Raw genomic sequence first — 115,343 nt, forward strand, 5'->3', positions numbered from 1 at the left:
CGACCTCGGGGCCCGAACAGTCGGCCAGCTCTGCGGAACGACCGGCACGAACGACATCACCGACGCGTCGGTGGCAGTCACCGCCCGCCAACGCGAATTGCGCGTGATCACGTCCGACCCCGACGACATCCGCCGCATCGACAGCCGTATCGACATCGTCGCGGTCTAGTTCGTCGACTGGTCAGACCAGTTGATGTCTGGCTACAGTTGGCCGCGTGAACCTGGCACCGGTGGCGCGTCGGTCGGTGGTCGACGGCGCCTACGAACAACTGGCGGCGGAGATCCTCGACGGCCGGCTCGTGCCCGGCGAGGTCCTGCCGGCGGAACGAGCCCTCACCGAGCTGCTGGGCGTCAACCGGCAAGCCGTCCGCGAAGCGCTGCAGCGGCTGGCGCAAGACGGCCTCGTCACGATCCAGCACGGCGGCGCCACGCGGGTGCGCGAATTCCGGCAGACGGGGGCGCTGCACCTGCTGCCGCGCTTGGTGCTGTCCGCCGATGGGAAGGTCGACCGCAGCGTGATCCGCTCCGTGATCGAGATGCGCCTCGCCATCGGTCCAGACGTCGCTCGGCTCGCCGCGCAACGGGCGCGGCCCGAGCATCTGGCGCGCGTCGCCGACGCCGCCGCGGTGCTCGACGACGGATCGGTGCCGGCGGTCCGTCGCAGCCACGTCAACCTCGACCTGTGGGACGCGCTGGTGGACGCATCGGACAACATCGCTTACCGCTTCGCCTACAACAGCCTGCGGGCGTCGTTCGAGCCCGTCGCCGGTTTCGTCGCCGACTACCTGACGAGTGAGCTCGACGACGTGAAGGGTCGCCGCCGCCTGCTGACGGCGGTGCGCGACGGCAAGCCCGAAGCCGCCGAAGCCGCAGCGCGCAAACTGCTGGCGGCGTCGAGCGCCGCGCTCACCGGGTTGGTGGCGCAGTTGCCCGAGGAGTTCGTCAAATGACGGCGACCACCTACGAGTATCCCGACTCGCAGAGCCTGGCGAGCCACGCCCGGCTGTTCCTGCGCCACACGCCGCCGCGCCTCATCATCCTGGCGCTGACCGCCGCCGTCGTCTATCGGGCCACGCTCGGCGGCTGGGGCTGGCGCGACCTGCTCGGTCCGGTGATCATCACCGCCCTCGAGCCGTTCACCGAGTGGACGGTCCACATCGTCTTGTTGCACTTCCGCCCCCGCACGATCGCCGGGCGCATGCTCGACCCGTATGTCGCGCGCAAGCACCGCGAGCATCATCAGGCGCCGCGGCGCGTCTCGCTCGTGCTGCTGCCGACGCGGGTGGTCTCGATCATGCTGCCGACCGCCGCGATCATCGCGGTGGCCCTCGGACAGGGCAAGCCCTCGTCGTACACCACGCTGGCGTTCGCTTACCTCATGCTGCTCGCCTACGAGTGGACGCACTTCCTGATCCACTCGAAGTACCGGCCGCGCCGCTGGTACTACAAGACGATCTGGCGCAACCACCGCAATCACCACTTCCGCAACGAGCACTACTGGTTCGGCGTGACGAGCGACGTCGGCGACCGCCTGCTGCGCACCGCCCCCGAACGTGATGCTGTTCCCGTGTCGCCGACGGCGAAGGATCTGGCCGCGGCCTGGGATTGACTCAGCTGGCGTAGGCGAGTTGCGTCGGCGGCGGTGTCGCGAGGAAGCGGCGGAACTTCGCGGTGGTTGCCACGCGGCCGGAGTCGTCGACGGTCAAGGCTTCGACGCCGAGGCCGACGACGGTACCGAACCCGTCGCCGCGCAGCAGCAACGTCTTGGCCAGCACCTCGGCCATCCACGCATGACCGGCGACGACCGAGGCGGTGTTCACGACGCTGGCCGACGGGACGCCGGTGTGGGGATCGATGAGGTGATGGGCGTCGCCGGCCGCGGTGTGCCAGCGGCGCCGCAGCGTGGTCGACGTGGCGACGGCGCCGGTGCGCAGCCCGACGCGGCACACCGGCTCGGGGCGCCACTCGTGCACCACGTCGATGGTCCAGTCGGTGCCGTCGGGGGCGACGCCGGCGACGGCGACGTCACCCCCGAGATTCACGCACGCGCCGGCGGCGCCCGCGGCGATGAGTTCGGCGAGCACGATGTCGGCGGCGAGGCCCTTGCCGATCCCGCCCGGGTCGAAACCGACGCCGGCGGGCAAAGCCACGTGATGTCCGGCGACGACGATGCCACCGCAACCGCGGGCGAGGCCGCTGGTGCCGCTGCCCGCCACCTCGGCGAAGGTGCGGGTGTAGCCGGCGCGCAGCACGTCGCCCAACACTGTCGGGTCGAACCATCCTTCGGACAGCCGCCACCCTTCGATGGCGCGGCGGACGAGCAGCGTCGTGTCGTCCGATACGTCGAGCGAGCCCAGCTCGTTCAGGCGCGACACCTCGCTCGTCGAGCGAAACCGGCTCCACTTGGCCTCGAGATCCTCGACCCGCTCGATGGCGGCGGCGAGCAGCGGGCGCGGTGCGCCCACGACCATGATGTGGGCGTAGCTGCCCATGGCGGAGAACCCGGCTTCGTGCATGCGGTGATGCTCAGCCCGCAAGCTGTGAGTTCGCGGAGTGCCGGATGCGGGTTCGCGGCGAACCTCGCCACTTTGCGCGCGCGCCGGCATACCGTCAGTTGCATGACACAACGGCAGCACCCCGCTCAGCGGGCGCGTGACGTGACGCTCGGTGCCAGCGTGGCGGCGCTCGTCGCCATCACGGGCTACGTGGGTCTCCACTCGTCGTCGCGCGCGACGACCACCTCGAGTACCACCGCCAACACCGCAAATGTGTCGTCGCAGCCGAACTTCGACGACGGAGGGCCTCAGCCCGGGGTGGCCGCCAACAACGGCAACACCCAGAGCCGCGGCAGTTAAGACGAGCTAGCCGACGCGCTTGAGCGTGTTGGCGTCGGTGTGGGCGAACACTTCGCCGCCCATCACGAACATGCGCAGCGCCGTGGACTCTTCGTAGCTCCACGTGCCGTCGTCGTTGACCGTGATCGTGAGGTCGTAGGAGACGGTGGCCGCGTTCTCGGCGAGGTACTTGTTCTCGCCGATGGCGTACTGCGGGTCGCCCTGCTTGGCGTGCATCGTCCACGACTTGGCGTCGGCCGCCGCAGTACCGCCCGCCAGCACCGTGATGCCGCGGGGCACGACGAAGCCGCGCAGGACTTCGTTGGTGGCCGAGTCCCACAGCCAGTAGCCGACCTCGGTGTGGAACGGGTTCTCCTCGTCGTCGCGCCACATGGCCGTCTTGTAGTCGAGGCCGTAGAGCGACTGCTTGCCGTTGTCAACCGGGCCGAACGGCTTGAGCGTCAGCTTCTCGAGATACGGCGTGGCGATGACCTCGCCCTTCGAGTTGGAGTACGCGGTGTCGAGACCGCCCGTGCCTTCCCAATCGCCTGCCAGTGCGTCCAGAGGACCCCATTCATTCGCCATGGGGCGACTCTAGCGAAAGCTATGCCCAGCGAAGAATGGCGCCGATGCCGCCTTCGACGGGCCCGGCGGCCGGGATGACCCGCACGCTGGCTCCGGTGGCGATGGCGTCGTGGACGAGGTTGTCGACGATGCCGGCGCCGTCGGCCAGCAAGTCGCGATCGTCGTGCACCAAAAGCACATCGACGGCGGCGCGCTTGAGCGCGTCGGCGGTGGCGTTGATGCCGTCGACCGCGCGGTCGAGCTGACCTCGCTCGGTCTTGAACTTCTCGAGGACGGCGACGGTGTCCTCGGCCACGGCGGTGTTCACGATCCGGCGCACTTCTTCGTCCCGGAACTCCTCTGATCCGTCGTTGGCCCGGCCCGGGTCGATGATGTGGACGTCAGCGTCGCGGGGGAGATGATCGGCGAGCATGTGCGTGGCGCGCACGTCGCCGCCGACGATGATCGTGCGGGCGTCGACGCGCTCGGCCATCTTGCGCACTTCCTCGGCCGCGTCGGCCGCGTTCTTCGCCCAGTCGTTCTCGGCGCGGTGGGCGAAGCGCGGCTGTGACCAGCCGCCGGGTGCCGACTTCGGCATCGGGTCGCCGTCGCCGGCGGTCTTCTCGATCACGCGGTGGGCGCCATAACCGGTGACGTCGGCGCCGCCGTGATCGGCCCACGCAGTCACGAACGGGATGCGGCTCTGGCGCGCCTTGATGATCGGCACGAGGTCGGCCACGGGGCCCCATGAACCGCGCGGCGCCGGTACGGCTTCCGGGAGATAGTCGACCACCTGCACGCCGTCGGGCGTGGCGATCACCGCCAGCGTCTCGCCGCGCAGGTGAGCGTCGGGTACGAGCGGGTCGACGTGCGCCAGCGCGTCTTCCGGCGCGCCCTGGGCCAAAAGCTCGGTGCGCAGCGTCCGCCACTCGGCGTCCGAACGCGGGGTGGCGTTGGCCACGGCGGACTCGGTGGGCACGTACACGCTGAGGAACGGGCCGTCGATCAGGTGTTTCCAATCGGAGAGGTCGACGCCGCCGCTGGGAGTCGTTCCGGCAGTCTTCATATGAAGGACGGTACCCCGGGCTGTCTACGGGGAGACAGGGCCGAACGGCCCTGTCAAACGATCACGAAACCGGCATAGCCGTTGCTCGCCGCCTGTGCGCAGCGCTCGTTGAACGCCGGCACGCCGCCGACGTAGACCAGGGAGTTACGCAGCGTGCCGTCGAAGCCGGCGCGGCGGGCTCCGGTGAACCACGACGGCACCTTCGTGAACAGCATCCGCTCCGCGCTGGCGATCACTTCGTCGTTCCACTCCTCCTGCGCCTCGACGGTCGGCTCGACCGATTGCTTGTGCTGGGCGCGCACGTGATCGATCAGGTCGACTATCCAGTCGCTGTTCGTTTCGATGCAGCGCGTCATGTTGCAGAACCCGCCCGCCTGCTGCGGGCCGATGACCATGAAGAAGTTCGGGAACCCGGCGGTCATGAGCCCGAACAGCGTGCGCGGTCCGTCGGCCCACGCGTCGCGCAGGGTGCGTCTGTCGCGGCCCCGGATGTCCATGCGGTCGTACGGTCCGGTGATGGCGTCGAAGCCGACGGCGTAGACGATGACGTCGAAGGCGCGCTCGCCGTCGCTCGTAACGATGCCGTCCCGGGTGATGCGTTCGATCGGCGTGGCCCGCAGGTCGACGAGGTCGACGTTCGGTCGGTTGTACGCCTCGTAGTAGTTGGTCTCCATCGGCACGCGCCGGGTGCCGAACCCGTGGTCGGTCGGGATCAGCTTCTCGGCGAGCGCCGGGTCGTGCACGCGGGCGCGGATCTTGTCGGCCACGAAGTCGCTGATGAGCTTGTTGGCTTCCGCGTTGACGAGCGTGTCGCGGAAGTTGCCCATCCAGATGGCGAAGCCGCGCTCGGCCCACAGCCGCTCGAACAACTCGGCGCGTTCGGTGGCGCTGACCTCGAGCGCCTTGCGCCGGTCGGCGTCGTGGACGAAGGCGCCGAAGGTGGTGCGGCAGCGCTCGAACAACTCGCCGTAGCGCGCCTTGAGGTCGGCCTGTTCCTCCGCGGTGATGGGCGCGTTGCCCAGTGGCGCGCACCAGTTCGGTGTCCGCTGGTAGACGGTGAGGTGGCTCGCCACCTTCGCCACCTCGGGGATCAACTGCACGGCAGTCGCGCCCGTGCCGATCACGGCGACGCGCTTGCCGGTCAGGTCGAGGCCTTCGGGCCAGTCGGTGGTGTGGAACGCGGTGCCGGCGAAGTCGGCGACGCCGGGCCAGGGCGGCGGGTTGGGCGCGGCGGTCAACACGCCGATGGCGCCGATGACGAAACGCGCTGTGTCGGTCAAGCCGTCGTCCAACGTGACGGTCCATTCGGCGCGGCGGTCGTCGTAGATCGCCGAGGTGACGCGGCGACCGAAGGTGATGTCGCGGCGAAGGTCGAAGCGGTCGGCGACGTGTTGCAGGTAGCGCAGCGTCTCGGGCTGGGCGGCGAAGTGCTCGGACCAGTCCCACTCCTCGAGCAGTTCGGGCGAGAACGAATACGCGTAGGTGTAGCTCTCGGAGTCGAAGCGGGCGCCGGGGTAGCGGTTCTTGAACCACGTGCCACCGACGTCGTCGTTGGCCTCGTACACGTGGGCGCTGATGCCGCGCTCACGCAGGCGGTGCAGCGCGTAGAGCCCGGAGACTCCGGCGCCGATGATGATGACGTCGGCCACGGGTCCTACCGGTGTCGCCCGAGGAAGTCGAGGATGGCGCGGTTGAAGACCTCGTTGCGGTCGCCGGCGACCATGTGTCCGGCGCCGGCGACGTCCGCGAACTCGGCGTGGGGCACGAGGGCGAGGAACTGATTGGCCGTCTCCTCCCTCACGATGTCGCTGCTGCGGCCGCGCACCAGCAGCACCGGGATGCGCAGGGCGCGCGCCGCGTCCTCGCGGCGCTCCTCGCTGACGAGGCGCGTGCGCGTCTCGTCGACGCCTTGGAACATGCCGGTCATGAAGCGCGGGTCCCAGTGCCAGTACCAGCGGCCGTTGCGCTCGCGCACGTTCTTCTTGAGGCCCGACAGGTCGGTCGGGCGCGGCCGGTGCGGGTTGTAGGCCTGGATGGCGTCGGCGACGTCGTCGAGCGTGTCGAAGCCGTCGAGGTGGCCCGTCATGAACTCGATGATGCGGTCGCGGCCGGCACCTTCGATGCGGTGGGCGACGTCGACGAGCACGAGGGCGCGGGCCACGTCCTCCTGCCGTGGTGCTTCGGCCACCGCCAGCAGCGATGCCAAGCCGCCCAGCGACGCGCCCACCAGCACCGGCGGCGTGCGCAGTTGCCGCGAAACGGCGACGACGTCTTCGGCGAAGGCCACGTGTGAGTAGTCGCCGTCCTCGGGCCATTCGCTGTCACCGTGGCCCCGCAGGTCGAGCGAGACGGCGCGCCAGCCGGCGTCGACGAGCACCTGCCACGTGCCGTGCCACGAGTGTCGCGTCTGGCCGCCGCCGTGGAGCAACACGACCGTCGGCCCGTCCTCGGGTCCGCCGACGTCGGCCGCCAAGTGGACGCCGCGCGCACCTTCGAGCATCGTGGTCACAAGGGTTAGGTTCGCGCATGGACTTCGCTCCGAACGAAACCCATGACGCCATCCGCGAGGGCGTGCGCCGGGTGTGCTCGAAGTTCGACGACGCCTACTGGCGCAAGGCCGACCACGACCACGAGTTCCCGTGGGCGTTCTACGACGCCATGGCGGCGGGCGGTTGGGTCGGCATCGCCATCCCCGAAGAGTTCGGCGGTGGGGGCCAAGGCATCACCGAGGCGTCGATCGTGCTCGAAGAAATTGCGGCGTCGGGTGCGGCGATGAACGGGTGCAGCGCGTTGCACCTGTCGATCTTCGGCATGAACCCGATCGTCAAGCACGGCTCGCCGGCGATGCAGGCGAAGTACCTGCCGCAGGTGGTGGATGGGTCGCTGCACGTCGCCTTCGGCGTCACCGAACCCGATGCCGGCACCGACACCACGTCGATCACCACGAGCGCCCGGCGCACCGACGGCGGCTACCTCATCCGCGGCCGCAAGGTGTGGACGACCAAGGCGCTGCTGTGCCAGAAGGTCCTGCTGCTGGCGCGCACGACGCCGCTCGAGGAATGCCAGAAGCGCACCGACGGCATGACCTTGTTTCTCGCCGACCTGCAGAAGCCCGAAGTCGACATCCGCGCCATCGACAAGATCGGGCGCAACGCTGTCGTGTCGTGCGAGGTGCGCTACGACGACCTCTTCGTCAGCGAGGACGATCGGATCGGCGACGAGGGCAGCGGTTTCAAGTACCTGCTCGACGGCCTCAATCCCGAGCGCATCCTCATCGCGTCCGAGGCGCTCGGCACCGGGCGCGCCGCGATCGCGAAAGCCGTGCAGTACGCCAACGAGCGCATCGTCTTCGGCCGTCCCATCGGCCAGAACCAGGGCCTGGCGTTCCCACTCGCCGAGTCGCACGCGCACCTGCGCGCCGCCGAACTCGTCATCCGCGAGGCGAGCTGGCGCTACGACCACGGGCTGCCGTGCGCCGAGCAGGCCAACAGCGCCAAGTTGCTCGCCGCCCAGGCCGCCTTCGACGCGGCCGACCGCGCCCTGCAGGTCCACGGCGGGATGGGCTACGCCGAGGAGTACGACGTCGGCCGCTACTGGCGCGAGGCGCGGCTCATGAAGATCGCCCCCATTTCCCAAGAGATGGTTTTGAACTACCTGGCCGAGCACGTCCTCGGCCTGCCGCGTTCGTACTGACCGCGCGGCAAGGTTGCGGCAAGGTCCGCTTGCGACGATGCCCCCGTTATCGGATCGATCAAGGGGACGGGCATGCGGCGGTACTGGTGGACGGGTCTGCTCATCGCGCTGTTGACGGCTGGCTTGGTGCCTGTGGTCGCGGCCCGGGCCGACGATCCGCAACCTCCGGGGACGGACACTGGCGGCGGGGTCGTGCTGCCGCCCACCGGGCCTTTGCCCGTCGGTGAACTGCATCTGTCCACGGTGAAGACGGGCTTCACGCATCCGACGGCCGTGCGCGTCGCCGCCGACGGCACCGTGTTCGTGGCCGAGCAGCGCGGCGTACTGAAGTGGTTCGACGATGCGCATGAGCCGCAGACGGTGCTCGACATCGAGAACGAGGTGCACTACTCCGCCGACCGCGGCCTGCTCGGACTCGAAGTCGACCCGAACTGGCCCGCCGAGCCGTGGGTGTGGATTTACTTCGCCAAGGACGCGGCGCCCGGCGGGCAGGCGCCCCACTGGGGTCCCGGCGGGATCCACGACGGCGAAGACAATTGCCCCGGCAAGGACCCAGACGGGGGTGGCTGCGTCAGCACCGCGTCGTTGTGGCGGCTCGTGCTCGACCCCGTGACCAAGGAGGTGAAGGAGACCGTCCCGCTGATCGACGGTATGTGGTGCCAGCAGTTCGTGAGCCACACCGGCGGCGGCTTGCTCTACGGCAACGACGGCGCGCTCTACGTCGGGGGCGGTGACGGCGGCAGCTGGCAGAGCAGCGCGATCGACGTCGGTCAGCACGGCGGTGACGATCCCGACGGCCCCCAACCGAAGAACGTGTGTGGCGATCCGCCGGGGGCCGTCGGCGAAACGCCCGACCCGGTGACCTCCGAGGGAGGCTCACTGCGCGCCCAGGATCTGCTGACACCGAACGATCCGGTCGACTACGACGGCACGATCCTGCGCGTCGACCCCGCGACCGGCGAGGCTTTGCCCGACAACCCGCGCGCCGCTGACCCCGTCGTCGGCAATCGACGCGTCGATGCGATGGGCCTGCGCAACCCTTTCCGCCTCGCGCAGCTGCCGGGCACCAGCGAGGTGTGGAGCGCTGACGTCGGCTGGGACGACTGGGAAGAGATCAACGCCATCGCGCAACCCACGGCGTCGCTCAGCAACTTCGGTTGGCCGTGCTACGAGGGCGCCGCTCCGCAGCCCAAGTGGCAGGCCGCGAACAACGCCTTGTGCAACCAGCTGTACGCGAGCGGCGCCGCCGTCGCGCCGGCGTATCAATACGCGCACGACGTCCCGCCGGTGCCCGGCTGCGGCGACGGCAGCGTGATTTCGGGGATCGCCTTTCCGCCGCTCGGCCTCGGGCCCGAGTTTCGCAACTCCGTGTTCGTGAGCGACGCCTATGCCGGATGTATCTGGGCAATGCGCTTGTCACCCGCGGGCCCGGGCAACCGGCTCGTGCCCGATCCGTCGACGATCCAGCTCATCGCCGGCAATATCGGGGCGACGGACTTTTCCGCTGGGCCCGGCAACGGCAGCCTCTACACGGTGGATTTCACCGGCTCCGTCGAGCGTTTCGATCGGGTGCAGACGTGTCCGCCCGACGACGTCTACGAGCCCAACGACACATTCCAGTTCGCGGTTCCGATGCACGACGCGGTGCGCGCCATCGCCTGTCCGAACGATGCCGACTGGTTCATCTTCGACGTGCGCGCCGGGCAGATCGTGAGTGCCCAGGCGACGTCGCTGCGCGGCGGCAGCGCGCCAAGTGTGCAGCTCTACGACCCGGCGGGGAACCAGATACCAGCCAACGCCGGCCGCAAGGCCACGGCCGACGGCGAGTACGCGGCGCGGGTCACCAACCCGTCTTCCGCTCCGATCGAGTACACGCTGACGGCCGGTGGCTGCAGTGACGACGCGTTGACCAACACCGGATCGAAGCGCGCGCCGCTGGCGCCGCACGTCGACGCCGTGCACTGCCCGGGCGAGACGGAGTACTACGACGGCGAGTTCGTCGGAGGCTCGCTGGTGCAGGTCGACGTCAAGGAGGCGATCAACGCCCCGAAGGTTTCGCTCACCGACTACGACGGGAAGCTGCGGTTGTTGCAGCACCTCGAGAGCGACGGCGAGTCCCACTTCGTGTATGCCGTGCCCAAGACCGGTACCTACGACATGCGCGCCTTCGGCTCGTTGCCCGACAGTCGTCGTCCTTACACCGTCGACGTGTCGGCCATCCTGACGCCGTGCGGCGAACCCTTTGGCGGCGATGCCTTCGAACCCGACGAAGACATCGGCACGGGTGCGGCTTTACCCAAGACGTGGCCGATTCAGGGCACGCTGTGCGGTGCCGGCGATACCGACGTGTACGCCGTCGACGCGCCCGCCTCTCCGCTCACGGCGTTCCTCGCGCCGAACACGTTCAACACGAACCTCGAGCTCCTCGACGGCGACGGCAACGTCGTCGCGGAGGCGGCGCGTAAGAAGGTGGCGGCGGGCCCCTACGACGAGCTGCACTACACGCCCGCGGTGGCGGGCACCTATTACCTGCGCGTGTCCCAGCCGGAGGACCACGACCTCGACTACATCCTCAACGTGTTACCCAACGACTTCCGGGAAGCGGCGTTCAACACCAAGGTCGTGAGCGCTCCCGGCACGGTTCCGCTCCGACCGTGGTTCCCCATCACCGCGTCGATTACGAGTCACGACGACTCCATCATCGGCGTCGCCCTTGACGAACCGGGGTCGCTCGGCGGCGGCTATCTGCCGGTGACGGCTACACCGACGGTGGGGCCCGCGGGCAACAACGTCACTGTCCAGATCGCCAGTTCCGTCGTGCCCCCGGGCCAGACGGCGCGCACCGTCCACCCCGTCGTCGACGGCTCGCCGGTCCACGCGTGCCCGTGGAGCGATCAATGCCTCGACTCGGTCTCCACGAGCGCGTCCGGTCTGACCTTCCGCCTGGTGGCGCGGACGTCGCGGACGTACCGGTTCTTCGCGGACGGCGCCGGCCCGACGTTGACCAGCACGACCCCCGCCGACGGGGCGACGTACACGGTGGGCGACATCATCAGCACGGCCGCGGCGTGCACCGACGCGTCGGTGCCGTATTTCGCCGCCGGTTCGTGCCGCACTGACGTGCGCAGCGTCCAGGTGGTGCCCGGCTTGAACTCGCTGCGATTCCAGGCGGTGGATGCCTTCGGCAACACGACGGTCAAGACCATCCACTACCGGGGCGTGTACGACTTCGAGGGCTTCCTCGATCCGCTGCACGCCGCGCACAACGGCGCCGATGCCGGTCGGATTGTTCCCCTGCGCTGGCGGCTCCACAAGTCGACCGGCGGTAGCTTCGAGGCGGCGCCCTCCCACCTGCTGTCGTGGACGCGGACGCCCGTCGATTGCCCGCTGACCAAGACCCGCTACATCACCGAGTACGGCATCCGGGAGGGCTTGCACACCGCTGGCGACACCACCACTTACGAACTCGGGTGGAACGCGCCGGTGAGCTACGCCGGGCACTGCTACCGCGCCACGATCAACCTTGACGACAACACCCGCCACTCCGTTGTCATCCGGTTCCGCTAGGTACGCTGCGGCCGTTCGTACGAGCAACCGATCCGGGGGCGTCGAGATCGGCCTCTTGGGGCCGTTGGAGGTGCGCGTGGCGGGCGCCGAGGTGGAGGTCAGCCGCCCGCAACACCGTCGCATCCTGACGCTGCTGGCGCTGACGCCGGGTGCGGTGGTGCCGCTCGACCGCCTCGTCGACGTGGTGTGGGACGGCGCGCCACCGGAGAACGCGCCGTCTCTCGTGCACGCGCAGATCTCGCGGCTGCGCGCCCTCGTCGGCAAGGACACGATCGTGCAGCGGCGCGACGGCTACGCGCTCGACGTTGCCCCCGAGGCCGTCGACGTGGCGCGCTTCGAAGCCGCGGCGGCGAGCGCCGACTACGTGCGCGCGCTCGCCGAGTGGCGCGGCCCGGCGTTGGGTGACGAAGCGGCGGCGCCGTGGGCGCAACCGACGGCGACGCGCCTCGAGCAACTTCGGCTCACCGTGCTCGAGGACCACGCCGACGCGCGGCTCGCTCGGGGCGAGCACGCCGAGTTGATCGGCGAGCTACAGGCGCGGGTCGACGCCGAACCGCTGCGCGAGCGCGGCTGGGCCCAGCTGATGCTGGCGCTCTACCGCGCCGGCCGGCAGGCGGACGCGCTGCGGGCCTTCCAAACCGCCCGCGCCGTGCTGGCGGAGGAGGTGGGCATCGACCCGTCTCCCGACTTGGTCGAACTCGAGGCGCGCATCTTGCAGCAGGATCCGTCGCTGCGCGCGGCCCGCGCCACGCGGTCGAACCTGCCGGCGCCGATCGCCCGGTTCTTCGGGCGCGACGACGACATCGCGGCGCTGCACGGCTGGATCGCCGAAGGCCGGCGACTGGTGACGCTGGTCGGATCGGGCGGGATCGGCAAGACCGCGCTCGCCCTGGAGGCGGCGCGTCGCCTCGACGATTTCGACGGCGACGTCTGTCTCGTCGAGCTGGCGCCGACGGCGTCGCCCGACGGCGTCACCGCCGCCGTCGCAGCGGCGCTGCGCGACGACGCGAGCGCGGGCGACGGCGACCTCGACGACCTCGTGGAGATGGTGGCGGACCGGTCGGTGCTGGCGATCGTGGACAACTGCGAGCACGTCGTCGACGTGGTGGCGAAGCTCGTCGAGGATCTGCTCGGACGCTGTCCGGGATTGCGCGTGCTGGCAACGTCGCGCGAACCGCTGCGGGTGAGCGGTGAAGTGGTGATGCCGGTCGAGCCGCTCGGGGTGTCGGCCGCCGCCGAGTTGTTCGTCGATCGAGCCACCGGCCGCGACGCCGGCGCGGCGGCGCGCTCGCCCCAGCAGGTGCACGACATCTGCGCTCGCCTCGACGGCATCCCACTGGCCATCGAGTTGGCCGCCGGCCAGCTGCTCGACAACACACTCGACCAAGTGGTGGCCAAGCTCGACGACCGTTTCGCCCTGCTCACCGGTGGTCGCCGCACCCTGGCGCGGCACGAGACGATGCACGCCGCGTTGGAGTGGAGTGTCGAGCTGCTCGACGCCGACGAGCGGCGGCTCTACGCCGCGCTGTCGAGCTTTGCGGGCGGATTCTCGAGCGCCGCCGCCGCGTTTGTTGCGCCGGATGAGGCGGGGCGCCTGCCGGCGCTCGTCGCCAAATCGCTGGTGGTACCCCGCGCCGACGACCGCTTCGGCATGCTCGACACGATTCGGGTGCGCGGCGGGCAACTACTCGACGAGCAACCCGATGCCGCCGCGTTGCGCCAGCGCTTCCGGGCGTGGGTGCAGGAGGTGGTGGGTCAGCGTCGCGACGGGCGGGGGGCCTCGTTCAGCGTGCTCGACGCCGAGGCCGACAACGTCCGCTCCGCCGTCAGGGAGGACGACGCGATCTCCGTCGCCATCGCGCCGGCGATGTGGGAGTGGGCCGACATGCGCGGCGTCGCCCGTGAGTGGCTGGCCATCTACGAGCGTCTGGAACGCGTCGACCCGGACGAGCCCGAACTGCTGCTCGCCCTCGGGCACACCTACGAAACGCTCGGACGCCTCGACGACGCCCTGGCCATGCTCGAGCGCGCCCAGCCGCTCTACGCGGCGCGCGGCAGCACGCGGGGCGTCGCCGGCTGCGTGAACGGCATCGCCATCCTGCTGGCGCAGCAGGGGAGGTACGACGAGGCGCGCCCGTACTTCGAGACCGCGGCCGAACTCGCCGACGACCCGAACGCGCAAGCGGCGGTGTACGGCAACCTGGCGTCGCTGCTGCACCTGGTGGGCGACTTCGCCGCCGCCCGCGTGGCTGCGCAGCGCGCGGTGGCCGCTGCCGAACACGCCGACGACGCCAACGCCCGCGCCTACGCCATCGGCACGCTCGGGCTCGCGGAGCTGTCGGCGGGTGATCACGTGGCGGCGCGGGCCGCGCTCGGCGACGCACTGCGAGGCAGTGTCACCAACGCCGACGACTACTTGCTGGTGTCGGTGCTGCGCTCGTGGTGCGCCCTCGACGGTGTGTCGCCGGAAGACGTCGCGTTCACCGTCGGCGCGATCGAGGCATTGTCGGACGCCGCCGGGTTCGTGTTGCCGCCCAACGAGGAGGAGGCGTGGCGCGGCATCGTCGCCGGCGCGCAGGCGGCCCTGTCGGCAACGGCGTACGCCGTCGAGGTTGCTGCGGGCACGGCCCGGGCGACCGAGCCCGCAGCAATTCTCGAGCGCCTGCTCTAAGTCCGCACCACGCGCTCGCACCTGACCACGCTGCGATCGGCGGTGTCGCGCCGGCACGTGTCTGTTCCGGAGCCGCCGTCGAGCGTGTCGGGTCCGGCGCGGCCGTCGAGCTTGTCGTTGCCGCCGTTGCCCTTCAACGTATTGGCCGACGGGTTGCCCGTGAGCGTGTCGTTGCCGCTCCCGCCGAGAACGATCTCCACGTCGCCCGCGACGTTGTCGCCTTCGGGGGCCACGTACACCGCTCGCGGCACGCACACCCTCACGCCGAAGCGGTTGATGTGACATACCTGCGTGAGCTCGGTGTAGCCGAGTTGACCGTCGTTGGGGCTGCCGTCGAGGGTGACGTCGATGGCGCGCCAGCGCGCCGAGTAGTCGACGGTGTCGGTGCCGGCACCGCCGGAGATGACGTCGCCCTGGTTGATCGGCGCGAGGTCGGGCGCGGGGCCGGCGAGGATCGTGTCGTCGCCGTCCTCACCCAGCAGCGTGTCGGCGCCGGCGCCGCCGTCGAGCGTGTCCTTGCCTGCACCACCGTGAAGCGTGTCGCGGTTGTCGCGGCCGGTCAGCGTGTCGTCGCCGTCGTCGCCGAAGAGCACCGAGCCGACGGTCGACGCCGTGAGCGTGTCGTTGCCCGCGCCGCCAGACAATGTCGTGGTCGACGACGCCGCGTCCATATGGTCGGCGAAGGGAGAGCCCACGACCTGTTCGACGTCGGAGCGGACGTTGTCGTGCTCGCCGCTGACGCCGTCGTTGCCGGTGGCGCCGTCGGGTTGGTCGTCGGCGGTCACCGACACCGCCGCGCGAGCGGCGGCGTAGGTCACGACGTCGCTTCCGGCGTCGCCGTGGAACAGGTCGGCGCCGGGGCTGGTGAGGAGCACGTCCTCGTCGCCGCCGCCGTGGTACTCGTCGTTGCCGCCGCCGCCGTCGAGGGTGTCGAGGCCGCCCTGGCCGAGGAGGGTGTCGTTGCCGCCCTCGCCGAACAACGAGTCGGCGCTCGGGCCGCCGTCGAGGGTGTCCTTGCCCTCGCCGCCGCGCAGGGTGTCGTTGCCCTCGTCGCCGTTGAGCGTGTCTTCGCCCTTGCCGCCCCGCACGACGTCGTCGTCGTACATGCCGGCGATCACGTCGCCGCCGTCGCCGCCGTCGAGATCGTCGTCGCCGACGCCGCCGAAGAGGTAGTCCTTGCCGTCGCCACCGTCGATGCAATCGGCGAAGGGGTCGTCGTGGAACGGTGAGCACGGCCCACCCGGTTGGGCGAAGCCCGGCCCGCCGTCGCCGCCGCCGACGCAGCGTGCCCCGCCCGCTTCGGTTTTGGCGTCGGGGTCGACGCGGCCGGCGCACTGCGACATCGGCAGGCTCGGCGACGGGTTGCCGGGCACGACGCCGTGGGGCGCGTCGTCGTTGTGGCCGGGGAGACCGACCGAACGCATGCGGCCGTACACGTCGTTGACCGATGCCTGCCCGGCGGCCAGCACCGCCGCCAGCGTGTTGCCGGCGTCGTCGCGGTGCACGTCGCCGCCGTCGCCGAAGACGACGTCGCCGCCGTCACCGCCGATGATCCGGTCGCGCCCTTCGCCGCCGGCCACGTCGTCGAAGCCGGGGCCGGCGTCGACGGTGTCGTCGCCCGGGCCGGCCTCGACGATGTCGTCGCCGACAAGGGTCAGGTCATCGGGGTCGTCACCGGCGAGGTGGTCGACGCCGCCGTCGCCGCACACGTTGTCGTTGCCGGCGCCGCCGACGAGGTTGTCGTCGCCCGGCCCGCCCGCCAGCAGGTCGTCGCCGGCGCCGCCCCGCACCGAATCGTTGCCGAACTGGTCGGAGGGATCGAGCAGCGGAGGTTGTGCCGCCGGCTGGTCGGCGTCGTTGGGCGGCCCGCTGAGTTCGAAGCCGGTGTCGCCCCGCGGCGGCGTCTTGCCGTCGGGCGTCTGGATGCCCTCGAGGTCGCCGTCGCGATCGGGCACGGTCGCGGAGGGATCGGGACTGAGCGCCGGGTCGATCGTGCCGCACACCACCGACGTGCCGGTGGCACCGATGCTGGCCCCGGTCATGTGGTCGTCGCCGGGCCCGCCGTCGAGCACGTCGTTGCCCTGCCCACCCACGAGCGTGTCGGTGTCGACCTCGGTGGAGGTCGGCGTCGAATCGGCGGCGCCGAGCAGGGTGTCGTCGCCCTCGTTGCCGAGCAGGAGGTCGGCCCCGGGTCCGCCTTGCACGGTGTCGTCGCCGGGGCCGGCGATGACGGTGTCGCCTCCGTCACCGGCGTCGACGACGTCGTTGCCCGAATCGCCCGTGGTGCCGGAGTCGGCGGTGATGCTGTCGTCGCCGGCGCCGCCGACGATGTGGTCGTCACCCTTGTTGCCGGTGAGCGTGTCGGCGCCGTCGGTCCCGATCAGCGTGTCGTTGCCGTCGCCGCCGGTGAACACGACGTGGAAGTCTGTCGCCATGCCTTCTTTGTGACCGTCGGCCGACGGCGCGAACTCGAGGATGTCGTTGCCCTCGCCGCCGTCGCCGGTCACGACGTCGAACAGGCCGGGGTGGTCCTCGACGCGCCCGCCGCGGCTGACGCGCAGCCCGCCCTCGATCGGACGGACCGTCATGTGGTCGTCGCCGCTGGTGGTGTTGAGGCTCAGCGTGTGCGGGTTGGTGTTGTGCTGGTCCGTGGCGAGATCCGGAGCAGGTCCGCACTTCCAGTCGGTGAGCGGGACGTCGGTGCGCGGCACGATGTCGAGGTTCGAGCGGTGGCTGCCCACGAGGTAGTGCACCTCGAGGAAGGCGCGCAGGAAGTAGAAGGCGGAGAACTGCGTGTCGAACCAGCACAGCGGCCCGCGCGAGTCGAGCTCGTCGAAGCGGACGTGGCCGTCGTGGTTCGGGTCCTGCAGGTTCAGGTCGAGGCCGAGCCCGACGCCGCCTTCGATGCCCGCCTTGGCCACGAACGCGTTGACGGCCGCCTGGCCACTCAGCGTGGCGTCGACGTGTAGTTCGGCGGGATCCGACGGGTCACCGTGGAGATCGTCGAGGGCGAAGCCCCGCAGCAGCCCGCTGACGTTGCCGCCGTCGACGACCGACCGGAGCCCCGCTGTGTCGTAGGAGACGCCGAAGTGGCCGGCCACGTTGAGGTCGATACCGACCGACAACGTGACGGGGATGAAGCCGACGGGGATGGTCGTCGACGGGTGGGCGCCGAAGGACGCGTGCAAGCACGGCGGGTTGTACGCGACCAGCGTCGCGTCTTTGCCCACGAGCAGCGACGCCAGCGACGCCGGGCTGTCGAGCACCGGGAACGACAAGCCCGTGACGCCGAGCTTCTCGGGGACGTCGTCGGAGGTGGGGCACGGATTCGGCGTCGGAGGCTGGCCGAACCCGACGTCGCCCGTGTGGTGCCGCCGGCACGTCGGCGCCGCTGTCCCGGGCACGAGGGTGGCGTCGGTGAGGCTGCAGACGCCGATGTCGCTCGCGCCGATCAGGCTCGTCTCGTTGCCCTGGGTCGGCGGGTGCGTGGCGGCGGTCGCGGTGTCGATGCCCAGCGTGCCCGGTTGACCGTTGAAGCCGAGCGGGATCAGGGTCGTGTTGGTGCCGTGCGAGGTGAGGGCGCGCGCCTCGGCCACGATCCCCGTCACGCTGTCGATGAGGCCCTTGTCGGTGGCGCTGCCGAGCAGCCCGAGCAGGTTCGGCGGGTCCACCAAGTGGAGATCCGACACGACGGGCAGCGGCGCCTGCAGCAGGTCGAACACCGGCACGATCGGTTCGACCAAGTCGTTCAGCTGGTTGATCACGGGGCCGGCGAGCTTGTCGATGGCGTTGCCGGGGTCGATGTAGAGCTGATCAAGGCTGAGCGTCGGCGCCCTCGTACCAGTCGGCGACCAGTGCCCGTCGATGCGGCCGGCGAGCGACGGCAGGCCGTCGTTGCCGTCGATGCCGGTGCGGAAGCGGAGGTTGAGGTCGGCGCCGCCGGTGACCGTCGGCGTGACGTCCACCGTGCGGGTGCTGAAGTCGCGCAGCGGCACGCGCTGGCGGTTCTCCGCGTCGAGGGCGCCGCCGCTGACCGCGAGCGACGCGTCGACGCCGATGCTGGTCTTGGGAGAGTTGACGCCGCCGTCGCCGTCGGCCAGTTGCGCCGTGAGGAGGCCGAGGCGGCCGCGGATGCACCGGGTGTTGTCGTAGCCAGGCAGCTTCTTGATGACGGGCGCGGTCGTCGAGCACGGCGCCTCGGCGGTGCCGAGGCCGGCGTTCACGCCGACGTGGAGCGCGGGCGCGCCATGGGGGAACGACACGTAGGGCCCGTCGTCGCGGCTCATGCCGAAGGTGACGTCACCGTCGAGGCCACCGAGCACGCGCACGGTGCCGCTGGTCGAGAGCGGGAAGCCGGGCAGGCCGAGGTTGAACGGCTTTGCGACGTCGATCGGCTTGTTCGGGGAGAAGTGGACCTGGAGGTCGGTGACGTCGACGAGGTTGGTGTCCTGTTGCGACAGGCACGTGCCGGTGCCGCAGTAGAACGTGGCGTCGCTGCCCGGCAGCTTCGTCTCGATCGTCGACTCGATGGTGCCCATGTCGGGTGGGAGCGTCGCCAGCTGGTCGCGCAGGTCCTGCACCGTTGCCTGGAGTTTGCCGACGGCGTCGCTGCCGCCGTCGAGGGCGTCGCCGATGACGGGCAGCGTGTGGCCGGTCCGCATCGCCGACCCGAGCGTGCCGGTGAGCGCGTCGAAGCCCTGCAGCAGCGTCGTGAAGTCGAAGGTCAGGTGGCTGAAGTCGAAGTCGGGCGCGCTGGCGTCGACGGTGTGGCCGTCGTCGCGCAGCACGGCGCCGAGCTGGCCGAGCGCGCCGAGGTCGAGGCGGGCGCACGCCAGCCCGTCGAGCGCGGTGATGGTCTGATGGTTCGTGACCGTGCCGCAGTCGACGCCCCCGCCGTCGGACAGCAGCTGGACGCCATGCGCCGGGTCGGCCGCGATGTGCAGGTCCAGTGCGGCCTGGCCGCTGTCGATCGGCAGCATGAACGGGCCGACGCCGACGTGGCTGTGGTCGGGGAGGGTGATGTCGGCGTCGAGGCCGGCTTCGAGACCCGCGTCGCCGAGCGACGGCGGGGTGCCGTCGAGGGGAAGATCGGCCTCGAAGTGCACCGCGCCCGACGGCGCAAGGTGCACGAGCGCGCCGCCGAGGTCGAAGACGTCCGCGCCGCGGTTGCCGAACGCCGCGCTGAGGGGTACGTCGATCGCGTCGGGCGCCAGCGCGTCCTTGAACTCCGCCTTCAGCACGCCGTCTTCGATCGCCAGCGTGATGGCGCCCGCGGGCAGATGCAGCGCCGTGGTAACGGCGTCGGCGAGATCCTGCAGCGTCTGGGGCGCGGTCGTGCCCGGAGCGCCGCGCAGCGCGGCGAGCTTGGCGCGCGCGTCGCTGATGTCGCCGATGAGGGACGCGGGCGACACGCCGACGAGCGGCAGCGGCTTTCGCAGCTCGGACGAGTCGAGGTAGCCGGCGAGCGCGTCGAGCTGGTCGAGGATGGCGCCGAGCATGACCTTCGGGTCGCCGGATCCGTACGTGCGGAAGGGATTGAACGCCGACCAGTCGCCCGAGATCTCCGGCGCGCCCGTCAGCACGTCGGGCCATTCGAAGCTCACGTGGGCGCCGAGCGCCGAGACGCAGCCGTCGGTCGAAGCCGGGCACGTCGAGTGCGCGCCGGCGTGCACTCCCACGGCGAGGTCGCCGGTGGCGCCGAGGGCGATCGTCGCCGCCAGGGCGTCGGCGGGACGGTCGACGAGGGCAGGCAGCGGCCACGCCTCGGGCCAGTCGGTGCCGGTGCGCTGGTTGAGCGCGACGTGCAGCGCGTTGGTGCCGGTGGGAGAGCCGAGGCGGAAGTTCGTCAGGGTCGCGTCGACGCCCAGGAACCCGACCCGGCCGGTGAGCTTGGGGTTCGCCGGCGCAGTCACGGTGGCGGCGCCGATGTTGAGCAGACCGGTGCCGGGGTCGACGACCATCACCCGGTCCGCCGAGCCGGCGGGCAAGTCGCCGGTCGGCGGCGCCATCACCAGACCGAGCCCGACGCTGAGTTGGGGCGCGGTGAGATGCACGTGCGCGATGGCGTGGTCGGCGTTGAGACCCACCAGCCCGCTGGCGTGCTGGCCGCCGCCGTCGCCGGCGAGCACGTCGCCCACGGCCAGCGGCACGTCGGTGTCCACGTCATGGGCCGCCGAGGTCTGCAGGCTGGCCACGAGCGCGGTGTGCGCCGCGTCCCAGCGCAGGTCCACCGGCACGTGCGCGGTGTCGAGCGCCGCTTGCATCTCGTTGATGCTCTGCGCCGCCAGGCCGGCGAGGTGCGATCCCGCCGCGTCGCGGTAGGCCACGTGGACGTCGGGGACGCCGGGGCGCGTGAGTTCCACCAGCACGTCGTGCAGCGGGGCCTGGCCGACGGTGCCCTCGACGGCGCCGTGGACGTCGGCACCATCGGCGCGCCAGTCGATCGACGAGATGGCATCCGTGGCGCGGGCGATCGCGGCGCGGCAGCGCAGGATCGTGCCCGCCGGCAGCGGTGTGCCGTTCGGCACGGGTTCGCCGCCGTCCTTGTTGCACACCACGGACTGGGCGTCGAGCGCGCGGACCAGCCGATCGACGATGCCCGTCGCGTCGGCGAGGTTGCCGGAGAAGCCACTTGTCGGGTCGTCGCCGAGGAACGGCACGTTGTGGCCGGCCACGCTGCCGGCGGTCCGCAGGATCGCGGCCAGCTTCGAGAGCGCGTCGCGCAGGTTGTCGGCGTGCAGGAGGTCGAAGCGGCTCAGGTCGCCGAGCGAGCCGGTGACCGTCGGCGTGAAGGTGCCGTCGGTCATCGTGCCCGCGGCGTGCAGCGTGGCGGTGGGGCCGTCGTCGAGCGCGGGTGTCGTGAGGTCGAGGTCGAGGGCGGCGTCGCCCGACGGGCTGGCGCCGGGCGTGTTGAACAGGTCGCCCGGCCGCAGCGTCTCCCATTCGGCGCGCGTGACGCGGCCGTCGCCGTTGGGGTCGCGCAACGTCACGGGTGCGGTGAAGTGCGAGTGCCCGTTGACGGTCGCGTCCATGTCGACGATGCCGAGACGCAGGGGGATGTCGACGTGGTCGAACACGGCGTCGGCGCCGAGGTCGATGACGGGGGCGCGCCCCGCGGAGGAGCCTTCGAGCCACGTGCCGTCGGCGGCGGTCATGTCGCCGTACTGGCGGCGCAGCCGCAGCGTCGTGCCGAAGTGCATCGACACGTCGATGTCGCGCGTCGTCGAGGTCAGCATGTTGCTACCACCGTCGGTCGCCGCCGGGATGAGGAGGCTGGCGTCGCCGGACGGAGTGCCGTCGTCGCCGTGGCCGGGGCGCGACACGTCGATGGGTAGGTCGAGGCGCAACATTCCGCCCGGAGCTGACGGCAGCGACACGACGACGGGCGTCGGGCATCCGTCGTCGCCGGGCGGGCAGCCGAACTGGACGACGACGCCGTCGTGGAGGGTGGTATCGGCGTGTTCGAGTTGACGCTGGAGTGACGACGCGTCGGTGAGATCGTCGGCCGCCGGGATGCGGTCGGCGAGGTCGCGCAGCAAGTCGGCGGGCCGGGCGTCGGTGAAGGGCAGCGACGGCGCGAGGTCGGCGATGTCGGCGGCCGAGCGGATCATGCCGGTCGCGCTCGTCAGCATGTCGAGGGCGTCGAGCACGCCCTGGTCGGGTGCGGCTTGTGCCCGCAGCGGGATGACGACGAGTGCCGTCGCGATCATCAGCGTCGCGGCGAGCGCGGCGCGCCAGTGAGTCGTCTTCATCTACCCATCCCCCTTGGGAGCGTGAAACCGGCGCCGAACGGCCCGGCAAGTGCCAACCGGTCGAGGAGTTCGTCCGCCTCCTCGACGCGTCCGATCTGTGTCCACGTGGCGGCCAGCGCGCGGGTGGCGGCGACGCGCAGCTGCGTGAGGCGCGTGGCCTCGGCCCGGGCGAACTCCTCGTCGCTGAACTCGGCCAGCGCGTCGCCGTGCCATTCGCCCAGCGCCGCCTCGAACGCGTCCGCCGCCCCGGAGGCGTCCTCGTGGCGCGTCAGCTGGCGCGCCCGGGCGAGCTGCTGCTCGAAGCGGACGATGTCGAGGGAATCGGGTGCGGCGTCGAGGCGGTATCCCGGCCGGGTGTTCACGACCAAGCCACGGTGGCGCCCGAGCGAGCGCCGCAGCTTCGAGACGTGGGCGAAGAGCGTCCCGACGGCGTTGTCGGGAGGGTCGTGGCGCCACAGGGCCTCGATCAGTTGATAGGTCGTCGCACCGCCGCGGCCGGCGAGCGCCAGGACGGCGATCAGACGGCGCAGCTGCAGCGGCAGCGGCACCGGGGCGCCGTCGACGCGGACCTCGGTGCTGCCGAGGAGGCGGAGTTCGAACACCGTGACAACGTGGCGGAGGGGCCTTGCCGCAACCTTGCCAACGGCTCATCGCGCCGACTGACGTCGTACTCCTCACCTTCTGGTGTCTTCACGACAGGGTCTTTCTGTCGTAGCGACGCCAGAAGGCGAGCGGCTACGTCCATACCGTAAGGTACGGCGCTATGGCTGACGAAGAACCCGTCCTGGTCCGCGAGCAGCGCGGCAATGTCCTTATCCTCCGCCTCAACCGACCCGAAGCCCGCAACGCGCTCAACGGCGCGCTGATGGGTGCGCTCGGCGAAGGCATTCACGAAGCCGAGTCGAACCCCGACATCCGCGCCATCGTCCTGACGGGCACGGGCGACCGCTCGTTCTGTGCCGGCATGGACCTGCGGGCGTTCGCGTCGGGTGAGTCGACCGCCCCGCAGGCGAGCCCCGAAGGCCAAGCGGCGTTCGGTCGCTTCTTCGGCGGCGGCGACGTGGACGTGCCGATCGTCGGCGCCGCCCAGGCGACCGCCGTCGCCGGTGGTTTCGAGCTGCTGTTGAACTGCGACCTCGTCGTGGCGGCCGAGACAGCGCAGTTCGGCATCCCCGAGGTCAAGCGCAGCCTGTTCGCCGCCGGCGGTGGCGTGTACCTGAGCGAGCGCATCCCGCTCGCCGTCGCCCTCGAGCTCGGGCTCACCGGTGACCCGATCGACGCCACCCGCGCTCAGCAGCTCGGCCTGATCAATCAGGTGACGTCGGCCGACAAGGTGGTCGCCGCTGCGGTCGAACTCGCCGAGCGCATCGCCAAGAACGGCCCGCTCGGCCTGGCGGCCACCAAGAAGATCCTGCGGGCCGCGGCGAGCGACCACGCCAAGGCGGCAGCGATCTTCGCCGAGTGGCAGCCGAAGGTCTTCGGCTCCAACGACGCTCGGGAAGGCTCGCTCGCCTTCGTCGAAAAGCGCGAGCCGAAGTGGACCGGCACCTGATCTGAGCTTTTGGTGATGCTGAGCCAGAAAGACCCTGGCTCAGCATCACCAAAAGCGGATTGCTAGTTGATCAGCGGGTCGCGGGGGAGGCCGAGGATGCGCTCGCCGATCTGGTTGCGCTTGATCTCCGACGTGCCACCGGCGATCGACATCGCCCGGTGCAGCAGCACCAGCATGCTGGCGATCATGCCCTCGCCTTCGGTGAAGGCCGCGTTCTCACCGGCGAGCTCGCGCAGCATGTCGGCCGCGTCGTGGCCCTGCTCGGACAGCACGAGCTTGGTGATCGCACCTTCCGGACCGGGGCCGGACTCGAGGACGGCGCGGTTGACGCTGCGCATGTTGAGCGCGGCGAGCGCCTCGTTGGTCGACAGGTAGCGACCGATGCGCTCGACGCCGCCGGGCAGCCGATCCGGGTCGGCGTCGAAGGCCGGCAGGAGGGCGTCGCCGCCCATGCCGCCACCGCCGCCGCCCGAACCGATCGACACCGATTCGTTGCCGAGCGTGGCGCGGGCGACGGTCCAGCCGCCGTCCACCGGGCCCACGACGTCCTCGTCGGACACGAACACGTCGTTGAAGAAGACCTCGTTGAAGTCCGACGAACCCGTCGGCTGCTTCAGCGGACGGACCTCGACGCCCTCGGCGTGCATGTCGATGACCATCATCGTGATGCCGTCGTGCTTGGGCACGTCGGGATTGGTGCGCACGGTGGCGAAGCCGTAGGACGACACGTGGGCACCCGACGTCCACACCTTCTGGCCGTTGACCAGCCAGCCGCCGTCGACCTTCGTCGCCTTGGTCTTGACGCCGGCGGCGTCGGAACCCGCGTCGGGCTCGGAGAACAGCTGGCACCAGATGTACTTCTGCTTGAGCGCGTCCTCGACCCAGCGGCGCTTCTGATCCTCGTTGCCGTGCTGGATGATCGTGAGGATGTTCCAGGCCGTGATGCCGTATTGCGGCTTGCGGATGCCGGCCTTGCGGAACTCCTCGTCGATGACGAGCTGCTCGACGGGGCCGGCGTTGCGGCCGTAGGGCTTGGGCCAGTGCGGCTGGGCGTAGCCGTTGTCGACGAGGAAGTCGCGCTGCTCGTCGCCCGACAGCTTCAGTGCCTTCTCGACGAAGGCCTGCACCTCGGCGCGGATCTCCTCGCCCTTCTTGCCGAGATCGATCTTGCGGTTGAGCTTCACGCCGTTGCGGGTGAGGTCCACGACGGTCTGCTTGGCGTCGTTGGCGTCGACGATCGCCTCGAGGGCGGTGGCGCGGCGCATGTAGAGGTGGGCGTCGTGCTCCCAGGTGAAGCCGATGCCGCCGTGCACCTGCTGGTTGAGGTTGACGCACAGGTCAGCCGACGGCAGCGCCAGCGAGGCCGCCACCGCAGCCGCCAGGCTGAAGTCGTCGGCGCCGTCGCCCTGCGACTGCTGGATCGCCGCGTCCCACACCGCGGCGGTCGACAGCTCGGTGGCGACGGCCATGTTGGCGCAGTGGTGCTTGACGCCCTGGTAGGTGGCGATGACGCGACCGAACTGCACGCGCACCTTGGCGTACTCGGCGGCCATGTTCGTGGTCTCGCGGCAGATGCCGACGGCTTCGGCGGCGACGATGAGCCGCGCCAGGTCGATCAGCTTCTGGGCGCCGCGCAGCACGGTGGTGGCCGCTGCGTTGGTCAGCGTGACCTTCGACGCCGTGCGCGACGGGTCGATGTTGGCCGGCGTCTCGATCTTCACGCCCGGGTCGTGGGCGTCCACGATCAGGATCGACGTGTTGCTCTTGACGACGAGCACGTCGGCGAACCTGGCGCCGAGCACCACGCCGGCGTCGCCGGTCGCCTTGCCGTCCTTCACCTTGACGTTGCCGCCGAGCGCCACCGCCCCCTTGAGCGTGCCGTCGGCGAGGCCGGGGAGGTACTGCTTCTTCTGCGCCGGCTGTGCGGCGGCGTTGATGACGGCCGACGCGATCACCGTCGGGATGAACGGCCCCGGCACGAGGCCGCGGCCGAACTCCTCGGCGACGACGACGAGCTCTTCGAGGCCGTAGCCCGAGCCGCCGAACTTCTCCGGAATGTGCAGCCCCAGCCAGCCAAGGTTGGCGATCTCCGGCCACAATTCGGGCAGCGTCTCCTCGGCGCCGTCGACGAGCGCGCGGCAGGCAGCACGGGAGCCCTTCTTCTCCAGGAAGTCGTGGACGGTCTCGGCGAGGGCTTGATGGTCCTCAGTAATGGCGATCGACATACCCGCGAGTATGGTCGTTTTGGCCGTCCCGTGCAGGGTCGGCGCCCTGGGCGCCGCTGGCGGGTCTTAGGACGCGGTCGCCGGGTCTTCGCCGAAATCGGCGGCGTTCATGCGGGCCAGGGCGGCGTCGATCACCTTGATCTCGGCGAAGTTCATGCACGAAGTCGCCAGTGCCACGGCGGCAGCGGCGTCCTCCGCCGCGTCCTCGGCCGTGCGACGGGCGCGCTCGGCTTCGGCCTCGTGCTGGTGCTCCGCCAGCTCAGCCTTCGTCTCGGCGACCTGGTGGGCGAGGGCGTCCTTGGTTGCGTCCCACCACGCGCGGCTGGCGCTGGTGATGTCGCGCACGATCGACTCGAGATCGTCGACGCTCATTTTCAGGGCGGCTTCGATGTCGGTGCGACGCTCCTCGAGCGCGGCGCGGTTGGCCTTCATCGCCGCCGCGGTGGCGTTCTGGAACTTCGCGTTGTTCTCGGCCAGTTCGTGCAGCAGGTCGGGCATCGCCTTCATGGTTCTCACTCCTTCGCGGCCGCTTGTGGGGCGGCAACCATCACCGCCCAACCGTGAGCGCCGGGCGGCCCTCGGGGCAGGGCCGGAAGTCCTGCCGTTGTGCCCTATTGGCACGGCGTTGTCGGGCGAACACTCACTCGCAGCTCCGCGGGAGTGAGCGTGCCGACCCGGCACGCGTGTCTAGAAGAGGCATGTTCATGAATTCAGCGATACGGCGGTTGTGTACCGCGTCGGTCGGCGTGGTCGCGGTTGCAGGCCTGCTGGCGGGTTGCGGTTCGAACAACAACAACAGCTCCAAGAGCAGCACCTCGACGACGGCGAAGAAGGTTTCGGTCTCGGCCACGTCCTTCACGCCCGACTTCAGCGTCATGAAGCAGCTCACGTCCCTCGCCGCGCAGGGCAGCGGCAAGATCGGCGTGCTTCTGCCGGACACGGCGTCTTCGGCCCGCTACGTGGCCTTTGATGCGCCGCTGCTCGAGCGGGCGTTCAAAGCCGCCGGCCTCACGTCGGCTGACTTCAAGATCGACAACGCGCAGGGCAGCGCCGTCACGCAGCAGCAACAGGCCGAAGCTGACATCACCGAAGGCGCAACGGTCCTCCTGCTCGACCAGCTCGACAGCGGTAGCGCCGCGGCCATCGAGACCAACGCGCAGGCCCACGGCGTCAAGGTCATCGACTACGACCGCCTGACCAAGGGTGGTGTCGACGGGCGCTACTACGTGAGCTTCGACAACGTCACCGTCGGCAAGCTCATCGGCCAGGGCCTCGTGGACTGCATCTCCTCGTGGAACGTTGCCCAGCCCCAGGTGCTCGAACTCGACGGCGACCCGACGGACAACAACGCCACCCTGTTCGCTCAGGGCTACAACTCGGTCCTCCAGCCGAAGTTCGACAGCGGCACCTACGTCAAGGTGGCCGAGCCGGGCGGTACCTGGAACAACCAGACGGCACTGACGCTCTTCGAGCAGCAGTACACCGCCCACGCCAACATCAACGCGGTCGTCGCGGCCAACGATGGCCTCGGCAACGCCGTGATCTCGGCGCTCAAGACCCGCAACGTCCCGGCGAAGAAGATCCCCGTGACCGGCCAGGACGCGACGGCCCAGGGCATCCAGAATGTGCTGGCGGATTACCAGTGCGGTTCGGTGTACAAGCCGATCCAGGTCGAAGCCCAGGCAGCCGCCGCGATGGCGCTGTACCTGCGGGCGGGCCAGACGCCGCCGAAGGCGCTCGTCAACGGCACGACCCATGACCCGACGGCGAACAAGGACGTCCCCTCGGTCCTGTTGACCCCGGTCTGGGTGACGAAGGCGAACATCAAGGCGACGGTGATCAAGGACGCGTTCCTCAAGGCATCCGAGATCTGCACGACCGACACCGCCACCGCGTGCAAGGACGCAGGCATCTCCTGATGTCGGACCTCCTGCGCCTGCGCGGCATCAACAAAAGCTTTGGTGCCGTGCGGGCGCTGGCCGACGTCGATCTCGACGTACCCGCCGGCCAGCTCACCGCCCTGTGCGGTGACAACGGCGCCGGCAAGTCGGTGCTGATCAAGTGCGTCGCCGGGATTCACACCCCCGACAGCGGCGAGATCTACTGGAAGGACGAGCAGGTGCACATCCGCTCGCCCAAGGACGCGGCGGCCCTCGGCATCGAGACCGTGTACCAGGACCTCGCATTGTGCGACAACCTCGACATCGTCCAGAACATGTTCCTCGGGCGTGAACGGTTGCGACACGGGCTGCTCGACGAGGAGAACATGGAGGCCGCCGCGCGCGACACCCTCACGAGTCTGGCGGTCACGACGGTGAAGTCGATCCGCCAGCCCGTGAAGTCACTTTCGGGCGGCCAGCGCCAATCCGTCGCCGTCGCCAAGGCGGCGATGTGGAACTCGCAACTCGTCATCATGGACGAGCCGACCGCGGCGCTGGGCGTGGCGCAAACGGCGATGGTGCTCGACTTGTTGCGCCGGCTCGTCGACAGCGGAGTGGCCGTCATCATGATCTCGCACAACATGAACGAGGTTCTGCGCGTCGCCGATCGCCTGGCGATTCTCTACCTCGGGCGGATGGTGGCGGTCGGGCCGGTGGCCGACTTCGACCGCCAGATCATCGTCGACTACATGACGACCGGCACGACGACGAGGAGCGTGGCATGAGCGTCGCCGCGGTGCCCAAGACCGAAGTGGCGACCGGCTCGCTGCGCGAGTACGTCGCGGCGTGGGTCGTGCGGGTGCGCGGCGGCGAAACGGGCATGCTGCCGGTGCTCGTCGGGCTCGTCCTGATCTCGACCATCTTCCAGTCGCTCAACTCGCACTTCCTGACCGCCGGCAACCTCGTGAACCTGCTGGTGCAAGGAGCGGTGTTCATGCTCCTGGCGATGGCCGAAGTGTTCGTCCTCCTGCTCGGCGAGATCGACCTGTCCGCGGGATTCGTGGCCGGACTCGGCGGCACGATCGCCGCCGAGCTGGTCAAGCAGGGCACCGGGTGGCCGTGGTGGGCCGCGATCGTGGTCGCCCTCGTGTGTTGCGCCGGCATCGGCGTCCTCCAGGGCACGATCATCACGCGGCTCAACCTGCCGGCGTTCGTGGTGACACTTGCCGGGTTGCTGGCGTGGCAAGGCGTGATGCTGTTCATTCTCGGTACCGGTGAAGGTCTCGTGCCCATCAACAACCGCATGGTCAACAACTTCGCCAACGGTTACCTAAGCCCGTTGGCAGGGTGGCTCGTGCTCGCGGCCGTCTGCGCCGGCTTCGGAGCGACGACGTGGTTCCGCGACGCGCACCGTCGCGCCAGCGGACTCGTGGCTCCGCCCGTGAGCCTGACGGTGGCGAAGATCATCGCCGTCGTCGCGGCGGGCGTCGCCGTCGTCGTGATCTGCAACACCGACCGCGGGACCGTGTTCCGGTCGATCCGCGGTGTCCCGTGGGTCGTGTTGATCGTCCTCGGCGTTCTCGCCCTGTGGACCTTCGTGCTCGGGCGCACCAAGTTCGGTCGCTACATCTACGCCATCGGCGGCAGCCCCGAGGCGGCGCGCCGCGCCGGCATCAACCTCGCCCTTGTGCGCACGGCGGCGTTCGCCCTCGCGTCGATGACCGCCGGTGTCGCCGGCATCATCTATGCCTCGCGGTTGCGCTCCGTGTCGACCAACATCGCCGGCGGCGAATTGGTGCTGTACTCCGTCGCCGCGGCGGTGATCGGTGGTACGAGCCTCTTCGGCGGCCGCGGCCGGGCGCGCGACGCCGTTCTCGGCGGCGTCGTCATTGCCGCCATCTCGAACGGCATGGGCCTGCAGCGCTACAGCACCGCCGCGCGGCTTGTCGTCACGGCCACGGTGCTCGTGGTCGCGGTCACGGTCGACGCGCTGGCTCGTCGGGGGAACGCGACACGGTGAGCGCCGGAGCCGCCGCAACCAGATACCGCACGAACCCGTCGATCGTCCCGAGCTTGGGGTAATCGCGCTCGGGCACGTCGATGCCGGTGCGTTCGTGCAAGTCGGTAATGAGCTGGAGGAAGTCCATCGAGTCGAGATCGAAGGTGTCCTGCAGCGGGGTGTCCGGTTCGACCTCGCTGAGGTCCAGTTCGGGGGCGATGCGCTGGAGTAGCTGCTCCAGCAACGCACGGGCTTCGGTCGTAGTCACGATCCAAGTGTCAGCGCCGGGCGGTGGGCCCGGAAGAGGCAAAGGTCCCTAGCCGCGTGGCATCGGGCCGTCCACGCTTGGCAGATGGACGACGTGCGGCAGGTCGCGCTCGACGGCGGCCGCGCACTGCTCGTTCGCCCGGCGCACCGCGACGACGTTGCCGACCTCGAACACCTTTACGCCGGCCTCGACGTCGAGGACCGCTTCCGGCGCTTCTTCTCGGCGTACCGACCCGATCGGGCGTTCTTCGAGCACATGGCCGACGCCGCCGCGCGGGGTGACGTCCAACTCGTGGCGGTGATCACGCAGCCGGATGGCCGCGACGAACTCGTGGGCGAGGCGGGCTACGCGGTGTTGCCGAACGGCGACGGTGAACTCGCGATCACGGTGGCCAAACCGTGGCGCGGGTGGCTCGGGCCGTTCTTGCTCGACGCACTGGTCGAGGCGGCGGCCGCCCGCGGCATCCCGAACCTCGAAGCCGACGTGCTCGCCACCAACCAGCCGATGTTGGCGCTCACCCGCGCCCGGCGGGCCGTGCGCATGAAGGGCTGCGACTGGTCGATCGTGCGCACGCTGATCGCTACCGGCGCCGCCGCGCGCGCCGGCGGCGCTTGTGCACCGCGTCAGCCGTGAGCACCGCCGGGACCGCCAGCAGGGCACACAGCGACGGCACGAGGGCGGGTCGAGCTTGGCCAAGGGCACGCGCCACCGGGCCAACGAACAGGAAACACGCCAGCAGCGACAGCTCCACGGCGACGGCGCCCACCAGGAGTTTGTTGGTGGACCATCCCAGCCGCCACGGCGGTCGCCGGCTGCTGCGGCAGGCGAAGGCCGTGGCCATCTGACCGAAGACGACGGCGGCAAAGGCCGCGCCCGACGCCGCCCGCACGACGACTCCGGTCGTGCTGTCGCCGGGCCGCCAGCCGCTGGCCAGCAGTGCGACGGCGAACGCCGCCATCTCGACGGCGGCCTCCGTCGGGCCCAGCACACCGAACACGCGCGTGAGCAGTGGCCGGTCGACGAGATGCCGGCGCGTCGGGTTGCGGCGGAACACGTCGGGCGCGGGCGGCTCGGCGCCGAGCGCCAGTGCCGGGAGCAGGTCGGTGCCGATGTCGAGGCACAGGATCTGCAAGACGCCGAGCGCGAGCGGGAACCGGGCGCCCGAGAGCGCCCACACGACGAACGGCGTCAGCTCCGCGACGTTGTCGGTCAGGTGATACGTGAGGAAGCGGCCGATGTTGGCGTACGTCGATCGACCTTCGGACACCGCGGCGGCGATCGTCGCGAAGTCGTCGTCGAGGAGCACGAGGTCTGCCGCCTCGCGCGCCACGTCGGTGCCGCTGCGTCCCATCGCAACGCCAATGTCGGCGGTCTGCAGCGCCGGTCCGTCGTTGACGCCGTCGCCGGTCATCGCCACGACGTGGCCCCGCTGCTGTAGCGCTCGCGCGATCCGCAGCTTGTCTTCGGGTGAGACCCGGCTGATCACCACGCCGTCATGGTCGATAAGTGCGCCGAGTGCCTCGTCGTCGTCGGGGAGGTCCTGGCCGAGCAGCACCGGGGCGCCCGGCGTGCTCAGTCCGACGTCGCGTGCGATGCCGAGGGCCGTCGCCGGGTGGTCGCCGGTCACCATCGCGAGGCGAATGCCGGCGTCCCGGCAGGCGCGAACGGCCGCCGCGGCCGACGAACGCGGCGGGTCCTCGAGGCCGAGGAGTCCGACGAGGCCGAGGTTCTGCTCGTCGTCCGAGTTCGGAAGGTCGTCGGCTGACCAGTGCCGACGGGCAACGGCAATGACGCGCAGGCCTCGGCTCGCGAGTTCTTCGGCGGCGCGGGCGGCGGTCGCAACGTCGGCCTCGCCGTCACAGCGGCCGAGCATCTGCTCGGGCGCGCCTTTGACCAGCAGCTCGTCGCCGACGACGATCGACATCCGGCGCCGACGCGGGTCGAACGGCAGCCGGCCGGATTCGGGATGCACGCGGCGGTCGGTGTCGATGTCGACTCCAGCACGCCGGGCGAACGCGTCAAGAGCGGCTTCCATCGGATCGCCCTGTGGCCGCCAGCCGTCGCCGTCGGGCACGATCCGGCCCGTCGACGCGCGTGCGCCGGCGCGAGCGAGCGCCCGCACCGCCGGTAAGACGTCGGGCGCGCACGTGACCGTGCCCGCCGGTTCGTACCCGGCGCCGCGTATCTCGGCGCTGCCCTGGGGCGTCCACGCGGCGACGACCGTCATCTCGTTGCGGGTGAGCGTGCCGGTTTTGTCGGTGCAGATGAAAGTCGTGGAGCCGAGCGTCTCGACCGACTCCAGGTGGCGCACGAGCGCGTTGTGCTCGGCCATGCGTTGCGCGCCTCGCGCGAGTGACAACGTGACCGTCGGCAGGAGGCCTTCGGGTACGAGGGCGACCGTGACACCCACGGCGAAGAGAAAACCGTCGCGTGCGCCGATGCCGACCAGCCAACCAATGGCGAAGAACCCCACGCCGACCGACACGGCGACCGCGGCGACGACGCGCACGACGCGGTTGAGTTCGAGGGCGAGTGGACTCGTGCGCCGCGTCGATGATTGCGTGAGTCCGACGATCCCGGCCAAACGAGTTCGCACGCCGGTGGCGGTGACGAGGGCGGTCGCCTCACCTTCGACGACAAAGGTTCCCGCGGCCACGTCGTCACCGCGCCCCACCCACATCGGGACGCTCTCGCCCGTCAGCATGGATGCGTCGATCGCCAGACCGTTGCTGGCGTCGATGCGCAGATCGGCCGAGATACGGTCACCGGCGTCGAGCAACACGACATCGCCCACGACGAGGTCGGCGGCATCGATGTCGCAGATCTCGCCGTCGCGCAGGACGCGGGCACGGCGGGGCAACATGGATCGGAGGCGGGCCGCCGCCTGGCTGGCGCTGCGTTCTTGCGCGAAGGCGAACACCCCGTTGACGAGTACGACGACGACGATGGCGAGCGCCAATTGCGGCATATTCCCGACCGCGGCGAGGCCGGCGGCAACCCACAGGAGCACGGCGAAGAAATGGGTGAACTGCGCGACGAGCCGCCGCCATCCCGCGATTTCCTCGGTGGCCGGGACGATGTTGCGGCCACCGGCGGCGAGCCGCGCCGCGGCATCCGCCGACGTGAGTCCGGGCGCGTGCGCGAAGAGCGTGCGCTCCTCGCCGGCGGTCATAGCCGGTCGGGGCGTTGCAGGAGACCGTCGAGCACCGTGAGGAAGTGCGCGCCGTCGTGGCCGTCGGAGGCGCGGTGGTCGGCTGACAGCGTGGCGCGCACAACCGGCCGCACCCCCAGCATGCCGTCGGCCGCCCACGGACGTTCCACGATCTTGCCGAAGCCGACGAGCGCCACCTGCGGCGGGAAGATGATGCCGAACACCTCCTCGACACCTTGGTCGCCGAGGTTCGTGACCGTCGCGGTGGCCTCGCCCATGTCGGAGCTGCGTAGCTTCTTCTCGCGAGCGCGGGTGACGATGCCGCGCAGGGCGACCATCACTTCGGCGACGGAGAGCTGGTGGGCGTTCTGGATGGAGGGCGTGAGCAAGCCGCCGCCACGCAACGCCACCGCGACGCCGAGATGGACTTGCGCCGACGGCGTGAACCCGTCACGCCAGAATCCGTTCAAGACCGGGCAGTCGTGCAGCGCGAGTGCCGTGGCCTTGAGCAGCAGGGCCGCCGGCACGATGCGGTCAGCGACGGAGCGCTCGGTGTTGTATTCGTCGAGCCACGAGAGTGCGGCGTGCGCGTCGATCGTGGTTGCAAGGTAGTAGTGCGGCACCTCGCGCTTGGAGCGCGCCATGGCAGCAGCAATGGCGCGCCGGGTATCGGGCGCGGGCGCGGCCGGCGCGGGCTCGGCCGGCGCGGCCACGTCATCGACGACCACGGCGCCGCCGGGCCCCGTTCCCGTGATGTCGGTGAGCGGTACGCCACGTGCCTTTGCCTCGCGGCGCGCCCGCGGCGAAGCCCGCACGAACTCGCTGCGTGGTTCCGCGGCGGTCGGCGACGCGATGCGCGCCAGCACGGCACCGACCGGCACCTGGACTCCCGGTTCGACGAGCAGCTCTTCGACGACGCCGTCTTCGAAGACTTCCACGTCGATCGTGGCCTTTTCGGTGTCGACGACGGCGACGATGTCGCCGCGGTGCACGGTGTCACCCGGGTGGACGCGCCACTCCAGGATCGTGCCGACTTCCATGTCGGCACCCAACGACGGCATGCGAAATTCGCCCATTGTTCAGCTGCCGCCTAGCGCGGCGAGCGCGGCCGCGACCACGGTGTGTGCCTGCGGCAGCGCCGCATCTTCCAGGTGCTTGGCGTAGGGGATCGGTACCTCGGCGGTGCAAACGCGTTCCACGGGGGCGTCGAGGTCGAAGAACGCGCCCTCGGTGATGCGGGCACTGATTTCCGCCGACAGGCTTCCGCTGCGCCAGCCTTCGTCGACGATCACGGCGCGGTGGGTACGCGTGACCGACGACACGATCGTTTCGGTGTCGAGGGGGCGCAGTGTCCGCAGGTCGACGACCTCGGCGTCGACGCCCCGCGCCGCCAAGGTGTCGGCGGCGGCCAGCGCGGTAGCGACCGTTCCCCCGTAGGCGATCAGCGTCACGTCGGTGCCGGCGCGCCGAATCGCGGCGCGATCGATGTCGACCGGACCAGCGTCGTCGGCGAGCTCGCCCGAGACGTTGTAGAGCCCGCCGTGCTCGAAGATCAGCACCGGGTCGGGATCGCACAGCGCGGTCCACAGCATTCCGCGCGCATCCTCGATGGTGGCGGGCGTGACGATCTTGATGCCGGGGATGTGCGCGTACCAACCCTCGAGGCTGTGCGAGTGCTGCGCCGCCAGCTGCCGTCCGGCTCCCGTCGTCATGCGGATGACGATGGGCACGTTGTACTGACCCCCGGACATGTGCAGCAACGTCGCGGCGTTGTTCATGATTTGGTCGAGGGCCAGGAGGGAGAAGTTGACGGTCATGATCTCGACGACCGGGCGCATGCCGCCCAACGCGGCGCCGATCCCCGCGCCCACGAACGCCGACTCGGAAAGGGGAGTATCGCGAATGCGCTCGGGCCCGAACTCTTCGAGGAGGCCGAGGCTGACGGCGTAGCACCCGCCGTATCGGCCAACGTCCTCGCCCATCAGAAACACGCGCTCGTCGCGCACGAGGGCGTCGCGCAGTGCGGCGCGCATCGCCTCGCGGTAGGTCGTCTTCACGGTTGCTCCGCGGAGTACACGAAGCGAGTCAGGTCTTCGACGGCTTCCAGCGTGCCGGCCTCGGCAAACGCCACGGCGCTGTCGACTTCCGCTGCAATGTCGGCTTCGATGGTGGCCACATCGTCGGGTGAGCACGCGTCGTCTTCGCCGAGCCGGCGGATGAGGGCGTCGATCGGGTCGCGCTCGCGCCAGTGCTCCACTTCGTCCTTCGTGCGGTAGCGCTCGGGGTCGTACATCGAGTGGGCGCGATACCGATAGGTGCACAACTCGAGGAACACCGGCCCCCCTCCGGAGCGCACGGCCGTCGCCGCCGTCGCCGCGGCTTCTTCCACCGCGAGCACGTCCATGCCGTCGACGCGCCACGCCGGCATCTCGTAGCTCCCGGCCTTGTACGCGATGTTCGTCTCGGACTCCGAACGGTCGAGCGCCGTGCCCATCGCGTACAAGTTGTTCTCGCAGCAGAACAGCACGGGCAGCTGCCATAGCGCCGCGAGGTTCATCGTCTCGTGGAACTCGCCCTCGGCGACGGCGCCTTCGCCGAAGAAGCACGCGGTCACGCGCGGGCGCGCCTGCATGCGATCGGCCAATGCGAGTCCGGCGGCGATCGGCAGCCCGCCGCCGACGATGGCGTTGCCGCCGTAGAAGCGGTGGTCCCGGTCGAAGATGTGCATGGAACCGCCGCGTCCACGGCTGGCGCCTTCGACCTTGCCGTACATCTCCGCCATGACGGCGCCGGGCGCCACCCCGCGGGCGATCGCGTGGCCGTGGTCGCGGTACGTGGCGACAACGGCGTCGTCGGCCGCGAGGGACTGCATCACGCCGACGGCGACGGCCTCTTCGCCGATGTAGAGGTGCATGAAGCCGCGGATGGACGCGGCGCTGTACAACTCGACGCAGCGCTCTTCGAAGCGGCGTATCCGCAACATCTCGCGCAGCAGGTGCAGACCGTGGCCGCGCTCGATCGTCACGCGGTCACCTCGAGCGTGGAGAGGTCGCCCTCCGGCAGGTGTAGTTCGCGCGCCTTGAGCACGCGGCGCACGATCTTGCCGCTCTTGGTCTTGGGAAGGTGCTGGTCGAATGCGATCTGCCGCGGTGCGACCGCCGGGCCGAGGCGTTTGCGGGCGAAGCCGATGAGTTCGAGGCGAAGGGCGTCGCTCGGTTCGGTGCCGTCGCGCAGGCTCACGAACGCCTTCACCACCTCACCGGCGACCGGATCCGGCACGCCGATGACCCCGGCCTCGACAACGGCGGGGTGCTCCATGAGCACGCTTTCGACTTCGAACGGACCGATCAGGTGCCCGGCGGACTTGATGACGTCGTCGGCGCGTCCGACGAACCAGAACCACCCATCGGCGTCGCGGCGCGCCACGTCACCGGTCAGGTACCACCCGTCGGCGAAGCACTTGGCGTAGCGCGCCTCCTCGTGCAGGTAGCCGCGGAACATCGACGGCCAGCCGGCGCGCAGCGCGAGTTCGCCTTCCGCCCCGGGTTCGGTCACGGGTTCCACCGCACCGTTCACGACGCGGGCGCGCCCGTCGGCCCCGCGCCGCAACACAGTGGCCTCGACGCCCGGGAGGGGCCGGCCCATCGAACCGGGACGGATGTCGCTGCCGGCGAGGTTGGCGATCATGATCCCGCCCGTCTCGGTCTGCCACCAGTTGTCGTGGATCGGCAGGCCCAGTGCCTCCTGCCCCCATACGACGACCTCGGGATTGAGCGGTTCCCCGACGCTGGCGATGAAACGCAGCTGCGACAGGTCGAAGCCACGCGCCAACCCCGGGTCGCCGCGCATCAGCATGCGCAGCGCGGTGGGCGCGGTGTACCAAACGGTGACGCGTTCGTCTTGCAGCGTCTGGTACCACCGCAGCGCGTTGAATTCGCCCTCGTCGACCACGGTCGTAATGCCGTGCGACAGCGGGGCGACGATGCCGTAGGACGTGCCGGTCACCCATCCGGGATCGGCGGTGCACCAGAAGACGTCGTCAGGGTGAAGGTCGAGCGCGGACGCTGCCGTCGCATGATGCGCCACCACCGCCTCGTGCACGTGTACCGCGCCCTTCGGCGTCCCGGTCGTGCCGCTGGTGAAGTGCAGCAACGCCATGTCGTCGGGCGACGTTGGCGGGATCGTGAAGTCCTCGGACGCCGCGGCCATCAACTCGTCGAACGACAATGCGCAATCGCCGGCGGCGAGGTTGTCGTCGTCGACGAGGATCACGTGCTCGAGGAGTGGGAGCGAGTCGCGCATCGGGGCGACCTTGCGGCGATAGGCGGCGGCCGTCGTGATCAGCACGCGAGCGTCACCGCGATCGAGGCGTTGGTACACCGGTTCGGGGCCGAAGGCCGCGAACAGCGGGCAGAAGACGCTGGAGTTCTTCAGCGTGCCGAAGGCGGCGACGTAGAGCGCAGGTACGCGACCGAGCAACGCGAATACGCGCTCGCCTTTGGCGACGTCGAGCGAGCGCAAGACGTTGGCGAAGCGACTGGTGAGCGCGTCGAGCTGTGCGTATGTCGCCGACCTCGTCGTGCCGTTGCGGTCGATCCAGCGCAACGCGGTGCGGTTGGCGCCCGCACCGCGGGCGTGGCGGGTGACGCACTCGTAGGCGATGTTGAGCCCGGCGCCGTCGGGCAGGCCGTCGAGCTGGCGGCGGGCGGCCTCCCATGAGAAGTCGCGGCACGCCGCCGAATAGTCGACCACGTTCGGGACGACACCCCGCGGCCACTCGGGTTTGTGGATCGTCTCCCAGCTCATGTCGCGGCGCTCGGCGGTGGTGTGGCGAACTCGGTGAACGCCGCCCACGCCCGCGGGGCGTACACGCTGGCGGGACCCCCGTCCATCAGCAGCGCCACGCCGAGGATTTCCGCGAGTTCGTCTCGCGTGGCGCCGGCGCGGGCCGCCGCTTTCGCGTGGTAGGCGATGCAACCGTCGCAGCGCTGCACCACGGCGATCGCCAAAGCGATGAGCTCCTTGATCCGACCCGGCACAAGCCCATCGCGTACGGCCGACTCGTGGAGCGCCAGGAACCCGGCCCAGGTGTCGGGAATTTCGTGGCGCAGTTCCGCCGTCGGTTGCCGCAGTTCGTTGAGGATTTGTTGGTAGTCGCCCACCCTCTCCAGTGTCCGAGCGCGCGGCGGGCTACGGCAGAGCCACAGGCCCTCGCGCCGAGGGACGATCGGCCCTACGAGCCGCTCGCCAATCAGTACCGGCAGGCGTACCATCGAAACAGATGGATGATCGTGAGACATCTCTGCTTGCTGCCGTCGGCGGGCTGGCGACAGACCTCGAGTTGGCGCAGGTTCTGCAGCGGGTCGTGTCGGCCGCGTGCTGGATCGCCGATGCCCGGTTCGGCGCGCTGGGCGTCATCGGCGAGGACGGGCTGTTGTCGGAGTTCGTCCACGAAGGGCTCGACCCCGCCACCGTCGCCGTCATCGGCCGCTTGCCCGAGGGCCACGGCGTGCTGGGCCAGCTGATCACCGATCCCCAACCACTGCGGCTCGCCAACCTCGGCGAGCACGCGTCCTCCTTCGGATTTCCGGCCGGGCACCCGCCGATGCGCGGATTCCTCGGCGTTCCCGTGCTCGTGCGCGGCGAGGTGTTCGGCAACCTGTACCTGTGCGAGAAGCGCTCGGGTGACGAGTTCAGTGAGGCCGACGAGCGGCGCGTGGTGGCACTGGCCGCGGCGGCCGGCTCGGCGATCGCGAACGCCCGCCTGCACGACGAGGTGCAGTTGCGCGAGCGCAGCCTCACGGCATCGCAGAGCATCGCCACCGCGTTGTTGTCGGGTGCGAATCCCGACGACGTGCTCGAGCTCGTCGCGGCATACGCCCGCGACATCCTCGACGCCGACACCGCCACGATCGCGTTGCCCCACGCCGGCGGCGACCTGAGCATCCGGGTGGCCGTCGGCCACGGCGCCGCCGACCTGCGCAACAGCGTCGTGCCCGCTCGCGCGTCGATCTCGGGCGAAGTGCTGCGCACGGGACGGCCCGTCGCGGTGAGCGACGCCGCCAGCGTGAGCTACGCGCACCAGCCGATGATCCAGATGTTCGGCTCGGGGCCGATGGTGTTCGTGCCGCTGTGGGACCAAGGCACACCGCTGGGCACCCTCGCCGTCGGCCGGCGCAAGGGTCGCCAACCGTTCCATCGCACGGCGCTGTCGCTCCTCCAGTCCTTCGCCATGCAGGCCAGCGTCGGGTTGGAGTTCGCCCGCGCCCAGCGGCACAAGGAGCGGCTGGCCGTCTACGAGGACGAGCAGCGGATCGCGCACGACCTGCACGACACCGTCATCCAGGACCTGTTCGCCACCGGCCTGCGGCTGCAGGGTGCCACGCAACTCGTCACGGATTCGGGTCTGCGCGAGCAGATCGACGGTGCGGTCGACGCCATCGACAAGACGATTCGCAACCTGCGCACTGCCATCTTCGGCCTGACGCAGACGGCGGTCGCCACTGGCGGCCTGCGCAACGAGCTGCTCGAGGTCGTGCGCGACCTCGCCGGGGCTCATGGCCTCGAACACCGCGTCAATTTCGACGGCATCCTCGACGCCCGCGTCGACGACCACGCGCGCGCCCAGGTTGTGGCCGTGGTCCGCGAAGCGGTGTCCAACGCCGGGCGTCACGCGCAAGCCAAGACGGTCGACGTCGACCTACGGGCCAGCGCCAACGAACTGGTGCTACTGGTCGTCGACGACGGCATCGGCATCCCCGACGAGCTCGGCCGGCGCAGCGGCGTGTCCAACATGCAGGCGCGCGCCGAGGCGCTCGGGGGCCACGCCCGGATCGCGGCGCGGTCCGGCGGCGGCACCGAAGTGGAGTGGCGCATCCCGCTCTCCTGAGTTCGCCTAGGCCTTCGGTACGTACCGCGGGGTATGGTGCGGCCCGCACATCGTTCTGAGGGAGTGGGAGTTCATGGAAATCAAGGGCAAGAAGGCCGTCGTCTTCGGCGGCGCGTCGGGCATGGCCAACGCCACCGCACGCATGCTCAAGGAAAAGGGCGCGGACGTCGCCATCGTCGACCTGAACAAGGATCTCGGCGCGGCTGCGGCCAAGGAACTGGGCGGGCCGTTCTACGAGCTGAACGTGATGGACGAAGAGGCCGTCGACGCCACGTTCGCCGCCATCAAGCAGGACATGGGTGCGCTCCACATCATGGTGAACACCACCGGCACCGGCAACGCGCGCCGCACGCTGAGCAAGGAAGGTCCCTTCCCGCTGAAGGACTTCCGCTTCCTCATCGAGCTGAACCTGATCGCCACGTTCAACTTGACGCGCCTGTCGGCCGAACTCATGAGCCACAACGAGCCCGAGGACGAAGAGCGCGGCGTCATCATCAACACCGCGTCGATCGCGGCGTTCGAAGGCCAGATCGGTCAGGTGGCCTACACGGCCTCGAAGGCCGCCATCGCCGGCATGTGCCTCACGATCGCCCGCGACCTCGGTGGTCTCGGCATCCGCTGCCTCGCCATCGCGCCGTCGCTGTTCGCCACCGGCCTCACCGCCGGCATCCCGCAGGAGTTCGCCGACGTGCTGACCAAGGACGCGGCGTTCCCGAAGCGTCTCGGCCGCCCCGAGGAGTACGGCAAGCTGGCGATCGCCATCGTCGAGAACCCGATGCTCAACGGTCAGTGCCTGCGCCTCGACGCCGGCACCCGCTTCGCACCTAAGTAAGCGAGGCCTTCTTCGCTTGCGTGCTCCGGTCGACACCGATTCCTACGACGAGTTCGGCTTTCTGGCCGGTATCGCCGAGGAGGAAGGTGTCGACCCGGGCACGTTGGCCGGCTGTGAGCGGGTCGAAGTTGTGCTCGACGACGACACGATGATGTCCGCGATCAAGTGGGGGACTGACGCGCCGCAATACGTCTTTTTGCACGGCGGCGGGCAGAACGCCCATACGTGGGACACGCTGCTCGTAAACCTCGGCGCGCCGGCGCTGTGCCTCGACCTGCTCGGACACGGCCGCAGCGACCGCCGCGCCGATCGCGACTACGGCCCGTGGGCCAACGCCCGTGCCGTCGCCGAAGTGATCGACAAACTCGGCCTGCCGCCGACGACGGTCGTGGGCATGTCGCTCGGCGGCGCGTCGACGATCCGGCTCGCCGCCGAACGGCCCGACCTGTTCCACCACGTCGTCATCGTCGACGTGTCGCCGAACGTCTCGAAGGAAGGGCGCACGATGACGCCCGAGCAGCGCGGTTCGGTGGCGCTGATCGGTGGGCCGCCGACGTATGAGTCCTTCGACGCCATGGCCGACGCCACCATTGCCATGTCGCCGCTGCGGACGCCCGAGGCGATCCGCCGCGGGGTGCGCCACAACTCGGTTCGCCTCGACGACGGCAGATGGATGTGGCGCTACGACCTGTTCCCGCGTGAGGAGTCGGCGCCGCTGCCCGAACGCAACTGGACCGACTTCCAGTCGCTGTGGGACGACGTGTCGTCGCTCAAGTCACCGACGATGGTGGTGAAGGGCGGCGAGTCGGTCTACGTGCTGCCCGAGGATCTCGACGAGTACCGCGAAAAGTTGCCGTCGGTGCGCATCGAAATCGTCCCGGGCGCCGGCCACGCCGTCCAGAGCGATCAACCCAAAGCCCTGCGCGACTTGCTGACAGACTTCACGGCGTGACTGTTTCGCTGAAGCCGGGCGCGCGATTCGCGTCCACCGTGTGTTCCACCGAAGTCGTCGTCGTCAAGGGTTCGGGTGACCTCGACCTGCGCTGCGGCGGCGCGCCGATGAACCCGATCGACGACGGCCACGGCGCCGGCGCCGGCGTCGCCGAACCGTTCAACGAAGGCACACTCGTCGGCAAGCGCTACACCGACGACGGCGAGTCCGTCGAGTTCTTGTGCACGAAAGCGGGGGAAGGGTCACTGTCGATCGGTGACGCCGCGCTGTTCGTGAAGGGTGCGAAGCCACTGCCTTCGTCTGACTAATGCACGTCGGCATGATCCTCGAGATGGCGAGCGATTCGCTCGCCGACCGCGTCGCCATCGGCGGCCGGACCGACGGCGTCACCTACGCCGAGTTGGCCCGCCGCGCCCGCCGTGTCGGCACGTGGTTGGCACAGCAAGACGCCGAGTACCTCGTGCTGGTCGACGAGAACTCGCTCGCGGTGCCGGTGGCGCTCTTCGGCGCCGCCATCGCCGGCAAGCCGTTCGTGCCCGTCAACTACCGCCTCGCCGACGACCGGTTGCAGGCGATCGTGGCGCGGGTGACGCCCTGCGTCGTCGTCGCCGGCGCCGGGGTGCCCGAGCGCATCGGCGGCATGGAGGGCGTCGAGCTGATCGACCGCGACGCCTTCTTGAAGATCGCCGAGGACGACACCCGAGACGAGACCGACGGCTGGGGTTGCGACCCCGAAGCCACCGCCGTGTTGCTGTTCACCAGTGGCACGACCGGCGATCCCAAGGCGGCGGTGCTGCGGCACCGCAACCTCGCCGCCTATCTCGTGTCGTCGTTGGAGTTCGGCGCGGCGGGCGAGGACGAGGCGACGGTCGTGAGCGTGCCGCCGTACCACATCGCTTCGGTGTCCTCGGTCCTGTCGACGACCTACGTCGGGCGCCGCGTGGTGCAGCTCGAGCACTTCGAGCCGCAGTTGTGGGTCGACGCCGTGCGACGCGAGAAAGTCACCCACGCGATGGTCGTGCCCACGATGCTCAACCGCATCCTCGACGTCGTCGAGGCCGACGGCGAAGGCCTGCCGTCGCTGCGGTCGCTGGCATACGGCGGCGGACCCATGCCGATGCCCGTCGTCGAGCGCGCCATCACGTTGCTGCCCGGCGTCGACCTCGTGAACGCCTACGGCCTCACCGAGACGAGTTCGACCATCTCCGTCCTCGGACCCGACGACCACCTCGTCGCGTTCTACTCGGACGAGCCCGACGTGCGCGCCCGGCTCGGATCGGTCGGTCGCCCGCTGCCGGGCGTCGAGGTCGACATCCGCGACGGCATCATCTGGGTGCGCGGCGATCAGGTGTCGGGCGAGTATGTGGGCGCCGGATCGGTCACCGAGGGCGACGGGTGGTTCAACACGCGTGACGCCGGCTACCTCGACGCCGAGGGCTATCTCTTCGTCCAGGGCCGGGTCGACGACGTGATCGTGCGCGGCGGCGAGAACCTGTCGCCGGGCGAGATCGAAGCCGTGCTGGTGCAACACCCGGCCGTGAGCGACGCCGCCGTCGTCGGTATTCCGGACGTCGAGTGGGGCGAGCGCGTAGTGGCGGTCGTGGTGCCGTGCGCCGATTGCACCGAAGACGAACTGCGGGCCCACGTGCGGGCGGCGCTGCGCTCGGCGAGCACGCCCGAACGCATCGCCTTCCGCGACGAGCTGCCGTTCAACGAGACGGGCAAACTGCTGCGCCGCGTCCTGCGCGAAGAACTCGCGGCCGAATTCACCGAATAGGGCCGTTCGGCCGTACCGCCACGGCGCTACGGAGCCGCACGCTGGCAGCATGAGTGAAGCTCCGTCGTTCATCATGCTCGGCTTCGCCCTCGAGGCGATCCTCATCGGCTTCGTCATGCGCCGCCGCGGCTACGACGGCTACGTGTGGCTCTTGCTCGGCATGTTCCTCGGACCGATCGCGCTGTTCCTCGCGATCGCCTATGTCATGCGCGGCTCGCGCCAGGCCGTGCACATCGTGCGCGGCAGTGCGCACGCGGGCGCAGGAAATCTCGACGTGGTGGTCGGCTACGACGGATCGGCCGAGGCGACCGAAGCCGTCGAGCGCGTGCGGGCCTTGCTCGGCGACCGACTCGGGCGCCTGGCGATCGCCGAGGTGACCCCGTTCGACTCACCGCCACCGGACGAGAACGCCGCCGAGGCACAACTGCGGGACATCACGAATCGGCATCCCGAGCTGCACGCCACCGCCGTCGTGCTCCACGGCCAACCGGCCGTGGCGTTGCAGGACTTCGCCGAGAAGGCAGGCTACGAACTCATCGTCGTCGGCACGCGCGGCGCCGGTTGGTCGAAGCTCATGGGAAGCGTCGCCACCGCGCTGGCCCGCCAATCGCGCGTGCCGGTGCTGTTGGTGGACAACAAGCCGGCGTTGCGGGCCTCGGCCTAGGCGGGCACTTCGGGACCGAGCAACAGGGCGGCGCACGGCGCCTCCCGCACGATCGCGGCGCAGGTGCTGCCGATGGCTGCGAGACCACCAAGGCCGTGTGTCGTTGCGACGATGAGCGCGGCGCGGGTGTCGCCGGCCACGTTGGCGATGGCGTCGGCGGGATCGGCACCCTCGGGCACGGTAACCGTGCGCAGCTCGGCGCCGAGGGCTTCGGCCCAGTCCCGGGCCGGGGCGAGGGCTCGCCGTGCCGTGGCGGATCCGTCGAGGCACACGATTACGAAGGGGAACTGTTCCGGGGGCTTGGCGTTGGGCCCCACGATCAGCACCGGTTCAGTCGCTCGCTCGAGTACCTCTGCTCCGACCGAACCGATGAGGACCCGGCCGAGGGGCCCGCGCGCGTGCGCGCCGAGAACCAGAGTGGCGGCGTCGAGCTCGCCGGCGGCGAGCAGGGAGGTGGCGACGTCGTCGGAGCCGACGACACGCGTGTATTCAAGCGTCACCCCGGCGCGTTCGGCTTGGGCCCGCATCTCGAACTCGTCACGCCCGTGGTCGCTGTTGGGGGAGTTGACGACGACGCCCGCGAGGGTGGCGCCGCTGCGGTGGGCCAACGCGGCCGCTACCGTCAGCGCCAGCGACGACGGCGGAAGGTCATCGAGGGCGACGAGGAAGTGCTTGGGTGCGCTCACAGCTTCGGGTCGGCGTGCAGCGCCCGGAGGTGGTTCTCGACGGCGACGACCCCTTCGACCTTCGACGCGACCGCTGCCAGAAGCGCCACGTCCATCGGAGTGTCGGCCTCGCCGTCGAGCGTGACGACGCCGCCGGCGACCGAGACGCGCGCGTGATGATGCTCGGGCGACTGGAGCGGGCTGGTGAACCGTTCACTGACTTCGGTGGCGAGGTCGTCGTCGGTCCGGTGAAATGGCTTGAGCAAGTCGTGGCGCGTGACGATGCCCACGACGCGGCCGTCTTGCACGACCGGCATGCGCTTGCGGTGCGACAGCAGCATGCGCTGAGCCGCGGACACCACTGTCTCGTCGGGCGACGCCGTCATCGGCGCGGCGGTCATGAGTTCCCGCGCCGTCAGGCCCGCCGCTTTGCGAACCCACTGGGGATCGTGGCCGCTCAGATACGCGCCGATCAGCGCCAGCGGGCGGCGCCGGGCCGGCCCATAAGCCTCGTTGCTCATGAGGTCGGCCTCGGTGACGACGCCCAGGAGAGCCCCGGACTCGTCGACCACCGGCAGCCCGCTCACGTCGTTGTGCAGCAGGGTGTCGACGATGTCGGAGAACGGCATACTCGGCCCGATGGTGATGGCCGGACTCGTCATGACTTCGCTGATCTTCACGCTCGTAGCGTGCGCTCACGACCAGAGGCGAAACAGGGACTTCCGGCCCTGCCTGACCCCGCCAAAAGGGCGCAACCTGGCGCCCATGAAGCGCATCCTCGTAGCGGGCGTCACCATCGCCCTCGCCCTGGCGGCCTGCGGTAAGAGCAACGACAACAACGGCGCGTCGACCACGTCGTCGTCGACGGCGCCCGCCACGTCCACGAGCACAAGCCTCGCCGGTCTCGAACAGCCGGCCATCTGGCCGACGGCCGACACGTATTTCGCCACGCCGGCGGCGGCGGCGTCGGACTTCGTGTCCAAGGTCCTCGGCGTTCCCCCGGTGCTGGGGGACTTCCAGCAGGGCGACACCACGAGCGGGGAGATGCTCGTGTACTCGCAGCCGGAGGGGTCGTCGCAGAAGACGGAGCGCAGCCGGCTGCTCTTACGCCAGCTCGGCGCTCGCCACGGCTGGTTCATCACCGCGGCGGTCAACGACAGCGAAGTCTTCAGCTCGCCGGTGGCGCGGGCGACGGTGAGCGCCGGTTCGCTGACGGTCACCGGCAAAGGCCGTGGTTTCGAAGCGCTCGTCCTCGTGCAGGCCTTTGTCGCCGGCAACGCCACGAAGCTCGCCAGCGCGCAGGGCCACGGCGGGTCGATGGCGACGCCGGAGGCCTTCAGCGTCACCCTCGACCTGTCGGCGGCGCACCCCGGTGACACGGTGATGCTGCTGATGAAGGGCGGCGTCGGTCTCGAGACCGATCCCGGCGACTTCAGCGCCATCCCGGTCGTCGTCAGCTGAGATCGATCGCGTCGCCGAGCACAGGTACGCGAGCCGACCAGCCCAGTTCGTCGTGCAGGCGGCGCCGCAGCGCATCAGCGGCGGACGCTTCGCCGTGGACGACGGCCGCGCCCTGTGACGGAACGGCAGTACGTCCCAGCCACTCGACGAGTTCGTCGGCGTCGGCGTGAGCCGACAAACTCTCCATCCGGGCCACCTCGGCGCGGATCGGTACGTACGTGCCGAACACCTTGACGCTGCGGGCGCCCATCAGGAGCGATTCTCCTCGGGTGCCCGCAGCCTGGAATCCGGTGATGAGGATCGTGTTGCGCGGATCGGGTGCCAACGCCATCAGGTGGTGCAGGACGCGCCCACCGGTGAGCATGCCGCTCGCCGCGAGCACGATCGTCGGGCCGCGGCGCGCCGTGAGCGCCTTTGACTCCTCGGCGGTGCGCACGAACTCGACGGCGTCGAACATGGCGGCGCATTCCGCGTCCGACAGCTTGTGCTCACCGGAGAACCGCGTGAACAGTTCGGTGGCGTTGATCGCCATCGGGCTGTTCAGGAACGTCGGCACCGACGGGATCCGCCCGGCGGCGCGCAGCTGCGCCAGGAGGTGCAGCATCATCTGGGCCCGGCCGACGGCGAAGACGGGGATGAGAACCGATCCCCCGCGGCCGACGGTGCGGGTGATGACCGACGTCAACTCCTCGGCCGCGTCGACCCGTGGGTGAAAGCGGTTGCCGTAGGTGGACTCGGTGACGACGAAGTCGGCGGCGGGCAAGGGCTCCGGCGCCAGCATCAACGGATCCTCCGGCCGGCCGACGTCGCCGGTAAACGCCACGGCAGTGGTGCCGTCGTCGACTCGGACCGAGGCGGCACCCAGGATGTGGCCAACGGGCGAGAACGACGCCGTCAGCTCGGGGACGGGGTTGAACGCCTTGGCGAACGGGGCGACGCGTAGGTGCGTGAGCGCCCGTTCGGCGTCCTCCGTCGTGAACAGCGGCAGGGCCGGGTGGTGGCGACTCGAGTGGTGCCGGTTGGCGTAGCGGGCGTCCTCCTCGTGGAGGTGCGCGGAGTCGAGCAGCAGGATGCGCGCCAGCGCCTCGGTGCCGTCGGTGCACCAGACCGATCCTTGGAAGCCGTCGCGCACCAGCGCCGGCAGGTAGCCGGTGTGGTCGATGTGGGCGTGGGTCAACACGACGGCGTCGATGGACGCGGGCGCCACCGGGAACGGATCCCAGTTCAGGCTCCGCAGTCGCTTGATTCCCTGGAAGAGGCCGCAGTCGACGAGCACCCGTTTCCCGCGTGTCTCTACGAGGAAGCGGGAGCCCGTAACGGTCTCCGCCGCGCCCCAGAAGGTGATGCGCAAGCGGCTAAGCCCGCGTTACGGGGATCTTCTTGGCTTCGGCCTTCTCGTCGCTCATCGGAACGCGCACTTCGAGAATGCCGTCCTTATAGCTGGCCTTCACGTCGTCTTCCGATGCGCCGGCGGGCAGCTGGATGCCGCGGCTGTAGGAGCCATAGCGAAACTCGGACCGGTACGCGTGGGTGTCGTCGGACTTCGTCTCCTCACGGCGCTCGGCCTTGATCCTTAGCACGCCGTCGGTGACGGTGATCTCGACGTCGTTGTCGGGATCGATGCCGGGCATCTCGAATCGGACGACGACCGTGTGGTCTTCCTGGAACTCCTCGATGCGCGGCAGACGGTCGTCCATGAGGTCGCCGAGGTCCGGGAACCGGTGCAGGGTGAGAGACATTGCGAGTCCTTTCTTCGTGCTTCTCCCGCATCGAAGCGCGAACGCGTCCCGAGCCGTAGAGCCGAAGGTCCCGACCGTACGCCCCGATTGACTCTCCCGTCCGGAGCCAGCCGAGCGCACGCTGCGGGCGTGACGAAACGAGCGGTGGCGACGGCGGTGATGGCGCTGAGTGTGGCCGCGCTCGTGGTCGTGAGCGCACTCGTGCTGCGGGCCCCCGAGGACCACGTCGTCATCGCTCCCACGACGACGACGACGCGTGCGTCGACGACCACGTCGACGTCGACGTCGACCACGACCGCACCGCCGCCCACGACCGCGCCGGCCGCGAGCACCGATGTCGCGGCGGCGCAGTCACGCCTCCAGGCGCTGGGCTACTGGCTGAACGACCCCGCCGGCACATTCGGCTCCTCGACGCGTCACGCCGTCGTTGCGTTCGAGAAGGTCAGCGGGCTGCCGCGCGACGGTGCATTGACGCCGGCGACGCTCGATGCGTTGGCGCGTGCCGCGCGGCCGGTGCCCCGTTCGGCCGTCGGCCACCACGTCGAGATCGATCGCGCCCGCCAGGTTCTCTTCGTCGTCACCGGTGATCGCGTCGACTGGGTGTTCGACACGTCTACGGGCAAGCGCGGCTGGACGACGCCCGCGGGAAACTTCGCGGTCACCCGGCAGATCGACGGGTATCACCGGTCACCGCTCGGTGTCCTCTACCGCCCGAAGTACTTCGTGCGCGGCATCGCGCTCCACGGTTACCCGAGTGTCCCGGCGTTTCCGGCGTCGCACGGTTGCGTGCGCGTGGTCAACGCCGCCATGGACTTCCTGTGGAGCAGCAACACGGTCCCGGTCGGCACGCCGGTCCTCGTCACCTGAGACTTTTGCCAAGGCGCGCTGGGACTTTCGCCTCTGCTCCGTCCCGGCGCCAGCGCGGACCATCACGGGAGCGGCTCGCCGAAAAAAGAGCCGCCCAAACAGGAGAGTCATTATGGCTACGACGCTTCATCGTCCACGGCGGGACCACCCGCTGGTCGCCCACCACGAGGAGAAGCCGGCCGACGCGGCGGCGCACGCGCTCGGACTCCCGTCAGCGACCGCCCTCGTCATCGGCAGCATCATCGGCACCGGTGTCTTCACGATGCCCGCGGTCATGGCGACCGCCGGCACGAGCTCGATCCTGACGCTGGTCGCGATCTCGATCGGTGCGTTGGTGCTCGCCATGCTGTTCGGTCAGTTGACCCGCCGCATTCCCAACAACGAAGGCGGCCTGTACGCCTACGCCCGCCACGAGTTCGGCGACTTCGCCGGCTACCTCACGGCGTGGTGCTACTGGATCACGTGCTGGGCCGGCAACGCCGCCATCGTGGCGTCGTGGGTCCTCTACGTCGAAGAGCTCTTCGGCATTCACAACCCCAGCGCCTGGACGAACTTCGGTATCGCGCTGACCGGCCTGTGGATCCCGGCGGCGATCAACCTCGCCGGCGTCAAGCAGATGGCGTGGTTCCAGAACCTGACCGTCGTGCTGAAGTTCCTGCCGCTGCTGTTCGTCGGCACCGTCGGTTGGTTCTTCATCAAGACCGCCAACTTCGGCGCCTTCAACGCCTCGGGCAGCAGCCTCTACGACGCCGTCAACATCGCGGCGGGCGTGGCGCTGTTCTCGTTCATCGGTGTCGAAGTCGCGTCGATCGCGGCGGGCCGCGTGCAGAACCCGCGGCGCAACGTCGGACGCGCATCGCTGCTCGGCACCGGTGCCTCGGCGCTGCTCTACATCGCGGTGACGGGCGCCATCATGGGCCTGGTTCCCCACGGCCACCTCGTGAAGGACGGCGCCCCGTTTGTCGCCGCCTTCGACGCCATGTTCAACGGTGGATGGATCGGCAAGCTCGTCGCCCTCACGGCCGTCATTTCGGGCATCGGCGCCCTCAACGGCTGGACGATGGTCACCGCCGAGATGCCCTACGCCGCCGCCAAGGACGGGCTGTTCCTGTCGGCCTTCTCGAAGGTCAACGCCAAGAACGTCCCGTGGTTCGGCGTCGTCGTGTCGACGGTCGTCGCGTCGGCCCTGATGGGTTGGAGCTACAGCGGCAAGACCGGCCTCCACGTGTTCACCTACCTCGTGTACCTGTCGGTTGTCACCGTCGCCATCCCGTACTTCTTCTCGGCCTGCGCCCAACTGGCGTTCCTCGTCTCGCGGCGCCGCAAGGTGCAGGGCGCGGCGCTCGTGCGTGACCTCACCGTGGCGACCGTCGGCGGCCTCTTCGCCCTGTGGGTGACCTTCGCTGCTGGTTACCAGTCGGTGTACCAGACGATGCTGCTCCTGCTGATCGGCCTGCCGCTGTACGCCTTCCTCAAGGCGCATCGCGAGCGGACGGGTCAAGTGCTCGAGCCCATCGAAGCTGAGCTCGCCGAGGCCGACGCGTCGTGACCGGTCGGTTGGCGCTCGTGCGTCGTCCGGGCCCGCGCCTCGACGAAGGCATCGTGACCCATATCGAACGCCGGCGGGTCGACACCCGGCTCGCCGGCGAGCAGTGGCAGCACTACGTCAATGTGCTGCGGCAGTCCGACTGGGTCGTCGTCGAGGTGCCACCGGCCGACGACTGTCCCGACGCCGTGTTCGTGGAGGACACCGTCGTCATGTTCGGCAACGTCGCCGTCGTGACACGACCCGGCGCCGACGCCCGCAAGGCCGAGGTGTTCGAGGTCGACAAGCTCGTCGAGTCCCTCGGGCTGTCGGTCAACCGCATCGTGGCGCCGGGCACCCTCGACGGCGGCGACGTGCTGAAAGTCGGTACCGCCGTCTACGTCGGGCGGGGTGGGCGCACCAACGCCGAAGGTATCCGCCAGCTGCGGCGCATCGTCGCGCCGCTGGGCTACACGGTGATCGCGGTGCCGTTGACAAAGGTGTTGCACCTCAAGTCGGCGGTCACCGCGCTGCCCGACGGCACGATCATCGGCTACCCGCCCCTCGTCGACGAACCGTCGGTGTTCGATCGCTTCCTGCCCGTTCCCGAGGAGTCGGGCGCGCACGTCGTGGTGCTCGACGACACACGCGTGCTGATGGCGGCCGACTGCCCGCGCTCGGCGGCGCTCATCGCCGACTTGGGCTACGAGCCGATCACCGTCGACATCGGCGAGTTCGAGAAGCTCGAGGGCTGTGTCACGTGCCTGTCGGTGCGGGTGCGGGCGGGGGTGGCGTCGTGACGGGCTTCGCCGTGCGCTCGGAAGTCGGGACGCTGCGACGCGTGTTGCTGCACCGGCCTGGTCTGGAGCTGCAACGGCTCACGCCCTCGAATTGCCGCGACCTGCTGTTCGACGACGTGCTGTGGGTCAAGCGGGCGCGTCAGGAACACGACGCCTTCGCCGACGCACTCGTCGAGCGCGGCGTCGAGGTGTTCTACGTGGGCGACCTGCTCGCCGAGACGATGAAGGACGATCACGCCCGCGCCTGGGTGCTCGACCACGCCATCGACGCCCGTGATCTGGGCGCCGACCTCGCGGGTGTCGTGCGGGCGTTCCTCGACGACGCCGACCCCGACACGGTGGCGCGCCACCTCATCGGCGGGCTCACGCCCGGCGAGGTGCCGGGCCACGAACCGGGACTCAAGGCGGCGGTCGACGCCGACCGTGGGTTCCTGCTCCCACCGTTGCCCAACCACCTCTTCGCGCGCGACACCACGTGCTGGGTGTACGACGGCGTGTCGCTCAATCCGATGGCACTGCCGGCGCGGCGACGCGAGACGGCGCACCTCGAGGCGGTCTACCGCTTCCATCCGATGTTCGCCGGCGAGGACTTCCACGTCTGGTACGGCGGAAGCGACGCCGACCATCGGTCGGCCACGATCGAAGGCGGCGACGTCCACGTGATCGGCCGCGGTGCCGTCATGATCGGCATGGGTGAGCGCACCACGCCCCAAGCCGTCGAGGCACTGACGCGGTCGCTGTTCGCGCACGGCGATTCGGTCGACACCGTGATCGCCGTCGCCCTTCCGGCGCGGCGCGCCTTCATGCACCTCGACACCGTCATGACGATGGTCGACCCGCAGACCTTCGTGGCCTATCCCGGCGTCGTCGACTCGATGCGCGCCTGGACGCTGCAACGCGGCGACACGCTCGACGCGCTCGTCGTCACCGCCCAGCCCGACGTGTTCACGCCCATCAAGGCGGCGCTCGGCCTCGACGCCGTGCGCGTGCTGACCACCGGCGGCGACGCATACGAGGCCGAGCGCGAACAATGGGACGACGGCAACAACGTGCTGGCCGTCGCACCCGGCATCGTCGTGGCCTACGAGCGCAACGTCGACACCAACACCAAGCTGCGCAAGGCCGGGATCGAAGTCATCACCATCGCCGGCAGCGAACTGGGACGGGGGCGCGGCGGCCCGCGTTGCATGAGTTGCCCGTTGGCGCGGGACGCGGTGTAGCCCGATGGCACTCAAGGACCTGCTGCGCGTGGCCGACCTCGGTCTCGCCGACCTGCGCCACCTGCTCGACTTGAGTGACGAGTTGCGCAGCGAGCCGTACCGCTATCACGACCTGTTGCGAGGCGACACCGTCATCACGTATTTCGCCAAGCCCTCGACCCGCACGCGCCTGTCCTTCGGCTCCGCCATCGCCCGCCTCGGCGGCACGCCTGAGGTCGTCGGCCCGACCGAGTTGCAACTCGGCCGGGGCGAGACGATCGAGGACACGGCGCGGGTCGTCAGCCGTTACGCCCGCGCGTTCGTCATTCGTACCTTCGCCGACGACGAGGTGTGCCGGTTCGCCGACGCGGCCTCGATCCCCGTCGTCAACGCCTTGACCGACCTGCACCACCCGTGCCAGGCGCTGGCCGATCTGCTGACGCTGCGCAACCACTTCGGCCAGCTCGACGGCCTCAAGCTCGCCTACGTCGGCGACGGGAACAACGTCGCCCACAGCCTGCTCGAAGCGTGTGCGCTCACCGGCATGGACATCGCCGTCGCGTCTCCGGCGGGTTTCGAGCCCGACGCCGCGATTCGCGAAGCGGCGGAAAAGCTGGCGGCGGCATCGGGTTCCGAAATCGTCGTGACGCACGATCCGTTCGCCGCCGTCCGCGACGCCGACGCCGTCTACACCGACGTGTGGCTGTCGATGGGCGACGACGAAGCAGAGCGGTCGCACCGCATCGCCGCGCTGACGCCGTTCCGCGTGACTCCCGAATTGCTCGCTGCCGCGTCCGGCCGCTGCGTGTTCATGCACTGCCTGCCGGCGCATCGCGGCGAGGAAGTCGCAGCCGAGGTGATCGACGGGCCGCACTCCGTCGTGCTCGACCAGGCGGAAAACCGGATGCACACCGCCCAGGCCTTGCTCTTGGCGTTGCTGCGCGGCGAGCTGCGCGGCGCCTGATGCTCGTCGTCGTCGCCCTCGGCGGCAACGCCCTGTTGCGACGCGGCCAGCCTCTCGACGCTGCCGTGCAACGCGGCAACGTGCGGGCGGCGGTCGAAGGGCTCGCGGTGCTGGCCCGCGAACACCGGGTGGTGCTGACCCACGGCAACGGCCCGCAGGTCGGTCTGCTGGCGTTGCAGAACGCGTCGTTCAGCGGCGCCGAGCCCTACCCCCTCGACGTGCTCGGGGCCGAGACCGAGGGCATGGTCGGCTACCTGCTCGAGCAGGAACTGGCCCGCCATCTCGGCGAGGGCAAGGTGGCCACGCTGCTGACCCAAGTCGTCGTCGACGGCGAGGACCCGGCGTTCGCCCGCCCCACGAAATTCGTCGGTCCCGTCTACGACCAGGCCGAAGCCGAGCGCGTCGCCGCCCTGCGGCACTGGACGATCGCGCCCGACGGCGACGCCTGGCGGCGCGTCGTGCCGTCGCCCGAGCCGCGGCGCATCGTCGAACTCGCCACCATCCGACTGCTCGTCGAGCACGACGTGACGGTGGTGTGCGCCGGGGGCGGCGGGATACCAGTCGTGGCCTCGTTCGACGGTGGTCTGGTCGGGGTAGAAGGCGTGATCGACAAGGACCTGTCCGCCGCGTTGCTGGCGAGCGCGCTCGGCGCTGATGCGCTCGTGCTCCTCACCGACGTCGACGCCGTTTACGCCGACTTCGGCACCCCGCAGGCGCGACCGCTGCACACCGCGACCGTCAAGGAGCTGCGCGGGTTGCGCCTGCCGGCGGGATCGATGGGACCGAAGGTCGAAGCGGTTTGTCGCTTCGTCGAAGCCGGCGGCCGCTACGGCGCTATCGGCAACCTCGCCGACGCCGTCGCCGTGTGCCGCGGTCAGTCCGGGACGGTGGTCTCGGCCGGCACGATCACGACCGGGCACGGAGCGTGCTGAGCGCAGCGCAGGCTGACCGAGCCGAGCATCAGGCTGGCGAACCCTCCCCGGCCGCGTGAGCCGACGACGAGCAGGTCGGCTTCACGGGCGGCGGTGAGGAGCATCTCGGCCGGCGTGCCGTGCAGCACGAGGAACTCGACCGACGCGTGCTCACCGCCGGCGCGGGCGATCGTGTCCTTGACGACGTCCTTGGCCTGGTGTTCGCACTCGACGCGCACTGATTCGTACTCGTGCTTGGTCGCCAGCTCGCCGAGGAAGGGCTCTTCCCACGCGTGCACGGCGATGACGCGCGCGCGGTGTGACGCCGCTTCGGCGATCGCCCAGCGCAAGGCCCGAACCGATCCATCCGATCCGTCGACGCCCACCACGATCTTGCCCTCGGTCGCTGCCATGTGAAGAGGGAACACCGACGACTACCGCCGCCGTAGGGCCGAAGGTCTCTATCAGCGGCGCCAGCCGTCGCCCATCGTTGGGACATGGCCGCCGAAGCGCCGCACCTGCGCCGGGTGCTCGGTCCGCTCGAAGTCACGGCCAGCGGCGTTGGCATCATCATCGGCGCCGGCATCTACGTGCTGCTCGGCACGGCGACGGCGCGCGCCGGCGGTGGGGTGTGGATGTCCTTCGGGATCGCGGCGGTGTTGTGTGCGCTGACGGGCCTGTCCTACGCCGAACTCGGATCGATGTTTCCCCGCGCCGGCGCTGAGTACGAGTACACGCGGCACGTGTTTCCCGAACGCCTCGCTTTCCTCGTCGGCTGGACGATGGCCGCCGGGCTTGTGGTCGCTGCCGCGGCGATCGCCATCGGCTTCGCCCACTACGTGCAGTACTTCGTCGACATTCCCGTGCAAGCGGCCGCGCTCCCGCTGCTCGGCGTCGAGTTGCTCGTCGCCCTCGGAGGCATCGCGCGGTCGGCGCGGCTGACCGTCGTGCTCAGCACGCTGCAGGCCGCGGCGCTGGTCGCCGTTGTGGCCATCGGGGCGCCGCACGTGCGCCCGGCGCACCTGGTGTCGGGTGCCACGCCGGGTGGAGTGGTGGGCGGCGCCGCCCTGGTGTTCTTCGCCTTCATCGGATTCGACGAAGTGACGACCCTGGCGGAGGAGACGGTGAACCCGACGCGGGTCATTCCGCGTGCGCTGCTCACCGCCCTCGCTATCTCCGCCGCGCTCTACATGGCCGTCGCCATCGCGGCGGTGAGCGTGATCGGCCCGCACGCGCTCGGTGCCTCCAGCCGGCCTGTCGCCGACGTGGTGGCCCACGTTCTCGGCCGCCGCGCCGAGACGGCCGTCGCCGTCGTGGCCCTGCTCACGACGGTGAACACGTCACTGCTGGCGCTGACCGCGGGGTCGCGGGTGCTGTACGGGATGGCGAGCCACGGCGCTTTGCCGCCCTTCGTCGCCCGGGTATCGGGCCGCACGGGTGCGCCCGTAGGTGCCATCGCGCTCATCGGTGTGTTTGCCATCGCGTTCGCGGCCATCGGCGACCTGACGCTCATCGCCAGCGTGACGGACTTCGCCGTCTACGTCGTGTTCGTCGCCGTCAACGCGACGGTAATCCTGTTGCGGCGCAACGCCCCCGAGACCCCTCGGCCCTTCCGCGTCGCGGGCACAATCGGCTGGGTGCCGGTGATCCCGATCGTGGCGACGGCCGCGGTGTTCGTCATGGTGCCGCAGCTGTCGCTCGACTCGTTGTTGCTTGGTGTCGCTCTCATCGCCGCCGGCGCCGTTGTTGTCAGACTGGAACCACCATGCGCCACGTAACCCCCGACGAAGCCGCGGGCGAGATCCGCACATTCGACTCACTGTGCCTGCCGCTCGGACCCGGCCAGCCGCCGCGGTTCCTCGAGGCGTTGGGGCGGCGGAAGGACTGGGAAGAGTTGCGCATCGTCGGCTCGTTGCTCTCCGTGCTCTCCGACGTGTTCGTGCATCCGAACGTGCACTACCTCAGCGGGTTCTTCTCGCCGATCGAGCGCATCCTGCGCGACAGCGGCGCCAACATCGGCTTTGCGCCCGCCGACTTCCGTCGCGGCATTCCGCTCATGGCGACGCTCAAGCCTCGCGTGCTCGCCACCGCCGCCGCGCCACCCGACGCCGACGGGTTCTGCAGCCTCTCGCTTCACGCCGGCGCCACCGTGGCCGAACTCCACCTCGCCGCCAGCGAACCCGACCGCATGGTGATCGTCGAGGTGTCCGACAAGTTTCCGCGCACGTACGGGGCGGGCGGCGAGTACCACCGCTTGCACGTCGACGAGATCGACCTGCTGATCGAGTCCGACGGCGCGCCGATCCTGGTCGAGGATCCCCCTCCGAGCGACGTCGACCGCGCGATCGCCGAGCACGTGCGCGGCTTCATCCCTGAAGGCGCGACCCTGCAGACCGGCATCGGTTCGATCCCGTCGCTCATCGCCGGACTGCTGGCCGAAGGCGACGGCGGCGACTACGGCGTGCACTCCGAGATGTTCACCACCGGACTCATGCAGCTTCACGAAGCCGGCAAGGTGACGAACCGCAAGGGTCAGTGGGACGGGGTCTCGGTCGCGACGTTCGCTGCCGGCACGCAGGCGCTCTACGAGTGGCTGCACGAGAACCGCGAGGTGGCGTTCCTGCCCGTCGACCTCGTCAACTCACCCGAGACCATCAGCCGCAACCGCCGCTGCGTCACCATCAACGGCGCGCTCAGCATCGACATCCACGGGCAGGTCGTCGCCGACACGATCGCTGGGGCGCAGTACTCCGGCATCGGAGGCCACGAAGACTTCGTGTCGGTGCCCGCACTGTCGGCCGAAGCGCGGTCGTTGCTGTGCTTTCCCTCGACCACCGAAATCGGCGGCGAGCTGCGGTCGCGCATCGTGCCGTGGTTCCCGGCGGGCGCCGTGATCACGACGCCCCGGCACCAGGTCGACGTGGTCGTCACCGAATACGGGGCCGCCGAGTTGCAGGGCTTGACCGTGCACCAACGCGGCCTGGCGCTCGCGGCGATCGCCCACCCGGCGTTTCGTGACGAATTGGTGGCGGCCGCCGAACGCGCCAGCCACGGTCATTCGGCGCTGCCGCCCGCCTGACCTTCAGGAGGCGACGAGGCGGCGACCGGTGATCTCGAGGGGTGTGAGGCGCATCCAGTGCGCCTTGTCGCCGCCGCCCCACGGGTCGACCGCGAGCGCGTGCACGCGCTCGAAGGTGTCGTGGTCGACTTCGGTCACTTCCTCGAGTCGGCCCTTGACGACAACGCTCCAGCCGACGCGCGCCGCGCGGTCGAAGTGGTCGATCTCGAAGCTGGCGGCGGCCCAGTTGCCCCGCGTCTGCTTCGTGCCCGCGTCGGTGCGGAACACGATGGCGTCACCGTCGAGGCGGTAGTTGACCGGGAACATCACCGGCAGCTGGAACTCGTTGACCGCCAGTCGGCCGACCTCGTCGTTGGCCAGGAGGCGCACACACTCGTCGCGGTCGAGCACTTCGAGCCGGCGCGGGGCGGGCACGAAGGTCATGGCGTCGCCCGGATCCTGCGGCCGGTGACCTTCGTCGGCACGAGGCGCAGCCAGCGCTCCGATCCCGACTTGCGCCACGGGACGAGGCGCTGCTCGATCAGCTGGGCGACGGTCGTCTCGTCGGCGATCTCCTCGGCCTTGCCCACGATCATGACGCTCCAGCCCTCGTCGTTCGTGGCGTTGACACCGTCGATCTCGAAACCGACCCAGGGCCAGTCGAGCGCGCTTTCGAGCTTGGTGCCCGGCTGGGTCGGGAAGGCGACGCAGCCGTCGTCGCCGACGACGTAGCTGACCGGGAAGACTTCGGGACGCCCGCCGACGATCACGCCCAAGCGGCCGAGTTGGGACTCGGCCAGGTGTGACGCACATTCGCGTTCGCTCATGTGGATGAGCCAGGTCTGCGAACTCATATGCCCACGATGGGGTGTGAAGGGCGGTTCCAGTAGGGCCACATGCCTCTAGCTGGCACGGTCGGCGTCCTCCAACGTGAAAGCGTGAGTGCGACCCTCGTTGAACTCGACGATCAGGAGTGCATGCGCCTGTTGCGGTCGCGCGCCGTCGGGCGGCTCGCGTTCGCCCACGAGGGCTGGCCTGTCGTGCTGCCGGTGAACTTCGTCTTCGACGAGCCGACGATCGTCATCCGCACCGCGGACGGCGCCAAGCTCGAACACGCGCCGATGACCGCGGTCGCGTTCGAGGTGGACGACTTCGACCCGAGCGGTGCGTGGGGCTGGAGCGTGCTCGCCCAGGGCCCGGCCTTCGACATCACGACGTCGAGCGATCAGCGCTCCCGGCACCTGCGCCAGCTCGCCGTCGCCCAGTGGCCCGCCGGCCAGCGCGATCACTGGCTGACGATCACCGCCCTGACCCTGAGCGGGCGGCGCTTCGGGACGCCGCCGGCTTAGGGGGCGGCGGGCCCGCGGCGATCCAGCAAGCGGGCTGCGTAGGCAGCGGCCTGGGTGCGCCGGGCCATGCCCAGCTTCGACAGCAGGTTCGAGACGTAGTTCTTGACCGTCTTCTCGGCGAGGAACATCCGCTCGGCGATCTCGCGGTTGGTCAGGCCCTCGGTGATGAACTCGAGGATCCGGCGCTCCTGCGGCGTCAGGTGCGAGAGGGGATCGGCCGCCGCGGCCGGGGCCCGCAGATGGTCGAACACCCGCGCCGTGACTCCCGGATCGATCAGGCTGCCGCCGGCGGCGACGTGGCGCACCGCCTCGACCAGATCGCCGCCGCGCACCTGTTTGAGCACGAATCCCGACGCGCCCGCCAGGATGGCGGCCAGCAGCGCCTCGTCGTCCTCGAAGCTGGTCAGCATGATGCAGGCGATCTCGGGATGCGACGCCCGGATCTCGCGGCACACCTCGATGCCGCCGAAGTCGTTGTTGGGATCGCCGAGGCGCACGTCGAGCACGGCGACGTCCGGGTGGGTTTGGGGGATCAGCTCGAGGGCCTCTTCGGCGTTCGACGCCTCGCCGACGATGCGGATGTCCTCGTTACCCCACAGCAGGTCGCGAATGCCGCGCCGCACCACTTCGTGGTCGTCGAGCAGGAACACGCCAATTGACACGCCGCCAGCTTTTCACACCAAAAGCAGGACGTTCGGCCCTGTTCGGCGGGCACTCCGGGTCGCAGGGTGGTCACGTACCGTTTCATCTGGAGGTCACCAATGGCTGTCGTTGACGCCCGCACATGGGTCGAACACCTCTCCCAGCACGAGTGCTGGGAACTTTTGGCCGCTGCCGGCGTCGGCCGCATAGGCGTAACGGTCGATGGCGCGCCGGAGATCTACCCGCTCAACTTCGTCGTCGCCGACCACTCGATCGTGTTCCGCACCGACGTCGGCAGCAAGCTGCGCAGCGTCGACCGGTTCCCCACCGTGTGCTTCGAGGCCGACGGGTTCGACCTGGCGTCGCGCACCGGTTGGAGCGTGTTGGTGAAGGGCCGCGCCGAGGAGGTGCTCGACGCCAGCCGGCTGCACGGCTTGCGCCAGCTACCCCTCGAGTACTGGACCGTGGGGGAGAAGACCCACTGGATCCGCATCGAGCCGATCGAAGTCACCGGCCGGCGCGTCAATCAGCCATCCTGAGTGTCGTGGACGCCGGCGCAGCAGTGATCCTGGGTTCGGTCGGCGCCGGCGACCATCACGCGACGCCGGCGTGGCACCCGGAGTCCGCCGCGCGCGTGCATGCCGTCGACGACGCCATCGCCCGTCTCAACCTCGGTGACGCCGTCACGATCCTGCCCCCCCGGCTGGCCACCATCGGTGAACTCGCCCGCGTGCACGACGAGCTCTACCTCGACGGGCTCGCCACGCTGGCCGAAGCCGGCGGCGGCGAGCTCGACCCCGAAACCGTCGTGTCGGCCGGATCGTGGGAAACGGCGCGGCTCAGCGCCGGACTCGGGTTGGCCGCGATCGACGCGCTCCAGCAGGACGCCGGGGGCGCGGCGTTTGTGGCAACGCGACCCCCGGGTCATCACGCCAGCCGCCTCACCGGCTCCGGTTTCTGCTTGCTGAACAACGTCGCTGTCACCGCGGCTGCGCTCGTCGACCAGGGCGCGCGCGTCGCCATCGTCGACTGGGACGTCCACCACGGCAACGGCACCCAAGCCGTCTTCTGGAACAACCCGCAGGTGCTGTACGTGTCCACGCACGAGTGGCCGGCCTATCCGGGCACGGGCGACGCCGCCGAGGTCGGGGGACCCGCCGCGTTGGGCCGCACCCTCAACATCCCGCTGCCCGCCGGCGCCACCGGCGACGTGGCGTTGCGCGCCTTTGACGACGTGGTCGAGGAAGCCGTCGACGCGTTCGCCCCCGATTGGGTACTCGTCTCCGCCGGCTACGACGCCCATCGGGACGATCCGCTGGCCGACCTGGCGTGGAGCGCCGGCGATTACGCCGTGCTCACCCGCCGGGTGATGGGCTACGCGCCCCGTGTCGGGCGAACCATCGTCTTCCTCGAAGGCGGCTACGACCTGCGCGCCCTCGGTGAATCGGTGGCGGCGACGGTCGCCGCGCTCGCCGACTTGCCCCACGACACCGAGGACGCCACCGTCGGCGGCCCTGGGATGGACGCCGTCGACCGCGCCCGGCGCCGGCGCACCGATCGCTTGGAGCGAATGGGATGAAGGTGGCACCGGTACTCGTCGCCGTCGACACGTCGGACAACGCCCGCGCCGCGCTGGAGTGGGCGGCCCGCTTCGCCGCGGCCACGTCGACCCCACTCGTCGGCGTGCACGCCATGGGCATGCTCGACCGCGACGAGAACGGCGTGATGGTGCCGGCGCAGGCGCGGCGCCCCCAAATCGAGGCCTGGGCCGAAGAACTGGTCGCGGCCGTCGCCGACCGGTACGGCATCACGGCGACGAGCGAGGTGTGCGACGGGGAGCCGGTGCCGGTCGTGCTCGACGCGGCGCGGCGGCACGGCGCGGCCGCGGTCGTCGTCGGTACGCGGGGCGCCGGTCGTAGCCCGCTAACGCTCGGCAGTACTAGCGAGCAGCTGGCGCGCTCGGCGCCGTGCCCACTCGTGATCGTGCCGCTGCCACCGAACGAGGGGTGACGGGCATCTCGAGGTGCACCACGCCGCTGTCGAAGGAGATGCGGCGGTCCGGCGCATAGCGGGCGAACACCCGGAGCATCGCGGCGTTGCCCCCGAGGACGTCGGCTTCCAGTCGCGTGTAGCCGTGATCGCTCGCCCAGTCGGCGAGCCGCTCCAGGAGCCGCGAACCGAGGCCTTCGGCTTGGCGGTTGTCGGCGACGACGAAGGCCACCTCGCCGCTGGTGTCGCCGGTGGCGTCGAAGCGGCCGACACCGACCAAACGCCCGGCGGAGAAGGCAACGAGCGCCTCGCGGCGGTGGTGGTCGACGTTGGTGAACCGCGCGACCTCGTCGGCGCTGAGGTGCGGGTGCAACGTGAAGAAGCGCCACCGACGGGTGGCGTCGCTCAGGTGCTCGTGGAACGCGACGAGCGCATCGGCGTCACCGACCTGAATCGGACGGATGAAAACGCGCCGACCGTTGCGCAGCGTTTCCCATCCGCTCGCCGAGCGCCGGATCGGAAGAACGGTGGAAGCCATGTGTCCAGTGAGCCGTTCAGGGCCGGGCCATCGGTAGGGCCGGTCGGCGGGACCTTCGACCCTGCGCCGCGGGAGCGCCAACGCGGTCTCATGGCGCGGTGACGAATCCCGTGCTGCCGCTGCTGTGGATTGCCAGTGGCGCCGCGGTGATGCTGGCCGCGTTCCGGTCCCGACGTGATCCCGCCGCGGCGCGTCACGGCCGCCTCGCCGTCGCCACGCTGTTCATCGTCGCGGGCGCGGCGGTCAACGCCGTACTGGTGACCTTCGATCCCAAGAGCTACGCACCGTTTGCCGACGGGTCGTACATCCCCTTCGTGCACCACACGTGGCGTTCGCTGGTCGTGCCCCACATCACGGCGTGGATCGTGCTGCTGATCGCCTTCGAATTGGCCGTCGGGCTTCTCGCCGTGCGCGGTGGCGCCCAGACGCGGGTGGCCTACGCCGCCGCGATCGCGTTCCACTTGGCGTTGCTCAGCTTCGGCTTCGGGTTCGCCGTGTGGGTCGTGCCGATGGTGGCGGCGCTCACGGCTTTGTGGCGCGCCGAAGTCGGCGGTGCCACGACGGAGGCTTCCGCGCCACGGCCAGCGAATCGGCCAGGGCGCGCAGGCCCGGCGCGTGCGGCCGCAGCAGCCCCGCGGACGCGTCGGTCGTAAGACCGTGTTCGAGTGACCAGCTGACGAGGCGGGCGAGGTCGAGTTCGTCGAACCCGCCGAAGGCGTCGCGCAGATCGGGTCGGGACCGGTAGACGCGCACGAGTTCGTCGAGCGCCGCTTCGGCTTCGGGTCCCGAGCCGGCCGCAAAACCGGCGAAGCGGGCGCGCATGTCGTCGGTGACTGAGTCGAGCGAGTCGCGGTAGCGGATGCGCATCAGCCCCTCGCGCGCTGGTTCGAAGTGGACCGCGTGACCGTTGAGCGAGGGGACGACCTGGCGACCGGTGCTGATGTCGACCGGCAGCCGCACGAACAACTCGCCGGTCGGCACCTCCGAGAGGAACGGCGTGTAGTACACGCAGTCGTCGAAGAAGTAGTGCGTCACTTGCGAGTGACGAGTGCGCTGCGGGTCGCGGATCGGCGTGCCGCCGTGGACGAGGTTGGCCGACCACACGAAGGCGGTGCCGAGCGGCACGTGGACTTCCTCGAAGGCGAGACCGGCGGCCTGCATGGCGGCGTTGACGCCGTCTTCGTAGTGGGCGTAGTTGGCGGTTGCGAGCGTCATGCCGAGATCGGTCAGGGTGAGGATGGGCAGCACATGGGAGCCGGGGGCGTAGAACAGCGGCCCGTTGTCGGCGTCGGTGTCCTCGAGGGCGACCCACACACCGCACATGAAGCGGGCCGGCTGCGAGCTGAAATGGATGCAGTCGGAGTGGTTGCGCTGCTGGGTGCCGGTGCAGAAGTTGAGCGTCTGGAACGGGAACGGCCGGCGCCCGTACAGCGCTTCGAGCAACTCGAGGATGCGCGGGTGGCAGGCGAGGGCGCGGGCCGCCGGTGACTCCTGCCACGCTTCCTGGACGCGGTAACGGCTGCGCGGTCCGTCGGCGAGATCGGATCGGTACAGCGGGTCGACTTCCTCGATGATCGCCTGCGCCTCGGCGGCGTCGATCAGGTTGGGCACGATGAGGAAGCCGTCGCGATGGAACGCGGCGGCCTCGGCGGCGAACGGTCCCAGGTCCGGGTCGGCCGGGTCGAAGAACGGTGAATCAGCCCGTGGAAAGCCCTTGATGCCCCGATGCTATGGGGCGGCCGGGCGCAACCGCAGCACCGCCGCGCCGGTGAAACGGTCGTGGGCGAGGTCGGCCAGCGCCACGTCGGCGTGGGCGAACGCGTAGGGCTCGGTGTGCACCCGGATGCCGATGCGCGCCGCGACGTCGAGGAACGCGGCGCCGTCGGCGCGGGTGTTGGCGGTGACGCTGCGCAGCTGACGCTCCTGGAAGAGGTGGCGCTGGTAGTCGAGCGGCGGGATGTCGCTGAGGTGAATGCCGGCGATGGCGACCGTGCCACCGCGGTCAAGGGCGCCGAGCGCCGCCGGGACGAGCTCGCCCGCCGGCGCGAACACGATCGCCGAGTCGAGCGGCACCGGCGGGGCGTCGAAGGAGTCGCCGGCCCACGCCGCGCCGAGCGACACCGCCAGCTCGCGGGCCGCGACCGACCGGGTCATCACGTAGACCGAGGCGCCCTGCGCCAGGGCGACTTGCGCGGCGAGATGCGCGGAGCCGCCAAAGCCGTAGATGCCGAGGCGGCCGCCGGCGGGCAGGGCGGCGCGTTGCAGGGCGCGGTAGCCGATGATGCCGGCACACAGCAGCGGCGCCGCCTCCTCGTCGCTGAACTCGGCGGGGATGGCGTAGGCGAAGCCTTCGTCGACGACGGCGTACTCGGCGTAGCCGCCGTTGGCGTCCCAACCGGTGAACGACGGCGCCAGGCACAGGTTCTCGTCGCCGCGCCGGCAGAAGGCGCAGACGCCGCAGGTGGCGCGCAACCACGCGATGCCGACCCGGTCGCCCGCTGCGAACCGGGTCGCACCCGCCCCGACCTCGTCGACGATCCCGACGACTTCGTGGCCCGGCACGACGCCGGGCGCGTGGGGCGCGAGGTCGCCCTCGGCCAGGTGGAGGTCGGTCCGGCAGACGCCGCACACGCAAACGCGCACGCGGATCTCGCCCGGGCGGGCGTGCGGTTCGGGGAGCTCGGTGAGGCGCAGCGGGGCGTCGTCGATCGGGCGCGGCGCGTCCACGATCCAGGCCTGCATGGCGTCAGGCGGCGAGTTTGCGGTGAGCCGGCATGTCCGATCGTCGCGCCGCCAGCACCACGTCGTCGGCATACAGCAGCCCGATCACGCGCCCGGCAGCGTCGAGCACGGGCAGCGCCGTGCCGGCATCCAGCGGGCCGCACTCGTCGAGGCGCATCGCGGCGCGCACCGTCGGCCGCCGTTCGGCCAGGGTGCCGAGGCGGGTCTCGCGGTCGGCGTACGCCAAGCGGCGCGCCGCCACGACACCGAGCACCGCGCCCGCGTCGTCGAGGACAGGGAACTGGCGCTGGCTCGACTCGTGCAGCATCCACGTGACCTCGCCCACCGTCTGGCGATCCGACACCACCAGCGGGCTGTGCACCATCACGTCGGACACGAGCAGGCGCGCCAGCTGGGCTTCCAGCTCCGCCGACATCTCCTCGACGCGGCTCACGACCGACACGAAGATCCCGATGATCGCCACGAAGATCTCGCCGGTGAAGAGACCGAAGGCGATCATGCCGAACGCCACGACGCGGGCCAGCCGGGCGGCGTGGTGGGTGGCGAGCAGCGGGCCCTCGCGCATCTCGAAGATGGCTTTGAGGACGCGCCCGCCGTCGAGGGGCAGCGCCGGCAGGAGGTTGAACACCGCGACGACGACGTTGAACCACGCCAGGCGCGTCCAGAACGCGCCGCCCGACAGTGCCGGTGCCGGGATGCCGCCGCGGCCCACCGTGACCGCCGCGAGCGTTACGAGGCCGATGACGAGGCTGGCGAGCGGGCCGGCGAGGGCGATCGTGAGCTCCTGGTGCGGGTTCTGCGGGATGGCGTCGAACTTCGAGATGCCCCCGATGGGCAGCAATTCGATCTCACGCACGACCACGCCAAAGCGGCGCGCCGTGATCGAGTGCGAGAACTCGTGCACCAGCACCGACACGAAGATGGCGGTGATCCATAGGAACCCGGCGCCGAGGCCGGTGTGCGTCTGACTGGCAGAGGCGACGACCAGCCAGACCAGCAGCAGCATCGACGCGTGCAGCCGGATGTCGATGCCCGCGACCCGCCCGACGCGCACGGACCAGCGGCGCGGCGTAGTCACGATGCGGCGCTCAGGCGTGCGTCGGGACGATGACGACGGGGCAGCGGGCGTGCTCGGCGACCTGCTGGCTGACCGAGCCGAGCAACAACCCGGCGAAGCCGCCGCGGCCGCGGGAGCCGACGACGACCAGGTCGGCGTCCTGACTTTCGGCGATGAGGGCGTGCGCCGCGCCTCCGGCGACCACCTTGGTGTGCACGTCGACGCCGGAGCAGTCGACGTCTTCGAGCGCGTGGTCGACGACCTCGTGCGCCGCGTCCTCCAGCAGCTGGGGGTCGAGGAACGGTGCGGGTGACGGGATGTACCCCGTCACGCCGACCGTCGGCGACCACGCCGTGATGGCGGTTAGGTCCGCGTGGTGCAGACGCGCTTCGTTGAGCGCCCACTCCAAGGCGGTCCGTGATCCTTTCGAACCGTCAACTCCGACGACGACGCGCATGTGGTGGTCTCCTTTGTGTGCCTCCAGACTGCGGCGGCGCGCCGCCCGTCAGTAGGGTCAAAGGTCCCGATGCCAGTCCACCAATGGCAACACGGTGACGGCTATGAGGAAGAGCAGCTGGAGCGCGATCGAAAGCGGCGATCGCAGCGATGCGGTGACCACATCGCCGAGGTTCTTCTGGGCGAGCGACGCAGCGGTGACGTAGAGCGAGTAGCTCACGACGCGGCCCGAGAAGAAGGCCACCGTCAGCGGCACGAGCGGGAACTCGAGGAGCCCAGCGGCGGTGAAGAGTTGCCCGGACGGCACCGGCGAAAGGGCGAATAACCCGAGAGCCGCGATCGTCCCGCCGCGATGGCCGCTGAGGCGCTCGCGGGCGGCGTCCAAGCGCGCCCGGCGACGCGGCGACAACCGGCCGGCGAAACGGGTCGCGGCGGTGGCGAGCACGAGGCGGCCCGACGCGGCCGCGAGGGCGCCCAGGGCGACGAGCGCGACGGGGTTCAGGTGACGGTGCAGCCGGAACAACACGAGCACCGCCCACGTCGGGGGTCCGAGCGCCGGCAACAGATTCACGGCGAAGACGGCGAGCATTACCGCGGCGTAGGTCACGCGCCGATGTCCCCGGCGTGGCTGAACCGAGCCGCGCGGCGCTCGATGCGGCGGTCGGTGTGACTGCGCTTCGGCCGCACCGGGCCGTGCTGGTAGCGGTAGAACTCGCGCTTGGCGACCTCGGCGAGCCCGAGGTACGCGACAACCATCGCCAGCAGCGCACCGAAGTACGCGAACGGCGGATGGGCGAACCCGAGGCCGTGGGCCAGCGGCGACAGCGGCACGAGCGCGCCCGCGACGGCGACGCCGACGCTGGCGATCGTCAGTGCCCCACTCGGGGTGCTGCGGAAGAACGGCACTCGGCGCGTGCGGATGACGAAGATCACCAGCGTCTGGGTGGCCAGCGATTCGACGAACCACCCCGAGCGGAACAGGCGCGGCCCGGCGTGGAAGACGTGCAACATCACGGCGAAGGTCAGGAAGTCGAACAGCGAGCTGATCGGACCGAAGAACGTCATGAAGCGCCGGATGAAGCTGATGTCCCAGTGCGACGGGCGCGCCAGCTGTTCTTCGTCGACGTGGTCGCTCGGGATCGTCAGCTGGCTCGTGTCGTACAGGAGATTGTTGAGCAGGATCTGCGACGGCAGCATCGGCAGGAACTTCAAGAACGCGGAGGCCGCGGCCGCGCTGAACATGTTGCCGAAGTTCGACGACGTGCCCATGAGGACGTACTTGATGGTGTTGGCGAACACGCGGCGACCCTCGACCACGCCGTCGGCCAGCACGCCGAGGTCCTTCTCCAGCAGGACGATGTCGGCCGCGTCCTTGGCGACGTCGGTGGCGGCGTCGACCGAGATGCCGATGTCGGCGCGGTGTAGGGCGACGGCGTCGTTCACGCCGTCGCCGAGGTAGGCGACGTCGCGGCCGAGGGTCTGGTGGGCGCGGATGATGCGGCTCTTCTGCTCGGGACTCACGCGGGCGAACACGACGACGTCGGACACGCGGGCGGCGAGCGCCGCGTCGTCGAGGGCGTCGATGTCGGCGCCGGTGAGGGCCACCGGTGCCTGCAACCCGAGGTCGCGGCACACCTTCAGCGCCACCGCCGGATGGTCGCCGGTGACCACCTTGGCCGTGATGCCGAGCGACCGCAGCCGTTCGAGCGCGGCGCCGGCCGACGCCTTGGGCGGGTCGCGGAACACGAGATACCCCGCCAGCGTCAGGTCCTTCTCGTCGCTCGGAGTGACCTCGGCGAGTCCGGGGGCCGGGCGGGTGGCGACGGCGATGACCCGGCCGCCGGCGGCGAGCTCGGCGTCGATGGCCCTCCGCGCCGCGGCGGTCACGGCCTCGCACCGGTCGAGCACGGCCTCCGGTGCGCCCTTGGTGATCAAGCTGCGTCCGTCAGGACCGTCGACGACGACGGAGGTGAGGCGGCGCTCGTGGTCGAAGGGGGCGAGCGCCACGCGTTGGTAGCGCGCCGTTTCCTTGGCCGCCGCGCCGGCGTCGTTCCACAGGGCGACGTCGAGGGCGTTGCCCGACACCGCGGCGCCACCCTCGACCGACGCTTCGTTGCACAGCAGCCCGAGCACGACGACCCCACCGCCGACCTCGGCTCCTTGGGTCGCGCCGGTCGCGTCGCAGGCGCGTTCGAGGTTGATGGCGCCCTCGGTGAGCGTGCCCGTCTTGTCGGTCAGCAGGATCTCGGTGTCGCCGAGGTCCTCGATGCACACCAGGCGCTTCACCAAGACCTTGCGGTGCGCCAGCCGCCGGGCGCCGGTGGCAAGGCTGGTGGCGACGACGGCGGGCAACAACTGCGGAGTGATGCCGACGGCGATCGCCAGCGAGAACAGCAGCGCGTCGATCAGCGGTCGCGCCAGCACCAGGTTGATGACGAAGATCGCCGTCGTCAACACGCCGGCCACGGCGGCGAGCAGCACCGAGAAGCGTCGTAGCCCGACCTGGAACTCGGTCTCTTCCTGGCGCTCGCCCAGGCTCATGGCGATGCGGCCGAACTCCGTCGCCGCGCCCGTCGCCACCACCACGCCCTCGCCGTCGCCGGCGCGCACGAGCGTGCCCATGAACGCGCACGACGCCAGTTCGGCGAGCCCCGTCGCCGGGGCGACGGGCGCCGCGCCCTTGTCGACGGGCAGCGACTCGCCGGTGAGCACCGATTCGTCGCACTCGAGCGCGCTGGCCGACAGGATGCGGATGTCGGCGGGCACGATGCCGCCGGTCTCGACGCGGATGACGTCGCCCGGGACGAGGTCGGTCACGTCGCAGGACTGCCACGCGCCGCGGCGGCGCACCGTCGCCCGGTGCCGCAGTTGGGCGTGGAGCGCTTCGACGGCGCGCTCGGCCTGGAGCTCGTTCAAGAAGCCCAGCCCCACGCTGAGGCCGACGATGGTGCCGATGATCAGCGCGTCGGAGCGCTCGCCCACGAAGAACGACACCGTGGCCGTCGCCAGCAGCAGCAGGAGCAGCGGGCTGCGGAACTGGCGGCCCAGCACGGCGAGCGGTTGCGCGTGGTGGGTCCGCACGGCGTTGGGGCCCGTCGCCTGCCGCCGCGTCGCCACCGCCTCGGGCGACAGGCCGTCGCCGCTCGACCCGAGACGCGCCAGCACGGCCTCGGCGTCGAGCGCCGCTGCCTCCGAAAGCGACAGCGGCGCGTCCATCTCAGTCGGGCAGTTCTTTCGGTGTCACGATCGACACGACTTCGGCCTCGCCGGGACGCAGGTCGTCCCACGACTCGGCGTCCCAGCGCAGCGTCGCCAGCGCGCCCGTCGGGAACTTCTCCTGCGTCTGCGCCAGCTCGGCGATGCACGGGTTGTGCCCGATGATGAGCACCGACGTGTAGCTGTCGTCGAGGTGGTGCACCAGCGCGAGGACGTCGGCGACATCCGCGCCGTACAACTCGTCGAGCATGCGCACCGCCGGGGTGCCCAGCGAGTGGGCGATCTGAGCCAGCGTTTCCTGCGTGCGCCGGGCCGAGGAGCACAACACGACGTCGGGGCGCAGGTTCGCTTCGGCGATGTAGCGGGCGAGGCGTTTGCCGTCGCGCAGGCCACGCGGTGCGAGCGGCCGGTCGTAGTCGGTCAGGGTTTCGTCGTCCCAACTCGACTTCGTGTGTCGCAGCACGTACACCGTGCGCGTGGTGGCCATGCGCGCAGTCTTGCGCGCTCTGCTTAGATGCGTCGCGTTATGGACACCATGTTCCTCGAAAACCGCATGGAGGTGTCGCGGCCGATGTCGTCTCCGGCCTCGACGATCTTCGACATCGTCCGCAGCCCGGCTGGTCACGTCGCCATCGACGCGTCCGGCATGTTGCAGGACTTCAGCGGCGAACCCGCGGAGAAGGTGGGCGACACGTTCGTCGTCCACATGGACCGCGAGTCGCTCAACGACTACCCGCTGGGCAAGTACGACGTGACCGTGCGCTTCATCACGTTCGAGCGCGACAAGGAGATCGCCTGGGACCTGGGCGAGAACGCCCTCGGCCTCAAGCATTACTACGGCTACCGCTTCGAACCGCTCGACGACGGTGGCACGCTCGTCACGTCGTTCTACGACTGGTCGCTGGTGCCCGACGACTGGAAGGAACGCTTCCCGATCATCCCCGACTCCGCGCTGCGGGCGACCCTCGGCATCCTCGAGCGCACGGCCCGCAAGGGGCTCTAGTTGGCCGACGAGCAGATCCAGGCCGAGCGCATCGACCTGGCGGCGCTGGCGGCGTGGATGGACACGCAGGATCTCGGCGCCGGCCAACCGATCGAGCACCTGACGCCGCTGGCCGGCGGCACCCAGAACGTGATGGTCAAGTTCGACCGCGGCGGCCGCAGCTTCGTGTTTCGGCGCGGACCGTGGTCGCTGCGACCGCGCTCGAATGACCAGTTGCGCCAGGAGATGCGCGTCCTCGGCGCCCTCGCCGGCACCGACGTGCCTCATCCGGGCCTCATCGCCGGATGCCCCGACGAAGGCGTGATGGGCGACGCCGTGTTCTATTTGATGGAGCCCGTTGACGGGTTCAACCCGTCGGTCGAGCTGCCGCCATTGCACGCCGGCTCGGCCGAGGTGCGCCACGCCATGGGACTGTCCGCCGCCGACGCCATTGCCGCGCTCGGAGCTGTCGACTACCGAGCCGTCGGTCTCGGCGACGTCGGCCACCCCGAAGGCTTCCTGGAGCGCCAGGTGCCGCGCTGGCTGAGCGAGCTCGAGGGCTACGGCAAACACGAGGGGTATCCCGGTCCGGACATCCCCGGCCTCGACGACGTGGCGCGGTGGCTCGAAGCCAACCTGCCGGCGTCGGGGTACCAGCCGGGCATCTCGCACGGCGACTACCACCTGTCCAATCTCATGTTCCGGTGGGACTCGCCCGACGTGGCCGCCATCGTCGACTGGGAGATGTCGACCATCGGCGACCCGCTGCTCGACCTCGGCTGGCTGCTGGCCACGTGGCCGCGGCCCGGCGAGTTCGGCATCGGCGGGAACCTCGGCGAGGGTCTCCCGTCGCCCGCCGAGTTGGTGGCGCGTTACGGCGAGCGCTCGACGCGTGACCTCTCGGCCATCAGCTGGTACGAGGTGATGGCGTGCTTCAAGTTGGGCATCGTGCTCGAAGGCACCCACGCCCGCGCCTTCGCCGGCAAAGCCCCACAATCGATCGGCGACATGCTCCACGCCACGACGCTCGGGCTGTTCGCCCGCGCCACTCAACGCATCAAGGAGACCTGAACCCGCCTTTTGGTCCGTCTGCGCAAGGGTCTTTGTCGCTGGAACGGACCAAAAGCAGGCGGGTTACCCGATGTCGCTGAGGCGTCCGACGAGGTCGCCGGCCTTGGCGACGAACTCGACGGGATCGCCCTGCGGCGCCAGGTCCATCAGCGACACGCCGAGGCCGGCGTAGCGCTCGGCGTCGGCCAAGAACTTGTCGGGCGCCCCGATGGGGTCACCGATGTAGAGCACGGTCTTCTTGACGGTGTTCGGGTCGCGGCCCTCGTTCTCGCAGTGCTGGTCGAGGATGGCGACCTTGCGCGCCGTCTCGTCGTAGTCGAAGGCGAACAGGTTGCACGCGTCTGCGTACTTGGCCACGAGGCGCAGCGTCTTCTTTTCGCCGCCGCCGCCGATCAGGATCGGGGGCCGCGGCTGGCTCAGCGGGCGCGGCCGGCAGATGGTCTCGGCGAGTTGGTAGTGCTTGCCGTCGAAGGGCCCCTCGTCGTCGCTCCACATCTGGAGGCAGATTTGGAGTGTCTCTTCGAGGCGCTCGAAGCGCTCGGTGACCGGCGGGAACGGCACGCCGAGGGCGACGTGTTCGCGCTCGTACCAGGCGGCACCGATGCCGAGCTGCGCCCGCCCGCCCGACAGCACGTCGAGTGTCGTCACGATCTTGGCGAGCAGGCCCGGATGGCGGTAAGTGACGCCGGTGACGAGCAGGCTGAGGCGCATGTTTTGCGTGAGCCCCGCGATATAGCCGAGCGCGGTGTAGCCCTCGAGCATCGGGTCCGTCGCCGGCGCCATGTGCTCCATCTGGAACCAGTGGTCCATGAACGTGAAGCTGGCGACACCCACCTCGTCGGCGGTCTTGGCCGTCGCCGCGACGGTGGCGGCGATCGACTCGGTGCCGCCCGGGAAGTCGAAACGGATCTGGTGGATGCCGAGTTCCATAACGCGCGAGCGTAGGCCGGTGACCAACGAGTGGGACGCGGCCGCGCCGGTTTACGAAGACCAGTTCGAGAAGGTGACGGGCACGACGGTGCCGCGCCTGGTCGAGTGGTTGGAACCGCGCCCCGGGCTGACCTTGGCCGACGTCGCCTGCGGGCCGGGCATCGTCGCCATGGCGCTGGCCGAGCACGGCGCGGCGGTGTGGGTGTCGGACTTCAGCGCCGAGATGGTCAAGCGGGCGTTGGCCCGCGCCGCCGAGCGCGGTTTTTCCGCCGTCACCGGCGACGTGGCCGACGCTGCGTCGCTGCCCCTGGCCGACCGCACGGTGGACGGCGCGGTGTCGAACTTCGGCGTGATCTTCTGCCCGGCGATCGGCGACGCTCTGCACGAGCTGGCGCGCATCACCCGGTCCGGCGGGCACCTGGCGATCACTGCGTGGACGACCGAGGCCACCAACGGCTGGACCACCCTGCTGGGCGACGAGTACGCCGACGAGCTCGGCTTCACCGTCCCGCCGCGGCCGATGTACCGGTGGGGCTCGGCGCGGGAACTCCGCAAGGCGCTCGACGACGCCGGCTGGCACAGCATCGACATCGTCACCGTCGACTTCGAGCCGACCCTGCACGCCCCCGACGCGGTGGGCGACGCCCTCACCACGCCGGCCACCCGCCTCGCCCTCGCGCCGCTCAGCGAGGCCCAGGTCGACGCCCTGCGCGCCTATCTCGTACGGCGCGGCCGCGAGCTTTTCGGCGGCGAACCCGTCGCCCTGCCCCGCCAAGCCTGGCTCGCCCGCGGCACCGCCTAGCGCGCTACACCCCATCTGTACCGTCGGAATTCCGGACGTCTCATGGGAGTTGATGCAGGTATGCGCAAGCGGTCACCAAAGAGGCACGTCTTTCCACGGCGGACGATCGAGGGCACGCGCTTCACCCGAAAACCGAAGGACACGCTGAGCCACGACGCCGCCCTCGACTACGGCAGCCCGTCACTCAATCGGATCGGCCCCCGTCCCCAGTAATCCTCAACAAATTGGGATTTCGGTCGATAGGCGAGCGTGACCGCTTCTGCCCTCCTCCTGTCGCTGCTGGCGCTGCTGTTGCTCGGCGCCAACATCGCCTACCTCGCCGCTCTGTACTGGGTCCACGTCATGCGACCGGCCCCGATGCAACGAACGCCGCGCACGCGTCCTGCCGCCGCTGGGTACGCAACTGCGTCGCAGCCGCTGGCGTCCTGAGCCACCATACACGTGTAGTACACGTAGTGTGTACGCTACGTGTATGGCGAAGACCCGGACGAACATCGAGATCGAGGACGAATACGTCTCGGTGATCATGGACCGGTACGGCGTCCACACAAAGACCGAAGCGGTCGACCTGGCGTTGCGCTTCGCCGCGGGTCAGCCGATGACGCGCGACGAGGCCCTCGCCATGCGAGGCGCACGCGCCATCGGCAAGATCCCCGCCGACACCGGTCCGGCGGCGTGATCCTCGTCGACACGTCGGCCTGGGTGGAGTTCGACCGAGCGACGGGGAGCGCGGTCGACGAGCGGCTCACCTCCTTGATCGCCGACGGTGCAGGCATCGCCGTGACCGAGCCGGTTCTCATGGAGGTCCTCGCCGGTGCGCGCAGCGACGCACGCGCCCGCGACCTGCGACGGTTGCTGCTCGGCTTTTCATTCGCGCCCGTCGACAGCGCCGTCGACTTCGAAGCCGCGGCGCGCATCTATCGCACGTGTCGTCGGGCGGGCGTGACGCCGCGGGGTCTCGTCGACTGCCTCATCGCTTCGGTGGCGAGCCGGTCGGGCATGCGCATCCTGCAGCGCGACGCCGATCTCGCCCGCGTCGCCGAGGTGATTGGTCTGCCCCTCGAGGCGACCGAATAGCGTCGGGCGCTGTGCCCGGCCGCCTCAAAGTGACGCGTGACGCCGCGTCGAACGTGCGCGGCCGCGCCGGGTTCGTCGCCCGCGAGCTGATCGGCCGGCCCACGACGCACGTGTACCGGCTGCGCGACGCGCCCTACCGCGCCGCAATCCGTCATCCGCTGTTCGACATGTGGGTGCTCGACGAGATCTTCCGCAACCGCGCCTACGCAATCCCGGACGCGGTGTCGGCAAAGCTGCGGGCGCTCGACCATCCGGTGCGGGTGCTCGACCTCGGCGGCCACGTCGGCCTGTTCGGCCTCTGGTTCCGCACCACGTTCCCCGACGCGACGGTGACCTCGTACGAGCCCGACCCGGAGAACGCCGCCACGTTGCGGCGCTGCGTCGAGGCCAACGGGCTCGGCGATCGCTGGACGGTGATCGAGGCCGCCGCCGCGCCGAGCGAGGGCGAGGCGACCTTCATCAGCGACGGCGCGTTGTCGCAACTCGGCGGCGACAACGCCGCTCTCGACGACGAGCACGCACTGCTGGCCCAGATCTTCCCGTTCCTGCGGGGCAAGCGGCTGCTCACGCCCAAGCAGGTCACGGTGCGCACCGCCGACGTGCTGCCGGCGATGGCGGACTGCGACTTCCTCAAGCTCGACATCCAAGGCGGCGAGTGGCCGCTGCTCACCGACAAGCGGTTCGAGAAGTTGTCCGCCGTCGCCTTCGTGCTCGAGATGCATCCGCGCGCCGCGCCGATGCCCGATCCGCTCAGCTGGGTGACGAAGCGCTTCACCCGGCTCGGCTTCCGACTGATCGTGCTGCCGGCCCACGGCGGCGAACGCGTGATCTGGGGATCGCGCACATGAGGATCCGGCGCGTTGGTGACTTCACGACGACGTGGGGCGAGAGCCTCGTGTGGGACGAGCGCCGCCGACGCCTGTATTTCGTGGACACGCTGGCCAACGCCATCCACTGGCTCGACGACGGCGACGGGGAACTGCACACGCTCGTGGCGCCGCAGATGCCCTCGGGAATGGTCGCGGCGCAGGACGGCCGGCTGGTCGTCACCCTCGACGACGGCTTGTACGTCGTCGAGGTCGACACCGAGGAGTGGTCGTTGCTAAGTCGCTATCCCGAACGCATCGGCGGGCGCTGCAACGACATGGTCGCCGACTTCGACGGCAACCTCATCACCGGCAAGCTCAACCTCGGCCCCGCCGAAGGGTCGTCGTGGTGGTACCAGCCGTCGACCGACACGTGGAAGTTGCTCGACGACGACATCGCCAACACCAACGGCCCGACCGTCGCCGTGCTCGACGGCGCGATGACCCTCGTGATCGGTGACTCGTCGCAGCACTACTTCGCCTACGACTACGAACCGGCGGCGGGGTCGGTCGGGCCGCGGCGCATCTTCGGCGACGTCACCGGCATGGGGCCCGACGGCGGCAAGGGCGTCCCCGACGGTGCGACGCTCGACGACGCCGGCGGCCTGTGGTGCGCGCTGCCCCGCAGCAGCCGCCTGGTGCGCTTCACCACCGCGGGCCACGACACCACAATCGACCTGCCCTTCGAGAACCCGACCGACGTCACCTTCGGCGGCCCGGACCTCGACCGGTTGTACGTCACGGCCATCAACGAGGGCCTCTACGTGATCGACGGCGTCGGCCGCGGCCGCGTCGAACCCCGCGCCCAGTTGTCGTAGCGACTGGGTGAACTGCGGGGCCGAGTCGTCTGGGTTCTGCGCAACCTTGTGACGCTGCGAGCGACTCAAAGTTGCGATGAAGCTTCAGGACTCGGCTTCTTCGCCGAGGGCGAGCCACTCCTCTTCGCGGGCGGCGAGTTCGGCTTCGGCCTCTGCGAGGGCGGTGCCGAGGCGAGCCATCTCGGCGTGGTCGGACGCGGCGTGCAGTTCCTCGGTCAGCTTGTCGCGCCGGCGTTCCGCCGCCGCGATGGCCTTCTCCGCCTCGCGCATCAGGCGGTGCAGCGTGCTGGGGGAACGCCGCTTCGGCCGCACATCTTCCGAACTGGTCCTGTCCAGCACCGGTTTCCGGTGCTGGACAGGACCAGTTGGCTTGGCGGTGCGCCACGTCGCTTCCCACTCGGCGTAGCCCCCGGGCACGCGGTTGATGGCGCCGCAGCCGTCGAGCACCAGCGCGTCCTCGACCGTGCGTTCCATGAAGGCGCGGTCGTGGCTGACGACGACGAGGGCGCCGGGCCAGTCTTCGAGGAAGTCTTCGAGGACGCGCAGCGTGTCGAGGTCGAGATCGTTGGTCGGCTCGTCGAGCAGCAGCACGTTGGGTTTCTGGGCGAGCACGAGCAGGAGTTGCAGTCGCCGCCGCTCGCCACCTGAAAGCGTTCCGATCGGCGCCCACTGGGCGTCGCCGTCGAACCAGAACCGTTCGAGCAGCGCACTGTCGGTCCAGTCGGCCGCGCGCGTCGGGCCCGCCACCGCGTCGCGCACCCGCTGAGCCGGATCAAGCTCGACGCCAACCTGGTCGTAGTACCCGAGGCGGACGGTCGGGCCGACGTCGACGGTGCCGCTGGTGGCGGCGCGCCGGCCGGCGATCACGTCGAGCAGCGTCGACTTGCCGGCGCCGTTGGGCCCGACGATGCCGAGGCGCTCACGCGGGTCCAACGCGTAGTCGAGCCCGCGGAACAAGAACTCACCGCCGGGGTAGGCGAAGCCGACGCCGGTCAGCTCGATCACCTTGTCGCCGAGACGCGGCGTGCCCATGTGCAGGTCGAGCTCGTCGCGGCGCGCCGCCGCCTGCGGCCGCCCCTCGACGATCGCCGTGGCCGCCGCGATGCGCGCCCGCGGCTTGCGCGTGCGCGCCGGCGCGCCCCGGCGCAGCCACGCCAGCTCCTGGCGCGCCAGGTTGCGCCGCGTCGACTCGGCCACCGCCGCGTGCTCCTCCCGCAACTGCTTGGCCGCCAGATAGTCGGCGTAGCCGCCGTTGTGCACGAAGCCGGTGCCGCGGTCGAGCTCGAGGATGCGCGTGGTGACGCGGTCGAGCACGTGACGGTCATGGGTCACGAGCAGGAGCCCGCCGCGGTACTGCGCCAGCCGCTCCTCGAGCCAGGCGATGGCGGCGACGTCGAGGTGGTTGGTCGGCTCGTCGAGGATGAGCAGATCGGACTCGGTGACGAGCACGCGCGCCAGCGCCGTCCGCTTCGCCTGGCCGCCCGACAACTGCGACACCGGCGTGTCCAGCAGCGGCGTCATGCCGAGGCGGTCGAGCACCGCTTCGCCCTCCCAGGCGTTGCCGACGGCGGCGCGCACCGTGCCGTCGGGCAGCACGGGCCGCTGGTCGAGATAGCCGATGCGCACGTCGCGCCCGCGCCGCACCGTCCCGGACTCGGGTTCGGTCACGCCGGCGAGCACGTTGAGCAGCGTCGACTTGCCCGTGCCGTTGAGACCGACGACGCCGATGCGGTCGCCCGTCGCGATCGTCACCGACAAGTCGGTGAACAGCGGCCGCCCGGGGCGGCTCATGGATACGCCGGCGGCGTCGACAAGGATCACAGTTGCCCTCTACCGTTGCTGTCTTGGTGACGGACTTGCAAGACGCGCCGCCGCTACCCGAGGGGCCGGTAACAATCATGTTCACCGACATCGAGGGTTCGACCGCGCTGCGAACGACCCTCGGCGACTCCGGTGCCGACGAATTGTTCGCGTCCCATGACGCCCTCGTGCGCCAGCAGATCGCCGAGCACCAGGGCTACGACCAGCACGCGGCCCTCGGTGACGGGTTCCTCGCCGTGTTCGTCTCGACCAAGCGCGCCGTCGCTTGCGCCATCGCGATCCAGCGCGCCCTCGACGACTTCAACCGCCAGCGTTCCGGTCCGCCGCTGCGTGTCCGCATCGGGCTCAACACCGGCGAGATCGCGCAGTCGGGAGGGCAGATTTCGGGTGAGGCGGTGCACGCGGCGTCGCGCGTGTGCAGCCAGGCCGACGGCGGGCAGGTCTTCGTCTCCGACGTGACGCGCCAGCTCGCCGGCACGCTGCCCGACGTCAGCTACCGCGACACCGGTGAGCACGCGCTCAAGGGCTTCCCCGAGCCGTGGCGGCTGTGGGAGGTGTTGTGGGTGCGCGAGACGTCGCCCAAGGCGCCGCCGTTCGTCGGCCGTGACGAGCAGCTGCGCCTGCTGCGCGACCGCCTCGCCGGCGCCATCGACGGCCACGGCAGCGTCGTGCTCGTGGGCGGTGAGCCGGGCGTCGGCAAGACGGCGCTCGTGCGCCAGCTCATCTCCGAGGCCGAGCGCCGCGGCGCGCTGGCGGTGTTCGGTCGGTGCTATGAGTCCGAGGGAACGGTCGCCTACGCGCCGTTCGTCGAGATGCTCGAGCAGGCGCTATCGGTGATGCCGCCCGACGTCGTGATGGAGGACATGGGCGACTCCGCCCCGGAGGTGGCGCGCATGGTCCCCGAGTTGCGCCGGCGGTTCCCTGACATCGGCGAGCCGCTCGACATCCCGCCCGAACAGCAGCGGCGCTACTTCTTCAACGCCGTCGCAGACTTCATCGCCCGCGGGGCCAAGCGGTTCCCCCTCGTCATGGTGATCGACGACGTGCACTGGGCTGACGAATCGACGCTGCTGCTGATCGAGCACATCGCGGCGCGCGTCCCGTCCGAGCGCATCCTCGCCATCGGCACGTACCGCGACGTCGAACTCGAAGTGTCGCGTCCGCTCGCCGCCAGCCTCGAACGCATGGTGCGCGCCCAGACCGTCGAGCGCGTGCACGTGGCGCGTTTCGACGCCGCTGGCGTGGCCCAGGTGCTCGAAGCGCTGGCGGGGCGGACGCCGCCGCCCGCCATCGTCGAGGCCGTGTACTCCGAGACCGAAGGCAATCCCTTCTTCGTCGGTGAAGTTTTCCGGCACTTCGTCGAAGAGGGCCGCGTGTTCGACGCGCAAGGTGAATTCCGCGCCGACCTGGAGATCTCCGAACTCGAAGTCCCCGAGAGCGTGCGCCTCGTGGTCGGTCGCCGCCTCGAGCGGCTCGGCCCTGACGCGCAGAAGGCGTTGGCCGCGGCGGCCGTCATCGGGCGCGCCTTCTCGTTCCGCTTGCTCGAGGTCATCAGCGATCTACCGGTAGATGATCTCGTCGACGTCGTCGACGACGCCGAGAACGCGCAGGTGCTCGTGTCCGAAGAGCGCGACGGCGAAGTGGTGTTCTCCTTCGCCCATGAGTTGATCCGCCAGACGCTGCTGTCGGGCTTGTCGGTGCTGCGGCGCCAGCGCCTTCACCTGCGCGTCGCCGACGCGCTGGAGAAGCTCGAAGAAGACGCCGTCGTCACCCGCGCCCAGGAGATCGCCGACCACCTGATGAAGGCCGGCGCCTCCGCCGACCGCGGCCGCCTGATCGAGCGCCTGACGACCGCGGCCCAACGCGCCATGGCGGGCGCAGCGTTCGAGACCGCGCTCCGCCTGACCGACGACACGATGGCGCTGCTCGACGAGCACGACCACGCCCGCCTTGGCGCCACTCTCGAGCTGCGCGGTCTGGCGTTCCGCGCCCTGGGCCGGCTCCCGGACTGCATCGACGCGTGGAACCGCGCCGTCGACCACTTCGTCGCCGACGATGAGGTCAGCGGCGCCGGGCGCGTGCTTTGGACGATGGGCGTGACCCAAATGTGGCTAGGCCGGCTCAACGACGCGTTCGTGACCTACGACCGCGGCGTCAACGTGATGGGCGACGCCAAGACGCCCGAGCGGCTCCTCGTGAACTCGGGTTACGCCGGCCTGTTGGCCTTCGTCGACTACGACCAGGCGATCGCCGCGGTCGACACCGCCATCGCTGCGGTCGGCGACGCCGCGACCGAGCAAAGCCTCGGCGTCGCCCGCTGGTCGCACAGCATCGCCAACTGGAACTTCCTCCACTTCGCCGAGGCCGAAGCCGACGGCCGTGCCGCGATCGAACATCTACGACGGACGACCGACGCGTGGACGCTCGCCGACGCGTTGTGCTGGACGAGTTTTCCGCTCGTGTGGGGCGGCAAGGCCGCCGAAGGCCGCGCCTTGGCCACAGAAGGCGAGGCGCTTGCGGCCCGCGTCGGTCACACCGGGACTCAGGCGCTCTGTCTGCGGTCGAAGGCGCTCGCGGCGGCCGCGCTCGACCTCGACCTCGACGCCCTCGAACGCGACATCCTGACCGAGCGCGAACTGCTGGTCTCCGTCGACTCGCCGTGGATCGCGCTTAACCACGCGTGGCTCGCAACGATCCATACGTGGCGCGGCCGGTTCGACGACGCGCTGGTGGAGGCCGACCACTGCACCGAGGTGCTGCCGCCCTCGACGTGGACCGGTCTGGGCGAGGCGGCGCGCATCATCGCGCTGGCGGTGGCCGGTCGCGCCGACGCGTGTCGCGAGTTGCTGGCGAGTGACGCCTTCGAGCGGCCGGCGGTCAGCGCCGTCCGTAGCCTGGGCGCAGGTGCGCACTTCAAACTCGAGGCCGCATGCATGGCGATCGCGCTGCTCGGCGACGACGCCGCGGCGAGCGCGTGGTACGACGCGGCGGCGGCCGCGGCGCCGAACTATCGCAACATGGGCTTCGACTTGGCCATGTCGGAACGGATCGCGGGCGCGCTGGCGGTCGTGGCCGATCGCCTCGCCGACGCCGAGCGTCATCTCGCGACGGCGCAGCGTTACGCGTTAGAGGATCCGAACAAGCTCGACGCGCCCCACGTCGACTACTGGCTGGCGCGACTGTCCGAAGCGCGTGGCGACGCCGGGACAGCCCGGCAGCACGCCATCGCCGCGCGTGACGAGTTCGCGCGCGTCGGTGCCGAGGGGTTCGTGCCTATCGCGCAGGAGTTGCTTGCGCGCCTCGGATGAGCCTGCCGGGTAGCGCCCCGGTCGCTTCGCCGTCGCGGTAGGTCTCGACGCCGGCCACGACGGTGTGCTTGTAACCCGACACCGGCTGGAGCAGCCGGCGGCCACCGGCGGGCAGGTCGTGGTGGATCTCGGGCGGCGACAGTCGCAGGTTGTCGAAGTCGATGACGTTCACGTCGGCGCGGTAGCCGGGTGCCAACACGCCGCGGTCGTTCAGGCCGACGGTGCGCGCGGTGTCGCGACAGTGCTGCTGCACGAGGTACTCGAGCGGGAAGCGGCCGTCCTTGCGGTCGCGACCCCAGTGGGTGAGCAGCGTGGTGACGAACGAGGCGTCGCAGATCGTGCCGACGTGGGCGCCGCCGTCGCCGAGACCGGGCACGGTGTAGGGATGCGCCAGCAGCTCGCGCGCCGCGTCGAGGTTGCCGCCGGCGTAGTTGAGGAACGGTGTGTACAGCAGCGCCCGCCCGTCGTCGCCCAGGACGAGGTCGTAGGCGAACTCCTGGGGCGTGCGCCCGACGCGGGCTGCCCGCGCCGCGATCGAATCCTCGGCCGCCGGTTCGTAGTTCGGCGGGTCGCCGAGGTCGAAGATCCGCTCGAAGCCGAAGATGCCGTTGTGGCCCTCGGCCGCCGCGAGGATGGCGGCGCGCCGCTCCGGCGAGCGCATCGCCGCGACGCGTTCGGCAAGCGGCAGCGCCGCGATCTCCATGTACGCGGGGTTGCCGAGGAACGGGTTCATCGACGCCTGCAACCCGAGTAACAAGCCGACGGCGCGCGGCGCCACCTGGGCGCGCACCTCGACGCCGGCTTCGTTGGCGGCGGTGATGTTGTCGAGCAGCGCTTTGTACTGCTCGGGGGCGAAAGGCACCTGCGTGAGCGAGATCGAGATCGGGCGGCCCGACTCTTCCGCCATGGCGCGCACGGTGCCGAACTCGTCGTCGACGTCGAGAAAGTCGGAGACGACCTGGAGTACGCCCTTGCCGAGGTGGCCGAGCGCTTGCGCGATGCCGACGAGTTCGGTGCGCGGCGCCTTCAGCGTCGGCGTCGGCTCGCCCTTCACGGTGCGGTGGTTGCGCGTGCGCGACGTGGTGAAGCCGAGGGCGCCGGCGTCGACGGCCTCGGCCGCGAGGCGACCCATCTCGGCGATCTCGTCGGGCGTCGCCTCGTCGCCGCGCCCGCCGCGATCGCCCATCACGTAGAGGCGCAGCGGGCCGTGGGGTACCTGGGCGGCAAAGTCGATGTCGTGGCCGCGCCCGCGCTCGAGCGCGTCGAGGTACTCGCCGAAGCTCTCCCACTCCCACGTGAGGCCTTCGTGGATGGCGGTGCCGGGGATGTCCTCGACGCCCTCCATCAACTCGACCAGCCGGTCGCGGTCCTGCGGGCGCACCGGCGCGAACCCGACGCCGCAGTTCGTCATCACGACGGTGGTCACGCCGTGCAGCGACGACGGCTGGAGCCGTTCGTCCCACACCGCCTGGCCGTCGTAGTGGGTGTGGATGTCGACGAAGCCGGGCGTGACGAGCGCCCCGTCGGCGTCGATCTCCTGCGCGCCACGTCCTTCGACGCGGCCGACCTCGACGATGACGCCCTCGTCGATGGCGACGTCGGCCGTGCGCGCCGGGCCGCCCGTGCCGTCGATCACCGTGCCGTTGCGGATTACGAGTTGCATCCCAAACTCCGTTCCAGGGACACGCCGTACTGCGTCAGGGTCCCCACCAAGTCGACCTTCGGGTCCAACAACCATTGCATGGTGACGCCGCGCATGACGCCGAGAAACGCGGTGGCTTCGGCGTCCGGGTCGACGTCGGGGCGGACGTTGCCCGCGCGTATCAGCGCGGCGATCTGCGACCGCTCTTTCGCGTGCAGCTTGCGGATCGTCTCGCGCACGGCCGGGACCGGCCCATCGGCTTCCCGCAACAGGGCGTAGTACGCCCGGATGCGTTGCGGCGCCCGGTCGCAGGCGTCGAGGTAGGCGCTCAGGATCGCCCGCAGCGCCGGGACGCCCGTCTTGTCGACGCGCTCGGCGAGGCTGTGGGTGCTCCACTGATCGAGGATCTGGCGCATCACCGTCCACAGCAGTTGCTCCTTGTTGCCGAACCGCTGCGTGACGAGACCACGCGAGTACCCGGCGCGCTCGCCGATCAGCGCGAGCGTCGTGCGGTCGTAGCCGCGCTCGGCGATCAGTTCGATGGCGGCGTCGAGCAGCGCCTTGTCCGACGCCGCGACACGCTCAGCTTGCGTCGGCAAGAGTGCTCGTGTCGATGCCGTAGAGGCCGACCACGTTGTCGCGCAGGATGTCGCCGCGCTGTTCGGCCGACAGTTGCTGCGTGTGCTTGGCCAGCAACTCCTGCGACCACGGCCACGTCGAGTCGGAGTGCGGGAAGTCGTTGGCCCACATCAGGCGCTTGCTGTTCATGGCGTCGGCGAAACGGAACGCCGTCCAGTCGTCCTGGAACGTGACGTAGATGTTCTCGGCGAAATACTCACTTGGCAGTTTCGACAGTTGCTGGCCCGGCGGCAGCCAGTAGCGGTGCCGGTTGAAGGCGTGGTCCATGCGATACATGAAGTGGGGCACCCAGCCGGCGTCGGCCTCGACGCACACCAGCTTCAACTCGGGATGGCGTTCGAAGACGCCGCCGAGCACGAACATCGCCATGATGTCCTGGCAGCCGCGCACCGTCGACAGGAACGAGCTCATCGCCGGGCCTCGCGTTTTCTCTGACCGGGTCGTGAGGATGTGGAACGACAGCGGCAGGCCGAGTTCGATCGCCGCCTCCCAGAACGGGTCGTAGATGGGGGAGTCGTAGTCCTCGAGCGCTGGGACGCCGGGCATCATCACGCCGCGCAGCCCGAGCGCCTTGATCGCCTTGAGGTCTTCGATGCCTTCTTCGGGCGAGCGCATCGCCGTCTGCCCGCAGCCGAGTAGGCGGTCGGGATGGGCGGCGCAGTACTGCGCGATCCAGCGGTTGTAGGCCTGGAAGCAGGCGTGCTTGTAGTCGAAGTCGCGGTGGTTGCACAGGACCATGCCGACGGTCGGGTAGATGATCTCGGCGGCCACCCCGTCCTTCACCTGCTCCGCCATCCGCGCATCAGGGTCCCACCCGCCGCGGTGCAACTCGTCGAACTTCACGCCCAGCACGCGGATCTCTTCGGGCGGTTTGCCGGCCGCGGCGACGAGTCCCATCGGGACGGGCCTTGCCATCCCGTCGACGACGAACACGTCACCGACGTTCTCGCCCCCGTCGACGAGCCTGGGTGCCTTGTCCTTCCAGGCGGCGTCGATGAAGTCGACGTAGGTGTTGGCCGGCTCGGTGATGTGCGAGTCGGCCGAAACGATGATTTCCCCCATCGGGGCAGGATGGCACAGTTACTTGTCAGCTGACAAGTAAAACTTCTCGCGCTTGCGGGTAGTTCGTGTGCATGGATACGACGACGGAAGCGGTTGAGGACAAGGTCGAAGAAGTGCTCGACGAGGTGGCTGCCGCCATCCCGCCCAAGGCGAAGTCGTTCCTGGGCGGCGACTGGCTTGGGCACCCGCTGCACCCGATGCTCACCGACCTACCGATCGGGTTCTGGACGGGCTCGTTCCTGCTCGACTTCCTCGGCGGCCGCAAGTCACGGCGCGCCAGCGCCGCCTTCGTCGGCCTCGGTGTCGCCGCCGCCGCGCCGACCGTGGCCGCGGGTCTCGTCGAGTATCAGAAGATCGGCGCCGACGACGACAAGCGCGACGCGGCGGTGGTGCACACCGTCAGCAACACCATCGGCACGTTCTTCTATCTGTGGTCGTTCCTCACCCGCCTGCGCGGCAAGCGCGGCAAGGGCATCTTCCTTGGTCTTCTCGGCGCCACCGCCGTGACCGTCGGCGGCTACATCGGCGGCCAGCTCGCCTACGGCGACAGCAAGGACGAGCCAACCAAGATCGAGGCGCGTCCCGGCACCGACCGCACGATGCGCGTCGCCGTCTAAGCGCTAGCGCGTTCCCACCGACACCCGCGGCCACATACCGGCCCACGGTTGCGCCGTTTCGAGCTGCGACGCCAGGCGCAGGAGCGTGGCCTCGTCGCCGAAGGGCGCCAGGAAGTGCGAACCGATGGGCAAACCGTCCGCGTTCCAGTACAGCGGCACCGACATCGCCGGGCTGCCGGTGAGGTTGGCGATCACGCCGGCGTTGCGGATCATGTCGCCGACCCTGTCGAGTTCGCCGATGCGGAACGGCGGCGTCGTCACTGTGGGCGACAGGAACAGGTCGTAGTCGTCGAAGAAGTGCGCGGCGCGACGGCTGAAGGCGTTGATGTCGTCGCGGGCAAGCAACCACTGCGCCGCGCTGACGCGTCGGCCGGCTTCGACCATCGCCGCGGTGGCCGGCTCGAGTTCGCCCGGCTCGGGGGCGCGTCCGAGGCGGCGTTCCCAGTACGCCGCGATCCACGCCGTGCCGCCGTTGATGAGCGTGCCGATAGCTGCGCCGGTGCGCCGGTCGATCGGCGTGAACGGCGCCTCGGTCAGACGATGGCCGAGCGCTTCGAGCAGCGCCACAGTGGCGTCGAGCGCCGCCACACAGTCGGGATGCAGGTCGGTGCCTTCTGCGGACGTGCGGCTGTAGGCGATGCGTAGCGAGCCCGGGTCGGCTCCGACTTCGTCGAGGAAGGGTCGCGCCGGCGCCGGTGCGCAGTACGGATCACCGGCGTCGGGCCCCGACGTGGCGTCGAGCATCCATGCGCTGTCCCGGACCGAGCGCGTCAGCACGTGCTCGGCCGCGGCGCCACCGAGCGCATCGCCGTACTCGGGTCCCATCGGGTTGCGGCCCCGCGTCGGCTTGAGCCCGAACAGCCCGCAGCACGACGCCGGGTAGCGGATCGAGCCGCCGGCGTCGCTGGCGTGGGCGACGGGCACGATCCCCGCCGCCACCGCGGCGGCCGAACCACCGCTCGAGCCGGCCGTCGTATGGTCGACGCTCCAGGGGTTGCGGGTGGCGCCGAACAGCGCTGGCTCGCAGTGCGGCGCCATGCCGAATTCGGGCGTGTTGGTCTTGCCGATGAAGGCCGCCCCGGCGCGGCGGTACCGCGTGACGAGCTCGGACTCGAACTCCGACACGGTCCCCTGAACGAACCGCGACCCCTCGGTGAACGGCACCCCGGGCACCTCGACGACGAGGTCCTTCAGCGCCATCGGTATGCCCTCGCCGCCGTCGTCGATAGGAAAGATGATGGCGTTGAGTTGCGGGTTCAACTCCTCGGCGCGCTCGCGAGCCCACTCGACGAGTTCGCTCGGCTTGGCGTCACCGCGGGTGAGCAACTCGCGCTGGGCCAGCGCGTCGAGACGGCCGACCTCGAAGGCGGCGCTCATCGCTGCTCGAAGAAGTACGTGTGGACGTCGCCGAGCCGGTCGATCTTCGGCTGGGGCAGACCGCACTTGGCGATGAGGCTCTGGAAGAAGTCGCCGCCGGCGAACTGTTGGTGCACTTCTCGCGACGGGCACGCGTCGAGCACGACCAGTTGGCCGTCGCCGACGACGGCGACGTGCATGAAGGCGCCGTCCATGCCGAGGAGTTCGACCATTTTGGCGTGGCCCTCCTTCAGCTCGTCGACGTCGCCAGTGAAGGTGTAGGAGGCAACGAACATGTCGGCTAGTCCTCTCTGAGGACGCCGACGTTACGCGTTCAGTTGCGGGTGGCGCGGCTCCGCTGCCACTGCGTGAAGTGGTCACGCGTCTTGTCCACCATCGCGGCGAACGGGCCGACCAGCATCAGCGCGATGGGGTTCTGTCCCGCGTGGGGGTGCGGGTGCGTCGGGGCGAGCTGCTCACCGGCGAGGATGGCGTCGGCGAGATGGCTGAGGTCCTCGTGCGAGCACTCGGCGTCGACGATCGGGAACAACTCGTGTTCCTCGGCTTCGGCGTGTTCGTGCACCGCGCGCTGGAACCGCGTAAGGCGCGTGGCGAACTGATCACCTTCGGGGCCGAGGTCCTCGAGCTCCTTGAGCGTCTTGGTGGCGTCGCGCTCTTCGGCGAGACGAGCCTCGACGATGCGCTCGGCACGGTCGCCGAGCCGGCGAGCGAGCGGATGCACGAACATTTCTTCGGTCGTCTCGTGGACCGCGAGCGTGGCGCGCAGGCACTCGAACAACTCACGGCGTTCGTCGCCCGCGGCGGCGAGCGTGCGCTGGAACATGTCTTCGATTTCCCGGTGCCGCTGGCGCAGCAGCTGGGTGGCGGAAAGGGTGGCGGGTGTTGCCATGGTGACCTCCTTGGATTCCCGTCTACGAATGGCGTACCCACCCGGCGGGCATCACAACGCCATGGCGGTGCCGAAGGCTCTCCGCGCCGTGGCGGCCGAGGCCGCCGGCTGTACCAACTGCGATCTGTACGCCCGCGCCACGCAAACGGTCTTCGGCGAGGGACCGGCGCACGCGCCGCTCTTCCTCATCGGCGAGCAGCCCGGTGACCACGAAGACAGGGAAGGCCATCCCTTCGTCGGACCCGCCGGCCGCGTCCTCGACGCCGCGCTGGAAGCGGCGTCGATCCGCCGCGACGACGTCTACCTCACCAACGCCGTGAAGCACTTCAAGTGGGAGCCACGCGGGAAGCGCCGCCTGCACGCCCGGCCGAACCAGACCGAGATCGTGGCGTGCCACGGCTGGTTGGCCCGCGAGCTCGAGCTCGTCGCGCCGCGCGTCGTCGTGCTTTTGGGCGCCGTCGCCGGCCAGGCCCTGTACGGCTCGTCGTTCCGCGTCGGCAAGGCGCACGGCCAGGTCCTCGAGCACGACGGCCGGCCCGTCATTTCCACGATTCATCCCTCCGCCGTCCTGCGCATGCGTGCCGAGGAAGAACGCCGCGCCGCCATGGACAGCTTCGTCGCCGACCTCCGCCGCGCCGCCAAACTCCAGAAGACCCGCGCCGCCTGAAAGCGGCGTTTACGTGGGAAAACACGATGTATTCGTACACGTGTTCGGGTAGGATGAGGGGACCTTCGCAGCCCGGTTGAGCGGCTTGCCTTCGTCGTTCGGACGTCTTTGATCGTGAGGTATTTCCTTGTCGACGTCTGTTTCTGTGCAGGGCCGCGAGCTGATCGCGGCGTGGTCAGGTATCGATCGGTGTCTGCGTACTTTTGTCCGCGAGCTCGAGGCGTTCGACGCGTCGTGCACGTGGGCCGAGGACGGGCACGCGTCGTGTGTGTCCTGGCTGGCGGATAAGTGTGAGATGAGCCGGTCGGACGCGTTCGAGAAGCTGAAGGTGTCGCGAGAGTTAACGCGCCGACACGCGCTTCGGGCCGCGTTCGAGGCGGGTCTGCCGTATTCGAAGGTGCGGGTCTTGGTGCGGTTGCGTGGTGTCGATGAGGCGCGCGACGCCGAGTTCGTTGTGCACGCCCAAAATGATTCGATTCGCGTGCTCGACGAGCGCGTCACGACGTGGAACTACTACGACGGGCAAGACCAGAAACCGAGCAACCTCGACGACCACTACGGCATCGTGCGGTCCCGCGGGTTTGGTGACGCGTTGGGTCGGATCGTGATCGACGCGCCCGACGACATGCTCGACCGCCTCGACGCGCTCGTCGACGCCTACGGTGAGTTCCTGCGCCGCAACGAAAATGGGGAAAAGTCCACATTGTGGACTGATGCTGGGAAAACGCCCGACGCCGATCCGTTCGCCGACACCGCCACCGAGGAGAACCCGCGTCCACGGCGGGCGCAGCGGCTCGACTGGCTGTTCGATCTGCTCGAAGAAGCCGCGCTCGCCGATCCGAAGAAGCTCGACCGCTACGTGGCCGCGGTCGGCGTCACCATCCAGTACGAAGACCTCATCAACGCCACCGGCAACGGCCTCAGTTCGCAGGGCTCGACGTTGACTGGGGAAGCCGTGAGGCGTCTGGCGTGCGACGCCGACATCCAGCGGATGGAACATCGCCTGGAACCCCACTACCGGCACCGTCACCCTCGAAGGACCAAGAGGCCAAACCCTCCAAACAACCGCCAGCTTCCTCAGAGCGGCGTGAGCGACAGCGGCCGTCCGCGCCGGTGTAACACCCCGGGCGTACTGTCGGTCCTGTGAGTTTGGAACTGCCCTCCGCACTGTCGCCGTCGAAAGTGGCGAGCTTTACCCACTGTGGGCTGGCGTTCCGGTTCTCGTCCATCGACCGCATCTACGAGCCGCCGTCGATCCACACCACCAAGGGCACGATCGTGCACCGCTGCCTCGAACGGCTCTTCTACGACTTCAACCCGGGGCAGCGCACGCCGGAGGTGGCCGCCGCCCAGATCCCGCTCGTGCGGGCGGAGTACGCCGAGCATCCGGAGTACGTGGAGTTGGCGCTGTCGACCGAGGACGAGGTGCTGTTCTGGGACGACGTGGCCGTGCTCGTGGGCAACCTGTTCCGCCTCGAAAACCCGAACGAGGTGCAGGTGCTCGGCACCGAGCTCCGGCTCCAAGCCGACCTTGGCGGGGTCGTCGTGCGCGGCGTGATCGACCGACTCGAGCTGGCGCCCGACGGTGCGCTCGTCGTCACCGATTACAAGACGGGTGCGGCGCCCCGCGTGCAGTTCGAGGCCAAGCGCCTCGCCGGTGTGCACTTCTACGCCGCCATGTGCGAGGCCACGATCGGCCGCCGGCCCGATCGCATTCAACTCCTCCACCTGCGCGAGCCCGAAGCCATCATCACCGTGCCGACCGACCAATCGGTGCGCGGCCTCAAGATCCGCACCAACGCGGTGTGGAAGGCCATCGAAACGGCGTGCGCCCGCGACGACTTCCGGCCGAACCCGGGGCCGTTGTGCAGCTGGTGCTCGTTCCAGCAGTGGTGTCCCGTCTTCGGCGGCGACCCGGCCACCGCACCCCGGCTTTCGCGCGACCGCGACCCCGCGTTCAGCGACGAAGTCGCCGTCGCGGTGTAGTGGCCCGTAGCGACGCCGTCGACCGCTTCGACGACCGCGCCGACGCCCTGATCGACCGGCTGCGCGGCAATCCTGTCGCCGACCGCGTCTTCTACGCCGCTTCGGCGGCGGGCGACCACGGCCTCGTGTGGATTGCGCTGGCCGTCGCCCGCTACTTCACCGGCGTCGGCGGGGCTGAGGCCGCGCATTACGCGGGTATCCGAGCGGGATGCGCCGAACTCTTCCAGTCGATCTTCGTGAACATCGGCATCAAGTCGCTCTTCCGGCGGGAGCGACCGGTTTCGCAGGCGCCGCGGCCCTACCACCTGCGGATCCCGCGCACGTCGAGCTTCCCCAGCGGCCACGCCACGGCGAGCTTTTGCGCCGCGGTGCTGCTGAGTCAGGGAACACCGTGGGGGTTCGTGCTGTTTCCGCTAGCGATGGTCGTCGCGTTCAGCCGCGCCTTCGTGCGGATTCACCACGCCTCCGACGTCGTCGGCGGGATCGTGGTGGGTTTGGTGATCGGTCTGACCATCGCCCATTTCTTCCCTCTACCGTGAGGTCCCGATGACTGCCTACCGCTTCGACATCACCTACGACTACCGCTGCCCGTGGGCGCGCAACATGCACGAACACGTCGTCGCGGCTCTCAAAGCGGGCGCCGAGTGGGACGTCACGTTCCTGCCGTTCTCGCTCAATCAGGCCCACGTCGAAGAGGGCGGGACACCGGTGTGGGACAACCCCGAGGCCGGCCCGGCGCTGCTCGCCGGACTCGTCTCGCTGGTCGTGCGCGACGAGTACCCCGACGCGTTCCTCGATGCTCACCACGCCCTGTTCTCCGCGCGCCACGACAAGCAACTCGACACCCGCGACCCGGCGGTGATCTCCGAAGCGCTGGCGTCGGTTGGGCTTGACGAAGCCAAGATCCTGGCTGCCGCGCCAGAGCGCAACGAGCAGTTCCGCGAGATCCACACCCGCGCCGTCAGCGAGCATCAGGTCTTTGGCGTCCCGACCTTCATCGTCGGCGACGCCGCCACGTTCGTGCGCCTGCGCAGCCGACCCGACGCCGACAACCCGGCCGCCTCGATCGGTGTCGTCGAGCGGGTCCTCGCCCTCATGACCGAGTGGCCCGAACTCAACGAGTTCAAGTGGACGTCCATCCCGCGCTAAGCCCTTCGGTATGACGCAGCGCCTTTCCGACGCCGAAGCGGTCATGTGGGCCGCCGAGAGCGACCCGTCGCTGGCGTCCTCGTTCATGAGCGTCACGTTCCTGGACGGTCCCGTCGACCACGATCGCTTCACGCGGCGCATCGCCGGCGCAGTTGCGGGCGTCGACCGGATGCGCCAGCGCATCGAGCCCGGCCCCTCCGGCAGCCGCGCTCTATGGCGCGACGACCCCGCCTTCGATCTCGCCAACCACATTCACCGCGAGGTGCTCGCGGGCGCCGACGATCGCGCGCTGCTCGACCACGCCGGCCAACTGCTCAGCGCCCAGTTCGACCACGCACACCCGCTGTGGGACATCCGCCTCGTAGAGGGGCTCTCCGACGGCCGCAGCGCGCTGCTGGCGAAGTTTCACCACACGGTCACCGACGGCGTCGGCGGCGTGCGCCTCTCGTCGTCGTTCCTCGACCTCTCCCCCGACGACGACCCGGTCCGCCCGGCGCCGCCACCGGCGGTCGACGAGACGACACTCGGGGCCTCCGGCGGCATCGCCGGGCTCGTGGCCACGCTGACCGAAGCAGGACGCGACGCCATCCGCACGCCGGTCACCCTCGGCCGCGCCGTGCTCGGCACCCTGCGCGACGACCCCATCGGTGCGGCGCGCACGACCGTCCAGCAACTGGTCGTCACCGACCGCGCCCGCTCCCCGATCTGGCGGGGGCACCGTAGCCAACAACGCCACTGCGAGATCAGCCGCGTGCCGCTGGACGACGTGCGGACGTCGGCCAAGGCCCTCGGCGGCACGATCAACGACTTGTTCGTCAGCGCCGTCCTCGGCGGCGTGGCCCGCTACCACGCCAAGCGCGACGCGGCGGTCGACGAGTTCCGCGTCTCGATCCCGTTGAATACCCGCTCGGACACGTCCGTGGGCGGCAATGCCTTCGTGCCGGCGCGTGTGCTGCTGCGCGCCGACGTCGACCCGCGCAGCCGCTTCGCCACCGTCGCGGCGCGGCTCGCCGACGTCAAGGCGTCACGCGACCCGGGCCTCGGCTGGGCCCTCGCCGGCCTGTTCACGAGCCTGCCGTCGCCGCTCATCGTCGCCGCCGCCCGTCAGCAGATCGAAACCGTCGACTTCGCCTGTTCGAACGTGCGGGGCGCGCCGTTTCCGCTCTACGTGTCCGGGGCGCGGGTGTTGGCGAATCATCCCATGGGCCCGACCGGCGGCACGGCGGCCAACGCCACGGTGCTCTCCTACGAGGGCTCGCTCGACCTCGGCCTCGTCACCGACCCCGCGGCGGTCGACGCGCCCGAGCAGCTGCGCGAGTTGATCAGCGCAGCCTTCGACGAGCTGATCACCGTCGGGCGGCAATGAGCGACGGGTTGCTCGCGCTCGGCCTGCGCGCCGGCGAAGCCGCCCGCTTCCGCCGCCGCGAGAACGAACGCTGGAACAAGTGTCGCCTCGCCGGCGTGGAAGCCGACGGGTCGCTGCGCGTCATCGACGACAAGGGCGCGACGCTTTCGTTGCGGGTCGAGCAGATCGAGGTGCGCAAAGGCAGGTCGTCATGGGAACCTGCCGCCGCGCGGGCGGCGCGCACGGAGCAGCTCGGTCTGTTGTAGCTACCCGGGGGCGTTGGCGATGAGCTTCTCGCTCAGGTCCCACAACGCCGCCGCTTTGGTGTCGTCCTGCGCCGCGTCGTTGGGCTTGCTGATCCCCACCGGACCCCAGTTGCCGAACGCCGACCGTTGCAGGTACGCGCCCGTTTGGCTCTCGAGACCGGGCTGACTGGCGCAGTACACCGACGGGCCGGCGCCGGCGCGCGGCGAGATGTAAAAGGGCGTGAGCGAGATCACCCTGATGCCGGCCTGGAGGAGCGAGCTACCGTCGCCGCCGAGGCCGAACTCACTGCGCACGCCACCGGGGTGCACCGCGAACGACGACACGTCGCTGCCAGTTTCCTTCTCCCGGCGGGCCAGCTCGCGGGCGAAGAGAATGTTGGCGAACTTCGACTTCGAATACGCCGTCATGCCGCGGTACTTGTCGCCGGGGAAGAAGTCCGCTTCGGTTATCTCGCTGGTGCCGCGGTGGGCGATCGACGCCACCGTCACCACCCGGCCGTTACCGGCGGCACGCACCCGGTCGATGAGCAGCGAAGTCAAGAGGAACGTTCCGAGGTGGTTGGCGCCCAGCGTCATCTCGAAGCCCTCGGTAGTGGTGCGCTGATCGGACAGCATGGCGCCGGCGTTGTTCACCAACACGTCGAGTCGCGCCAGGCGTGCCTGCACGTCGACCGCGCACTGGCGGATCGAGGCGAACGAGCCGAGGTCGAGCGAGAAGACCTCGACCGCATCCGTGCCTGCGCGCGTGGCGATGTCTTTTGCCGCGGCCGCGCCCTTGGCGGCGTCGCGGCTCGTGATGGCGACCGTGGCACCCTTCTGCGCCAGCTGCACTGCGGTCTCCTTGCCGATCCCGGTGTTGCCACCGGTCACCAGCACCGTCTTGCCGTCCATGTCTCCCATGGACGCACGCTACGCCTTAGGTGCTGCGATCGACGACGTGGTTGCCCAGCACCAGCACATCCATGTCGTTGCGACCGAAACAGGCGGTGGCCTCGCCCGGCGTGCACACGATCGGCTCGTTCTCATTGAAGCTGGTGTTGAGCAACACGGGTACGCCGGTGAGCTCGTCGAAGGCCGACAGCAGACCGAAGTACCGCGGGTTGGTGTCCGCGGTGACGGTCTGGACGCGCGCCGTGCCGTCTTCGTGGGTGATCGCCGGTAGCCGGCCGAGTTTGTCGGCGCGCACCTTGAACGCCATCAGCATGTAGGGCGACTCGTAGGCGTCCTCGAACCAGTCGCCCATCTTGTGGGCCAACACGGAGGGGGCGAAGGGCCGGAAGCTCTCGCGGTTCTTCACCCGCGAGTTCAAGACGTCCTTGGCGTCCTGGCGTGTCGGGTCACACAGGATGGAGCGATTGCCGAGCGCCCGCGGGCCGAGCTCGGCGCGCCCCTGGTACCAGCCGACGATGGCGCCCTCGCGCAAACGACGGGCGACGACCGCGCACAGTTCGGCGTCGTCGTAGCGCGTCGCCTTCAGGTCGGCGGCGGCGAGGGCGGCGGCGCACGCGGCGTCGTCGTACTGCGGGCCGGTGTAGGCGTGGGTCATCGACCACGTGCGCGGGTGGCCGAACTGCTGGTGCAGCACGTACTGCGCCGCCCCGATGGCGGTGCCCGAATCGTTGGCCGCCGGCTGCACCCACACGTCCTCGAACGGCGTCTCGGAACGGATCAACCCGTTCGCCAACACGTTGAGCGCGACCCCGCCTGCCATCACCAGCGCCCGCTCCGGCACCTGACGATGCAGCCGCCGGAGGTATTCGAGCTCGACCTCTTCGAGGCGGCGTTGCACCGAGCACGCCAGGTCCATGTCGCGCGGGGTGATCTCCGCGCGGTACTCGCGCGGCGCGCCGAACACGTCGACCATCTTCGTGGCGTACATGGCACCCAACGTCGGCGAGCCTTCGGCCCACGTCATCTCGACGCCCTTGTCGTGATGCGTGAAGTAGGACAGGTCGAGCTCGTAACGCAGCCCGTCACCTAGGCGCACGACGTCGCGGAGTTGGTGCAGGAACGTGGGCTCGCCGTAGGCGGCAAGACCCATCAGCTTGTATTCGTCGCCGAACGCCGGCAGGCCGAGGAACTGCGTGAAGGCCGTGTAGAAGACCCCGAGGCTGTCGGGGAAGGCCACGACGCCGTGGACGTCGATCTTGTTGCCGACGCCCCTCCCCCACGACGAGCTCAGGAAGTCACCCATACCGTCGAGCGTTACGCACGCCGCGGTCTCGTAGGGAGAGCAGAACATGGCGCTGGCGAGGTGGGCCCGGTGATGCTCGACGCGGTGCAGCTTGGTGCGCAGTTCGCGCCCCGAGGCGCGGCCGGTCGCCCGCGCCAAGGCGTCGGCGGCGTCGAGAATGCTGCCGGTGTTCCTGACCCGCGCCGTGACCGACTGCGGAGTCAGCCGGTGGCGCAGCGCCCACATGACTTTGCGCGACAGGTGAGCGAAGGGGTCGCGGCTCACCGCTGCGTGGGCCACGTCGTCGATCGACGCGCCGACCTCGCCGAGACACCAGCGCACCGACTCCGAAGGGAATCCCGCCTGATGCTTCTGGCGGGTGAACCGTTCCTCCTCGACGGCCGCGATCAATTCGCCGTCACGAAAGATCGCCGCTGACGCGTCGCCGTGGTAGGCGTTGATGCCCAGGGTCAGCATGCCGGGACCGAGGCTACGCGGGGCTGAGAGTGTCGATGAACACACCGAACTGTCCGGCGCGGGAGAAGTCCGAAGCTGAAGCCCGCGCCCGTTCGGCCATCGCCGCCAGCGACGCGCGGTCAAGGCCCTTCAGGGCGCACACGATCGCCGCCGGGTCGTCGTCGATGGCGACGCCACAACGCCGCTCCTCGACGATGCGCCGCATCTCCGCTTCGGGTGCCGCCACCACCAGCAAAGGCCGGGCGAGCGCCATCATCTCGTAACCCTTGCTCGGCACGACGAAGCCCTCGATCCCGCGGCGCGTACCGACGAGCAAGAGATCGGCCTCGGCGGCGAGCGCTGGCACCTGCTCGTGTGGCATCCGGCCGACGAGCGACACATTGGGCGGGGCGGCGCGGAACTCGCCCTCCGCCGCGCCGCCGCCGACGAACACGAACTCGGCGACGCCGCCGAGCGCACCCGCCGCCTCCAACACCGACGACCAGGGTCCGGCGAAACCGAGATTGCCGAAGTGCATCACGCGCAGCGGCCGCTCAGCATCGGACGCCCTTGCTGCTGCCGGCGTTACTCCCGACCAGCCGTTGTGGACCACGCGCGTGGGGACGTCGGCGACCGCGCACACCCGCCGCTCCATGTCGCGCCCGAGGACCACTACCTCGTCCGCGCAGCGCAACGCGGCGGCCAACGCCCGGCGCCACAGCCGCACGCCGACGCCCGCGCGCAACAACCCCGCAGCGACGCCGAAGTCTGGGTGCAGGTCCTGCACCCAGATCGTCACCGACTGCGGCCGCCCGACGCGCTTGGCCCACCACGCCAGCAGCGGCGCCATCGGCGGGTCGGTCATCACGACGAACGCCGCCCGCGCCGTCACCAGGGGGATCAGCAGCGCGGCGCCCAGCATGAACGTCAGGTAGTTGGCGGCCCGCCCGACACCCGATCGACGGTCGAACCCGGTGCTGCCGACGACATACCGCGTGATGCCGGCGGCACGCACGATCCGCACCGGGCGCCACGCCGGCCGGGTGGGCGCGTCGTACGACGGATAGCCGCAAACGACCGTCAGCGGGGCGCCGCGATTGCGACACGCCTCGGCGAAGTCGTCGACGATGCGCGCCGTAGCCGCCGTATCCGGCGGGAAGTACTGGTCGACGAGGACAATGCGCCTCCGGCTCACAGAGCGTGCCTGTACCGTTTGGGCGACGTGTGCGGCATCGCCGGGGTTTTCGAGCAGGCAGGCGCCTCCGCCAACGCAGTGGTGCGCGTCGACGCCATGCTCACCGACATCCACCACCGCGGTCCCGACGCGCGCGGCACGCGGGCGCTCGAGGGTAGGAGCGGCACGCGGGCGACGCTGGGTGCGGTGCGGCTGCGCGTCATCGATCTCGCACCCACAGCCGACCAACCTATGTCCGACGCCGCCGGCCGGGTGTGGACCGCCTTCAACGGCGAGATCTACAACTTCAAGGAACTGCGCGCCGAGCTGGTGGCGGCCGGCTTCACGTTCCGGTCGCAGTCCGACACCGAGTGCCTCGTGCACCTGTGGCATCACGTCGGCGGCGACGTGGCCCGCATGGCCTCGCGGCTGCGCGGCATGTTCGCCTTTGCCATCTGGGACACGCAAACGGGCACGGGCGCGCTCGTCCGTGATCGTCTCGGCATCAAGCCCCTGTTCTGGACGCCGACGCCGACCGGCTTCGCATTCGCGTCCGAGCAGCGCGCGCTCGCCCGCGCTGGCTTCGTCGACGCGTCGCCGAACGAAGACGTGCTCGCCGGTTACCTCACGAAGGGCGTCGTGCCTAACGGCGCCACGATCCTGCGCGGCGTCCGTGCGCTCGAGCCGGGCAGCGCGCTCACGTGGGACGGTGGCGTGCCGATCGTGGCGCGCTGGTGGCGGCCGATCTTCTCGCTGCGCGCCGATCTGCTCGATCCCGACCGCGCCGCGCAGGAAGTCGCGACGAGCGTCGGCGACGCCGTGGCGCGCCACCTCGTCGCCGATCGGAAGGTCGGCGTTTTTCTCTCCTCGGGTACGGACTCGACGGCTGTGGCAACCATCGCCGCGCGGCACGGTGCGCAGCACAGCCTTACCGTTGGCTTTCCCGATGAGCCGGAATTCGACGAAGGCATGGTCGCCGCCGCGACGGCGCGGCGCCTCGGCTTCGGCCACACCGAAGTGCCGACCACCGCCGGCGACGCCGCCGAACACTTGCCGTCGTTTCTGGCCTCGCTCGACTCGCCGACGGCCGACGCCTTCAACAGCTGGCTCGTGTGTCGCGCCGCCCACGAATCGGGGCTCGTCGTGGCCCTGTCGGGCCTCGGGGGCGACGAACTGTTCGCCGGCTACCGCACCTTCAACCTCGTGCCCCGCCTCCGGCGGGTGACGCCGGTGCTCACCCGCGTGCCCGTGGGGGTGCGCCGCTCGCTGGCCGCTGTGCTGCGCACGCGGCCGCGCACGCGCCCGTTCGAGCGCGCCCTCGGCGCGGGCCTGGGTATCGACGGCGCGTATCACGCCATGCGCAGCCTCTTTGGTCCCGACGAGCTCGCCGCCATTGGTCTGGCGGCCCCAACGCTCACGCACGTGCCACGCATGCTTGACCCCCTCGACGCCGTCACGCTGCTCGAGCTCAAGTCGTACCTCCGCTACCAACTCCTTCCCGACGCGGATACGACGTCGATGGCCCACAGCCTCGAAGTGCGCGTGCCGCTCCTCGACGATCGCGTCGTCGAGACCGCGCTGGCGCTGCCACCCCGCGTCCGCGCGGGCGGCAAGGCGCTGCTCGCCGCCGCCGCCGGCGTCGACGACCCGCCGAAGAAGCGCACGTTCACCTTGCCCCTCGAACGCTGGATCCACGGTGCGCTGCGCCCGACGATGCAGACCGCGCTGCTCGACGACTCACTGCCGTTTGCCGACGTGCTGCCCCACGCGTTCCGCGCCCAGCTGTGGTCGTCGTTCGAGGCCGGGCGTACCCACTGGAGCCGCGTGTGGGCCGTGGGCGTCTTGCGGCTGTGGCCGGCGGCGAACGGGCTGTCATGGTAGGCAACCTGCGTGCGTGACGGGGTGGCGTCCGAAACGGCGCGACGGGTCGCCGCCCAGCGCTTGACGTTCCGGCGGGTCGCCACCGGCTACGGCGACCCCGCGGCCGATGACCGCCTCACCCGCGACGTCGCCGGCTCGACCCGGGCCACGACGACGACCATGACGCGCTACCTCGGGGCGCGCACCACGTTTTTCGACATGGCCGTGGTGAACGCTGTCGACTGGGGCATCGAGCAGCTCGTGGTGGCGGCCGCCGGCTACGACGGGCGGGCGTGGCGGTACGCCAAGCCCGGAGTGCACTGGTACGAGGTCGACCACCCCGACACGCAGGCCGACAAGCGAGCCCGCGTCGCCCGCCTCGGGCTCGACACCTCACACGTGAGCTTCGTGCCGGCGGACTTCGCCGCTACGGACGTCGCCGCGGAACTTCGCGCCACCGGATTCGACGCCACAAAGCCGAGCATGATCACCCTCGAGGGAGTCGCGATCTATCTCGAACGCGAGGTTCTCGCCTCGTTGCTCAGCTCCTTCCGGAGCCTGGCGGCCGTAGGGACGCGTCTCGCGATCAGCCTCTCGATAGCGCGCGACGGGGTGCGCGCCCGGCTCGAGCACTCGGCGTTTCGCGCTCGCGTCGCGGCTGTCGGAGAGCCCGTCAAGACCGTGCTGGCCCGCGACGAAGTTGCGGCGTTTCTGGCCGCCACGGGGTGGCGCGACACCGGCGTAGGTTCCGAGCGGGGCCGGGCCGCCGGTCTCGTCGTGCTGGAACCGGTTATTCCGTAACGGCTTCGCGGGCCAGACCTCGTAGCCTGTAGGGCAAATGCCTGACTATCTGGCCGCTGTCCACGATCGCGTCATCGTCTTCGACGGCGCGACCGGCACGAACCTGCACGCGCGCGATCTGACGATCGACGACTACGGCGGGCCGCAGTTCGAAGGTTGCCCCGAAATCCTCAACGTCACCCGGCCCGACGTCATCCGCGACCTGCATGCGTCCTTTCTCGATGTGGGCTGTGACGTGGTCGAGACGAACAGCTTCGGGGCGTTCTCGACCGTGCTCACCGAGTACGGCATCCCCGAGCGGGCCTACGAGTTGTCGCATCTCGCCGCCACCCTGGCGCGCGAAGTCGCCGACAGCTACGACGGCGAGCGCTTCGTTGCCGGTTCCCTCGGCCCGGGCACCAAGATGGCCACGCTCGGCTGGATCAGCTTCGCCGAGTTGCGCGACGCCTACGAGGTCGCCGCCCGCGGCCTCATCGACGGCGGCGCCGACCTCATCATCATCGAGACGTGCCAGGACCTGCTCCAGGTGAAGGCGGCGATGATCGGGGCGCGTCGCGCCATGAAGGCCGTCGGCCGCGCCGTGCCGATCCAGGCGCAGGTGACGATCGAAACGACGGGGCGCATGTTGCTCGGCACCGAGATCGGTGCCGCCCTCGCCGCCATCGGACCGATGCGGCCTGACGTGTTCGGTCTCAACTGCGCGACGGGCCCGAAGGAGATGCACGAGCACCTGCGGCATCTGTCGCACTACTCCCCCTTCCCGATCAGCTGCGTGCCCAACGCCGGGCTCCCCTCGATCGTCGACGGTCAGACGCATTACGACCTCACGCCCGAGCAACTCGCCGACGCCCACGCCCACAACGTCACCGAGCTCGGCATCACCGTCGTCGGCGGGTGCTGCGGCACCACGCCGGCGCACCTCAAGGCGGTCGTCGACCGTGTCCGCGGCCTCACGCCGCCGACGCGCACGCCCATCGTCGAGCCCAGCGTTTCGTCGCTGTTCTCGGCGGTGCCGCTGCGCCAGGAGACGAGCTACCTCGTCATCGGCGAGCGCACCAACGCCAACGGATCGAAGGCGTTCCGCGACGCACTCCTCGCCGAGGACTACGACACGTGCGAATCGATGGCCCGCGATCAGGTCAAGGAAGGCAGCCACGCCATCGACGTGTGCGTCGACTACGTCGGCCGCGACGGCGTGCCCGACATGAGCGAGTTGGCGCGCCGCTTCGCCGAGCGCATCGACGGCGTGATCGTCCTCGACTCGACCGAACCCGACGTCATCCGCGCCGGGCTCGAACGGCTCGGCTCGCGCGCCATCATCAACTCGGTCAATCTCGAAGACGGCGACGGCGAGAACACCCGCTTTCACAAGGTGCTGTCGATGGCCGCCGAGTTCGGCGCCGCGGTCGTATGCACCTGTATCGACGAAGAAGGCCAAGCGCGCACGCCGGAGTGGAAGCTGCGCGCCGCGCAGAAGATCCGCGACCTCGCCGTCAACCGCTACGGCCTGCGCGACGAGGACCTGCTCTTCGATCCCCTCGCCCTCACCATCGGTGCCGGTCTCGAAGAGTCCCGCGGCGACGGCGCGGCGACGATCGAGGGCATTCGCCTCATATCCCAGGAGCTGCCGAACTGCTTCACGACCCTCGGGTTGTCGAACATCTCCTTCGGGCTCAACCCGGCGCTGCGCCACGTCATCAACTCCGTCTTCCTGCACGAGTGCGTCGAGGCGGGGCTGACGAGCGCCATCGCCCACGCCGGCCGCCTGCTGCCGCTCAACCGCATCGACGACGAGGACAAGCAGCTCGCCCTCGACCTCATCTACGACCGCCGCCGCGACGGCTACGACCCGCTCACGATCCTGCTCAACAAGTTCGAGGGCGTGAAGGCGGGCGCGGTCGAGAAGGAGGACCGCAGCGGCTGGCCCGTCGAGGACCGCCTGAAGGCGCGCATCATCGAAGGCGACCGCAACGGTCTGACCGACGACCTCGACGAGGCACTGGCGACCACCGACGCCCTCGACATCCTCAACGACACGCTGCTCGACGGGATGAAGACCGTCGGCGATCTGTTCGGCCGCGGCGAGATGCAGTTGCCCTTCGTGCTGCAATCCGCCGAGGCGATGAAGGCGGCCGTCGCCCACCTCGAACCGCACATGCCCAAGACCGAGGACTCCACCAAGGGCCGCATCGTGCTCGCCACGGTCAAGGGCGACGTGCACGACATCGGCAAGAACCTCGTCGACATCATCCTCACCAACAACGGCTACGAGGTGTTCAACCTCGGCATCAAGGTGCCGCTCAACGACATGGTCCAGAAGGCGCGCGAGGTCGGCGCCGACGCCATCGGCATGAGCGGCCTGCTGGTGAAGTCGACGCTGATCATGCGCGAGAACCTCGAAGAGATGAACGCCTCCGGTCTGGCGGAGATGCCCGTCATCCTCGGCGGCGCCGCGCTCACCCGCACCTACGTCGAGCGCGACCTGCGCGAGGTGTACGAGGGCCGTGTGTTCTACGGCAAGGACGCCTTCGAGGGCCTGCACACGCTCGACGAGTTGATGACGAAGAAGCGCAGCGGCGAACTCGAGTCCGACACGACCTTCGGGATCGAGTTAGGCGGGAGGAATCTGCCGCGCCGCGCCGCCAAAGAAGCTGTCGACCCCTCGACGCTGCCGACGCGTTCGCCGTCGGTGGCGAGCGACAACAAGGTGTTCGTGCCGCCCTTCGTCGGATCGCGCATCATCAAGGGCGTCGCCATCGACGACATCGCCGCCTACATCAACGAGACGGCGCTGTTCCGCAACCAGTGGCAGTACCGCCCAGAGAGCGGGGAGGCGGACGACGAGTTCAAGACGCGTATCCGTCCGGAGTTGCGCAACCGTCTCGCCGAGGCGAAGGCGCTCGGCCTGCTCGTGCCGCAGGTGTCCTACGGGTTCTTCGCTGCCAACGCCGAGGGCAACGACATCGTCATCTGGAAAGACGACGACCGCTCCGCCGAGTGGCTACGCTTCAGCCTGCCGCGCCAGGACCACGACCCGTATCTGTGCATCGCCGACTTCGTGAAGGCCGACGAACCCGACTACGTGGCGTTCCATCTCGTGACGATGGGGCCGAACGTCAGCGAGTACACGGCGAAATTGTTCGCCGACAACAAGTACACCGACTATCTCCACGTGCACGGCCTCGGCGTCGAGATGGCCGAAGCCCTGGCCGAGCTGTGGCACCGCCGCATCCGCGAAGAGTGGGGATTTGCCGACGAGGACGGCCCGTCGATCGCCGGCCTGTTCCGCCAGCAATACCGCGGCGGCCGCTACTCCTTCGGCTATCCGGCGTGTCCCGATCTCGAGGACAACGTCAAGATCAACGAGCTGCTCGACGGGCCGTCCATCGGCGTCTCATGCGGTGAGGACACGTCGTTCCAGTACCAACCGGAGCAGACGACCTCCGCGTTGATCTGCCACCACCCGCAGGCCAAGTACTTCGTCGCGTGACGATCAACATCAACCCCGTCGGCTACGTACGCGGTGGGCGGAGCGAGGCGATCGACGACCACTGGGGCGAGGTCGAAGCCGTCATCGAACTCGACCCGCTGCAGTTCGATCGCGACGTGACCGCCGGGTTGGCCGACTTCAGCCACCTCGAGGTCGTGTACGTGTTCCACCTCGTGGACGAGGCGAAGATCGAGACGCGGGCGCGTCACCCGCGTAACAACCCCGAGTGGCCGCTCGTCGGCATCTTCGCCCAGCGCGCCAAGGGCCGGCCCAACCGCATCGGCGTGACCACGTGCGAGATCGTCGCCGTGGACGGGTTGCGTATCACGGTGCGCGGCCTCGACGCCATCGACGGCACACCCGTCGTCGACCTCAAGCCCTACATGACCGAGTTTGCGCCCCGCTCCGACGTGCGCGAGCCCGGGTGGGCCCACGAGCTCATGGCGGGTTACTGGTAGTACCGCCTACCAGGGCGTCGTCTCTCGACCACGCCCAGAGCGCGACCACGTCGATTTTCATTGCCGAGATATGGCGGCCAAATCGCGTCTATGACGCGAAATGGCCGCCATATCTCGGCATCAAACGCCGGATTGGTCGAAATCGAGCAGCAGCGAAGAGGTCAGCGCGCCAGGCGCACGCCACTGAAGGCCCAGCGGCAGTGGGGGCCGAAGAAGTTGCGGTACGTCGGGCGGGCGTGGCCCTTAGGCGTGGCGCAGCAGGATCCCTTCAGCACCTCCTGGTTGACCATGAACTTGCCGTTGTACTCACCGACGGCGCCCTCGGCCGGGGCGAAGCCGGGATAAGCGGTATACGACGACGCCGTCCACTGCCACACCGAGCCGTACCACTCGTCCGCGGTGGGGTGCAGGCACTTGAGGTCGAGTCCTGATCGCGCCGGCACCTTCTTCGGCGCGGCATGCTCCCACTCGAACTCGGTCGGCAGGCGGGCGCCGGACCACCGGGCGAAGGCGTCGGCCTCGTACCAACTCACGTGCACGACGGGTTCGTCGTCGCGCACGGCCAGCGGACCCCCCATGGTGAAGGTCCACCAGTCGTCGCCCTCGTGCCACCAGTACAGCGGCGAGTCCCATCCGTGTTCCTTGACGCAGGCCCAGCCGTCGGACATCCACAACTCCGGGCGCGCGTAGCCGCCGTCGTCCATGAACGCCTTCCACTCGCCACACGACACGAGCGATTCGCTGATCTCGAAGGGCTGTAGCAGGGCTTCGTGGCGCGGCGTCTCGTTGTCGAAACAGAACCCGTCGCCGTCGAACCCGATGTCGACGACGCCGCCCTCGTGCGCGGTCCACGTGCCCGCTTTCGAGCGGTCGATGGGCTGGTCCCACCACCGCGCCTTGCCGTAGTGCGGCTGCGTCGGGTTGACCGAGAGCACGTGCTTGATGTCCATCACGATCAGCTCCTGGTGCTGCTGCTCGTGATGGAGGCCGAGGGTCACGAGGTCACGCGGCGCGTCGTCGCGATCCAACAGGACGTGCATGTTGTCGTCGACGTGGTGCCGGTAGTCGCCGATCTCCCTGGCGCCCGGACGCGTCAGCAGGCCACGCTCGTTGCGGGCGTGACGCGGACCGACGGCCTCGTAATACGAGTTGAACAGGTACCGGTAGTTCGGGTCGAACGGTCGGTAGTTGCGCAACGACGGCGTGAGGAGGAACGTCTCGAAGAACCACGTGGTGTGGGCCCGGTGCCACTTTGTGGGCGACACGTCGGGCATCGACTGGACGGTCTGGTCCTCGGCCGACAGCGGTTCGGCCAGTTGCTCGGTCAGCTTGCGGACGGCGTCGTAGTCGAGTTCGGTCATCCGTCCACTCCCGCCAATGTCAAGAGAAAGTCGCCTGCGTCATCGGTCCATTGGTCCACGACCGACAGGCCGGCGTTACGCAATTCCTCGGCGACACCGCCGGGCGTGAACTTGGACGAAATCTCGGTGCGCAGCGCTTCACCCTCGGCGAAGGACACGTCGAGGTCGACATCGGCGATCCGCACCGACTGGTCGCGCCGCGACACGAGGTGCATCTCGATCCACTGGTGCTCCTCGTCGAACACGGCGCGGTGGACGAACCCGTCGACGTCGAAGTTGGCGTGCAGCTCGCGGTTGAGGTGCGAGAGCACGTTCACGTTGAACGCGGCGGTGACGCCGGCGGCGTCGTCGTAGGCGGCGACCAAGCGGGCCCGATCCTTGACCAGGTCGGTGCCGAGCAGGAACGTGTCGCCCGCGGCCATGCCGTTGCGCAGCGTGGCGAGCATCGCGGCGCGCCCCGCCGGATCCAGGTTGCCGATGGTCGAGCCCAGCAACGCGATCATGCGCCGCCCGCCCGTCGGCAGGTGGACGAGGTCGTGGCCGAAGTCGCCGACGATGCCGTGGATGTCGAGGCCGGGATACTCCTCGACGAGCGCCGCGGCCGTGTCGCGCAGCGTGGCCTCGGCGACGTCGAAGGGCACGTACGTGGCGGGCATCACCATGGCGTCGAGCAGCAGTCGCGACTTCTCCGAGTTGCCGGACCCGAGCTCCACCAGGGTGTCGGGCTGGGCCGCCAGCACTATGTCCTTGGCCCGGGTGCTCAGGATCTCCCGCTCCGCCCGGAACGGGTAGTACTCGGCCAACTTGGTGATCGCGTCGTACAGCTCGCAGCCCCGGGCGTCGTAGAACCACGTGGGAGACAGCGTCTTGGGCGACGCCGTCAGTCCGGTCACGACGTCGTTTCGGAGCGCGGCAGCCGACGCGGCCGAGTCGAGGAACACCTCTATCCGCATCATGTGAACAGTACGCAGACGGTGTAACGCGCAGATGGCGTGACCATGGCTAGAGGCATTACCCAGCTAAAACAGCCCGAGCCACGAGATCTGTTCCGAAGGCGGTGAGGATCGCCAGGTAAAGCAGCCCGGTAGCAGCCATAACAGCGCTATACGACCGTTCTTTGAGCGCCAGATTCGTGACGAAACACAGGCCGATCGTCGTCAGCGCGCAGGCGATCCAGAACCAGCCGAGCATGCCGCCGTAGCCGTCGTCGATGCGGCCGGAGAAGACCGAGAACATGCCCGTTGGCACGAGCAACAGTGCGACTTCGACGGGCCAGATACGAGCCAACCAGGTGTTGAGTTCGAACAGTGGCGCCCGCGGCAGGCCGGGCTGCACCAGGTACCAGTGGCCGAGAAGCATCGCGTCGGTCACGCAGCCGAGGAACGCCGCGCCGACAAGCGTGCGGGCCACCGACAGGGCGTGGGTGCCTGCGCCGCCGTGGGCATCGGCCAGCCCACCGGCGACGAGACCGATGATGCCGACCACCGGCGCCACGAGGTCGAGCCGCGGCGGGAACTCAGCGCCGGTCATCGCATCTTCGATCGTCGTCTGCGCTCCGGTCGGATGCTCGAGCATGGCCGCCACGCGCTCGTGCCGCGCGCTGGCCAATTCACGGGCGCCGGCCACGCCCGCCTTGCGCCGCGCCACCGACACCACCAGCGCCACGCCGCTTCCGACGACCACCGCGGTCGCGCTCACCTCGCGTACCGGGACGGCGCCGAACGCCACGCCGGCGGCGATCGCACCGATCGCCATCGTCATGAAGATGGCGCGCATCAACCAGCCGTAGCCGATGCCGAGCAGGCGACCCCGCGTCGTCACCCAGGTGAACAACAGCCCGCCGACGGCCCACTGGAGGAGGAAGGTCGCGGCGTCGAGTTTGATCACGCGACGACGACGAGGTCGTGGTTCGCCGTGTTCAGCGCGCGCGGCCCGTCCTCGGTCGCCACGACGATGTCTTCGAGACGCGCCCCGAACCGGCCGGGCAGATAAATGCCGGGCTCGACGGAGAACGCGTTGCCGGGCGCCAACAGCGTCTTGTTGCCCTCGACCATGTAGGGCTCCTCGTGCACGTCGCGGCCGATGCCGTGGCCGGTGCGGTGCGGGAAGAACTCGCCGAAGCCGGCGTCGGCGATCACGTCACGCGCCGCGCCGTCGACGTCGCCGCAGGGCGTGCCCACCAGCGCGGCGGTGATACCGGCAGCGTGGGCTTCGGTGATGACGGCGTAGATCTCTTCGAGTTCGGGCGACGGCTCACCGGTCACGACCGTGCGCGTGATGTCGGAGCAGTAGCCGTCGAGCACACCGCCGAAGTCGCACACCACCGCTTCGCCGGGACCGATGACGCGGTCACCCGGCTCGTGGTGCGGCGAGGCCGAATTCGGTCCCGACGCCACGATGACGAACGCCACCTTGTCGTGGCCCTCGGCGATCAGCCGGCGGCCGATGTCACCGGCAACCTCGGCCTCGGTGCGTCCGATGAATTTGATCTCGCCGGCGTGGATGGCGTTGGCGACACGGTCGGCGGCCGCGGACGCGCGCGCCAGGCAGTCGAGTTCGTCCGGGTCCTTTGCGGCCCGCAGCGGCGCGGTGATGAGCGACGCGGGGTGCCAGCGGCGCGCCGGCAACTCGTCCTGCAAGGCGAGCAGGAACTGCGACCACGTGTGATTCCCGATGGCGAGAGTGATGCGGCTGCCGACGAGACCCGCCACGAGCTTGATCGGATCGTCCGTCTCGTCCCACGGCAGCATCCGGAACAGGTCGGGACGATCCTCGACGCGGGGCGCTTCGAGCCGGGGCACCAACAACGTCGGCTCTTCCTTCGCCGGCACCACGAGCATGGTGAGGCGTTCGAGTGGCATGGCGTCGTAGCCGCACAGCCACGGCAGGTCGGCGCCCACCGACAGCAACAGCGCGTCGACACCCAGCTCGGTCATGCGCGCCCGGGCCCGGCCGAGCCGAGCCTGGAACGGCGTCGTCATCGCGCCACCACCATCGCGGCGTCGGCGGCCGAACGGGCGTGGTAGCTCGAGCGCGTGAGCGGCGAGCACTCGACGTGGGCGAAGCCGAGTTGTTCGGCCTCGGCGCGCAGCGTGGCGAACTCTTCGGGCGTCCACCAGCGCGCCACGGGCAGATGGTGCGCCGTCGGTCGCAGGTACTGGCCGACAGTGACGACGTCGACGCCGACGCCGCGCAGGTCGCGCAGCGCACCCATCACTTCGTCGTGGGTTTCGCCCAGGCCGACCATCACACCGGACTTGGTCATCAGCCCAGCCTTCTTCGCCCGGGCCAGGACCGCCAAACTGCGGGCGTAGCCGGCGGACGGGCGCACGGCGCGTTGCAGGCGGGCGACCGTCTCGAGGTTGTGGTTCAACACGTCGGGTCGGGCGTCGAAGATCGTCTGCAGCGAGGCGGCGTCGCCCTTGCAGTCCGAGATCAGCACCTCGACGTTGGTGCCGGGTGACGCGGCGCGCACCGCGGCGATCGTGGCGGCGAACGCGCCTGCTCCTCCGTCGGCGAGATCGTCGCGCGCCACGCACGTAATCACGACGTGCTTGAGGCCCAACTCGACGGTTGCCTCCGCGACCCGCCGCGGTTCGTCGGCGTCGAGCGGTTCGGGCTTGCGCGTGTCGACGAGGCAGAAGCCGCACGCGCGGGTGCAGCGCGACCCGTTGATCATGAACGTGGCGGTGCCGTCGTTCCAGCACTCGTAAATGTTCGGGCACCCCGCCTCCTCGCACACCGTCACCAGCGAGCGGTCGCGCAGCGTCTTGCGCAGCGCCTGGTACTCCGGTCCGAAGTCGGCCTTCACTCGCAGCCAGGACGGCTTGCGCTGGTCGACGGGTAGCGCCGTGGTGGTGTCGACGCCCGCGGCGTTGAGCCGCCCGAGCAACCGCACCGGCGCGCTCGACCCCTCCGCATGGGCGCGGCTGAACGCCGCAAGGTCGTCGGGCCTGTGCTGCCAGGCGACATCCGCGCGGTCGGTGGCGCCGACCCGGCGCACGACGGCGTCGGCGACCTCGCGCAACGACACGTCGACGCCCTCGGCGGCCATCGTCGTCACCGGGAACTCCGCGATGCCGCAGGGCACGATGTGATCGAACCACGACAGGTCGGTGTGCACGTTCAGGGCGAAGCCGTGCATGCTGCGACCGCGACTCACGCGCACGCCGATCGCGGCGATCTTGCGGGGCCCGCCGTAGGCCGGCCCGAAGAGATCGGGCGGGTGGGTGGGCGCGAAGTCGGCGACGCCGACCCACACGCCGGGATAGCCGTCGAAGCGCGAGGCCGCGAGGCCGAACTCACCCAGCACGTCGATGAGGACCTGCTCGATCCAGTGGACGTGGTTCGGGATGGCGCCGGTGCCCATCGCCACGTTCATGATCGGATAGCCCACCAGCTGGCCCGGGCCGTGGAAGGTGACATCACCGCCGCGGTCGGCGCGCACGCACGCCGCCCCCACCGACTCGGGCGAGACCAGGATGTTCGCCGGGTCGGTCCGCACGCCAAGCGTGTAGGTCGGTGGGTGCTCGACCAGCAGCAGCGCGTCGGTTTCGTCGTGCTCCCACAACCCGCGCATGAGCGCGAGGCATTCCTCGTAGGGAACGCGACCGAGCCAGCGCGCCCGCACGGTAGCTACGCCAGCTCCGTTGCCCAGTCCCTGGTTTCCAGGATCTCGCGGATCTTGGCGAGGAACGCCGAGGCGTAGGCGCCGTCGAAGGCGCGGTGATCCCACGACAGGCACAGGTTGCCGACGTGATGCACGGCAATGCCGTAGCCGCCACCCTCGAGGGGCACGGCGACGGGCTGGGGTTTGACGCCGTCGGTCGACAAGATCGCGACCTGCGGCTGGTTGATGATGGCGCGTGTGATGAGGGTGCCGTAGCCGCCGGCGTTGGTGATGGTGAAGGTGCCGCCGGCGATGTCGTCGGCGCCGAGCTTCTTGTTGCGGGCGCGGTTGGCGAGGTCGGCCGTCTCCCGGGCGAGAGCGCGCAACCGCTTGCCGTCCGCATCGTGGATGACGGGGACGATCAGGCCCTCGTAGTTGAGGTCGACCGCAATGCCGAGGTTGATGTAGTTGTGCTGAATCAGCTCGTCGTTGCCGACCGACGAGTTGACGATCGGGAACTCACGCAGCGCGTCGACGACCGCACGGCAGATGAACGGGATGTAGGTGAGGCCGACGCCCTCCTGCGCGCGGAACGCTTCCTTCTGGGCAGCGCGCACGATCTCTACGTTCTCGTAGTCGACCTCGGTGGCCACGAGCGTGTGGGCCGAGGTCTGCAACGAACGGATCATGTGCTCGGCGGTGCGCCGGCGGATGTTGGAGAACGGGATGACCGTGTCGCGCTCGCCGGCGCGCACCGCCGGCTGCGGCGCCGGGGCGGGCGCGGGTGCAGACGCCGCCGGCGCTGGAGCCGCTGCGGGTGCAGCCGAAGCCGGGGGCGCGGCGGGCGCGCTGGCGGCGCGGTTGTCGAGGGCGGCGAGAACGTCGTTGCGCGTGATGCGACCGCCGGCGCCGGTCCCGGTGATGGTCGACGGGTCGAGGTTGTTCTCGGCGAGCAGCTTGCGCACCACCGGCGACAGCACACCGGCGGCCCCGTCGGACGACGCCGCCGGAGCGGGTACGGCTGCCGGCGGCGCAGCCGGCGGGGGCGTCGGCGCTGGTGGCGCCGGCGGGGACTGCGGCGCAGGGGCCGGCGCCTCCGACACGGGCGCGGCCACCGTCGCCGGTTCCTCGGCGGGTGCGGGTGTAGGCGTCGCCGGCGCGGGCGCGGCGGGCGCAGGCGCGACGCCGGCGGCACCGTCGCCCACGACGGCGAGCACCGCGCCCACCGGCACGGTCTCGCCTTCGGCAACCTTGATCTCGGTGATGACACCGCTCACCGGCGACGGCACCTCGGAGTCGACCTTGTCGGTCGACACCTCGAAGAGGATCTCGTCCTCCTTGACGCTGTCGCCGACCTGCTTCGCCCAGCGGGTGATGGTGCCCTCGGTGACGGTCTCACCGAGTTGGGGCATCGTGATCTCAGCCATGGAGTCCTCTTCCGGTCAGAGCGATCACCGTCTCCCCGAACAGCTCGGACAGGCTCGGGTGCGGTTGGATGAACGCGCTCACCTCGTCAACGGTTGCTTCCCAGTTCACCGACAGGTAGGCCTGGCCCAGCTGCTCGGTCACCCATGGCCCGACCATGTGCACACCCAGGATCGTGCCCGCCTTGCCGCTCGCGTCCTTGGCGGCGATGACCTTCACCAGGCCATCGGCGTCGCCGATGATCAGCGCCCGGCCGTTGCCGACGTAGCGGTGCTTCGACACGGCGACGTCGTAGCCGGCGTCACGCGCCGCCTGTTCGGTGAGCCCGGCGTAGGCGACCTCGGGATAGGTGTAGATGCACATCGGCACCTTCGAGTAGTCGACGGGCATCGCCGGCTCGCCGAGGATGACCTTGATGGCGAGCATGCCTTCGGCGAAGCCGACGTGGGCCAGCTGCGGGTGGACGCGCACGCCGTCGACGGCGATGAGGTCGCCGAGCGCGTAGACGTTGGCCACGTTGGTGCGCATCCAGGGGTCGACCTTCACGAAGCCGCGTTCGTCGACGGCGACGGGCGAGCCTTCGCCCAGCAACCCGTCGGACAGGGGGCGGCGGCCGACCGACATCACGACGATGTCGGCGGTGACCGTCTCGCCTTCGCCGAAGGTGACCGTGGTCTGCTTGCCGTCAGCCGTGGGCTGATGGCCCTTCACCTCGACGCCGGTGCGCACGTCGATGCCGCGCTTCTTGAACGAGCGGGCGACGACGTCGGCGGCGTCCTTGTCGACGCCGGTGAGGATCTGGGGCAGGAACTCGAGGACCGTCACCTGCACGCCGAGGTCGCTCATCGACGAGGCGAACTCGCAGCCGATGGCGCCGCCCCCGACGACGACCGCGCTCGACGGCAGCGTGTCGAGCATCAACACCTCGTCGGAGGTGAGCACGTACTTGCCGTCGATGTCGAAGCCCGGCAGCGTGCGCGGCACCGAACCGGACGCCAGCAGCACGCTGTCGCCGTGCAGCTCGGTGCCGGCGGCGTCGCCGTCGACCACGCGCACGACGCCGTCGGCGTCGAGGCGCCCGGTGCCGAGGAACGTCGTGATCTTGCGCTGCTTCATCAGGCCTTGGAGGCCCTTCCAGAGCTGGTCGACGACCTTCTGCTTGCGCTGCTGGCTAGTGGCGAACTCGACGGTCGGCTGGTCCGAGACGATCCCGAAGTCCTTGGCGTGACTCACCGTCCGGTAGACGGTGGCCGTCTCGAGATACTCCTTGGCGGGGATGCAACCTCGGTGCAGGCACGTGCCCCCGACCTTTTCCTTCTCGACCACGGCGATGTTGAGTCCGGCGCTGGCGCCGTAGAGCGCGGCGGCGTATCCGGCGGGGCCGCCGCCGATGACGACGACGTCGAAGTGTTCGCTCACGACGCTGAGCCTAGGGGACGCCGGGCTAGCGGCTAGCAAGCAGGATCTGGATCACGAAGGCCAAGACAATGACCACGCCCGTCGCCAGCGCCAAACCGATCAGGACCCGTGTAGGCACGCCGGTAGGGTACGTCTCGCGATGGACGAATTGGTTATTGCCGGGCGCGCGTTTGGTTCGCGTCTCTTCCTCGGGACGGGCAAGTTCCCGTCGAACGCCGCCCTGCGCGCCGCCATCGACGCGTCGGGCAGCGAGATGGTCACCGTGGCGCTGCGCCGCGCCGACCCGACCGCCGACGACGACATCGTCGACGCCATCCCGCCGTCTGTCTTGTTGCTGACCAACACCTCCGGCGCCATGAACGCGGACGAGGCCGTGCGCATCGCCCGCCTGGCGCGCGCCGCCGGCTATCCCGACTGGATCAAGCTCGAGTTGACTCCCGAGCCGCGCTACCTGCTGCCCGACGGCGTCGAGACGCTGTCGGCCGCCGAGAAGCTCGTGGCCGACGGCTTCACCGTGCTCCCCTACGTCAACGCCGATCCGGTGCTCTGCAAGCGCCTCGAAGAGGTGGGCTGCGCCACCGTGATGCCGCTCGGGTCCTGGATCGGCTCGAACCAGGGGCTGCGGACGCGGGGCGCGCTCGAGATCATCATCGAGCAGGCACGCGTCCCCGTTGTCGTCGACGCCGGTCTCGGCGCACCGAGCCACGCGGCGGAGGCGATGGAGATCGGCGCCGACGCCGTGCTCGTCAACACCGCCATCGGCACCGCCGCCGACCCGGCGCTCATGGCTACCGCGTTCCGCGACGCAGTGGTCGCGGGCCGCACCGGTTATCTGGCCGGCCTGGCGCCGGCGCGACGCGTCGCCGAGGCGTCGTCACCCCTGACCGGTTTTCTCGACTCGTGACATCACACCGGACGGGCACGCCGGTGGATCTGGTCTCACGGCCGCGCGAAGTGCCGGTCGACTCAGCGGCGGCCGATCTGCTCGCCACCGACCTCGACGCAGCGCGCGCCTTCGTCGACCACGCCGCCGACGCCGACGTCACCCGCGCGCTGTCGCGTGGCCGCCACCGCGACCTGCACGACTTCGCGGCGCTGCTGTCGGCGCCCGCCGCGCTCCGACTCGAAGAACTCGCGGTCGCAGCACGCGACGCGACGCTGCAGCGCTTCGGCCGCGCCCGCTCGCTGTTCGCCCCGCTGTACGTGTCGAACGAATGCGTGTCGGTGTGCACCTACTGCGGCTTCTCGGCGGGCAACGACGTGGCGCGCCGCACGCTCTCGCTCGCCGAGGTGCGCGCCGAGTGCGCTGCGCTGGCGGAGCGCGGGTTCCGGCACGTGCTGCTCGTCGCCGGCGAGCACGCCCGCATCGTGAGCAAGGACTACCTCGTCGACTGCGTCGGCGCCGCGGCCGAGACGATGGCGAGCGTGGCGGTCGAGGTGCAGGTGTGGGACGAACCCACCTATGTGCGCCTCGTCAACGCCGGCGCCGACGGCGTCGTCGTGTACCAGGAGACCTACGACCGCCACACGTACGCGCAGGTGCACCGGCTCGGCAAGAAGCGCAACTACGAGTGGCGCCTCGCCGCCCCGGACCGGGCAGCCGCCGCCGGCGCCCGCAAGCTCGGCATCGGCGCCCTTCTCGGACTGCACGGCGACTGGCGCGCCGAAGCGCTGGCCGTCGCCGCCCACGGGCGCGCCCTGACACGCCGGTGGTGGCGCGCCGAAGTCTCGGTGTCAGTGCCGCGGCTGCGTCCCGCGGCGGGCGGCTACGAACCGGCCGACCCGGTCGACGACCGCGCCTTCACCCAACTGATCTGCGCGCTGCGGCTGTTCCTGCCCGACGCCGGCATCACGCTGTCGACGCGCGAGCCCGCCGTGCTGCGCGACGCCCTCGTCCCACTCGGCGTCACCACGCTCTCGGCCGGCTCACACACCGAACCGGGGGGCTACGCGGCGGAGTCCGACGCCGAGCCGCAGTTCGAGATCAGCGATACCCGCTCGCCCGCGGAGGTCGCCGCCGCCCTGCGCGGCCGCGGCTACGACCCCGTGTGGAAGGACTGGACCCGCCTGTAGCTATTTCGGCTGCATGCGGATGCCGCCGTCGAGGCGGATCGTCTCGCCGTTGAGGTAGCCGTTGTCGATAATCGCCATGACGAGGGCCGCGTACTCGTCGGGCACGCCGAGACGCTTCGGATACAGCACGCTGTCGCCGAGCGACTTGCGCGCCGGCTCCGGCAGCATCGCCAGCAGCGGCGTGTCCATCAGGCCGGGCGCAATCGTGTTCACGCGAATGCCGACGGCGGACAGGTCGCGCGCCGCAGGCAACGTCATCCCGACGACGCCGCCCTTCGACGCCGAGTAGGCGAGCTGGCCGATCTGGCCGTCGAAGGCCGCCACCGACGCCGTGTTGACGATGACCCCGCGATCGCCGCCGGGCGTCGGGTCGGTCTGGGCGATCTTGGACGCGGCGAGCGTCATCACGTTGAACGTGCCGATCAAGTTGATGCCGATGACGAAGTTGAACGACGCCGGGTCGTGGGGCGAGTTGTCCTTGTTGATCGTGCGCACGCCGATGCCGAGACCGGCGCAGTTGACGCAGACCCGCAGCGCACCCGCCGCCGCTGCCTGCTCGACGCCCGCCGCGCACTCCTCGTACTTCGTCACGTCGGCCGCCGCGAAGTTCGCCCCGCCGCCGAGCTCCTTGGCCAGCGCCTGGCCGGCATCGGCGTTGCGGTCGAGGATGGTTACGGCGACGCCCGCCTGATGCAGACGACGCACCGTCGCCTCGCCGAGACCCGACGCGCCGCCCGTGACAATTGCTGATGCTCCCTGGAGATCCATGGGCGTACGTTAAACGGCGCATGCCCGAAGGCCACGAGCTGGCGAGCGCCCGCAGCAACGTCGTGCGCGTCGGCGACGTCGTCCACCGGGCGGCGGGGCCATGGTCGGCGTCGGTGCAGGCATTGCTCCGTCACTTGGAAGCCGCCGGGTTTGCCGGCGCACCGCGTGTCGTCGGCACCGGCTTCGACGACGCCGGCCGCGAAACGCTCACGTTCATTCCCGGTGATTTCGTCCACCCGCACCCGTGGTCCGACGAGGGCATCGCAGCGGTCGGCGCTCTCCTGCGCGAGCTGCACGAGGCGTCGCGGTCGTTCACTCCGCCGCCCGATGCGGCGTGGCAGCCGTGGTTCACGCGCGACGCGTCGTCCGCGGTGTTCGGCCACGGCGACGTCGGGCCGTGGAACATCGTGGCCCGCGACGGCGTGCCCGTCGCCCTCATCGACTGGGAG

105 protein-coding genes and 1 pseudogene (1 of these 106 running past the window's edge) are annotated in these 115,343 nt (G+C 69.9%); 55 read left to right on the forward strand and 51 right to left on the reverse strand.

The annotated features are described in order from the left end of the window. Positions 1 to 215: 215 nt before the first annotated feature. A complete protein-coding gene (locus VHC63_05820; GenBank protein HVV36102.1) occupies positions 216 to 950 on the forward strand; it encodes a GntR family transcriptional regulator in 735 nt (244 codons plus the stop codon). Next, the gene (locus VHC63_05825) at positions 947 to 1,609 is read left to right on the forward strand and encodes a sterol desaturase family protein (protein ID HVV36103.1); all 663 of its coding nucleotides are present in this window, start codon (positions 947 to 949) and stop codon (positions 1,607 to 1,609) included. Before VHC63_05820 ends, VHC63_05825 begins: the two co-directional genes overlap by 4 nt. A 1-nt stretch (position 1,610) precedes the next feature. Here the strand turns inward: VHC63_05825 and VHC63_05830 are convergent, their stop codons facing one another. Continuing rightward, positions 1,611 to 2,516 (reverse strand): FAD:protein FMN transferase, encoded by a 906-nt coding sequence (locus VHC63_05830; GenBank protein ID HVV36104.1) that lies wholly within the window; start codon positions 2,514 to 2,516, stop codon positions 1,611 to 1,613. 102 nt (positions 2,517 to 2,618) lie between these two features. Between VHC63_05830 and VHC63_05835 the strand changes: the two genes are divergently transcribed. Beyond that, positions 2,619 to 2,855, forward strand: a complete 237-nt coding sequence (locus VHC63_05835) for a hypothetical protein (protein ID HVV36105.1) — start codon at positions 2,619 to 2,621, stop codon at positions 2,853 to 2,855. Positions 2,856 to 2,861: 6 nt separating this feature from the next. Here the strand turns inward: VHC63_05835 and VHC63_05840 are convergent, their stop codons facing one another. Genes VHC63_05840 through VHC63_05855 form a run of 4 tightly spaced genes read right to left on the reverse strand, consistent with a single transcriptional unit; the run spans position 2,862 to position 6,964 of the window. Beyond that, entirely contained in the window at positions 2,862 to 3,419 is a 558-nt protein-coding gene (locus tag VHC63_05840; GenBank protein ID HVV36106.1) for a heme-binding beta-barrel domain-containing protein, read from the reverse strand. Positions 3,420 to 3,438: 19 nt separating this feature from the next. Beyond that, positions 3,439 to 4,464 (reverse strand): Vms1/Ankzf1 family peptidyl-tRNA hydrolase, encoded by a 1,026-nt coding sequence (locus VHC63_05845; protein HVV36107.1) that lies wholly within the window; start codon positions 4,462 to 4,464, stop codon positions 3,439 to 3,441. A gap of 53 nt (positions 4,465 to 4,517) precedes the next feature. Then, a complete protein-coding gene (locus VHC63_05850; GenBank protein ID HVV36108.1) occupies positions 4,518 to 6,113 on the reverse strand; it encodes an NAD(P)/FAD-dependent oxidoreductase in 1,596 nt (531 codons plus the stop codon). Positions 6,114 to 6,118: 5 nt separating this feature from the next. Further along, complete coding sequence (locus VHC63_05855) at positions 6,119 to 6,964, reverse strand: alpha/beta hydrolase (protein ID HVV36109.1); 846 nt, start codon at positions 6,962 to 6,964, stop codon at positions 6,119 to 6,121. A 26-nt stretch (positions 6,965 to 6,990) separates the two neighbouring features. On the opposite strand from VHC63_05855, the gene VHC63_05860 reads away from it, so the two are divergent. From VHC63_05860 to VHC63_05870, 3 genes are all read left to right on the forward strand, one after another. Further along, entirely contained in the window at positions 6,991 to 8,157 is a 1,167-nt protein-coding gene (locus VHC63_05860; GenBank protein HVV36110.1) for an acyl-CoA dehydrogenase family protein, read from the forward strand. 72 nt (positions 8,158 to 8,229) lie between these two features. After that, positions 8,230 to 11,724, forward strand: coding sequence for a PQQ-dependent sugar dehydrogenase (locus tag VHC63_05865; GenBank protein HVV36111.1), 3,495 nt, complete (start codon positions 8,230 to 8,232; stop codon positions 11,722 to 11,724). 76 nt (positions 11,725 to 11,800) lie between these two features. Continuing rightward, positions 11,801 to 14,395, forward strand: a complete 2,595-nt coding sequence (locus VHC63_05870) for a BTAD domain-containing putative transcriptional regulator (GenBank protein ID HVV36112.1) — start codon at positions 11,801 to 11,803, stop codon at positions 14,393 to 14,395. Here VHC63_05870 and VHC63_05875 read toward each other — a convergent pair. Continuing rightward, positions 14,392 to 22,146: a calcium-binding protein gene (locus VHC63_05875; protein ID HVV36113.1), complete on the reverse strand. Its 7,755-nt coding sequence runs from the start codon at positions 22,144 to 22,146 to the stop codon at positions 14,392 to 14,394. The two genes, VHC63_05870 and VHC63_05875, sit on opposite strands and share 4 nt — an antisense overlap. Next, positions 22,143 to 22,748, reverse strand: a complete 606-nt coding sequence (locus tag VHC63_05880) for a BTAD domain-containing putative transcriptional regulator (GenBank protein HVV36114.1) — start codon at positions 22,746 to 22,748, stop codon at positions 22,143 to 22,145. Before VHC63_05880 ends, VHC63_05875 begins: the two co-directional genes overlap by 4 nt. A 161-nt stretch (positions 22,749 to 22,909) precedes the next feature. Between VHC63_05880 and VHC63_05885 the strand changes: the two genes are divergently transcribed. Then, positions 22,910 to 23,698, forward strand: coding sequence for an enoyl-CoA hydratase-related protein (locus VHC63_05885; GenBank protein HVV36115.1), 789 nt, complete (start codon positions 22,910 to 22,912; stop codon positions 23,696 to 23,698). Positions 23,699 to 23,760: 62 nt separating this feature from the next. On the opposite strand, the gene VHC63_05890 is transcribed toward VHC63_05885, so the two are convergent. Both VHC63_05890 and VHC63_05895 read right to left on the reverse strand, forming a co-directional pair. Then, positions 23,761 to 25,923 (reverse strand): acyl-CoA dehydrogenase, encoded by a 2,163-nt coding sequence (locus VHC63_05890; protein ID HVV36116.1) that lies wholly within the window; start codon positions 25,921 to 25,923, stop codon positions 23,761 to 23,763. Between the two features lie 66 nt (positions 25,924 to 25,989). Continuing rightward, positions 25,990 to 26,430: a hypothetical protein gene (locus tag VHC63_05895; GenBank protein ID HVV36117.1), complete on the reverse strand. Its 441-nt coding sequence runs from the start codon at positions 26,428 to 26,430 to the stop codon at positions 25,990 to 25,992. A 197-nt stretch (positions 26,431 to 26,627) separates the two neighbouring features. On the opposite strand from VHC63_05895, the gene VHC63_05900 reads away from it, so the two are divergent. The 3 genes from VHC63_05900 to VHC63_05910 are packed head-to-tail and all read left to right on the forward strand — an operon-like array spanning position 26,628 to position 29,823. Next, positions 26,628 to 27,842 (forward strand): substrate-binding domain-containing protein, encoded by a 1,215-nt coding sequence (locus tag VHC63_05900; GenBank protein HVV36118.1) that lies wholly within the window; start codon positions 26,628 to 26,630, stop codon positions 27,840 to 27,842. Then, on the forward strand, positions 27,842 to 28,588 hold the full coding sequence (locus VHC63_05905; GenBank protein HVV36119.1) for an ATP-binding cassette domain-containing protein: 747 nt from the start codon (positions 27,842 to 27,844) through the stop codon (positions 28,586 to 28,588). The genes VHC63_05900 and VHC63_05905 overlap by 1 nt, the downstream gene beginning before the upstream one ends. Beyond that, positions 28,585 to 29,823 (forward strand): hypothetical protein, encoded by a 1,239-nt coding sequence (locus VHC63_05910; GenBank protein HVV36120.1) that lies wholly within the window; start codon positions 28,585 to 28,587, stop codon positions 29,821 to 29,823. The genes VHC63_05905 and VHC63_05910 overlap by 4 nt, the downstream gene beginning before the upstream one ends. On the opposite strand, the gene VHC63_05915 is transcribed toward VHC63_05910, so the two are convergent. Further along, the gene (locus tag VHC63_05915; protein ID HVV36121.1) at positions 29,780 to 30,070 is read right to left on the reverse strand and encodes an acyl carrier protein; all 291 of its coding nucleotides are present in this window, start codon (positions 30,068 to 30,070) and stop codon (positions 29,780 to 29,782) included. The two genes, VHC63_05910 and VHC63_05915, sit on opposite strands and share 44 nt — an antisense overlap. An 84-nt stretch (positions 30,071 to 30,154) precedes the next feature. Here VHC63_05915 and VHC63_05920 point away from each other — a divergent pair, with 84 nt between their 5' ends. Continuing rightward, complete coding sequence (locus tag VHC63_05920) at positions 30,155 to 30,703, forward strand: GNAT family N-acetyltransferase (GenBank protein ID HVV36122.1); 549 nt, start codon at positions 30,155 to 30,157, stop codon at positions 30,701 to 30,703. Here VHC63_05920 and VHC63_05925 read toward each other — a convergent pair. Genes VHC63_05925 through VHC63_05950 form a run of 6 tightly spaced genes read right to left on the reverse strand, consistent with a single transcriptional unit; the run spans position 30,651 to position 38,383 of the window. After that, positions 30,651 to 33,242: a cation-transporting P-type ATPase gene (locus VHC63_05925; protein HVV36123.1), complete on the reverse strand. Its 2,592-nt coding sequence runs from the start codon at positions 33,240 to 33,242 to the stop codon at positions 30,651 to 30,653. The two genes, VHC63_05920 and VHC63_05925, sit on opposite strands and share 53 nt — an antisense overlap. Further along, positions 33,239 to 34,297, reverse strand: coding sequence for a dihydrolipoamide acetyltransferase family protein (locus tag VHC63_05930; GenBank protein ID HVV36124.1), 1,059 nt, complete (start codon positions 34,295 to 34,297; stop codon positions 33,239 to 33,241). The genes VHC63_05925 and VHC63_05930 overlap by 4 nt, the downstream gene beginning before the upstream one ends. Positions 34,298 to 34,300: 3 nt before the next feature. Further along, on the reverse strand, positions 34,301 to 35,278 hold the full coding sequence (locus VHC63_05935; protein HVV36125.1) for a pyruvate dehydrogenase complex E1 component subunit beta: 978 nt from the start codon (positions 35,276 to 35,278) through the stop codon (positions 34,301 to 34,303). Beyond that, a complete protein-coding gene (pdhA, locus tag VHC63_05940) occupies positions 35,275 to 36,246 on the reverse strand; it encodes a pyruvate dehydrogenase (acetyl-transferring) E1 component subunit alpha (protein ID HVV36126.1) in 972 nt (323 codons plus the stop codon). The genes VHC63_05935 and pdhA overlap by 4 nt, the downstream gene beginning before the upstream one ends. Continuing rightward, a complete protein-coding gene (gene acsA / locus VHC63_05945) occupies positions 36,243 to 38,027 on the reverse strand; it encodes an acetate--CoA ligase (protein ID HVV36127.1) in 1,785 nt (594 codons plus the stop codon). Before acsA ends, pdhA begins: the two co-directional genes overlap by 4 nt. After that, positions 38,024 to 38,383, reverse strand: a complete 360-nt coding sequence (locus VHC63_05950) for a carboxymuconolactone decarboxylase family protein (protein HVV36128.1) — start codon at positions 38,381 to 38,383, stop codon at positions 38,024 to 38,026. Before VHC63_05950 ends, acsA begins: the two co-directional genes overlap by 4 nt. A 119-nt stretch (positions 38,384 to 38,502) precedes the next feature. Between VHC63_05950 and VHC63_05955 the strand changes: the two genes are divergently transcribed. The 6 genes from VHC63_05955 to VHC63_05980 all read left to right on the forward strand — a co-directional run bounded on the left by VHC63_05955 (position 38,503) and on the right by VHC63_05980 (position 44,335). Next, positions 38,503 to 40,110: a GAF domain-containing protein gene (locus tag VHC63_05955; GenBank protein HVV36129.1), complete on the forward strand. Its 1,608-nt coding sequence runs from the start codon at positions 38,503 to 38,505 to the stop codon at positions 40,108 to 40,110. 73 nt (positions 40,111 to 40,183) lie between these two features. Then, positions 40,184 to 40,942, forward strand: a complete 759-nt coding sequence (locus VHC63_05960) for an SDR family oxidoreductase (GenBank protein HVV36130.1) — start codon at positions 40,184 to 40,186, stop codon at positions 40,940 to 40,942. A gap of 16 nt (positions 40,943 to 40,958) precedes the next feature. Further along, positions 40,959 to 41,894, forward strand: a complete 936-nt coding sequence (locus VHC63_05965; protein HVV36131.1) for an alpha/beta hydrolase — start codon at positions 40,959 to 40,961, stop codon at positions 41,892 to 41,894. Next, on the forward strand, positions 41,891 to 42,202 hold the full coding sequence (locus VHC63_05970; protein HVV36132.1) for a hypothetical protein: 312 nt from the start codon (positions 41,891 to 41,893) through the stop codon (positions 42,200 to 42,202). The genes VHC63_05965 and VHC63_05970 overlap by 4 nt, the downstream gene beginning before the upstream one ends. Further along, positions 42,202 to 43,671 carry a class I adenylate-forming enzyme family protein gene (locus VHC63_05975; GenBank protein HVV36133.1) on the forward strand — a complete coding sequence of 490 codons (1,470 nt, stop codon included), beginning with the start codon at positions 42,202 to 42,204 and terminating at the stop codon, positions 43,669 to 43,671. Before VHC63_05970 ends, VHC63_05975 begins: the two co-directional genes overlap by 1 nt. A gap of 49 nt (positions 43,672 to 43,720) precedes the next feature. Then, on the forward strand, positions 43,721 to 44,335 hold the full coding sequence (locus VHC63_05980) for a universal stress protein (protein ID HVV36134.1): 615 nt from the start codon (positions 43,721 to 43,723) through the stop codon (positions 44,333 to 44,335). On the opposite strand, the gene VHC63_05985 is transcribed toward VHC63_05980, so the two are convergent. Beyond that, on the reverse strand, positions 44,332 to 45,021 hold the full coding sequence (locus VHC63_05985; GenBank protein HVV36135.1) for a universal stress protein: 690 nt from the start codon (positions 45,019 to 45,021) through the stop codon (positions 44,332 to 44,334). The two genes, VHC63_05980 and VHC63_05985, sit on opposite strands and share 4 nt — an antisense overlap. Next, a complete protein-coding gene (locus VHC63_05990) occupies positions 45,018 to 45,680 on the reverse strand; it encodes a CBS domain-containing protein (GenBank protein HVV36136.1) in 663 nt (220 codons plus the stop codon). The genes VHC63_05985 and VHC63_05990 overlap by 4 nt, the downstream gene beginning before the upstream one ends. A gap of 85 nt (positions 45,681 to 45,765) precedes the next feature. Here VHC63_05990 and VHC63_05995 point away from each other — a divergent pair, with 85 nt between their 5' ends. Beyond that, complete coding sequence (locus tag VHC63_05995; GenBank protein HVV36137.1) at positions 45,766 to 46,461, forward strand: hypothetical protein; 696 nt, start codon at positions 45,766 to 45,768, stop codon at positions 46,459 to 46,461. Here the strand turns inward: VHC63_05995 and VHC63_06000 are convergent. Both VHC63_06000 and VHC63_06005 read right to left on the reverse strand, forming a co-directional pair. Then, on the reverse strand, positions 46,454 to 47,812 hold the full coding sequence (locus VHC63_06000) for an MBL fold metallo-hydrolase (protein ID HVV36138.1): 1,359 nt from the start codon (positions 47,810 to 47,812) through the stop codon (positions 46,454 to 46,456). The genes VHC63_05995 and VHC63_06000 overlap by 8 nt on opposite strands. Before the next feature lie 4 nt (positions 47,813 to 47,816). Next, a complete protein-coding gene (locus VHC63_06005; GenBank protein ID HVV36139.1) occupies positions 47,817 to 48,200 on the reverse strand; it encodes an Hsp20/alpha crystallin family protein in 384 nt (127 codons plus the stop codon). Positions 48,201 to 48,329: 129 nt separating this feature from the next. Between VHC63_06005 and VHC63_06010 the strand changes: the two genes are divergently transcribed. The 6 genes from VHC63_06010 (at position 48,330) to arcC (ending at position 54,487) form a co-directional block, all read left to right on the forward strand. Continuing rightward, positions 48,330 to 49,067 carry a L,D-transpeptidase family protein gene (locus VHC63_06010; protein ID HVV36140.1) on the forward strand — a complete coding sequence of 246 codons (738 nt, stop codon included), beginning with the start codon at positions 48,330 to 48,332 and terminating at the stop codon, positions 49,065 to 49,067. Positions 49,068 to 49,179: 112 nt separating this feature from the next. Beyond that, positions 49,180 to 50,616 (forward strand): amino acid permease, encoded by a 1,437-nt coding sequence (locus VHC63_06015; protein HVV36141.1) that lies wholly within the window; start codon positions 49,180 to 49,182, stop codon positions 50,614 to 50,616. Continuing rightward, complete coding sequence (locus VHC63_06020; protein ID HVV36142.1) at positions 50,613 to 51,392, forward strand: N(G),N(G)-dimethylarginine dimethylaminohydrolase; 780 nt, start codon at positions 50,613 to 50,615, stop codon at positions 51,390 to 51,392. The genes VHC63_06015 and VHC63_06020 overlap by 4 nt, the downstream gene beginning before the upstream one ends. Then, the gene (gene arcA, locus VHC63_06025; protein HVV36143.1) at positions 51,353 to 52,612 is read left to right on the forward strand and encodes an arginine deiminase; all 1,260 of its coding nucleotides are present in this window, start codon (positions 51,353 to 51,355) and stop codon (positions 52,610 to 52,612) included. The genes VHC63_06020 and arcA overlap by 40 nt, the downstream gene beginning before the upstream one ends. Positions 52,613 to 52,616: 4 nt before the next feature. Then, positions 52,617 to 53,555 (forward strand): ornithine carbamoyltransferase, encoded by a 939-nt coding sequence (gene argF, locus VHC63_06030; protein HVV36144.1) that lies wholly within the window; start codon positions 52,617 to 52,619, stop codon positions 53,553 to 53,555. Further along, a complete protein-coding gene (gene arcC, locus VHC63_06035) occupies positions 53,555 to 54,487 on the forward strand; it encodes a carbamate kinase (GenBank protein ID HVV36145.1) in 933 nt (310 codons plus the stop codon). Before argF ends, arcC begins: the two co-directional genes overlap by 1 nt. Here arcC and VHC63_06040 read toward each other — a convergent pair. Continuing rightward, positions 54,430 to 54,879, reverse strand: coding sequence for a universal stress protein (locus VHC63_06040; protein HVV36146.1), 450 nt, complete (start codon positions 54,877 to 54,879; stop codon positions 54,430 to 54,432). The two genes, arcC and VHC63_06040, sit on opposite strands and share 58 nt — an antisense overlap. Positions 54,880 to 54,963: 84 nt before the next feature. Between VHC63_06040 and VHC63_06045 the strand changes: the two genes are divergently transcribed. Together VHC63_06045 and VHC63_06050 are read left to right on the forward strand one after the other, a co-directional pair. After that, positions 54,964 to 56,244: an APC family permease gene (locus VHC63_06045; GenBank protein ID HVV36147.1), complete on the forward strand. Its 1,281-nt coding sequence runs from the start codon at positions 54,964 to 54,966 to the stop codon at positions 56,242 to 56,244. Further along, positions 56,232 to 57,545 (forward strand): acetyl-CoA hydrolase/transferase C-terminal domain-containing protein, encoded by a 1,314-nt coding sequence (locus VHC63_06050; protein ID HVV36148.1) that lies wholly within the window; start codon positions 56,232 to 56,234, stop codon positions 57,543 to 57,545. The genes VHC63_06045 and VHC63_06050 overlap by 13 nt, the downstream gene beginning before the upstream one ends. Positions 57,546 to 57,548: 3 nt before the next feature. Here VHC63_06050 and VHC63_06055 read toward each other — a convergent pair whose 3' ends face one another. Continuing rightward, positions 57,549 to 57,968, reverse strand: coding sequence for a pyridoxamine 5'-phosphate oxidase family protein (locus tag VHC63_06055; GenBank protein ID HVV36149.1), 420 nt, complete (start codon positions 57,966 to 57,968; stop codon positions 57,549 to 57,551). Further along, positions 57,965 to 58,378, reverse strand: coding sequence for a pyridoxamine 5'-phosphate oxidase family protein (locus tag VHC63_06060; protein HVV36150.1), 414 nt, complete (start codon positions 58,376 to 58,378; stop codon positions 57,965 to 57,967). The genes VHC63_06055 and VHC63_06060 overlap by 4 nt, the downstream gene beginning before the upstream one ends. 84 nt (positions 58,379 to 58,462) lie before the next feature. Between VHC63_06060 and VHC63_06065 the strand changes: the two genes are divergently transcribed. Beyond that, the gene (locus tag VHC63_06065) at positions 58,463 to 58,873 is read left to right on the forward strand and encodes a pyridoxamine 5'-phosphate oxidase family protein (GenBank protein HVV36151.1); all 411 of its coding nucleotides are present in this window, start codon (positions 58,463 to 58,465) and stop codon (positions 58,871 to 58,873) included. Here the strand turns inward: VHC63_06065 and VHC63_06070 are convergent. Further along, on the reverse strand, positions 58,870 to 59,535 hold the full coding sequence (locus VHC63_06070; protein ID HVV36152.1) for a response regulator transcription factor: 666 nt from the start codon (positions 59,533 to 59,535) through the stop codon (positions 58,870 to 58,872). The two genes, VHC63_06065 and VHC63_06070, sit on opposite strands and share 4 nt — an antisense overlap. Positions 59,536 to 59,634: 99 nt before the next feature. Between VHC63_06070 and VHC63_06075 the strand changes: the two genes are divergently transcribed. The 3 genes from VHC63_06075 to VHC63_06085 are packed head-to-tail and all read left to right on the forward strand — an operon-like array spanning position 59,635 to position 61,525. Then, the gene (locus VHC63_06075; protein ID HVV36153.1) at positions 59,635 to 60,054 is read left to right on the forward strand and encodes a pyridoxamine 5'-phosphate oxidase family protein; all 420 of its coding nucleotides are present in this window, start codon (positions 59,635 to 59,637) and stop codon (positions 60,052 to 60,054) included. Between the two features lie 5 nt (positions 60,055 to 60,059). Continuing rightward, positions 60,060 to 61,094, forward strand: coding sequence for a histone deacetylase (locus tag VHC63_06080; GenBank protein ID HVV36154.1), 1,035 nt, complete (start codon positions 60,060 to 60,062; stop codon positions 61,092 to 61,094). After that, positions 61,091 to 61,525, forward strand: a complete 435-nt coding sequence (locus VHC63_06085) for a universal stress protein (GenBank protein ID HVV36155.1) — start codon at positions 61,091 to 61,093, stop codon at positions 61,523 to 61,525. Before VHC63_06080 ends, VHC63_06085 begins: the two co-directional genes overlap by 4 nt. Here VHC63_06085 and VHC63_06090 read toward each other — a convergent pair. Then, positions 61,455 to 62,042: a GNAT family N-acetyltransferase gene (locus VHC63_06090; protein HVV36156.1), complete on the reverse strand. Its 588-nt coding sequence runs from the start codon at positions 62,040 to 62,042 to the stop codon at positions 61,455 to 61,457. The two genes, VHC63_06085 and VHC63_06090, sit on opposite strands and share 71 nt — an antisense overlap. Positions 62,043 to 62,140: 98 nt before the next feature. Here VHC63_06090 and VHC63_06095 point away from each other — a divergent pair, with 98 nt between their 5' ends. Further along, positions 62,141 to 62,695 (forward strand): hypothetical protein, encoded by a 555-nt coding sequence (locus VHC63_06095; GenBank protein HVV36157.1) that lies wholly within the window; start codon positions 62,141 to 62,143, stop codon positions 62,693 to 62,695. 400 nt (positions 62,696 to 63,095) lie between these two features. Here VHC63_06095 and VHC63_06100 read toward each other — a convergent pair. From VHC63_06100 to VHC63_06130, 7 genes and pseudogenes are all read right to left on the reverse strand, one after another. Next, a pseudogene (locus VHC63_06100) lies at positions 63,096 to 63,761 on the reverse strand (phytanoyl-CoA dioxygenase family protein). A gap of 9 nt (positions 63,762 to 63,770) precedes the next feature. Further along, the gene (locus VHC63_06105) at positions 63,771 to 64,784 is read right to left on the reverse strand and encodes a zinc-dependent alcohol dehydrogenase family protein (protein HVV36158.1); all 1,014 of its coding nucleotides are present in this window, start codon (positions 64,782 to 64,784) and stop codon (positions 63,771 to 63,773) included. Positions 64,785 to 64,788: 4 nt separating this feature from the next. Continuing rightward, complete coding sequence (locus tag VHC63_06110; protein ID HVV36159.1) at positions 64,789 to 65,862, reverse strand: site-2 protease family protein; 1,074 nt, start codon at positions 65,860 to 65,862, stop codon at positions 64,789 to 64,791. Positions 65,863 to 65,872: 10 nt separating this feature from the next. After that, complete coding sequence (locus VHC63_06115; GenBank protein HVV36160.1) at positions 65,873 to 66,298, reverse strand: universal stress protein; 426 nt, start codon at positions 66,296 to 66,298, stop codon at positions 65,873 to 65,875. Positions 66,299 to 66,355: 57 nt separating this feature from the next. Beyond that, positions 66,356 to 66,886, reverse strand: a complete 531-nt coding sequence (locus VHC63_06120) for a hypothetical protein (GenBank protein ID HVV36161.1) — start codon at positions 66,884 to 66,886, stop codon at positions 66,356 to 66,358. A 14-nt stretch (positions 66,887 to 66,900) separates the two neighbouring features. Further along, positions 66,901 to 69,513 carry a magnesium-translocating P-type ATPase gene (gene mgtA, locus VHC63_06125; GenBank protein HVV36162.1) on the reverse strand — a complete coding sequence of 871 codons (2,613 nt, stop codon included), beginning with the start codon at positions 69,511 to 69,513 and terminating at the stop codon, positions 66,901 to 66,903. A gap of 1 nt (position 69,514) precedes the next feature. Further along, entirely contained in the window at positions 69,515 to 70,000 is a 486-nt protein-coding gene (locus VHC63_06130) for a histidine phosphatase family protein (GenBank protein ID HVV36163.1), read from the reverse strand. A 39-nt stretch (positions 70,001 to 70,039) separates the two neighbouring features. On the opposite strand from VHC63_06130, the gene VHC63_06135 reads away from it, so the two are divergent. Together VHC63_06135 and VHC63_06140 are read left to right on the forward strand one after the other, a co-directional pair. Next, on the forward strand, positions 70,040 to 70,516 hold the full coding sequence (locus VHC63_06135; GenBank protein HVV36164.1) for a hypothetical protein: 477 nt from the start codon (positions 70,040 to 70,042) through the stop codon (positions 70,514 to 70,516). Beyond that, complete coding sequence (locus tag VHC63_06140; GenBank protein HVV36165.1) at positions 70,517 to 71,566, forward strand: phosphotransferase family protein; 1,050 nt, start codon at positions 70,517 to 70,519, stop codon at positions 71,564 to 71,566. 63 nt (positions 71,567 to 71,629) lie between these two features. Here VHC63_06140 and VHC63_06145 read toward each other — a convergent pair whose 3' ends face one another. After that, a complete protein-coding gene (locus VHC63_06145; protein HVV36166.1) occupies positions 71,630 to 72,496 on the reverse strand; it encodes an LLM class F420-dependent oxidoreductase in 867 nt (288 codons plus the stop codon). A 19-nt stretch (positions 72,497 to 72,515) separates the two neighbouring features. Here VHC63_06145 and VHC63_06150 point away from each other — a divergent pair, with 19 nt between their 5' ends. The 6 genes from VHC63_06150 to VHC63_06175 all read left to right on the forward strand — a co-directional run bounded on the left by VHC63_06150 (position 72,516) and on the right by VHC63_06175 (position 76,059). Then, complete coding sequence (locus VHC63_06150) at positions 72,516 to 73,298, forward strand: methyltransferase domain-containing protein (protein HVV36167.1); 783 nt, start codon at positions 72,516 to 72,518, stop codon at positions 73,296 to 73,298. Positions 73,299 to 73,547: 249 nt separating this feature from the next. Beyond that, complete coding sequence (locus VHC63_06155) at positions 73,548 to 73,727, forward strand: hypothetical protein (protein ID HVV36168.1); 180 nt, start codon at positions 73,548 to 73,550, stop codon at positions 73,725 to 73,727. Positions 73,728 to 73,770: 43 nt separating this feature from the next. Continuing rightward, the gene (locus VHC63_06160; GenBank protein ID HVV36169.1) at positions 73,771 to 73,977 is read left to right on the forward strand and encodes a type II toxin-antitoxin system VapB family antitoxin; all 207 of its coding nucleotides are present in this window, start codon (positions 73,771 to 73,773) and stop codon (positions 73,975 to 73,977) included. Further along, positions 73,974 to 74,375, forward strand: coding sequence for a PIN domain nuclease (locus VHC63_06165; protein ID HVV36170.1), 402 nt, complete (start codon positions 73,974 to 73,976; stop codon positions 74,373 to 74,375). The genes VHC63_06160 and VHC63_06165 overlap by 4 nt, the downstream gene beginning before the upstream one ends. A gap of 11 nt (positions 74,376 to 74,386) precedes the next feature. Beyond that, a complete protein-coding gene (locus VHC63_06170) occupies positions 74,387 to 75,223 on the forward strand; it encodes an FkbM family methyltransferase (protein HVV36171.1) in 837 nt (278 codons plus the stop codon). Next, on the forward strand, positions 75,220 to 76,059 hold the full coding sequence (locus VHC63_06175) for an SMP-30/gluconolactonase/LRE family protein (GenBank protein ID HVV36172.1): 840 nt from the start codon (positions 75,220 to 75,222) through the stop codon (positions 76,057 to 76,059). Before VHC63_06170 ends, VHC63_06175 begins: the two co-directional genes overlap by 4 nt. A gap of 84 nt (positions 76,060 to 76,143) precedes the next feature. Here VHC63_06175 and VHC63_06180 read toward each other — a convergent pair whose 3' ends face one another. Then, positions 76,144 to 77,880, reverse strand: a complete 1,737-nt coding sequence (locus VHC63_06180; GenBank protein HVV36173.1) for an ABC-F family ATP-binding cassette domain-containing protein — start codon at positions 77,878 to 77,880, stop codon at positions 76,144 to 76,146. 26 nt (positions 77,881 to 77,906) lie between these two features. On the opposite strand from VHC63_06180, the gene VHC63_06185 reads away from it, so the two are divergent. Beyond that, complete coding sequence (locus VHC63_06185) at positions 77,907 to 81,188, forward strand: AAA family ATPase (protein HVV36174.1); 3,282 nt, start codon at positions 77,907 to 77,909, stop codon at positions 81,186 to 81,188. Here the strand turns inward: VHC63_06185 and VHC63_06190 are convergent. Genes VHC63_06190 through VHC63_06200 form a run of 3 tightly spaced genes read right to left on the reverse strand, consistent with a single transcriptional unit; the run spans position 81,154 to position 84,531 of the window. Beyond that, positions 81,154 to 82,851 carry an amidohydrolase family protein gene (locus tag VHC63_06190; protein HVV36175.1) on the reverse strand — a complete coding sequence of 566 codons (1,698 nt, stop codon included), beginning with the start codon at positions 82,849 to 82,851 and terminating at the stop codon, positions 81,154 to 81,156. The genes VHC63_06185 and VHC63_06190 overlap by 35 nt on opposite strands. After that, positions 82,839 to 83,429 (reverse strand): TetR/AcrR family transcriptional regulator, encoded by a 591-nt coding sequence (locus VHC63_06195; protein HVV36176.1) that lies wholly within the window; start codon positions 83,427 to 83,429, stop codon positions 82,839 to 82,841. The genes VHC63_06190 and VHC63_06195 overlap by 13 nt, the downstream gene beginning before the upstream one ends. Continuing rightward, a complete protein-coding gene (locus VHC63_06200) occupies positions 83,413 to 84,531 on the reverse strand; it encodes an amidohydrolase family protein (GenBank protein ID HVV36177.1) in 1,119 nt (372 codons plus the stop codon). Before VHC63_06200 ends, VHC63_06195 begins: the two co-directional genes overlap by 17 nt. A 71-nt stretch (positions 84,532 to 84,602) precedes the next feature. On the opposite strand from VHC63_06200, the gene VHC63_06205 reads away from it, so the two are divergent. Further along, positions 84,603 to 85,148, forward strand: a complete 546-nt coding sequence (locus VHC63_06205) for a DUF2231 domain-containing protein (protein ID HVV36178.1) — start codon at positions 84,603 to 84,605, stop codon at positions 85,146 to 85,148. 3 nt (positions 85,149 to 85,151) lie between these two features. Here VHC63_06205 and VHC63_06210 read toward each other — a convergent pair whose 3' ends face one another. From VHC63_06210 to VHC63_06220, 3 genes are read right to left on the reverse strand one after another with little or no spacing between them, the layout of a single operon-like run. After that, the gene (locus VHC63_06210; protein HVV36179.1) at positions 85,152 to 86,525 is read right to left on the reverse strand and encodes an amidase; all 1,374 of its coding nucleotides are present in this window, start codon (positions 86,523 to 86,525) and stop codon (positions 85,152 to 85,154) included. Further along, positions 86,522 to 86,800, reverse strand: a complete 279-nt coding sequence (locus VHC63_06215; protein HVV36180.1) for a hypothetical protein — start codon at positions 86,798 to 86,800, stop codon at positions 86,522 to 86,524. The genes VHC63_06210 and VHC63_06215 overlap by 4 nt, the downstream gene beginning before the upstream one ends. Positions 86,801 to 86,838: 38 nt before the next feature. Continuing rightward, entirely contained in the window at positions 86,839 to 87,414 is a 576-nt protein-coding gene (locus VHC63_06220) for a hemerythrin domain-containing protein (protein ID HVV36181.1), read from the reverse strand. Between the two features lie 28 nt (positions 87,415 to 87,442). On the opposite strand from VHC63_06220, the gene VHC63_06225 reads away from it, so the two are divergent. The 7 genes from VHC63_06225 to VHC63_06255 all read left to right on the forward strand — a co-directional run bounded on the left by VHC63_06225 (position 87,443) and on the right by VHC63_06255 (position 92,827). After that, positions 87,443 to 88,081 carry a UdgX family uracil-DNA binding protein gene (locus VHC63_06225; GenBank protein ID HVV36182.1) on the forward strand — a complete coding sequence of 213 codons (639 nt, stop codon included), beginning with the start codon at positions 87,443 to 87,445 and terminating at the stop codon, positions 88,079 to 88,081. 127 nt (positions 88,082 to 88,208) lie between these two features. Next, entirely contained in the window at positions 88,209 to 89,228 is a 1,020-nt protein-coding gene (locus VHC63_06230; GenBank protein ID HVV36183.1) for a hypothetical protein, read from the forward strand. Continuing rightward, positions 89,225 to 90,067, forward strand: coding sequence for a PD-(D/E)XK nuclease family protein (locus VHC63_06235; protein HVV36184.1), 843 nt, complete (start codon positions 89,225 to 89,227; stop codon positions 90,065 to 90,067). The genes VHC63_06230 and VHC63_06235 overlap by 4 nt, the downstream gene beginning before the upstream one ends. Beyond that, on the forward strand, positions 90,067 to 90,606 hold the full coding sequence (locus VHC63_06240; protein ID HVV36185.1) for a phosphatase PAP2 family protein: 540 nt from the start codon (positions 90,067 to 90,069) through the stop codon (positions 90,604 to 90,606). The genes VHC63_06235 and VHC63_06240 overlap by 1 nt, the downstream gene beginning before the upstream one ends. 7 nt (positions 90,607 to 90,613) lie before the next feature. Next, positions 90,614 to 91,216, forward strand: coding sequence for a DsbA family protein (locus tag VHC63_06245; protein ID HVV36186.1), 603 nt, complete (start codon positions 90,614 to 90,616; stop codon positions 91,214 to 91,216). Between the two features lie 10 nt (positions 91,217 to 91,226). Next, positions 91,227 to 92,582 (forward strand): wax ester/triacylglycerol synthase domain-containing protein, encoded by a 1,356-nt coding sequence (locus VHC63_06250; GenBank protein ID HVV36187.1) that lies wholly within the window; start codon positions 91,227 to 91,229, stop codon positions 92,580 to 92,582. Continuing rightward, positions 92,579 to 92,827, forward strand: coding sequence for a hypothetical protein (locus tag VHC63_06255; protein HVV36188.1), 249 nt, complete (start codon positions 92,579 to 92,581; stop codon positions 92,825 to 92,827). Before VHC63_06250 ends, VHC63_06255 begins: the two co-directional genes overlap by 4 nt. Here the strand turns inward: VHC63_06255 and VHC63_06260 are convergent, their stop codons facing one another. From VHC63_06260 to VHC63_06270, 3 genes are read right to left on the reverse strand one after another with little or no spacing between them, the layout of a single operon-like run. After that, positions 92,828 to 93,727: an SDR family NAD(P)-dependent oxidoreductase gene (locus tag VHC63_06260; protein HVV36189.1), complete on the reverse strand. Its 900-nt coding sequence runs from the start codon at positions 93,725 to 93,727 to the stop codon at positions 92,828 to 92,830. Between the two features lie 16 nt (positions 93,728 to 93,743). Then, positions 93,744 to 95,477: a carbamoyltransferase C-terminal domain-containing protein gene (locus tag VHC63_06265; protein HVV36190.1), complete on the reverse strand. Its 1,734-nt coding sequence runs from the start codon at positions 95,475 to 95,477 to the stop codon at positions 93,744 to 93,746. 13 nt (positions 95,478 to 95,490) lie between these two features. Beyond that, entirely contained in the window at positions 95,491 to 96,651 is a 1,161-nt protein-coding gene (locus VHC63_06270; protein ID HVV36191.1) for a glycosyltransferase family 4 protein, read from the reverse strand. A gap of 27 nt (positions 96,652 to 96,678) precedes the next feature. Between VHC63_06270 and asnB the strand changes: the two genes are divergently transcribed. Genes asnB through VHC63_06290 form a run of 4 tightly spaced genes read left to right on the forward strand, consistent with a single transcriptional unit; the run spans position 96,679 to position 103,239 of the window. Next, positions 96,679 to 98,511 carry an asparagine synthase (glutamine-hydrolyzing) gene (asnB, locus tag VHC63_06275; GenBank protein ID HVV36192.1) on the forward strand — a complete coding sequence of 611 codons (1,833 nt, stop codon included), beginning with the start codon at positions 96,679 to 96,681 and terminating at the stop codon, positions 98,509 to 98,511. A gap of 9 nt (positions 98,512 to 98,520) precedes the next feature. Continuing rightward, positions 98,521 to 99,291, forward strand: coding sequence for an SAM-dependent methyltransferase (locus VHC63_06280; GenBank protein ID HVV36193.1), 771 nt, complete (start codon positions 98,521 to 98,523; stop codon positions 99,289 to 99,291). Positions 99,292 to 99,328: 37 nt separating this feature from the next. Then, positions 99,329 to 102,781, forward strand: coding sequence for a methionine synthase (gene metH, locus VHC63_06285; GenBank protein ID HVV36194.1), 3,453 nt, complete (start codon positions 99,329 to 99,331; stop codon positions 102,779 to 102,781). Continuing rightward, positions 102,778 to 103,239, forward strand: coding sequence for an SAM-dependent methyltransferase (locus tag VHC63_06290; protein ID HVV36195.1), 462 nt, complete (start codon positions 102,778 to 102,780; stop codon positions 103,237 to 103,239). Before metH ends, VHC63_06290 begins: the two co-directional genes overlap by 4 nt. Before the next feature lie 161 nt (positions 103,240 to 103,400). Here the strand turns inward: VHC63_06290 and egtB are convergent, their stop codons facing one another. Genes egtB through lpdA form a run of 7 tightly spaced genes read right to left on the reverse strand, consistent with a single transcriptional unit; the run spans position 103,401 to position 112,053 of the window. Then, the gene (gene egtB, locus VHC63_06295) at positions 103,401 to 104,600 is read right to left on the reverse strand and encodes an ergothioneine biosynthesis protein EgtB (protein HVV36196.1); all 1,200 of its coding nucleotides are present in this window, start codon (positions 104,598 to 104,600) and stop codon (positions 103,401 to 103,403) included. Beyond that, positions 104,597 to 105,553, reverse strand: coding sequence for an L-histidine N(alpha)-methyltransferase (gene egtD / locus VHC63_06300; protein HVV36197.1), 957 nt, complete (start codon positions 105,551 to 105,553; stop codon positions 104,597 to 104,599). Before egtD ends, egtB begins: the two co-directional genes overlap by 4 nt. A gap of 58 nt (positions 105,554 to 105,611) precedes the next feature. After that, positions 105,612 to 106,487, reverse strand: coding sequence for a hypothetical protein (locus tag VHC63_06305; protein ID HVV36198.1), 876 nt, complete (start codon positions 106,485 to 106,487; stop codon positions 105,612 to 105,614). Continuing rightward, on the reverse strand, positions 106,484 to 107,581 hold the full coding sequence (locus VHC63_06310) for a Xaa-Pro peptidase family protein (GenBank protein ID HVV36199.1): 1,098 nt from the start codon (positions 107,579 to 107,581) through the stop codon (positions 106,484 to 106,486). The genes VHC63_06305 and VHC63_06310 overlap by 4 nt, the downstream gene beginning before the upstream one ends. Beyond that, complete coding sequence (gene lipA / locus VHC63_06315; GenBank protein HVV36200.1) at positions 107,578 to 109,230, reverse strand: lipoyl synthase; 1,653 nt, start codon at positions 109,228 to 109,230, stop codon at positions 107,578 to 107,580. The genes VHC63_06310 and lipA overlap by 4 nt, the downstream gene beginning before the upstream one ends. A 5-nt stretch (positions 109,231 to 109,235) precedes the next feature. Next, positions 109,236 to 110,636, reverse strand: coding sequence for a dihydrolipoamide acetyltransferase family protein (locus tag VHC63_06320; protein ID HVV36201.1), 1,401 nt, complete (start codon positions 110,634 to 110,636; stop codon positions 109,236 to 109,238). Next, positions 110,629 to 112,053, reverse strand: a complete 1,425-nt coding sequence (gene lpdA, locus VHC63_06325; GenBank protein HVV36202.1) for a dihydrolipoyl dehydrogenase — start codon at positions 112,051 to 112,053, stop codon at positions 110,629 to 110,631. Before lpdA ends, VHC63_06320 begins: the two co-directional genes overlap by 8 nt. A gap of 139 nt (positions 112,054 to 112,192) precedes the next feature. Here lpdA and VHC63_06330 point away from each other — a divergent pair, with 139 nt between their 5' ends. Both VHC63_06330 and thiH read left to right on the forward strand, forming a co-directional pair. Next, a complete protein-coding gene (locus tag VHC63_06330) occupies positions 112,193 to 112,957 on the forward strand; it encodes a thiazole synthase (GenBank protein ID HVV36203.1) in 765 nt (254 codons plus the stop codon). A 23-nt stretch (positions 112,958 to 112,980) separates the two neighbouring features. Continuing rightward, positions 112,981 to 114,126 carry a 2-iminoacetate synthase ThiH gene (gene thiH, locus VHC63_06335; protein HVV36204.1) on the forward strand — a complete coding sequence of 382 codons (1,146 nt, stop codon included), beginning with the start codon at positions 112,981 to 112,983 and terminating at the stop codon, positions 114,124 to 114,126. Here the strand turns inward: thiH and VHC63_06340 are convergent, their stop codons facing one another. Beyond that, positions 114,127 to 114,894 (reverse strand): SDR family NAD(P)-dependent oxidoreductase, encoded by a 768-nt coding sequence (locus VHC63_06340; GenBank protein HVV36205.1) that lies wholly within the window; start codon positions 114,892 to 114,894, stop codon positions 114,127 to 114,129. A gap of 20 nt (positions 114,895 to 114,914) precedes the next feature. On the opposite strand from VHC63_06340, the gene VHC63_06345 reads away from it, so the two are divergent. Next, a protein-coding gene (locus tag VHC63_06345) for a phosphotransferase (GenBank protein HVV36206.1) crosses the window boundary here: on the forward strand, positions 114,915 to 115,343 show its 5' portion. Its footprint extends 360 nt past the window's final position; 429 of the gene's 789 nt are visible here — the first part of the coding sequence; its start codon is at positions 114,915 to 114,917; its stop codon lies beyond the right edge, outside the window.

The organism is Acidimicrobiales bacterium (assembly GCA_035546775.1).
Lineage (GTDB): Bacteria > Actinomycetota > Acidimicrobiia > Acidimicrobiales > JACCXE01 > JACCXE01.

Coding starts and splice junctions, on each gene's coding strand:
- VHC63_05975 (HVV36133.1), top strand. CDS start 42,202: ATGCACGTCGGCATGATCCTCGAGATGGCGAGCGATTCGCTCGCCGAC.
- VHC63_05925 (HVV36123.1), bottom strand. CDS start 33,242: ATGACCGCCGGCGAGGAGCGCACGCTCTTCGCGCACGCGCCCGGACTC.
- VHC63_06055 (HVV36149.1), bottom strand. CDS start 57,968: ATGACCTTCGTGCCCGCCCCGCGCCGGCTCGAAGTGCTCGACCGCGAC.
- VHC63_05840 (HVV36106.1), bottom strand. CDS start 3,419: ATGGCGAATGAATGGGGTCCTCTGGACGCACTGGCAGGCGATTGGGAA.
- VHC63_06050 (HVV36148.1), top strand. CDS start 56,232: ATGCGCCACGTAACCCCCGACGAAGCCGCGGGCGAGATCCGCACATTC.
- VHC63_06145 (HVV36166.1), bottom strand. CDS start 72,496: ATGGAACTCGGCATCCACCAGATCCGTTTCGACTTCCCGGGCGGCACC.
- VHC63_06190 (HVV36175.1), bottom strand. CDS start 82,851: ATGCAACTCGTAATCCGCAACGGCACGGTGATCGACGGCACGGGCGGC.
- VHC63_05960 (HVV36130.1), top strand. CDS start 40,184: ATGGAAATCAAGGGCAAGAAGGCCGTCGTCTTCGGCGGCGCGTCGGGC.
- VHC63_05855 (HVV36109.1), bottom strand. CDS start 6,964: ATGCTCGAAGGTGCGCGCGGCGTCCACTTGGCGGCCGACGTCGGCGGA.
- VHC63_05865 (HVV36111.1), top strand. CDS start 8,230: ATGCGGCGGTACTGGTGGACGGGTCTGCTCATCGCGCTGTTGACGGCT.
- VHC63_06090 (HVV36156.1), bottom strand. CDS start 62,042: ATGGCTTCCACCGTTCTTCCGATCCGGCGCTCGGCGAGCGGATGGGAA.
- mgtA (HVV36162.1), bottom strand. CDS start 69,513: ATGGACGCGCCGCTGTCGCTTTCGGAGGCAGCGGCGCTCGACGCCGAG.
- VHC63_06115 (HVV36160.1), bottom strand. CDS start 66,298: ATGCGCGTCGTCGTCGGAGTTGACGGTTCGAAAGGATCACGGACCGCC.
- VHC63_05930 (HVV36124.1), bottom strand. CDS start 34,297: ATGGGCGAATTTCGCATGCCGTCGTTGGGTGCCGACATGGAAGTCGGC.
- VHC63_05830 (HVV36104.1), bottom strand. CDS start 2,516: ATGCACGAAGCCGGGTTCTCCGCCATGGGCAGCTACGCCCACATCATG.
- VHC63_06250 (HVV36187.1), top strand. CDS start 91,227: ATGACGCAGCGCCTTTCCGACGCCGAAGCGGTCATGTGGGCCGCCGAG.
- VHC63_06200 (HVV36177.1), bottom strand. CDS start 84,531: ATGGGGGAAATCATCGTTTCGGCCGACTCGCACATCACCGAGCCGGCC.
- egtD (HVV36197.1), bottom strand. CDS start 105,553: ATGCGGATAGAGGTGTTCCTCGACTCGGCCGCGTCGGCTGCCGCGCTC.
- VHC63_05860 (HVV36110.1), top strand. CDS start 6,991: ATGGACTTCGCTCCGAACGAAACCCATGACGCCATCCGCGAGGGCGTG.
- acsA (HVV36127.1), bottom strand. CDS start 38,027: ATGAGCTGGGAGACGATCCACAAACCCGAGTGGCCGCGGGGTGTCGTC.
- VHC63_06040 (HVV36146.1), bottom strand. CDS start 54,879: ATGGCAGCGACCGAGGGCAAGATCGTGGTGGGCGTCGACGGATCGGAT.
- VHC63_06205 (HVV36178.1), top strand. CDS start 84,603: ATGGATACGACGACGGAAGCGGTTGAGGACAAGGTCGAAGAAGTGCTC.
- VHC63_06225 (HVV36182.1), top strand. CDS start 87,443: ATGGCGTACCCACCCGGCGGGCATCACAACGCCATGGCGGTGCCGAAG.
- VHC63_05875 (HVV36113.1), bottom strand. CDS start 22,146: ATGAAGACGACTCACTGGCGCGCCGCGCTCGCCGCGACGCTGATGATC.
- VHC63_06330 (HVV36203.1), top strand. CDS start 112,193: ATGGACGAATTGGTTATTGCCGGGCGCGCGTTTGGTTCGCGTCTCTTC.
- VHC63_06310 (HVV36199.1), bottom strand. CDS start 107,581: ATGACGACGCCGTTCCAGGCTCGGCTCGGCCGGGCCCGGGCGCGCATG.
- VHC63_06340 (HVV36205.1), bottom strand. CDS start 114,894: ATGGATCTCCAGGGAGCATCAGCAATTGTCACGGGCGGCGCGTCGGGT.
- VHC63_05910 (HVV36120.1), top strand. CDS start 28,585: ATGAGCGTCGCCGCGGTGCCCAAGACCGAAGTGGCGACCGGCTCGCTG.
- VHC63_06005 (HVV36139.1), bottom strand. CDS start 48,200: ATGTCTCTCACCCTGCACCGGTTCCCGGACCTCGGCGACCTCATGGAC.
- VHC63_06045 (HVV36147.1), top strand. CDS start 54,964: ATGGCCGCCGAAGCGCCGCACCTGCGCCGGGTGCTCGGTCCGCTCGAA.
- VHC63_05905 (HVV36119.1), top strand. CDS start 27,842: ATGTCGGACCTCCTGCGCCTGCGCGGCATCAACAAAAGCTTTGGTGCC.
- VHC63_06255 (HVV36188.1), top strand. CDS start 92,579: ATGAGCGACGGGTTGCTCGCGCTCGGCCTGCGCGCCGGCGAAGCCGCC.
- VHC63_06260 (HVV36189.1), bottom strand. CDS start 93,727: ATGGGAGACATGGACGGCAAGACGGTGCTGGTGACCGGTGGCAACACC.
- VHC63_05995 (HVV36137.1), top strand. CDS start 45,766: ATGAAGCGCATCCTCGTAGCGGGCGTCACCATCGCCCTCGCCCTGGCG.
- VHC63_06105 (HVV36158.1), bottom strand. CDS start 64,784: ATGCAGGCCTGGATCGTGGACGCGCCGCGCCCGATCGACGACGCCCCG.
- egtB (HVV36196.1), bottom strand. CDS start 104,600: ATGACCGAACTCGACTACGACGCCGTCCGCAAGCTGACCGAGCAACTG.
- VHC63_06085 (HVV36155.1), top strand. CDS start 61,091: ATGAAGGTGGCACCGGTACTCGTCGCCGTCGACACGTCGGACAACGCC.
- VHC63_06120 (HVV36161.1), bottom strand. CDS start 66,886: ATGCTCGCCGTCTTCGCCGTGAATCTGTTGCCGGCGCTCGGACCCCCG.
- VHC63_05825 (HVV36103.1), top strand. CDS start 947: ATGACGGCGACCACCTACGAGTATCCCGACTCGCAGAGCCTGGCGAGC.
- VHC63_06175 (HVV36172.1), top strand. CDS start 75,220: ATGAGGATCCGGCGCGTTGGTGACTTCACGACGACGTGGGGCGAGAGC.
- VHC63_06060 (HVV36150.1), bottom strand. CDS start 58,378: ATGAGTTCGCAGACCTGGCTCATCCACATGAGCGAACGCGAATGTGCG.
- VHC63_06015 (HVV36141.1), top strand. CDS start 49,180: ATGGCTACGACGCTTCATCGTCCACGGCGGGACCACCCGCTGGTCGCC.
- VHC63_05835 (HVV36105.1), top strand. CDS start 2,619: ATGACACAACGGCAGCACCCCGCTCAGCGGGCGCGTGACGTGACGCTC.
- VHC63_06245 (HVV36186.1), top strand. CDS start 90,614: ATGACTGCCTACCGCTTCGACATCACCTACGACTACCGCTGCCCGTGG.
- VHC63_05845 (HVV36107.1), bottom strand. CDS start 4,464: ATGAAGACTGCCGGAACGACTCCCAGCGGCGGCGTCGACCTCTCCGAT.
- VHC63_05885 (HVV36115.1), top strand. CDS start 22,910: ATGGCTGACGAAGAACCCGTCCTGGTCCGCGAGCAGCGCGGCAATGTC.
- VHC63_06130 (HVV36163.1), bottom strand. CDS start 70,000: ATGGCCACCACGCGCACGGTGTACGTGCTGCGACACACGAAGTCGAGT.
- argF (HVV36144.1), top strand. CDS start 52,617: ATGGCACTCAAGGACCTGCTGCGCGTGGCCGACCTCGGTCTCGCCGAC.
- VHC63_06320 (HVV36201.1), bottom strand. CDS start 110,636: ATGGCTGAGATCACGATGCCCCAACTCGGTGAGACCGTCACCGAGGGC.
- VHC63_05980 (HVV36134.1), top strand. CDS start 43,721: ATGAGTGAAGCTCCGTCGTTCATCATGCTCGGCTTCGCCCTCGAGGCG.
- VHC63_06075 (HVV36153.1), top strand. CDS start 59,635: ATGGCTGTCGTTGACGCCCGCACATGGGTCGAACACCTCTCCCAGCAC.
- VHC63_06220 (HVV36181.1), bottom strand. CDS start 87,414: ATGGCAACACCCGCCACCCTTTCCGCCACCCAGCTGCTGCGCCAGCGG.
- VHC63_05890 (HVV36116.1), bottom strand. CDS start 25,923: ATGTCGATCGCCATTACTGAGGACCATCAAGCCCTCGCCGAGACCGTC.
- VHC63_06160 (HVV36169.1), top strand. CDS start 73,771: ATGGCGAAGACCCGGACGAACATCGAGATCGAGGACGAATACGTCTCG.
- VHC63_06210 (HVV36179.1), bottom strand. CDS start 86,525: ATGAGCGCCGCCTTCGAGGTCGGCCGTCTCGACGCGCTGGCCCAGCGC.
- VHC63_06215 (HVV36180.1), bottom strand. CDS start 86,800: ATGTTCGTTGCCTCCTACACCTTCACTGGCGACGTCGACGAGCTGAAG.
- arcC (HVV36145.1), top strand. CDS start 53,555: ATGCTCGTCGTCGTCGCCCTCGGCGGCAACGCCCTGTTGCGACGCGGC.
- metH (HVV36194.1), top strand. CDS start 99,329: ATGCCTGACTATCTGGCCGCTGTCCACGATCGCGTCATCGTCTTCGAC.
- VHC63_06135 (HVV36164.1), top strand. CDS start 70,040: ATGGACACCATGTTCCTCGAAAACCGCATGGAGGTGTCGCGGCCGATG.
- VHC63_06265 (HVV36190.1), bottom strand. CDS start 95,477: ATGCTGACCCTGGGCATCAACGCCTACCACGGCGACGCGTCAGCGGCG.
- VHC63_05900 (HVV36118.1), top strand. CDS start 26,628: ATGAATTCAGCGATACGGCGGTTGTGTACCGCGTCGGTCGGCGTGGTC.
- VHC63_05955 (HVV36129.1), top strand. CDS start 38,503: ATGGATGATCGTGAGACATCTCTGCTTGCTGCCGTCGGCGGGCTGGCG.
- VHC63_05920 (HVV36122.1), top strand. CDS start 30,155: ATGGACGACGTGCGGCAGGTCGCGCTCGACGGCGGCCGCGCACTGCTC.
- VHC63_05895 (HVV36117.1), bottom strand. CDS start 26,430: ATGAAGGCGATGCCCGACCTGCTGCACGAACTGGCCGAGAACAACGCG.